Annotated in this window: 102 protein-coding genes and 4 tRNA genes (2 of these 106 cut by a window edge); 51 read left to right on the forward strand and 55 right to left on the reverse strand. The window is 62.6% G+C overall.

Going from position 1 to position 114,022, the window contains the following annotated elements:
• The 6 genes in view from miaB to AC097L_RS15610 are tightly spaced (at most 58 nt apart) and all read right to left on the reverse strand, a layout consistent with a single transcriptional unit that may run on beyond the window.
• Nucleotides 1-8: the beginning of a tRNA (N6-isopentenyl adenosine(37)-C2)-methylthiotransferase MiaB gene (gene miaB / locus AC097L_RS15585; RefSeq protein ID WP_479587452.1), read on the reverse strand. It extends 1,336 nt beyond the left edge of the window; only the first 8 of its 1,344 coding nucleotides appear in the window; its start codon is at nucleotides 6-8; its stop codon lies beyond the left edge, outside the window.
• Nucleotides 9-57: 49 nt separating this feature from the next.
• A complete protein-coding gene (locus AC097L_RS15590; RefSeq protein ID WP_479587453.1) occupies nucleotides 58-450 on the reverse strand; it encodes a hypothetical protein in 393 nt (130 codons plus the stop codon).
• Nucleotides 451-508: 58 nt separating this feature from the next.
• The gene (locus AC097L_RS15595; protein ID WP_479587454.1) at nucleotides 509-1,390 is read right to left on the reverse strand and encodes a DUF6999 family protein; all 882 of its coding nucleotides are present in this window, start codon (nucleotides 1,388-1,390) and stop codon (nucleotides 509-511) included.
• Nucleotides 1,387-3,276, reverse strand: coding sequence for an iron-containing redox enzyme family protein (locus AC097L_RS15600; protein ID WP_479587455.1), 1,890 nt, complete (start codon nucleotides 3,274-3,276; stop codon nucleotides 1,387-1,389). The genes AC097L_RS15595 and AC097L_RS15600 overlap by 4 nt, the downstream gene beginning before the upstream one ends.
• 3 nt (nucleotides 3,277-3,279) lie before the next feature.
• A complete protein-coding gene (locus tag AC097L_RS15605; protein ID WP_479587456.1) occupies nucleotides 3,280-4,149 on the reverse strand; it encodes a fatty acid desaturase in 870 nt (289 codons plus the stop codon).
• Nucleotides 4,130-4,909, reverse strand: coding sequence for a sterol desaturase family protein (locus AC097L_RS15610; protein WP_479587457.1), 780 nt, complete (start codon nucleotides 4,907-4,909; stop codon nucleotides 4,130-4,132). Before AC097L_RS15610 ends, AC097L_RS15605 begins: the two co-directional genes overlap by 20 nt.
• A gap of 430 nt (nucleotides 4,910-5,339) precedes the next feature.
• Between AC097L_RS15610 and AC097L_RS15615 the strand changes: the two genes are divergently transcribed.
• From AC097L_RS15615 to AC097L_RS15635, 5 genes are all read left to right on the forward strand, one after another.
• Entirely contained in the window at nucleotides 5,340-6,446 is a 1,107-nt protein-coding gene (locus AC097L_RS15615; protein WP_479587458.1) for an ABC transporter substrate-binding protein, read from the forward strand.
• 231 nt (nucleotides 6,447-6,677) lie between these two features.
• Nucleotides 6,678-7,565, forward strand: a complete 888-nt coding sequence (locus AC097L_RS15620; protein WP_479587459.1) for an ABC transporter permease — start codon at nucleotides 6,678-6,680, stop codon at nucleotides 7,563-7,565.
• Complete coding sequence (locus AC097L_RS15625) at nucleotides 7,562-8,371, forward strand: ABC transporter permease (protein WP_479587460.1); 810 nt, start codon at nucleotides 7,562-7,564, stop codon at nucleotides 8,369-8,371. Before AC097L_RS15620 ends, AC097L_RS15625 begins: the two co-directional genes overlap by 4 nt.
• A gap of 20 nt (nucleotides 8,372-8,391) precedes the next feature.
• The gene (locus tag AC097L_RS15630; protein WP_479587461.1) at nucleotides 8,392-9,459 is read left to right on the forward strand and encodes an ABC transporter ATP-binding protein; all 1,068 of its coding nucleotides are present in this window, start codon (nucleotides 8,392-8,394) and stop codon (nucleotides 9,457-9,459) included.
• 3 nt (nucleotides 9,460-9,462) lie between these two features.
• Nucleotides 9,463-10,641 (forward strand): haloacid dehalogenase-like hydrolase, encoded by a 1,179-nt coding sequence (locus AC097L_RS15635; protein WP_479587462.1) that lies wholly within the window; start codon nucleotides 9,463-9,465, stop codon nucleotides 10,639-10,641.
• Here the strand turns inward: AC097L_RS15635 and AC097L_RS15640 are convergent.
• The 7 genes from AC097L_RS15640 to AC097L_RS15670 all read right to left on the reverse strand — a co-directional run bounded on the left by AC097L_RS15640 (nucleotide 10,638) and on the right by AC097L_RS15670 (nucleotide 17,067).
• The gene (locus AC097L_RS15640; RefSeq protein WP_479587463.1) at nucleotides 10,638-11,834 is read right to left on the reverse strand and encodes a multidrug effflux MFS transporter; all 1,197 of its coding nucleotides are present in this window, start codon (nucleotides 11,832-11,834) and stop codon (nucleotides 10,638-10,640) included. The genes AC097L_RS15635 and AC097L_RS15640 overlap by 4 nt on opposite strands.
• A gap of 75 nt (nucleotides 11,835-11,909) precedes the next feature.
• A tRNA-Met gene (locus AC097L_RS15645) sits at nucleotides 11,910-11,986 on the reverse strand.
• A gap of 36 nt (nucleotides 11,987-12,022) precedes the next feature.
• On the reverse strand, nucleotides 12,023-12,802 hold the full coding sequence (locus AC097L_RS15650; protein WP_479587464.1) for an enoyl-CoA hydratase: 780 nt from the start codon (nucleotides 12,800-12,802) through the stop codon (nucleotides 12,023-12,025).
• 93 nt (nucleotides 12,803-12,895) lie between these two features.
• The gene (locus tag AC097L_RS15655) at nucleotides 12,896-14,722 is read right to left on the reverse strand and encodes a M61 family metallopeptidase (protein ID WP_479587465.1); all 1,827 of its coding nucleotides are present in this window, start codon (nucleotides 14,720-14,722) and stop codon (nucleotides 12,896-12,898) included.
• Between the two features lie 24 nt (nucleotides 14,723-14,746).
• Nucleotides 14,747-15,190: a DUF3429 domain-containing protein gene (locus tag AC097L_RS15660; protein ID WP_479587466.1), complete on the reverse strand. Its 444-nt coding sequence runs from the start codon at nucleotides 15,188-15,190 to the stop codon at nucleotides 14,747-14,749.
• 31 nt (nucleotides 15,191-15,221) lie between these two features.
• Nucleotides 15,222-15,938 carry a DsbC family protein gene (locus tag AC097L_RS15665; protein ID WP_479587467.1) on the reverse strand — a complete coding sequence of 239 codons (717 nt, stop codon included), beginning with the start codon at nucleotides 15,936-15,938 and terminating at the stop codon, nucleotides 15,222-15,224.
• Nucleotide 15,939: 1 nt separating this feature from the next.
• On the reverse strand, nucleotides 15,940-17,067 hold the full coding sequence (locus AC097L_RS15670; RefSeq protein ID WP_479587468.1) for an FAD-dependent monooxygenase: 1,128 nt from the start codon (nucleotides 17,065-17,067) through the stop codon (nucleotides 15,940-15,942).
• 54 nt (nucleotides 17,068-17,121) lie between these two features.
• On the opposite strand from AC097L_RS15670, the gene AC097L_RS15675 reads away from it, so the two are divergent.
• From AC097L_RS15675 to AC097L_RS15685, 3 genes are all read left to right on the forward strand, one after another.
• A complete protein-coding gene (locus AC097L_RS15675; RefSeq protein WP_479587469.1) occupies nucleotides 17,122-17,973 on the forward strand; it encodes an MOSC domain-containing protein in 852 nt (283 codons plus the stop codon).
• Between the two features lie 159 nt (nucleotides 17,974-18,132).
• Entirely contained in the window at nucleotides 18,133-19,218 is a 1,086-nt protein-coding gene (gene ychF, locus AC097L_RS15680) for a redox-regulated ATPase YchF (RefSeq protein ID WP_479587470.1), read from the forward strand.
• Nucleotides 19,219-19,315: 97 nt separating this feature from the next.
• A complete protein-coding gene (locus tag AC097L_RS15685; protein ID WP_479587471.1) occupies nucleotides 19,316-20,077 on the forward strand; it encodes an RNA pseudouridine synthase in 762 nt (253 codons plus the stop codon).
• Here AC097L_RS15685 and AC097L_RS15690 read toward each other — a convergent pair.
• Nucleotides 20,074-20,553, reverse strand: a complete 480-nt coding sequence (locus AC097L_RS15690; RefSeq protein ID WP_479587472.1) for a YqaA family protein — start codon at nucleotides 20,551-20,553, stop codon at nucleotides 20,074-20,076. The two genes, AC097L_RS15685 and AC097L_RS15690, sit on opposite strands and share 4 nt — an antisense overlap.
• Before the next feature lie 315 nt (nucleotides 20,554-20,868).
• On the opposite strand from AC097L_RS15690, the gene aceA reads away from it, so the two are divergent.
• Nucleotides 20,869-22,188, forward strand: a complete 1,320-nt coding sequence (aceA, locus tag AC097L_RS15695; protein ID WP_479587473.1) for an isocitrate lyase — start codon at nucleotides 20,869-20,871, stop codon at nucleotides 22,186-22,188.
• 62 nt (nucleotides 22,189-22,250) lie between these two features.
• Here aceA and AC097L_RS15700 read toward each other — a convergent pair whose 3' ends face one another.
• Nucleotides 22,251-22,781 carry a septal ring lytic transglycosylase RlpA family protein gene (locus tag AC097L_RS15700; protein ID WP_479587474.1) on the reverse strand — a complete coding sequence of 177 codons (531 nt, stop codon included), beginning with the start codon at nucleotides 22,779-22,781 and terminating at the stop codon, nucleotides 22,251-22,253.
• Between the two features lie 177 nt (nucleotides 22,782-22,958).
• Here AC097L_RS15700 and dusB point away from each other — a divergent pair, with 177 nt between their 5' ends.
• The 5 genes from dusB (at nucleotide 22,959) to AC097L_RS15725 (ending at nucleotide 26,555) form a co-directional block, all read left to right on the forward strand.
• Nucleotides 22,959-24,005, forward strand: a complete 1,047-nt coding sequence (gene dusB, locus AC097L_RS15705; RefSeq protein WP_479587475.1) for a tRNA dihydrouridine synthase DusB — start codon at nucleotides 22,959-22,961, stop codon at nucleotides 24,003-24,005.
• Complete coding sequence (locus AC097L_RS15710; protein ID WP_315182599.1) at nucleotides 24,002-24,238, forward strand: Fis family transcriptional regulator; 237 nt, start codon at nucleotides 24,002-24,004, stop codon at nucleotides 24,236-24,238. The genes dusB and AC097L_RS15710 overlap by 4 nt, the downstream gene beginning before the upstream one ends.
• Before the next feature lie 62 nt (nucleotides 24,239-24,300).
• Entirely contained in the window at nucleotides 24,301-25,905 is a 1,605-nt protein-coding gene (gene purH, locus AC097L_RS15715) for a bifunctional phosphoribosylaminoimidazolecarboxamide formyltransferase/IMP cyclohydrolase (protein ID WP_479587476.1), read from the forward strand.
• Between the two features lie 14 nt (nucleotides 25,906-25,919).
• Nucleotides 25,920-26,240 carry a c-type cytochrome gene (locus AC097L_RS15720; protein ID WP_479587477.1) on the forward strand — a complete coding sequence of 107 codons (321 nt, stop codon included), beginning with the start codon at nucleotides 25,920-25,922 and terminating at the stop codon, nucleotides 26,238-26,240.
• Nucleotides 26,241-26,264: 24 nt separating this feature from the next.
• Nucleotides 26,265-26,555 (forward strand): putative quinol monooxygenase, encoded by a 291-nt coding sequence (locus tag AC097L_RS15725; protein WP_479587478.1) that lies wholly within the window; start codon nucleotides 26,265-26,267, stop codon nucleotides 26,553-26,555.
• Nucleotides 26,556-26,653: 98 nt separating this feature from the next.
• Here AC097L_RS15725 and AC097L_RS15730 read toward each other — a convergent pair whose 3' ends face one another.
• The 5 genes from AC097L_RS15730 to thiD form a co-directional block, all read right to left on the reverse strand.
• Complete coding sequence (locus AC097L_RS15730) at nucleotides 26,654-27,946, reverse strand: MFS transporter (RefSeq protein WP_479587479.1); 1,293 nt, start codon at nucleotides 27,944-27,946, stop codon at nucleotides 26,654-26,656.
• A 4-nt stretch (nucleotides 27,947-27,950) separates the two neighbouring features.
• The gene (locus AC097L_RS15735) at nucleotides 27,951-28,568 is read right to left on the reverse strand and encodes a TetR/AcrR family transcriptional regulator (RefSeq protein WP_479587480.1); all 618 of its coding nucleotides are present in this window, start codon (nucleotides 28,566-28,568) and stop codon (nucleotides 27,951-27,953) included.
• A gap of 197 nt (nucleotides 28,569-28,765) precedes the next feature.
• Entirely contained in the window at nucleotides 28,766-29,419 is a 654-nt protein-coding gene (locus AC097L_RS15740) for a glycine zipper 2TM domain-containing protein (protein ID WP_479587481.1), read from the reverse strand.
• 121 nt (nucleotides 29,420-29,540) lie between these two features.
• Nucleotides 29,541-30,854, reverse strand: a complete 1,314-nt coding sequence (hemL, locus tag AC097L_RS15745) for a glutamate-1-semialdehyde 2,1-aminomutase (protein WP_479587482.1) — start codon at nucleotides 30,852-30,854, stop codon at nucleotides 29,541-29,543.
• Entirely contained in the window at nucleotides 30,838-31,827 is a 990-nt protein-coding gene (gene thiD / locus AC097L_RS15750) for a bifunctional hydroxymethylpyrimidine kinase/phosphomethylpyrimidine kinase (RefSeq protein ID WP_479587483.1), read from the reverse strand. The genes hemL and thiD overlap by 17 nt, the downstream gene beginning before the upstream one ends.
• Before the next feature lie 126 nt (nucleotides 31,828-31,953).
• Between thiD and AC097L_RS15755 the strand changes: the two genes are divergently transcribed.
• From AC097L_RS15755 to AC097L_RS15780, 6 genes are read left to right on the forward strand one after another with little or no spacing between them, the layout of a single operon-like run.
• On the forward strand, nucleotides 31,954-32,127 hold the full coding sequence (locus AC097L_RS15755; protein ID WP_315182571.1) for a rubredoxin: 174 nt from the start codon (nucleotides 31,954-31,956) through the stop codon (nucleotides 32,125-32,127).
• 49 nt (nucleotides 32,128-32,176) lie between these two features.
• Nucleotides 32,177-32,575, forward strand: a complete 399-nt coding sequence (locus AC097L_RS15760; protein ID WP_479587484.1) for a response regulator — start codon at nucleotides 32,177-32,179, stop codon at nucleotides 32,573-32,575.
• Entirely contained in the window at nucleotides 32,575-32,952 is a 378-nt protein-coding gene (locus tag AC097L_RS15765; RefSeq protein WP_479587485.1) for a response regulator, read from the forward strand. The genes AC097L_RS15760 and AC097L_RS15765 overlap by 1 nt, the downstream gene beginning before the upstream one ends.
• A gap of 13 nt (nucleotides 32,953-32,965) precedes the next feature.
• Nucleotides 32,966-33,496: a chemotaxis protein CheW gene (locus tag AC097L_RS15770; protein WP_479587486.1), complete on the forward strand. Its 531-nt coding sequence runs from the start codon at nucleotides 32,966-32,968 to the stop codon at nucleotides 33,494-33,496.
• Between the two features lie 22 nt (nucleotides 33,497-33,518).
• On the forward strand, nucleotides 33,519-35,750 hold the full coding sequence (locus AC097L_RS15775; protein ID WP_479587487.1) for a methyl-accepting chemotaxis protein: 2,232 nt from the start codon (nucleotides 33,519-33,521) through the stop codon (nucleotides 35,748-35,750).
• 42 nt (nucleotides 35,751-35,792) lie between these two features.
• Nucleotides 35,793-41,564: a hybrid sensor histidine kinase/response regulator gene (locus AC097L_RS15780; RefSeq protein WP_479587488.1), complete on the forward strand. Its 5,772-nt coding sequence runs from the start codon at nucleotides 35,793-35,795 to the stop codon at nucleotides 41,562-41,564.
• A gap of 47 nt (nucleotides 41,565-41,611) precedes the next feature.
• Here AC097L_RS15780 and AC097L_RS15785 read toward each other — a convergent pair whose 3' ends face one another.
• On the reverse strand, nucleotides 41,612-43,093 hold the full coding sequence (locus tag AC097L_RS15785) for a cryptochrome/photolyase family protein (RefSeq protein WP_479587489.1): 1,482 nt from the start codon (nucleotides 43,091-43,093) through the stop codon (nucleotides 41,612-41,614).
• Between the two features lie 87 nt (nucleotides 43,094-43,180).
• On the opposite strand from AC097L_RS15785, the gene AC097L_RS15790 reads away from it, so the two are divergent.
• Nucleotides 43,181-43,432, forward strand: coding sequence for a type II toxin-antitoxin system RelB/DinJ family antitoxin (locus tag AC097L_RS15790; RefSeq protein WP_479587490.1), 252 nt, complete (start codon nucleotides 43,181-43,183; stop codon nucleotides 43,430-43,432).
• A 785-nt stretch (nucleotides 43,433-44,217) separates the two neighbouring features.
• On the opposite strand, the gene AC097L_RS15795 is transcribed toward AC097L_RS15790, so the two are convergent.
• The 6 genes from AC097L_RS15795 to treZ form a co-directional block, all read right to left on the reverse strand.
• Complete coding sequence (locus AC097L_RS15795; protein WP_479587491.1) at nucleotides 44,218-45,609, reverse strand: L-serine ammonia-lyase; 1,392 nt, start codon at nucleotides 45,607-45,609, stop codon at nucleotides 44,218-44,220.
• 15 nt (nucleotides 45,610-45,624) lie between these two features.
• On the reverse strand, nucleotides 45,625-47,307 hold the full coding sequence (gene betA / locus AC097L_RS15800; RefSeq protein ID WP_479587492.1) for a choline dehydrogenase: 1,683 nt from the start codon (nucleotides 47,305-47,307) through the stop codon (nucleotides 45,625-45,627).
• 22 nt (nucleotides 47,308-47,329) lie between these two features.
• Nucleotides 47,330-48,790 carry a betaine-aldehyde dehydrogenase gene (gene betB, locus AC097L_RS15805; protein ID WP_479587493.1) on the reverse strand — a complete coding sequence of 487 codons (1,461 nt, stop codon included), beginning with the start codon at nucleotides 48,788-48,790 and terminating at the stop codon, nucleotides 47,330-47,332.
• 124 nt (nucleotides 48,791-48,914) lie between these two features.
• A complete protein-coding gene (gene purU / locus AC097L_RS15810; protein WP_479587494.1) occupies nucleotides 48,915-49,775 on the reverse strand; it encodes a formyltetrahydrofolate deformylase in 861 nt (286 codons plus the stop codon).
• A 78-nt stretch (nucleotides 49,776-49,853) separates the two neighbouring features.
• The gene (locus AC097L_RS15815; RefSeq protein ID WP_479587495.1) at nucleotides 49,854-50,801 is read right to left on the reverse strand and encodes a choline ABC transporter substrate-binding protein; all 948 of its coding nucleotides are present in this window, start codon (nucleotides 50,799-50,801) and stop codon (nucleotides 49,854-49,856) included.
• Between the two features lie 213 nt (nucleotides 50,802-51,014).
• A complete protein-coding gene (treZ, locus tag AC097L_RS15820; protein ID WP_479587496.1) occupies nucleotides 51,015-52,766 on the reverse strand; it encodes a malto-oligosyltrehalose trehalohydrolase in 1,752 nt (583 codons plus the stop codon).
• A gap of 118 nt (nucleotides 52,767-52,884) precedes the next feature.
• On the opposite strand from treZ, the gene AC097L_RS15825 reads away from it, so the two are divergent.
• The 4 genes from AC097L_RS15825 to AC097L_RS15840 all read left to right on the forward strand — a co-directional run bounded on the left by AC097L_RS15825 (nucleotide 52,885) and on the right by AC097L_RS15840 (nucleotide 56,792).
• On the forward strand, nucleotides 52,885-53,757 hold the full coding sequence (locus AC097L_RS15825) for a Tll0287-like domain-containing protein (RefSeq protein WP_479587497.1): 873 nt from the start codon (nucleotides 52,885-52,887) through the stop codon (nucleotides 53,755-53,757).
• A 4-nt stretch (nucleotides 53,758-53,761) separates the two neighbouring features.
• Nucleotides 53,762-55,975, forward strand: coding sequence for a protein kinase domain-containing protein (locus tag AC097L_RS15830; protein WP_479587498.1), 2,214 nt, complete (start codon nucleotides 53,762-53,764; stop codon nucleotides 55,973-55,975).
• A gap of 149 nt (nucleotides 55,976-56,124) precedes the next feature.
• Nucleotides 56,125-56,502, forward strand: coding sequence for a cysteine peptidase family C39 domain-containing protein (locus AC097L_RS15835; RefSeq protein ID WP_479587499.1), 378 nt, complete (start codon nucleotides 56,125-56,127; stop codon nucleotides 56,500-56,502).
• Nucleotides 56,475-56,792, forward strand: a complete 318-nt coding sequence (locus AC097L_RS15840) for an ABC transporter transmembrane domain-containing protein (RefSeq protein WP_479587570.1) — start codon at nucleotides 56,475-56,477, stop codon at nucleotides 56,790-56,792. The genes AC097L_RS15835 and AC097L_RS15840 overlap by 28 nt, the downstream gene beginning before the upstream one ends.
• Here AC097L_RS15840 and AC097L_RS15845 read toward each other — a convergent pair.
• From AC097L_RS15845 to AC097L_RS15865, 5 genes are all read right to left on the reverse strand, one after another.
• On the reverse strand, nucleotides 56,789-56,950 hold the full coding sequence (locus AC097L_RS15845; RefSeq protein WP_479587500.1) for a helix-turn-helix domain-containing protein: 162 nt from the start codon (nucleotides 56,948-56,950) through the stop codon (nucleotides 56,789-56,791). The genes AC097L_RS15840 and AC097L_RS15845 overlap by 4 nt on opposite strands.
• A 99-nt stretch (nucleotides 56,951-57,049) precedes the next feature.
• Nucleotides 57,050-57,778 carry a tetratricopeptide repeat protein gene (locus tag AC097L_RS15850; RefSeq protein WP_479587501.1) on the reverse strand — a complete coding sequence of 243 codons (729 nt, stop codon included), beginning with the start codon at nucleotides 57,776-57,778 and terminating at the stop codon, nucleotides 57,050-57,052.
• Between the two features lie 147 nt (nucleotides 57,779-57,925).
• Complete coding sequence (locus AC097L_RS15855) at nucleotides 57,926-60,244, reverse strand: glycoside hydrolase family 3 protein (RefSeq protein ID WP_479587502.1); 2,319 nt, start codon at nucleotides 60,242-60,244, stop codon at nucleotides 57,926-57,928.
• A gap of 128 nt (nucleotides 60,245-60,372) precedes the next feature.
• On the reverse strand, nucleotides 60,373-61,437 hold the full coding sequence (locus AC097L_RS15860; protein WP_479587571.1) for a LacI family DNA-binding transcriptional regulator: 1,065 nt from the start codon (nucleotides 61,435-61,437) through the stop codon (nucleotides 60,373-60,375).
• A gap of 112 nt (nucleotides 61,438-61,549) precedes the next feature.
• Nucleotides 61,550-62,434 carry an EF-hand domain-containing protein gene (locus AC097L_RS15865; protein ID WP_479587503.1) on the reverse strand — a complete coding sequence of 295 codons (885 nt, stop codon included), beginning with the start codon at nucleotides 62,432-62,434 and terminating at the stop codon, nucleotides 61,550-61,552.
• A gap of 245 nt (nucleotides 62,435-62,679) precedes the next feature.
• On the opposite strand from AC097L_RS15865, the gene AC097L_RS15870 reads away from it, so the two are divergent.
• Complete coding sequence (locus AC097L_RS15870) at nucleotides 62,680-63,429, forward strand: response regulator (protein WP_479587504.1); 750 nt, start codon at nucleotides 62,680-62,682, stop codon at nucleotides 63,427-63,429.
• A gap of 8 nt (nucleotides 63,430-63,437) precedes the next feature.
• Entirely contained in the window at nucleotides 63,438-64,499 is a 1,062-nt protein-coding gene (locus AC097L_RS15875) for an ATP-binding protein (protein WP_479587505.1), read from the forward strand.
• Here AC097L_RS15875 and AC097L_RS15880 read toward each other — a convergent pair.
• Nucleotides 64,471-64,728 (reverse strand): DUF1653 domain-containing protein, encoded by a 258-nt coding sequence (locus AC097L_RS15880; RefSeq protein WP_479587506.1) that lies wholly within the window; start codon nucleotides 64,726-64,728, stop codon nucleotides 64,471-64,473. The two genes, AC097L_RS15875 and AC097L_RS15880, sit on opposite strands and share 29 nt — an antisense overlap.
• Nucleotides 64,729-64,771: 43 nt before the next feature.
• Between AC097L_RS15880 and AC097L_RS15885 the strand changes: the two genes are divergently transcribed.
• On the forward strand, nucleotides 64,772-66,043 hold the full coding sequence (locus AC097L_RS15885) for an RsmB/NOP family class I SAM-dependent RNA methyltransferase (RefSeq protein WP_479587507.1): 1,272 nt from the start codon (nucleotides 64,772-64,774) through the stop codon (nucleotides 66,041-66,043).
• A gap of 144 nt (nucleotides 66,044-66,187) precedes the next feature.
• The gene (locus AC097L_RS15890) at nucleotides 66,188-67,402 is read left to right on the forward strand and encodes a DesA family fatty acid desaturase (protein ID WP_479587508.1); all 1,215 of its coding nucleotides are present in this window, start codon (nucleotides 66,188-66,190) and stop codon (nucleotides 67,400-67,402) included.
• Nucleotides 67,403-67,462: 60 nt separating this feature from the next.
• On the opposite strand, the gene AC097L_RS15895 is transcribed toward AC097L_RS15890, so the two are convergent.
• Nucleotides 67,463-68,122, reverse strand: coding sequence for a CBS domain-containing protein (locus AC097L_RS15895; RefSeq protein ID WP_479587509.1), 660 nt, complete (start codon nucleotides 68,120-68,122; stop codon nucleotides 67,463-67,465).
• 43 nt (nucleotides 68,123-68,165) lie between these two features.
• On the reverse strand, nucleotides 68,166-68,834 hold the full coding sequence (locus tag AC097L_RS15900) for a hypothetical protein (RefSeq protein WP_479587510.1): 669 nt from the start codon (nucleotides 68,832-68,834) through the stop codon (nucleotides 68,166-68,168).
• Between the two features lie 20 nt (nucleotides 68,835-68,854).
• On the opposite strand from AC097L_RS15900, the gene AC097L_RS15905 reads away from it, so the two are divergent.
• From AC097L_RS15905 to arsH, 9 genes are all read left to right on the forward strand, one after another.
• Nucleotides 68,855-71,245, forward strand: coding sequence for a UvrD-helicase domain-containing protein (locus AC097L_RS15905; protein WP_479587511.1), 2,391 nt, complete (start codon nucleotides 68,855-68,857; stop codon nucleotides 71,243-71,245).
• Between the two features lie 145 nt (nucleotides 71,246-71,390).
• Nucleotides 71,391-73,136 (forward strand): methyl-accepting chemotaxis protein, encoded by a 1,746-nt coding sequence (locus AC097L_RS15910; protein ID WP_479587512.1) that lies wholly within the window; start codon nucleotides 71,391-71,393, stop codon nucleotides 73,134-73,136.
• A gap of 62 nt (nucleotides 73,137-73,198) precedes the next feature.
• The gene (locus AC097L_RS15915; RefSeq protein WP_479587513.1) at nucleotides 73,199-73,981 is read left to right on the forward strand and encodes a transporter substrate-binding domain-containing protein; all 783 of its coding nucleotides are present in this window, start codon (nucleotides 73,199-73,201) and stop codon (nucleotides 73,979-73,981) included.
• Between the two features lie 261 nt (nucleotides 73,982-74,242).
• A complete protein-coding gene (locus AC097L_RS15920; RefSeq protein ID WP_479587514.1) occupies nucleotides 74,243-74,488 on the forward strand; it encodes a hypothetical protein in 246 nt (81 codons plus the stop codon).
• 61 nt (nucleotides 74,489-74,549) lie between these two features.
• A complete protein-coding gene (locus tag AC097L_RS15925; protein WP_479587515.1) occupies nucleotides 74,550-74,888 on the forward strand; it encodes an ArsR/SmtB family transcription factor in 339 nt (112 codons plus the stop codon).
• Between the two features lie 128 nt (nucleotides 74,889-75,016).
• Nucleotides 75,017-75,517, forward strand: a complete 501-nt coding sequence (locus AC097L_RS15930) for an arsenate reductase ArsC (protein ID WP_479587516.1) — start codon at nucleotides 75,017-75,019, stop codon at nucleotides 75,515-75,517.
• Between the two features lie 3 nt (nucleotides 75,518-75,520).
• On the forward strand, nucleotides 75,521-76,594 hold the full coding sequence (gene arsB, locus AC097L_RS15935; protein WP_479587517.1) for an ACR3 family arsenite efflux transporter: 1,074 nt from the start codon (nucleotides 75,521-75,523) through the stop codon (nucleotides 76,592-76,594).
• A gap of 18 nt (nucleotides 76,595-76,612) precedes the next feature.
• A complete protein-coding gene (gene arsC, locus AC097L_RS15940) occupies nucleotides 76,613-77,038 on the forward strand; it encodes an arsenate reductase (glutaredoxin) (protein ID WP_479587518.1) in 426 nt (141 codons plus the stop codon).
• A complete protein-coding gene (gene arsH / locus AC097L_RS15945; protein WP_479587519.1) occupies nucleotides 77,028-77,744 on the forward strand; it encodes an arsenical resistance protein ArsH in 717 nt (238 codons plus the stop codon). The genes arsC and arsH overlap by 11 nt, the downstream gene beginning before the upstream one ends.
• 40 nt (nucleotides 77,745-77,784) lie before the next feature.
• On the opposite strand, the gene AC097L_RS15950 is transcribed toward arsH, so the two are convergent.
• The 8 genes from AC097L_RS15950 to AC097L_RS15985 all read right to left on the reverse strand — a co-directional run bounded on the left by AC097L_RS15950 (nucleotide 77,785) and on the right by AC097L_RS15985 (nucleotide 87,265).
• Nucleotides 77,785-78,582 carry a BPSS1780 family membrane protein gene (locus AC097L_RS15950; protein ID WP_479587520.1) on the reverse strand — a complete coding sequence of 266 codons (798 nt, stop codon included), beginning with the start codon at nucleotides 78,580-78,582 and terminating at the stop codon, nucleotides 77,785-77,787.
• Between the two features lie 6 nt (nucleotides 78,583-78,588).
• Entirely contained in the window at nucleotides 78,589-79,563 is a 975-nt protein-coding gene (locus AC097L_RS15955; RefSeq protein ID WP_479587521.1) for a homoserine kinase, read from the reverse strand.
• 2 nt (nucleotides 79,564-79,565) lie between these two features.
• A complete protein-coding gene (locus AC097L_RS15960; protein ID WP_479587522.1) occupies nucleotides 79,566-79,823 on the reverse strand; it encodes a hypothetical protein in 258 nt (85 codons plus the stop codon).
• A 65-nt stretch (nucleotides 79,824-79,888) separates the two neighbouring features.
• Nucleotides 79,889-80,734, reverse strand: coding sequence for a sulfurtransferase (locus AC097L_RS15965; protein WP_479587523.1), 846 nt, complete (start codon nucleotides 80,732-80,734; stop codon nucleotides 79,889-79,891).
• 13 nt (nucleotides 80,735-80,747) lie between these two features.
• Entirely contained in the window at nucleotides 80,748-81,656 is a 909-nt protein-coding gene (locus tag AC097L_RS15970; protein ID WP_479587524.1) for a DMT family transporter, read from the reverse strand.
• Nucleotides 81,657-81,860: 204 nt separating this feature from the next.
• On the reverse strand, nucleotides 81,861-83,003 hold the full coding sequence (locus AC097L_RS15975; protein WP_479587525.1) for an aromatic ring-hydroxylating oxygenase subunit alpha: 1,143 nt from the start codon (nucleotides 83,001-83,003) through the stop codon (nucleotides 81,861-81,863).
• Between the two features lie 144 nt (nucleotides 83,004-83,147).
• Nucleotides 83,148-85,427: a tetratricopeptide repeat protein gene (locus AC097L_RS15980; protein ID WP_479587526.1), complete on the reverse strand. Its 2,280-nt coding sequence runs from the start codon at nucleotides 85,425-85,427 to the stop codon at nucleotides 83,148-83,150.
• Nucleotides 85,424-87,265 carry a trypsin-like peptidase domain-containing protein gene (locus AC097L_RS15985; protein ID WP_479587527.1) on the reverse strand — a complete coding sequence of 614 codons (1,842 nt, stop codon included), beginning with the start codon at nucleotides 87,263-87,265 and terminating at the stop codon, nucleotides 85,424-85,426. Before AC097L_RS15985 ends, AC097L_RS15980 begins: the two co-directional genes overlap by 4 nt.
• Before the next feature lie 184 nt (nucleotides 87,266-87,449).
• Here AC097L_RS15985 and AC097L_RS15990 point away from each other — a divergent pair, with 184 nt between their 5' ends.
• The 3 genes from AC097L_RS15990 to dxs all read left to right on the forward strand — a co-directional run bounded on the left by AC097L_RS15990 (nucleotide 87,450) and on the right by dxs (nucleotide 90,720).
• A complete protein-coding gene (locus AC097L_RS15990) occupies nucleotides 87,450-87,704 on the forward strand; it encodes an exodeoxyribonuclease VII small subunit (RefSeq protein WP_295957790.1) in 255 nt (84 codons plus the stop codon).
• Nucleotides 87,701-88,654: a polyprenyl synthetase family protein gene (locus AC097L_RS15995; RefSeq protein WP_479587528.1), complete on the forward strand. Its 954-nt coding sequence runs from the start codon at nucleotides 87,701-87,703 to the stop codon at nucleotides 88,652-88,654. Before AC097L_RS15990 ends, AC097L_RS15995 begins: the two co-directional genes overlap by 4 nt.
• Nucleotides 88,655-88,803: 149 nt before the next feature.
• On the forward strand, nucleotides 88,804-90,720 hold the full coding sequence (gene dxs / locus AC097L_RS16000; protein ID WP_479587529.1) for a 1-deoxy-D-xylulose-5-phosphate synthase: 1,917 nt from the start codon (nucleotides 88,804-88,806) through the stop codon (nucleotides 90,718-90,720).
• 45 nt (nucleotides 90,721-90,765) lie between these two features.
• Here dxs and AC097L_RS16005 read toward each other — a convergent pair whose 3' ends face one another.
• Genes AC097L_RS16005 through AC097L_RS16020 form a run of 4 tightly spaced genes read right to left on the reverse strand, consistent with a single transcriptional unit; the run spans nucleotide 90,766 to nucleotide 94,389 of the window.
• On the reverse strand, nucleotides 90,766-91,635 hold the full coding sequence (locus tag AC097L_RS16005) for an ABC transporter permease (RefSeq protein WP_479587530.1): 870 nt from the start codon (nucleotides 91,633-91,635) through the stop codon (nucleotides 90,766-90,768).
• Nucleotides 91,632-92,471: an ABC transporter ATP-binding protein gene (locus AC097L_RS16010; RefSeq protein ID WP_479587531.1), complete on the reverse strand. Its 840-nt coding sequence runs from the start codon at nucleotides 92,469-92,471 to the stop codon at nucleotides 91,632-91,634. Before AC097L_RS16010 ends, AC097L_RS16005 begins: the two co-directional genes overlap by 4 nt.
• Before the next feature lie 6 nt (nucleotides 92,472-92,477).
• Entirely contained in the window at nucleotides 92,478-93,476 is a 999-nt protein-coding gene (locus tag AC097L_RS16015) for an ABC transporter substrate-binding protein (RefSeq protein WP_479587532.1), read from the reverse strand.
• Nucleotides 93,477-93,483: 7 nt separating this feature from the next.
• The gene (locus AC097L_RS16020; RefSeq protein ID WP_479587533.1) at nucleotides 93,484-94,389 is read right to left on the reverse strand and encodes a TauD/TfdA dioxygenase family protein; all 906 of its coding nucleotides are present in this window, start codon (nucleotides 94,387-94,389) and stop codon (nucleotides 93,484-93,486) included.
• 300 nt (nucleotides 94,390-94,689) lie between these two features.
• Here AC097L_RS16020 and AC097L_RS16025 point away from each other — a divergent pair, with 300 nt between their 5' ends.
• Entirely contained in the window at nucleotides 94,690-95,772 is a 1,083-nt protein-coding gene (locus AC097L_RS16025) for a TRAP transporter substrate-binding protein (protein ID WP_479587534.1), read from the forward strand.
• A gap of 67 nt (nucleotides 95,773-95,839) precedes the next feature.
• Here AC097L_RS16025 and AC097L_RS16030 read toward each other — a convergent pair whose 3' ends face one another.
• From AC097L_RS16030 to AC097L_RS16040, 3 genes are read right to left on the reverse strand one after another with little or no spacing between them, the layout of a single operon-like run.
• Entirely contained in the window at nucleotides 95,840-96,310 is a 471-nt protein-coding gene (locus AC097L_RS16030; RefSeq protein WP_479587535.1) for a hypothetical protein, read from the reverse strand.
• Nucleotides 96,311-96,312: 2 nt separating this feature from the next.
• Nucleotides 96,313-97,824, reverse strand: coding sequence for a TRAP transporter large permease (locus AC097L_RS16035; protein ID WP_479587536.1), 1,512 nt, complete (start codon nucleotides 97,822-97,824; stop codon nucleotides 96,313-96,315).
• 41 nt (nucleotides 97,825-97,865) lie between these two features.
• Nucleotides 97,866-98,405: a TRAP transporter small permease subunit gene (locus AC097L_RS16040; RefSeq protein WP_479587537.1), complete on the reverse strand. Its 540-nt coding sequence runs from the start codon at nucleotides 98,403-98,405 to the stop codon at nucleotides 97,866-97,868.
• 359 nt (nucleotides 98,406-98,764) lie between these two features.
• On the opposite strand from AC097L_RS16040, the gene AC097L_RS16045 reads away from it, so the two are divergent.
• The 7 genes from AC097L_RS16045 to rimO all read left to right on the forward strand — a co-directional run bounded on the left by AC097L_RS16045 (nucleotide 98,765) and on the right by rimO (nucleotide 106,770).
• Nucleotides 98,765-99,913: a carboxylate-amine ligase gene (locus AC097L_RS16045; protein ID WP_479587538.1), complete on the forward strand. Its 1,149-nt coding sequence runs from the start codon at nucleotides 98,765-98,767 to the stop codon at nucleotides 99,911-99,913.
• A gap of 49 nt (nucleotides 99,914-99,962) precedes the next feature.
• Entirely contained in the window at nucleotides 99,963-101,189 is a 1,227-nt protein-coding gene (locus AC097L_RS16050; protein ID WP_479587539.1) for an SUMF1/EgtB/PvdO family nonheme iron enzyme, read from the forward strand.
• 136 nt (nucleotides 101,190-101,325) lie between these two features.
• Nucleotides 101,326-102,252: an alpha/beta fold hydrolase gene (locus AC097L_RS16055; RefSeq protein WP_479587540.1), complete on the forward strand. Its 927-nt coding sequence runs from the start codon at nucleotides 101,326-101,328 to the stop codon at nucleotides 102,250-102,252.
• A 49-nt stretch (nucleotides 102,253-102,301) separates the two neighbouring features.
• Entirely contained in the window at nucleotides 102,302-104,503 is a 2,202-nt protein-coding gene (locus AC097L_RS16060) for a RelA/SpoT family protein (RefSeq protein ID WP_479587572.1), read from the forward strand.
• A gap of 48 nt (nucleotides 104,504-104,551) precedes the next feature.
• A tRNA-Val gene (locus tag AC097L_RS16065) sits at nucleotides 104,552-104,628 on the forward strand.
• Between the two features lie 164 nt (nucleotides 104,629-104,792).
• Nucleotides 104,793-105,326, forward strand: a complete 534-nt coding sequence (gene phaR / locus AC097L_RS16070) for a polyhydroxyalkanoate synthesis repressor PhaR (RefSeq protein ID WP_479587541.1) — start codon at nucleotides 104,793-104,795, stop codon at nucleotides 105,324-105,326.
• A gap of 28 nt (nucleotides 105,327-105,354) precedes the next feature.
• Nucleotides 105,355-106,770 (forward strand): 30S ribosomal protein S12 methylthiotransferase RimO, encoded by a 1,416-nt coding sequence (gene rimO / locus AC097L_RS16075; protein ID WP_479587542.1) that lies wholly within the window; start codon nucleotides 105,355-105,357, stop codon nucleotides 106,768-106,770.
• Nucleotides 106,771-106,864: 94 nt separating this feature from the next.
• On the opposite strand, the gene AC097L_RS16080 is transcribed toward rimO, so the two are convergent.
• Nucleotides 106,865-106,949 (reverse strand) — tRNA-Leu (locus AC097L_RS16080).
• A 104-nt stretch (nucleotides 106,950-107,053) separates the two neighbouring features.
• Nucleotides 107,054-107,138: transfer RNA gene (locus tag AC097L_RS16085), tRNA-Leu, on the reverse strand.
• 129 nt (nucleotides 107,139-107,267) lie between these two features.
• Between AC097L_RS16085 and rnr the strand changes: the two genes are divergently transcribed.
• The gene (gene rnr / locus AC097L_RS16090) at nucleotides 107,268-109,583 is read left to right on the forward strand and encodes a ribonuclease R (RefSeq protein WP_479587543.1); all 2,316 of its coding nucleotides are present in this window, start codon (nucleotides 107,268-107,270) and stop codon (nucleotides 109,581-109,583) included.
• Nucleotides 109,584-109,596: 13 nt separating this feature from the next.
• A complete protein-coding gene (locus AC097L_RS16095; protein WP_479587544.1) occupies nucleotides 109,597-110,352 on the forward strand; it encodes an SDR family oxidoreductase in 756 nt (251 codons plus the stop codon).
• A gap of 7 nt (nucleotides 110,353-110,359) precedes the next feature.
• Here the strand turns inward: AC097L_RS16095 and AC097L_RS16100 are convergent, their stop codons facing one another.
• From AC097L_RS16100 to AC097L_RS16110, 3 genes are all read right to left on the reverse strand, one after another.
• A complete protein-coding gene (locus AC097L_RS16100; protein WP_479587545.1) occupies nucleotides 110,360-111,847 on the reverse strand; it encodes an NAD(P)H-hydrate dehydratase in 1,488 nt (495 codons plus the stop codon).
• Nucleotides 111,848-111,864: 17 nt separating this feature from the next.
• Nucleotides 111,865-113,118, reverse strand: a complete 1,254-nt coding sequence (locus tag AC097L_RS16105; RefSeq protein WP_479587546.1) for an FAD-dependent oxidoreductase — start codon at nucleotides 113,116-113,118, stop codon at nucleotides 111,865-111,867.
• 93 nt (nucleotides 113,119-113,211) lie between these two features.
• Nucleotides 113,212-114,022: the 3' portion of an amidase gene (locus AC097L_RS16110; protein WP_479587547.1), read on the reverse strand. The gene runs 560 nt beyond the window's last position; 811 of the gene's 1,371 nt are visible here — the last part of the coding sequence; the start codon falls outside the window, past its right edge; its stop codon occupies nucleotides 113,212-113,214.

The raw sequence follows: 114,022 nt of genomic DNA on the forward strand, positions 1-114,022 counted from the left end.
TTAGACATGGGACAAACTCTCAGTGCAGGACAGCGCAGCGGGCCAGGCCGCTGGCGCTCAATCGAAAAGGCCAAAGAAGCGCCAGGGTTTGGCAGCGGTCGGACGTTTGACTGCTGCTTCGGCCTCGGTCAGTACCCACACTTCGGACATCGCGCCGCCCATCTCTCGGGTGTAGTTCACAGCCAGCGCCGACTGGCCGACCAGGCTGCCCGACAGCAGCAGCATGTTGTTGCTGCCGTGGATGCGCGCCCCGGGCGAGAGCTGGTCGGTCTTGCCATCCAGCAGCACCTGCGGCGGCACGGTGACCTCTAAAGTGCCGCGCAGCGCCGTAGCCGGGAAGCTGCGCTCCTGGGCCTGTAAATTTAAAGAAAAAGTGGCGCTAGCGCATACTAAACATACGCTAGTAGCTATATTAAATATAGCAAATCTGGGGGTGGCAAGTGGTGGCATACAGCGGTTCGTGGTGGACATCCAGAGGCTGGGTGAGGGCGGATTTTACCGTGCAGGGCTATGCGCCCGCGGTGGCCTGCGCCGCCTTCAGTTCCATCAACAGCGCATGCAGCATTTCGGTGGACAGGCCGTGCACTACCAGGCGGTGCCCGGCGCGCAGGGTGCTCAGCGGCACCAGCGGGTGCTTGTTGTTGAGCAGGATCAGGTGTTGCGGTGCATTCAGGATGGTGGCGGTGTAGATTCCGATGGTTTCGTCCAGCTGCAGCGAATTGGCGGCGCGCCAGAAGTCGTTGTCGGTCAAAAACAGCTGGTAGATGGGCGTGAAGCACTCGATGGCGGTTTGCAGGTCCACCTTGTTCCAGCGGCCATGGGGGAACTGCTCCACGGTCAGTGGCGGCTCCTGCACCATGCTGAAGTCGGGCTTTTCGACAAACTGCAGGCGCTGCCCGGCATCGCGCAGGGTCTGGTTCAGGCGGATCACAAAGTTGAACAGGTTCAGGTCGTGCTTGAGGAAGGTCTCGTCCTTCAGGTCATCCAGCGTCAGCGGTTGCAGCGGATTGGTGGCGACGGGCGTGGGGGCGTTTTTGGCGATGAATTCCAGAATCTGCCCGCCCATGTGGAAGTGCCGCATCACCAGCCAGTTGGCTTCGGGCGAAACCAGGCGCTTCAGCCCTTCTGCCAGCAGCTGGTGCAATAGCTTGGATGCTGCCCAGCCCTTGGGCATGAAGGCTTTGACCACCTGGATCAGCACGATGCAGGTACGCGCCAGGGGCCGCACGAAAGGCAGCAAAAACTGCCGCGATGCCGAGCTCGAATCCTCTAGCCAAGCCTGTTTCACATGGTCGGGCAGGGGCGTGCTTTGGTCCAGGTACAGCGCCAGCCAGGGGCTGGGGTCTGCTGGATCGTGGTCGCGGGCTAGCAGGTCGGGCAGGCGTTTCATCGTTCAACAATGTGTTCAAACTGCATCCGGTACAGCTGGGCTGTGTGGCGGGCGGTTTGCAGGATGGCATCGGCCGCGCGCGGGTCCAGTGCCAGGGTGATTTCTACCGCCGTGAGCCAGCGGGCCAGATGGTGGGTGTCGTTTGCGCCATGGTATTCCAGGAAGCGAAACGCGCTGGGTGGCAGCTTCACCTGTTGGCGCAGCAGCGGCAACAGGGCGGGCACGATGCGCTGGCCCGTGCCCTCGATGATATAGATGGCACCCAGCAAGCCCAGCGGATTTTCCGTGGCGGCCAGGGCGTGCAGGTAGCTGTTGAGTGCCTCGCCACCGGGGTTGCGGTGCAGGTCATCCAGCGGCTGGGTGCCGCCCGCGGCCAGGTAGTCGCTGTAGAGGATGTGAAAGTCGTCTTGCTCGTCGCTGGCGTGGGTTTCTATCAGCGCGCCCAGCTCGGCAAAAGGGCCAGTGAGCGCGGCTACGGCCTTGTGCATCCACTGGCTACCCTGGCGCACCTGGGGCACCCACTGCGCCGTCCAGTTTTGGTAGTCGGCCACGCCAAACTGACCGGCCACCAGCTTGTGGATGACCGGGCTGCGCCACACCTCCGAGCGGTAGCCGTGCCAGATGCTGGCCAGGGCGGTGAGCAGCGTTTGCAGCGTGGGCGGGGCCTGCTGCGGGTCGTGCGGGGCGGCGATGGTAGGGGCCGTTTCAACCACTGGTGCCGGCGTTGAAGGGCTGACAGGCGCATCGGCCGCCTCCACCTCCAGCAGCATGTAGGCGGCGCTGATGCGGCCCGATTCGGGGATGAAGCAGAGGATCTTTTCGCCCGGCTTCAAGGTGTGGGTGTCGATGAATTCGGCCAGCATGATGAAGATCGACGCAGCGCCGGTGTTGCCACGCGTGCGCAGGTTGTTGTACCAGCGCTCGGGCGGAATCGCCAGCCCGGCCTTGGCCAGCAGGTCGGCCACGACCGGAATAAATTTTTCAGACGAGTAGTGGCACAGAAAATGGTCGATGTCGCTGGATTGCACCCAGCCCGCGTCTACCAGCTTCACGTACTCGTGGATGCACACGTCGAACAAGTGCGGCAGCAGGCGGATGTCCTGGCGCAGCGACAAGGCCCCGGCGGCCTCAGCCTCGCTGGCGCTGGTGTAGTCGAGAAAGGAGGTGCTGCGGTCTTCACTCAAGCCCAGCTGCATGCACACCGGGTAATCGCCCGCAAAGCTTTGCTGGTGCACCCAATTCAGTTTGAGGCGCACCCTGGCGCGTCCCGTGGGCGTGTGCAGGCCCAGGGTGCTGTTGCCCAATAGCAGCGCACCCGCGCCGTCCGACAGCATCCAGCGCAGAAAATGCGCATCAAAGTCGCTTTGGTAGCCACGCGGGCCAAAGCGGCTACGCTTGAACATGCGCGAGGGCATTTCCGCCGCCACGGCCAGCGCTTTCTGGTGTGCGCCCAGCTCGATGCCCTGGGCGGCGTGCAGAATGGCCGTGACCCCGGCTGCGCACACACCCTGGCTGGACAGCGTGCCCATCGGCGGCGCGCCCATCTCGCCCTGCACCATGTTGGCAAAGCCAGGCATCAGCGCGTCGCCACCCGACGAGCCCACGCTAAGTAACGACACTGCAGCGATATCTTCTCCGGCGCGACCCAGGCAGTCGCGGGCGGCGGCGGCGGCCATCTGGGCGTGGGAGATGGTGGTGCGGCCTTCGGTGTCGATGGCGTAGTAGCGCAACTGGATACCGTTCTCGGCCAGGATGCGGGATTTGATGCGGCCAGAGATGCGGTTCAGCGGGGCGATGTAGGCGTCCATCGCGTTGTTGCCAATGGGGTCGCCGGGTAAAAAGTAGCCTGCTGATTCAATGTAGACGCGGTCAAAACGGGTGGGCATGTGTCAAGAAGTCTCGGTGGGGCGCATGAGCGGCTGGCTTTGGTAGCGCGGTAGCAGCGGGCCTAGAAAAAAGGTGGTGAACATATACAGCAGCAGTCCGCCGCAATTTAAACGGGGGTGGATCTGGTGGCGGTACCGCGCGTGCAACATTGGCAGGGTAGACCAGTGCGCGCGGCCGTGGCGATGGTGGGCGGTGTGCAGGCCGATATTGAACAGCAGTGGGTTCAGCGCCCCCTCGAAGTTGCGGGCGAAATCGGTTGTGGAATGGCCGTCGGCATGCGCGTGCTGCAAATAGTTGGTGGCCAGCAGCCAGTGCAGGCCGTGCAGTTGCGGCAGCAGCACCAGCAACAGCCATTTCTGCCAGTCCAGCAGCGCCAATCCCAGCCATAGGCCAGCTACAAGCAGGTACTGCAATAGGCAGTAGCGAAACGCACCCGGCGCGCGCCGCCGCAGCCGCAGCAGCCAGCGCCCAAACAGCGGGTACAGCGTCCAGGTGGCCAGAAAAGGGTGCAGCAGGTAGCCTGCCAGGTGGTTGTGGTCGCCGCCAAACCGGTAGGTTCGCGCAGCATCTTGCGGGCCGTGGCGGTAGCGGTGGTGGTTGGCGTTGTGGGTGGCGTTGTGGGTGGCGTAAAACACAAAACCGGGATGGCCTTGCAGCAGCGTCAGAGCCATCTCGGTCGCGCGGTTAAGCCAGCGGCTGCGCCACATCTTCAGGTGGGCATGGTTGTGGTGCACCACGCCGATGCCCAGGGTCAAAAACAACTCCATCACGTACAGCGGCCACGCAAATCCGTAACGCCATTGCCAGGCCACCAGGGCAGGCAGGGCCAGCATGTACAGCAGCGACTGCCCGTCACGCGGGTGGCGCAACATGCGGTTTGGCGTAGTGGCGGGCAAAAAGGCCCTGGGCCGCATCCGGCGGCAAGGCAGTGCCGCACAGCCGGTCCATGAACGGAAACATGAAGCCAAAATTGCCCTGGTAGCAGGCGTGGTGCAGGTGGTGGCGGCGGGCTCCGTTGAGCCACCAGCGGTCGCGGTCGGCATCGGGCAAAAAGTCGAAATTGGAGTGGCCGATGTTGTTGAAAACAATGCTGAACACCGGCACCGCCAGCAGCGACCAAACGCTGAAGTCGTGCACCAGCATAGGCAACAGAATCACATTGCCCAGCATCATCGCCTCCACCGGATGGAAGCAGTAGCTGGACCAAGGCGTGACCACCACCGAACGGTGGTGCACCACGTGAAACTGGCGCAGCCAGTGCCGGTGCAGCAGCCAATGGTTGGCGTAGAAGTGCATCTCGTTCCAGACCACCAGAAGGCCAATCTCCAATGCGATCTGCCAGCCGTTGGCGCTGGTGGCCAGCCTGGCCCAGCCGAGTTGCAAAAAGCCCCAGGGCACCACACTACCGATGCCAAACAGCAGCACCGCGAGGGCCGACTGAGCCCGCTCGCGCGAGGTTTGGCCGGGGCTGGGCGGGCGCGGATCCAGCCTGCCGCCATGCCCCCATCGCGGCATAAGCTTGCGGACGATGGCCAAGTTGATGGCTGCCGTACCCACATACAGCGCGCAGAAGAAAACGCAGCCCCACAGCATGATTTGGTACCAACTAAAACCAAGTAGGGTGTCACGCATCGGGTGTCTGGGCGGTTGTTTATGAGGGTATTTGGAGAGTGGCTTGCAAAGATTTTTTAAACTTTACATGCCCGGATTTAGCGTGCCATTTTGCACTGTGGATGGTGGCACTCGGTTTTGTGTAGCGTTCCCTCTTGCGGCCATGCAGTTGTCGGAATGGCCTGCAAATTGCTTGAAGTAAGGCCTGTCACAAAATAGTCGCAAAGTAGTCATAAACCGCCACTACGATTGCGCTAGCACAAGGCTGGCAGTAGTATGCAATCGGGGGAAATAGAGCATTTTTTCTGTTCCCACACTACCAGTCCAGGCTGGGTATTTGCAAGCGATCTTGCCCGAACCAATGGCTGTTTCGCCGTGCTGGGGTAGTTTGTAGGCCCCTGATCTTTCATGTGTCAAAAGTGTCTTCATCGGATTACCAAAAGGAAGTGATATGCCTCGTCAAATGTTCAAAGTTCTTGCGGTCGTTGCAGCTGTCTCTGCCGCTTTGGGTGGCGCGCAAAGCGCTTCGGCCCAGTCGGCCCAACTGGTGGCAGCTGCCAAGGCCGAGGGCGAGCTGACCGTCATCGCCCTGGCCCGCTCATGGTGTGGCTACGGCAAATTGATTGATGCCTTCAAGGCCAAATACGGCATCAAGGTCAACGAACTGAACCCCGACGCGGGCTCCGGTGACGAGCTGGAAGCCATCAAGGCCAACAAAGACAACAAAGGCCCGCAAGCGCCCGACGTGATTGACGTGGGCCTGTCCTTCGGCCCCCAGGCCAAGGCCGCAGGTTTGCTGCAGCCCTACAAGGTGGCCAACTGGGCCACCATTCCTGATTCGACCAAGGATGCACAAGGCTACTGGTACGGCGACTATTACGGCGTACTGGCATTTGAAGTCAATACCGATCTGATCAGCAAAGTGCCTGCCGATTGGAGCGACCTGCTCAAGTCCGACTACAAGAATTCCGTGGCCCTGGCGGGTGACCCCCGCTCGGCCAACCAGGCCATCCAGGGCGTGTACGCCGCAGGTGTGGCCATGGGCGGCAAAGATGCTGCTTCTGCCAGCGCTGCCGGTTTGAAGTTCTTTGCCGACATGAACAAGGCCGGCAACTTTGTGCCCGTGACCGGCAAGGCCGCGTCTCTTGCCCAGGGCACCACGCCCATCATCATCCGCTGGGATTACAACGCTCTGGCCGACCGTGACGCACTCAAGGGCAACCCCAAGGTCGCCGTTGTCGTGCCCAAGACCGGTGTGGTTGCAGGTGTGTACGTGCAGGCTATCAGCGCCTACGCACCGCACCCGAACGCGGCCAAGCTGTGGATGGAGTTCTTGTACTCGGACGAAGGCCAGATTGGCTGGCTGGACGGCTACTGCCACCCCATCCGTTTCACCGACCTGGTCGCCAAGAACAAGCTGCCCAAAGCGATGCTCGACAAGCTGCCCCCTGCAGCCGGTTACGCCAAGGCCGTGTTCCCCACCCTGGAAGACCAAAACGCCTCCAAAGACATCATCACCAAGCAGTGGGGTGTCGTTGGTGCGGATGTAGCCAAGTAATTTGGCTCACCCCCAGGCTTGCCCACTTCGTGTGGCTAAGTCGGACGCACGCCCTCCAGAAACACCGCAGAACTGGCTTTGCCAGGCTGCTGGTGTTGCCCCCTGCAAGGGGGTTGGCGGAAAGTGCGCAGCACTGTAGCCTGGGGGTGAGCCTGTTACCTCGCTGGCATGGTTCTTACGGGCCATGCCAGTATTGTTTTCAGGACCGTTTGCACAAAGGCGTAGCACCACGTGGCACCTACTTTGAATTCCGGGGCGGGGTTGGCCCCGGTGAAATCCGCCAATTTGCACTGGCTTGGCGTGTTGCCATTTCTGCTGTTTGCTGCGATGTTTTTGATCTTGCCCACCGCATACCTGATGGTCGGGGCGTTTCAGGACGAAGCCGGGCATTTCACCTTTGTCAACATCATTGGCCTGGGGACCGACAGTGTCGTCCAGGCCTACTGGATTAGCTTTCGCATCAGTGCTGCGTCGGCTCTAGGCGGCGGCATCATTGGATTTCTTTTGGCCTGGGCGGCAGTGCAAGGCAAGCTGCCAGGGTGGATCAAGCCTACTTTGATGACGTTTTCGGGCGTGGCCTCCAACTTTGCGGGCGTACCCCTGGCTTTCGCTTTTCTGGCCACTTTAGGCCGGGTGGGTCTGGTCACGGCGCTGATGCGCAAGTACCTGGGGTTCGATCTGTACTCCACCGGCTTCAGCATCCTCAGCTTCACCGGGCTGACGCTGACCTACCTGTATTTTCAAATTCCGCTGATGGTGTTGATCGTCTCGCCCGCGCTGGAAGGCCTCAAGCGCGAATGGCGCGAAGCTTGCGACTGCCTGGGCGGCTCGGCCTACCACTACTGGCGCTACATCGCCCTGCCGGTGCTGTGGCCCAGCATCATGGGTGCGATGCTGCTGCTGTTTGCCAATGCCTTTGGGGCGGTCGCTACGGCCTACGCGTTGACCGGCAGCTCGCTCAATATCGTGCCCATCCTGCTGTATGCGCAGATCCGTGGCGACGTGCTGCACAACCCCAACCTGGGCTATGCGCTGGCCCTGGGCATGGTGGTGATTACGGGTGTTTCCAACGCAGGCTACATCTGGCTGCGCAGCAAATCAGAAAAGGGGCGCACATGAGTTCTTCTCCTCAGTCCTCTCAGTCACCGTCTAGGTTGGGTGCCTGGATTGCCATTGGCATCGGAGCCAGCTATTTTTTGATTCCTCTCATCGCCACCTTCGAGTTCAGCATGCGCATGCTGCGCGGCGAGTACAGCTTTGAGGCCTACCGGGTGGTGTTTGGCGACCCGCTGTTCCAGGCCACGTTTGGCTATTCGATCATGATGGCCGTCATCACCATCGTGGTGGGTGTGCTGCTGGTGGTGCCCACGGCCTACTGGGTGCAGTTGCGCCTGCCCAAGCTGCGGCCATTGGTGGAATTCATCACCTTGCTGCCGTTGGTGATTCCGGCCATCGTTATTGTGTTTGGTTACCTGCGCATCTTTGGTAGCAACTCGTGGATTCCGCTGACCGGCAACGAGCGTGCGACTGACTTTTTGCTGGTGTGCAGCTACGTGACCTTGTCGCTGCCCTACATGTACCGCTCCATCGACACCGGCCTGCGGACCATCGACGTGCGCACCCTGACCGAGGCTGCCGAGGTGCTGGGCGCGGGCACCTTCACCATTTTGTTCAAGGTGATCTTTCCGAACCTGCGCTCGGCCATTTTGTCGGGGGCCTTCCTGACCTTTGCGGTGGTGATTGGTGAATTCACCATGGCCAGCCTGCTGAGCCGCCCGGCGTTTGGCCCCTACCTGCAGCTGGTGGGTGCCAACAAGGCGTACGAGCCGTCCGCGCTGGCGGTGATGGCTTTCATGATCACCTGGGCTTCCATGGGCCTGATCCAGGTATTCGGGCGTAATGCCAAGAACGCCGTCAAACAATAATTTTCAGAAAAAAACTGCACATGGCTTTCCTCGAAATCTCCCATCTGAAAAAAACCTTTGGCACGCAAACGGCTGTGCACGACTTCACGATGGATATCGCCAAGGGCGAGTTCATCACCTTCCTCGGCCCTTCCGGCTGCGGCAAGACCACCATCCTGCGCATGCTGGCCGGATTTGAAGACCCGTCTGGCGGCAGCATCAAGTTCGACGGCAAGGATGTCACCCACACGCCCACCAGCCAGCGCAACATCGGCATGGTGTTTCAGTCGTACGCGCTATTCCCCAATATGACGGTGGCCGAAAACATCGGCTTTGGGCTCAAAGTCGCCAAAATGCCGCAAGAGCAAATCCACGTGCGCGTGACCGAGATGCTCAAGCTCATCGGCCTGGCTGCCCTGGGTGCGCGCTACCCTTGGCAGCTGTCGGGCGGCCAGCAGCAGCGGGTGGCTTTGGCCCGGGCGCTGGCAGGCAAGCCACAGGTGCTGCTGCTGGATGAACCGCTGTCGGCGCTGGACGCGAAAATCCGCGTCTCGCTGCGCGAAGAAATCCGCGCCGTGCAGCGCGAGTTGGGCATCACCTCGGTGTTCGTGACCCATGACCAGGAAGAGGCGCTGTCCATCTCCGACCGCATCGTGGTGCTGAGCGAAGGCCGGGTCGAGCAGATCGGCACGTCCAGCGAGGTCTATAACTTCCCGCGCACCCGCTTCGTGGCCTCGTTTGTGGGCACGCTGAACCTGCTGTCGGGTACGGTGGTAGACCCGGCCTCGGGCCAGATTTCGGTCGCTGGGCAGCCTTTGGTCACTGCCACCAAGATGCCGGGTGCCGTGGCGGGGCAAACCCGGGCGTTGGCTATCCGGCCCGAAGCCATCACCCTGGAGCCGCCTGTGCCGGGCCGCAACGCCCTGCAGGCCATGGTGGAAGACGTGAACTTTTTGGGAGCGGTGGTGCGCATCCGTGTGCGCATGGACACTTTTGTGTTGTCGCTCGACGTGTTCAACGACCCGCACCGCGCCTTGCCGCAACGCGGCGAAAACGTGACCCTGGGTTTTTCGTTCGACAACCTGTTGGTACTGGAAGAGACGGTCTGAGCCATGGCATCTGCATTGACACCGGGGTGGTCGCCCGCCAATCGCCGCGCCCTGCAATATCTGCTGGACACCCTGGGCCAGCACAGCCCCGGCTATGACCCGGCGCGCAAGCCCTATGCGGTGTTCGACTGGGACAATACCTGCATCATGAACGACACCGAAGAGGCCTTGTTGCTGTACCAGGCGGAAAACCTGCAGTTCAAGCTGACCCCGACCGAGTTTTCCGAGGTGCTGCGCCAGGGCGTGCCCGAGGGCGTGTTCCGTGCCGACTACACCAACTTGGACGGCCAACCCGTGTCCATGCACGATCTGGCCACCGACATCGACGAGGCTTACACCTGGCTGTACGCCCGTTGCGACGCATTGGGTGGTACCCAGCCGCTGGCCGAAATCCGCCAGACCGAGCCGTTCAAAAACTTCCGCGCCAAGTTCTACTTTTTGTACGGTGCGCTGTGCGACACCTACCCCATGGAAGTGGGCTACAAGTGGATCATTTATTTCTACAAAAACTTCACCCCGGCCGAGTTCCAGGCCATGGTGGCCGCCTGCGTGGCCCAGAACCTGGGCGAGGCCCTGGTGCAAGCGCCCATCCATAGCAGTGCTGAGCTGCCGGGCCGGGCGGGCCGGGTGGCCCCGGTGCACTTTTACGGCATGCGGGTGGATGCCGACATGGTGGCGTTGATGGCCGCGTTGCGCGCCCATGGCTTTGACGTGCACGTGTCTACCGCGTCCATGGACGATGTGGTGCGTGTATTTGCCAGCCACCCCGGCTACGGCTACGGCGTGCCGCCCGAGAACGTGCTGGGCCTGAAGCTGGAGATCCAGGACGGCAAATACACCAACGTGTACCGCGCAGACTGGCACTTCAATTGGGGCCCAGGCAAAACTATCGGCATTGAAAAGCACTTTTTGGCCAACAAAGGCTACGGCCCGGCCCTGGTGTGCGGCGACAGCGATGGCGATGCGTGGATGATGAAAGACTTTGCCGACACCCGGCTGGGCGTGGTCATCAACCGCCTGCACACCGGCCAGATCGGGACCAACAGCCAGCAGGCCGTGGCCACGCTAGGCCAACCGAACGCGCGCTTTTTGCTGCAGGGCCGCGATGAACACACCGGCCAATTCAATGGCCAGGAGGCGACGCTGAAATACGGCCAAGCTGAAGCCCGTTTGCTCGCCTAAACGGCGGGCACCGAGCGGGTGCCGCCCAGCGTGAAGCGCGCAAACACAAAGGCGGCAATCGCCGATCCGGCAATCCCCAGCACCATAGGGCGGGCGCTGCCGTCCACAAACAGCCCCACCACGGCCATGACCAGCGCGCCCACCACAAACTGGATGGTGCCCATCAGGGCCGAGGCGGTACCGGCGATCTCGCCGTGCTCTTCCAGCGCCAGTACGGCGGTGGTGGGTACTACCAGGCCCAAGAAGCCAAAGCCGATAAATAGCAGGCCGATCAACACGTCCAGCCGGTCCACGCCGCCCAGGTTCACCAGCAGCAGCAGCGCCATGACTGCGGCGAATCCGGCCACGGCGATGTTCACCACCTTGACCAGTCCAAAGCGCTGGCTCAGCTTGCCGGTGAACTGCGACACGCCGATGAAGGCTGCGGCGTTGACCGAAAAGGTAATGCTGTACTGGCGCGGTGTGAGCCCGTAGTGGTCGATCATGATGAAGGACGAATTGGCCAGGTAGGCAAAAAAGCTGGCCATGCCAAAGGCCCCGATCAGCACCAGCCCCAGGTAGTGCCGGTCGCGCATTAGCTTGCCGTAGCCCGCCAGGGCGCTGCCCACGCTGCTGTGGGCCCGCTCCGCTGCAGGGCGGGTTTCGGGCAGGCTGGTGGCTAGCAGGGCCAGCCCCAGGGCTGCAGCCACCGTGACGGCCCAGAACACGCTGCGCCAGCCAAACCACTCGATCAAAAAGCTGCCCGCCAGCGGTGCCAGGATGGGCGATACGCTGAACACCAGCATCAGCAGCGACATCAGCCGAGCGGCATCATGGCCGGTGTGCAGGTCGCGCACGATAGCGCGTGGAATCACCATGCCCGCGCAGGCACCCAGGCCCTGGATGAAGCGCAGCATTACCAGGGTGTGCACGTCGGGGGCCAGCGCGCAGCCTATGCTGCCCGCTGCAAACAGCAGCAGGCCAAAGTACAGCGGAGCCTTGCGGCCGAACATGTCGGATACCGGCCCGTAGATGATTTGTCCAATGCCCATGGACACAAAAAAGGCCATCAGGCTGAGCTGCACCGCCGCCATGGAGGCACCCAAAGTCTGGCCAATCGAGGGCAGGGCGGGCAGGTACATGTCGATGGCGAACGGACCAATCGCGGACAGCAAACCCAGGACCAGTGCAGTGCGAAAGAAGTGCGATTTCATGGGGTAATGAAGCGGGTTTGGCGCTAAAAAATGAAAAAACCCGCAGAACGTTGGCTCTGCGGGTTTTTGTTATTTTGGTGGTGATAGGTGGATTTGAACCACCGACATCAGCATTATGAATGCTGCGCTCTAACCAACTGAGCTATATCACCGAAGAGCAAGATTATATGCCGGATTTCGCCTTCGTTTTAACGGTGCGTGAAAACCGCCTTGCGTTTGTTTAGAAATGCATCCATGCCCTCGCGCTTGTCTGCTGTGGAGAACATGGCGTGGAACAGGCGGCGCTCGAACAGCATGCCTTCGCTGAGGCTGCTCTCGAAGGCGCGGTTGACCGATTCCTTGGTCGCCATCACGGCCAGTTGGCCGTAGTCGCAAATCATTAGGGCGGCACCCAGCACCTCGGTCATCAGCTGGTCCAGTGGCACCACGCGGCTGACCAGGCCTGAGCGCTCGGCCTCGGTGGCGTCCATCATGCGGCCGGTAAGCGCCATGTCCATGGCTTTGGACTTGCCCACGGCGCGCGGCAGGCGCTGGGTGCCGCCCGCGCCGGGAATCACGCCCAACTTGATTTCGGGTTGGCCAAACTTGGCGTTGTCGGCGGCAATGATGAAGTCGCAGGCCATGGCCAGCTCGCAGCCGCCGCCTAGCGCAAAGCCTGCCACGGCTGCAATCACCGGCTTGCGCACACTGCGCAGGGTTTCCCAGTTGCGGGTCACGAAGTCGGTCTTGAAGGTCTCGGCAAAGTCGTAGGCGGCCATGGTGGCGATGTCCGCGCCCGCCGCAAAGGCTTTCTCGCTGCCGGTGATGACCATGCAGCCAATCGCAGGGTCGGCATCAAGCGCCTTGAGCGCGTGGCCCAGTTCGTCCATCAGTTGGTCGTTCAGTGCATTGAGCTGCTTGGGGCGGTTCAGGGTGATGATGCCCACCTTGCCCGCTTCGGTCGCCACGGTAATTGCCTGGTAATCCATGTAATGTCCTTGTCCTGCTAGAAATCTATTTGCTATTAAAATAATAGCTACTTGCGCAAGTGATACCTGCGCTGGAGGCACTTTTTGTATAAATCAGGTTTTGCCGGGTTCCAGCCAGGCCATGACGGCGCGCGGGTTCTCGATAGCCAGCCGCCAGGTGGTGGTGCTGGCCACCGTGGGCAAGGTCAGCGGCAGGCGCAGCAGGCGTTTGTCGCGGGCCACCAAGGCGGTAACCTGGCGGGCTGGGCCTGCATACAACAGCACATCGTCCAGCTTGGCCATGCGCCAGCCGCCCTCGGTGGTTTCCACGCCCAGCCATTCGTCGCCTGCGGCCATGCCCGCCTGTTCGGCCGCGCCGCCGCGTAGCACGACCTTGATTTGCACGCCTTGGGCCTCACCCACGCGCAGGCCCAGGCGCTGGGCCAATTGGGCCGGGTCTTCATGCACCGCCACGCCGTGGCCTGCCAACAGGTCTTTCAGCGGCAAGTCGGCCGTGCCGTGCACCCAGGCCTGGATTTCGGCCTCGAAGCTGCGCCCGGCCAGTTCGGCCAGCACCTCGGCAAAGTCGGCCTCGCGCATCGGCCCGGCCTGGCAACGCTGCCACAGGGCGCGCATCACCTCGTCCAGCGTGGTCTGGCCCTGGCCGCGCAGCGTCAGGTCGAAGCACAGGGCCACCAGTGCGCCTTTGGTGTAGTAGCTGACCGTGGCATTGGGGGTGTTTTCGTCCTGCCGGTAGTACTTCACCCATGCGTCCATGCTGGCCTGCGCGACAGACTGCACAAAGCGCCCCGGCGTTTGCTGCACCTGGTTGATGGTTTTGTTCAGCAGCTTGAGGTAGTGGGCGTTGTCCAGCAGCCCGGCGCGGCGCAACAGCAGGTCATCGTAATAGCTGGTGAAGCCTTCAAAAAACCACAGCAGCGGTGTGTATTGCTCCGCGTCATACGCGTAGCGCGCAAACTCGGCTGGGCGCAGGCGCTTGACGTTCCAGGTATGGAAGTATTCGTGGCTGATCAGGCCCAGCAGTGTGGTGTAACCCTCGCTGCGCTTGACTGGAATAGATGGCTTTTTGGCCTCGGCATCCGGGGTGCGCGGCAGGTCGCGGCGGTTGCAGACCAGCACGGTGGAGTTGCAATGCTCCAGCCCGCCATAGCCGTCGTCCACCGCGTTGAGCATGAATACGTAATTCTTGTGCGGCGGTTTGCTAAGGCGTTTGCCGTTGCCATCGGCGCTGTGCCAGAAGCGGATCTCGGTTTCGCAAATCGCCTTGGTGTCGGCCAGCAGCCGTGCACCGTCGAACGAGGGGGGCGCGCCTGCCACCACAAAGCGGTGCGGCACACCGCAGGCCTTGAACTCGCCGCTCCAGAACGTGCCCAGCTCCACCGGACAGTCCACCAGCTCGTCGTAGCTGGCGGCCTGGTACTGGCCGAAGCCCGCCGTGTCCACCTTGGTGGCGGTCAGGCCGGTGGCGACCGACCAGTGCGCGATGGCCGGTGCGGCCACCAGCTCCAGCCCGTGTGCCGCATCTTCCTGCCCGTGCACCCGCAAAAACAGGCTGCTGCCGTTGAAGAAGCCGCGTGTAGCGTCCAGCCAGGCGGTGCGCACCGACGCGTCATTGGCGTAGATCTCGCACACCAGCACCAGCGGTTTGCCCGGCTGTGCTGCAACTTCCCAGGTGTTTTTATCCAGCTGCTGCAAGGGCAGGGCCCGCTTGCCCTGGCGGGCCTGCAGGTGCTGCAGGTTTTTGGAGAATTCGCGGACCAGGTAGCTGCCCGGAATCCACACCGGCAGCGACACCCGCTGCAAGGCGGCGGGCTGGGCGATGGTTAGCGTGACGCGGAAAAGGTGGGCGAGGAGATTGGCAACCTCCACGCGGTAATGGACGGGGCCATGGACAGAAGCGGTCTCAGTGGAATGTGGCATGGCGCCAAGAATACCCCACTGGGGTCAGGTGCCTGCGGCGCCCAGCACGCAGCACAGCACCGCCACGATGGTGATGTGCAGGCGCATCGGCAGCCAGGCCGCCAGCCCGGCGCGGGGCCATGTCTTGAAGTCCACCACACAGCAGGCCACCAGCAGCAAGCCCAGCAGCGGCAGTCCCGCGTAGGCGGGCATCACCACCGCCACCCAGGCGACCAGTGAAGGCACCACGCCCCAGACGAGGTGCCACCGCCCATGCGGTGCATTCAGCGTATCGGCGCGCAGTGCAATGCCCCAGTGGATGCCGCCCAGAAACGCGGTGATGACCCCTGCATAGCTGACCAGTGCGATGGCCACAAACGGGTGCAGGTCGTCCGCCACCATCCACACCAGTGCGGCCAACAGCACGAAAGGCACCAGACCCAGGTAAGACAGGCGGCGCACCAAGGTTTCCACAGACATGTTTTGCATAGGCGCGATTTTCACGCCATTTGCCGCCGGTTTATTTGATTTTCGCCAGTTGCGCTTCGACCTGCTCTGACGGCACGGCACCGGGGATGCGCGAACCGTCGGCAAACAGCAGCGTGGGCGTGCCGGTGATGCGGTATTTCTTGCCGAACTCAACGTTGCGTGCCAGCGCGGGGGCATCGCAGTTGGCTGCAGCCTGGGGAGGTGTCTGGCTGCGCAGCATCCAGTCGTTCCAGGCCTTGGCCTTGTCTTTGGCGCACCAGATGTTGCGGGCCTTGTCGGTGGAGTCGGCGCTCAAAATGGGGTACAGGTACAGCGACACGGTCACGTTGTCCACTTTCTGCAAATCCTTCTCGAAGCGCTTGCAGTAGCCGCAGTTGGGGTCTTCAAACACCGCAATCTTGCGTTTGCCGTTGCCGCGCACGATGGTGAAAGCGTCTTTGCTGGGCAGGCTGTCGAAGTCCACCGCGCTGAGTTTGTTGATCCGCTCTTCGGTGAGATTGCGGCGAGCCCTGGTGTCGATCAGGTTGCCCTGGATCAGGAAGTTGCCCTCGGAATCGGTGTACATGACATCGCCGCCGCCCAAGGTCAGCTCAAACAGGCCTGGCATGGCACTTTTATTGACTTCTTCGATTTTGGGCATTTGCGGAATGCGTTCGGCCAGGTTCTTCCGTAGTGAGGCTTCATCGGCCTGTGCGCCCAGGCATGCAATAGCGATGGCCGTGGCCACCGCACATTTCAAAAACGTCATGTCAATTCCCAATTGTTTCTAGTCCCATAGCCTGCCGAGCGACCCAGGTTTTGACCCAGCCGCTGCGCTCAAACCCCTGCATGCCCCAGTTGCGCAGCCCCTGCGTGGTCGCATCATTGCGCGCAAACAACTGCTGCAAACCGTCCGTCGCCCCGCCCACCGCCAGCAGCGCCGTCTTGCGCGCTCGCTCGTATTGGCGCAGCAGGCGTGCATCGCCCACGCTACGCCAGTAGTCGCGGCCTTGCAGCACCTGCGCCAGCGTGGCCGCATCGCCCAGGCCCAGGTTCAGCCCCTGGCCCGCCAGCGGGTGCACGGTATGCGCCGCATCGCCTGCCAATACCCAGGCGCGTTGGTCCTTGCGGCCGATCCAGCGGCTGGCCTGCGCCTTGTACAAAGGCCAGGCCGCCCGTGGGCCGTCCAAGGTCAGATTGCCCAACGCGCCCTGGCTTGCCTCTTGCAAGGCCAGGCAGAAATCTTCTGGCGACAAGGCCAGCAGCGCGGCAGTACGGTCCTCTTGCACAGACCACACCACGGCCACAGAGTTCCCGGTCTCACCCTGCAAGGGCAAAAAAGCCAGGATCTCGCCGTTGGCAAACCACTGCCGCGCGGTTTGGTCGTGTGGTTTTTGGCACACCAGCCGGGTGGCAACGGCTTGCTGGTGGTAGGGCATGCTGTCGAAATCCACACCTAGCTCGGCCCGGGTAGCGCTGGCCTTGCCTTCGCAGACCACGGTCAGGGCGGCGTTGACCGGGGCATCCACCACCTCGATCATCGGCTGGTAGCGCACGGCATCGCCCAGGCGGGCTTCCAGTGCGGGTACGTCCACGATCCATGCCAGCGCATGCGCACCCTGTTGGCTGGCGGTGAACGTCACCTCGCCGCCCTTGTCGCCCCACACATTCATCTGCCGCACCGCCGTGGCGTGCTGCGCATCGGGCCAGCAGCGCAATGATTCGAGCAGCGTGCGCGATGCCGTGTTGAGCGCGTAGGCGCGCACGTCGTCGGCAGGGTGGGGGTGGGCCGGGTCGGCGACCAGGGCCACGCGCAGCCGGTCGCGCGCCAGCAACAACGCCAAAGTGCGGCCGACAATGCCAGCGCCACGGATACAAATGTCAAAAGGTTGGGCCATTCCGGGATTGTAGGAGCCGGGCACAATGCGCAAATTTGCCCGAGGAATCGCCCTATGGACGTGAGCGCCACCATCACCCGTCTGTTCGTCTACCCCGTCAAATCCTGCGCCGGGGTGGCTCTGGACCACGCGACGTTGACCGAGACAGGTCTGGAGTTCGACCGCGCCTGGATGGTGGTGGACGCGCAGGGCCAGTTCGTCACCCAGCGCGAGCTGCCGCACATGGCTCTCATCCAGCCCCAGTTGAAAACCTTTGAGATGGTTTTGCGGGCTCCAGGCATGCTGGACCTGCACGTGCAGCTAGATAAAGTAGAGCACGCCGTGCAGGCTACCGTGTGGAGGGACACCGTGCCCGCCTTTGACATGGGCGACTTGGCTGCGCAGTGGTTCAGCGACTTCCTGGGCCGCCCGCTGCGCCTGGTGCGCTTCAACCCCGACCACCGCCGCTTGTCCAGCGCGCAGTGGACGGGCGATGACCAGGGTTTGAACCAGTTCTCGGACGGTTTTGCGGTGCTGGTCATCAGCGAAGCCTCGCTGATGGGTCTGAACCAACGTCTGGCAGCCGCCGGGGAAGCCCCGGTCGCCATGGAGCGCTTTCGTCCCAACATCGTGCTGGCAGGTATCGAAGCCCACGACGAAGACCTCCTGGACGAGTTGCTGGTTACCACCGCCCAAGGCGAAGCCCGCTTGGCGCTGGTCAAACCCTGCCCGCGCTGCCCGATTCCCAACATCGACCCTCTCACCGCCCTCAGCACGCCCACCGTAGGCGACATGCTGCAAACCTACCGCCAGACTGCCGTGGTGGGTGGCGCCGTGGCCTTTGGCATGAACGCCATCGTGCTGGGTGGGGTGGACAGTGAACTGCGCGTGGGGCAAAGCGCCAGTGCTGACTACAAATTTGAGTGATGGCTAGCGCGGCATGGTCAAGGGCTGCGGGGGCGGTCATTACAATGGCGGGCTTCATACAGCCCCCTGCCACCGCGCAGCGGGCCTGTTCTCCCTCTTATCTTCTCTGCGCCGTGGTGTTTTTACCGGCGCAAAGATTCGGCTCCTGAAGGATTCCCCATGAAATGTGGCATTGTGGGCTTGCCCAATGTCGGTAAGTCGACCCTGTTTAACGCCTTGACCAAGGCCGGTATCGCTGCGGAAAACTACCCCTTTTGTACCATCGAGCCCAATGTCGGCATCGTTGAGGTGCCCGATGCGCGCATGGCGCAGCTGGCGGATATCGTCAAACCCGAGCGCATGGTGCCCGCAGTGGTCGAGTTTGTGGACATCGCCGGCCTGGTGGCCGGGGCCAGCACGGGCGAAGGCCTGGGCAACAAGTTTTTGGCGCACATCCGCGAAACCGATGCCACCATCAATGTGGTGCGCTGCTTTGAAGACGACAACGTGATCCACGTGGCGGGCAAGGTCGATCCGATCTCCGACATCGAAGTGATCCAGACCGAGCTCTGTCTGGCCGACCTGTCGGCCGTGGAAAAAGCCCTGCACCGCGTGACCAAGCTGGCCCGCTCGGGCGATAAGGAATCCATCAAGCTGGTGGCGATTCTGGAGAAGTGCCAGTCGGCCTTGAACGAAGCCAAGCCGGTGCGCACGCTGGACTTCAGCAAGGACGAGCTGCCGCTGCTGAAGCAATTCTTCCTGATCACTGCCAAGCCCGCCATGTTTGTGGCCAACGTGGCCGAAGATGGGTTTGAGAACAACCCCATGCTGGACCGCCTGAAGGCCTACGCCGCCGCGCAGAACGCACCCGTGGTGGCCATCAGCGCCAAGATGGAAGCCGAAATGGCCGAGATGGAAGACGAGGACCGCGCCATGTTCCTGGAGGAGCTGGGCCAGACCGAGCCCGGCCTAAACCGTTTGATTCGCGCCGCCTACACTTTGCTGGGCCTGCAAACCTACTTCACCGCTGGTGTGAAGGAAGTGCGCGCCTGGACCATCCACGTCGGCGACACCGGCCCGCAAGCAGCCGGCGTGATCCACACCGACTTTGAGAAGGGCTACATCCGCGCCCAGACCATCGCGTTCGACGACTTCATCGCCTTCAAGGGCGAGCAGGGCGCGAAAGACGCAGGCAAGATGCGCGCGGAAGGTAAGGAATATGTCGTTAAAGATGGCGACGTGATGAACTTCCTTTTCTCATCCTAACGCTTTTCAAGCTTTTTAGGCCACTAGCGCATATCCCAACTGCGCTATATGCTATGAAAAATGTAGCATTTTATTTTCTCCACTGTATTGCCCCCCCATGACCGAACCGGTTCGCCTTGCCAAACGTCTCGCTGAACAGCTGGCCTGCTCCCGTAGCGAGGCGGAGAAGTACATCGAAGGCGGCTGGGTGCGGGTGGACGGGCAGGTGGTGGACGAGCCGATGTTCCGCGTCGGCGCGCAAAAGATCACCGTAGACTCCGATGCCAGCCTGCTGGTGTCTCCCACCGTCACGCTGGTGCTGCACAAGCCGGTGGGCTTTACGGCTGGGTTGGACGCAGGTCCTGGTCCTAAACGTAATACGGCGCAAGCCGCGCTGACCTTGCTGACCCGTGAGAACCACACGCCGGACGACCGCTCCGGCATCCGCACCCTCAAGAAACACTTTGCCCAGTTGCGCCTGGCCACGCCCATGGACAGCCGTGCCACGGGCCTGGTGGTCTACACCCAGGATGGCCGTGTGGTGCGCAAGCTGGAAGAAGATGCGGACCTGATCGAGCACGAAGTGATGGTCGAGGTGGCGGGTGATGTCACTCCCGGCATGCTGCGCAAGCTGGCCGATCCGGTCCAGTACCACGAGAAGATTTTGACCGCTGCCAAGGTCAGCATCAGCAGCAATACCGACACCGAGACCCGCCTGCGCTTTGCCCTCAAAGGCGAGCGCCCCGGCCAGATCGACTATCTGTGTGAAAGCGCGGGCTTGCAGATCCGCAGCGTCAAGCGCATCCGCGTGGGCCGTGTCGCCATGACGGCCTTAGCGCCCGGCCAGTGGCGCTATCTGGCAGAGCACGAGCGCTTCTAAAACCAGTGGGCTGGGAACGCCCACACCAGCGATCCGGTCAGCACCACATAGCGCAGAAACTTGCCTATCGCCATATAGCCCAAGCAGGGCCAGAACGGCAGTCTGAGCCAGCCCGCCACCGCGCACAACGGGTCGCCCACCAGAGGCAGCCAGGCCAGCAGACAGGCCTTAGGCCCCAGCTTTTCCAACCAACCCAGCACGCGGGTGTGGTGGGATGAGTGCTGGTATTTATCCGCCACCTTGTGTGCTCCGAAACCCATCCACCAGTCCACCGCACCGCCCAGTGTGTTGCCCACGGTGGCGACCAGGATGGCGGGCCAGAACAGTTCGGGGTTGAGCTTGACCAGCCCAAACACCACCGGCTCCGAGCCTAACGGCAGTAGCGTGGCGGAGATGAACGAGACGATAAATACGGTGCTCAGGCCGAATTGCGGCAGGGCCAGCAGGGTCAGCAAATGTTCGATCCAGGATTCCATCTGGGAAGTATAGGAGGGCGCTGACAGCGGTTTACCGCCAGTACCGTCTAATTCCCACCATGTGAAATCATGAAGCCGCACTGCGAAACTCGCCATTGCTGCACTGCAATAATTTTTACCAAACTACAAAAACTATTTTCGCATCATAAAAAGTTAGTTGTAAGCTGTTGATTTTGTTAATTTATATTTAAAATCTTATATAAGACATAAGAGTATGAAAAGTCTTATAGAAGACTTAGAATTTGTCCATCGGCACCGCACACCAGCGCAGTGCAGAACCCCTTCCTTTGCTTTTCAATCCACCTTGGAGTTTTTATGCCGCAATCCATCACCGAACAACTCAGCCGTGACCAACAAGCCGCTGCTCTGCAAAAAGACTGGGACACCAACCCCCGTTGGAAGGGCATCAAGCGTGGTTACACCGCCGCCGAGGTCGTGCGGCTGCGCGGCTCTTTCCCCATCGAGCACACCCTGGCCCGCCGCGGTGCAGAAAAGCTCTGGGATCTGTTGCACACCGAGGCGTACGTTAACTGCCTGGGCGCATTGACCGGTGGCCAGGCTATGCAGCAAGTCAAGGCCGGTGTGAAGGCGATTTACCTGTCGGGCTGGCAAGTGGCGGCCGACAACAACGGCTATGCCGCCATGTACCCCGACCAGTCGCTGTACCCCGTGGATTCGGTGCCCAAAGTGGTGGAGCGCATCAACAACACCTTCCGCCGTGCCGATGAAATCCAGCATTCCAAGGGCATCGACGCAGGCGACGCAGGCTATATCGACAATTTCGCGCCCATCGTGGCCGATGCCGAAGCCGGTTTTGGCGGCGTGCTGAACGCTTTCGAACTGATGAAGGCCATGATCAACTCCGGCGCGGCTGGCGTGCACTGGGAAGACCAATTGGCTTCGGTCAAAAAATGCGGCCACATGGGCGGCAAGGTGCTGGTGCCTACGGTGGAAGCCTGCCAGAAACTCATCGCCGCCCGCATGGCTGCCGATGTGTGCGGCGTGCCTACTTTGGTGATTGCCCGCACCGATGCCGAAGCCGCCGACCTGCTGACCAGCGACTATGACGAAAACGACAAGCCTTTCATCACCGGTGAGCGCACCTCCGAAGGTTTCTACAAGACCAACAAGGGCATCGACCAGGCCATCAGCCGCGCCATCGCCTACGCCCACTACGCCGACCTGGTGTGGTGCGAAACCGGCACGCCCGATCTGGCTTTCGCCAAGAAGTTTGCCGATGCCGTGCACAAAGTGCACCCCGGCAAGATGCTGGCCTACAACTGCTCGCCGTCCTTCAACTGGAAGAAGAACCTGGACGACGCGACCATCGCCAAGTTCCAGCGCGAACTGGGTGCCATGGGTTACAAATACCAGTTCATCACCTTGGCTGGCATCCATTCCATGTGGTTCAACATGTTCGACCTGGCGCAAGACTACGTGGCACGCGGCATGTCGGCCTATGTCGAGAAGGTGCAAGAGCCCGAGTTCGCTGCCCGTGACCGGGGCTACACCTTCGTGTCGCACCAGCAGGAGGTGGGTACCGGTTACTTCGACGAAGTGACCACGGTGATTCAGGGCGGCAAGTCCAGCGTCACCGCATTGACCGGTTCCACCGAAGAAGAACAGTTCCACTGATCTAAGGCCTTTGGGTCTATCCGCAAAAAGCCCGTCTGTGTACGGGCTTTCTGCATTGTTAGCTATCGATTCCAGAGCGGCGGTAAGCGCAGCGGGGGCGGCGACGGCGGGTCGTCGTAGCTGCGGGCCACCACGCGCTCCACCAGCACGTCGCCCGTGCCGCGGTCCAGCAAGCCGAGTTCGGCGGCTGCGGCCTGGCTCAGGTCAATGATGCGGTGGGTCAGGATGTGGGGCCCCCGGTCGTTGATGCGCACGATGACGCTTTTGCCGGTGCTCAACAAGGTGACCTTGGCGTAGCTCAGCAAGGGCAGGGTGCGGTGCGCGGCGGTCAGGGCGGACATTTGGAAGGTTTCGCCGGATGCTGTACGCCTGCCGTGGAAGCGTTTGCCGTACCAACTGGCCTTGCCGCGCTGGGCTGTACCGGTGCCCAGGTCGGTGGCCCAGAAGTCGGTCGCCGAGGCGCTGGGCGGCGGTAGTTCGGGGGGTTCGGCGCTGCTGTCGGCGGGAGCGGATGTTTGGGCCTGCACCCCGGTCAAACCTCCCCACAGGACGGCCACCACCAGCGCAAACACAACGGAAGACTTTTCAAACATGGCGGCATGTTAGTGCCTCTATGCAAACCGCCATCGGCGGGTGAATGCGCGGGTGCACGCAAAAGTGAGATTTCAATTGCTGAAATTTTGGGCAGTTAGAATGCCTCTCCTCCCCCGTTTTCACCATTTCTCCCACCGTATTTCCTTGGCGCCCCACCGGCGCTGACGCCTATTCCTATGCACATTGGTCCGTACGCTTTAGCGAACCGCCTGTTTGTTGCGCCCATGGCCGGCGTGACGGACCGGCCGTTTCGGCGCTTGTGCAAATCCCTGGGTGCGGGCTATGCGGTCAGTGAAATGGTCACCTCGCGGCGCGACCTGTGGGCCACGCTGAAAACTTCGCGCCGTGCCAACCACGACGGCGAAGCCGCCCCCATCGCCGTACAAATCGCCGGAACCGATGCCGAGATGATGGCCGAGGCTGCGGCCTACAACATCGCCAATGGCGCGCAAATCATCGACATCAACATGGGTTGCCCGGCCAAGAAGGTCTGTAACAAATGGGCCGGTTCGGCGCTGATGCAAGACGAACCGCTGGCCCTGGCCATCGTTGAAGCCGTGGTCGCGGCCTGCGCCCCGCACAACGTGCCTGTCACCCTGAAGATGCGCACCGGCTGGAGCCAGGCGAACAAAAATGCCGTGTCGCTGGCGCGCCAGTTTGAGCAGGCCGGTATCCAGATGCTGACCGTGCATGGTCGCACCCGCGAGCAGGGCTACACCGGCCACGCAGAATACGACACCATCGCCGCCGTGAAAGCCGCCGTGCGTGTGCCGGTGGTGGCCAATGGCGACATGACCACCCCCGAAAAAGTGCGTGACGTGCTGGCCGCTACCGGGGCCGACGCGGTGATGATTGGCCGCGCCGCCCAGGGCCGTCCGTGGATCTTCCGCGAAGTGGCGCACTTTTTGGACACCGGCACCCACCTGGCCCCGCCCCTGGTGGCCGAGGTGCAGCGCCTGCTGCTCGACCACCTGCAAGACCATTACAGCCTGTACGGCGAGTACAGCGGCGTGCGCACCGCCCGCAAGCATATTGGCTGGTATGTCAAAACCCTGCCTGGTGGCGAGGCCTTCCGTGCCCGCATGAACCTGCTGGAAGACCCGCAGCAGCAATGGGCGGCGGTAGACGCATTTTTTGCCGAACTGGCCAGCCGCATGGACCGCATGCCCGCCGCCGAGTTAAACCCCGAACAACAACATTTGCATCTGGAGAGCGCCGCGTGAGCCAAAAAAGTATCGACGAGTGCGTGCGCGCCAGTCTGGAAAGCTATTTCAAGGACCTGGACGGCATCGATCCCGCAGGCATGTACGACATGATGGTGCGGGTGGTGGAAAAGCCCCTGCTCGAAGTGGTCATGGCGCAGGCCGACCACAACCAGTCGCGCGCCGCCGCCTGGCTGGGCCTGAACCGCAACACCCTGCGCAAAAAACTGCTGGAACACCATTTGATGGAATAAGCCGCCACGGCTTGCTCATAACGATTTTTAACCTCCCCTCGACTTCTCCTCGATCGCCCCCGATGCCCATGAACGCACTTCTCTCCGTCTCCGACAAAACCGGTGTTTTGGAACTGGCCCAGTCCCTGCACGCCCTGGGCTTTGGCCTGCTGTCTACCGGCGGCACCGCCAAGCTGCTGGCCGATAACGGCCTGCCGGTCACCGAAGTGGCCGACCACACCGGTTTCCCCGAGATGCTGGATGGCCGGGTCAAAACCCTGCACCCCAAGGTGCACGGCGGCCTGCTGGCGCGCCGCGACTTCCCCGAGCACATGGCCGCGTTGAAGACCCACGACATCGCCACCATCGACCTGCTGGTGGTCAACCTCTACCCATTTGAAGCAACTGTGGCCAAGCCCGGCTGCACGCTGGAAGACGCGATTGAGAACATCGACATCGGCGGCCCCGCCATGGTGCGCAGCGCCGCCAAGAACTGGAAAGACGTGGCCGTGTTAACCGATGCCAGCCAGTACGCCACCGTGTTGGCCGAACTGCAAGCCAGTGGCAGCGTCAGCCAAAAAACCAAATTCACCCTGTCCGTGGCCGCGTTCAACCGCATCAGCCAGTACGACGGCGCGATCAGCGACTACCTGTCCAGCATTGCCGAAGACGGCAGCCACGCCCAGTTCCCCGCGCAAACCAATGGCCGCTTCGTCAAGCTGCAAGACCTGCGCTACGGCGAAAACCCGCACCAGCAGGCCGCCTTCTACCGCGACCTGTATCCCGCCCCTGGCTCGCTGGTCACGGCCCGGCAGTTGCAAGGCAAGGAACTTAGCTACAACAACATCGCCGATGCCGACGCGGCCTGGGAATGCGTAAAGAGTTTCAGCGAGCCTGCCTGCGTCATCGTCAAGCACGCCAACCCCTGCGGCGTGGCCGTGGGTGCGAATGGCCTGGAGGCCTACAGCAAGGCCTTCCAGACCGACCCCACCTCCGCTTTTGGCGGCATTATTGCCCTCAACCGCACATTGGATAAGGACGCTGCGCTACAGATTTCGAAGCAGTTCGTTGAGGTGCTGATGGCCCCTGGCTACACCGCCGAAGCGCTGGAAGTATTCAAGACCAAGGTGAATGTCCGCATCCTGGAAATCGTTTTGCCGAATTCCTATGGCAACGCTGATGCGTCGCTTGGCGGCACGACCGCCTGGGACAAGGGCCAGAACGTCATGGATATCAAGCGCATCGGATCGGGCTTGCTGATGCAGACCGCCGACAACCACGAGCTGGTGCTGGCCGATCTCAAGGTCGTCACCACCCTGCAACCCACGCCGCAGCAGCTCGAAGACCTGCTGTTCGCCTGGAAAGTCGCCAAGTTCGTGAAGAGCAACGCCATCGTCTTCTGTAAAGGCGGCATGACCATGGGGGTGGGGGCAGGCCAGATGAGCCGCCTGGACTCCGCCCGCATCGCTAGCATCAAGGCCGGCCACGCCGGTCTGGCCCTGGCAGGCACGGCGGTTGCCAGCGATGCCTTTTTCCCGTTCCGCGACGGCCTGGACGTGGTGGTGGATGCGGGAGCAACCTGCGTCATCCAGCCCGGCGGCTCGATGCGCGACGACGAAGTAATCGCTGCTGCCAACGAGCGTGGCGTGGCCATGGTGTTGACGGGCGTGCGGCACTTTCGCCACTAATCACCATTAAAAGTATGTTGCGGGTCACGCTGAATCTGGCCTGGCTACTGGGCAGTGGGTGGGCTGCCGCCCAGTCGCTTCCGCCCCAGGAGTTGGCCCAGAAATCCGACTGTATGTCCTGCCACGGCATGGTCCACCAGCAGGTCGGCCCTGGCTTTGCACAAATAGCGGCGCGTTACCGGGGTGATGCAGATGCCCCGGCGCGGCTGGCGGGCAAGATACGCAATGGCAGCGTAGGGGCGTGGGGCCGTGTCATCATGCCCCGGCATCCGCAACTGACCGATGCCGAAACTCTGGCACTCGCCCGCTGGGTCTTATCCCAGCCGCCACCCTAAGCCATTCATAACAGGAGACTTCCCATGTCCGATCTCATCATCATCGCCCGCGCCCAGGCCAAACCCGGTTTTGAAGCGGTGCTGGTCGCTGCCCAAACCGCCCTGGTGGAGCTGTCGCGCCAGCAGCCCGGCTGCATTGCCTACGAACTGCACGAAGACCTGGAGCAGCCCGGCAAGGTGCTGTTCTACGAACGCTGGGCCGACCGCAACGCCTGGGAAAACCACATCGCCGGTGCCCACAGCGTCGCCTTCCGCGCCCAGGCGGGCGACTGGGTGGGTGAATCTGAGCTGCTGCAAATGCGCCAGGTGGCTTAGGGCATTCCTGGCCTGTACCTGAGAGTTGCATTTTTGGGAGAAATAGGCCGCTAACGCATATTTTATATACGCTAGTAGCTATATTTTAAATAGCATTCTCATGCGGATGCGGGTTGGCTACGGGGTTTGGCTGCCGACTTGACCAGCAAGATCGCCGTGGCCGTCACCAGGCAGGCCGCACCGGCTGCGTACAAAGCCGGGGTGTACGAGAACATCACTGTGCGTGTCAGCCCGGCCCCGTAGGCCGCCACCGCGCCGCCGAGTTGGTGACCGGCAAACACCCAACCAAAAATCATGCCTGCGCGCTCCCTGCCGAAATGCGCGCTGACCAGCTTCACCGTGGGCGGCACGGTAGCCACCCAGTCCAGCCCGTAGAACATGGCAAACAGCGACAAACCGTACAGCGTGAAGTCCGAATGCGGCAGCCAAAACAGCGACAGCCCGCGCAGGCCGTAATACCAAAACAGCAGTTTGCGGTTGTCAAAGCGGTCGGAAAGCCAACCCGACAGGATGGTGCCGACAAAGTCGAAGCCGCCAATCATCGCCAGCACCGAGGCCGCAGGCAGGGCCGCCAGCCCGTAGTCGCCACAGAGCGAAATAAAGTGCGTCTGGATCAGCCCGCTGGTGCTCAGCCCGCAGACGAAGAAGGTCCCAAACAGCACCCAGAAGGTCGAACTTTTAGACACGCTGCCCAGCACGTTTAGCGGCTCCATGAAGCCCAGGCGCTTGCTGGGCAGCGGTGCGTCGGGCACATCGGGATTCGCCCCAAAGGCGCGCAGCCCCAGGTCTTGCGGGCGGTTGCGGATGAAGCAAAAGGCCAGCAGTGCCACCAGCAGGCAGGTGATGAACACCGGCGTGATGGCCACGCGCCAGCCGTAGCGCTCGATCAGCCAGGCCGCCAGCGGCAAAAAAACCAGTTGCCCGGTGGCCGAGCTGGCCGTCAGCATGCCCAGCACCAGGCCGCGGCGCTGGTCAAACCAGCGGGTGGCGACCACCGCACCCAGCACCAGGGCTGTCATGCCCGAACCCACGCCCAGCACAACGCCCCACAGCAGCACCAACTGCCACAGCGCCGTCATTTGCGTCGCCAGCAGCAGGCCGCTGGCCACCAGGACCAGCGCGGTGCAAATGATGGTGCGCAGGCCGTAGCGTTCCATCAGGATGGCAGCAAATGGCCCCATCAGCCCGAACAGCATGAAGCGCAAGGCCATGGCCGAGGAGATCTGGTCGGTGCTCCAGCCGAACTCTTTGCTCAGGGGCTGCAGGAACGCACCGGGCAGGCCCAGCGCGGCCGACGAGCTCAGCATGGTCAGAAACACGATGGCCAGGATGGCCCACGAGAAGTGGATGCCCCGGCGTTGCAGCCAGAGGGAAACGGGTTGGGCGAACATGGTTTTAGGCGTGTGGGGCGGTGATGGAGGGTGTGGAAATGGTGGCCAGCAGGTGTTCGCGCGCGGCCACCAGCAGTTCATCCGATAGTGCGTTGCCCTGCGTGGCCCGGGCCAGCACCAGCGCGCCGACCAGGGTGGAGAGCTGCGCCAGCGACTGGCTGCGGTCGGTGGCGGCGTCGCCGGTGTTTTGTAGCGGCAGCAGCACCGACAGCAGGCTGGTTATGCCCGCCAGGTAGGCGGCGTGGATGGGCTTGTCGGCGGCTTCCCGGGCCACATCCCCGGCCAGCGAGGGCAGCGGGCAGCCGGTGCCCACATCGTCGCGGCTTTGGGGTGTGAGGTAGGCCTGGACGATAGCGCCCAAGGCGGCAGCAGGAGTCGGCTGGGCGGCGGCACGCTGGGTCCAGCGGGCGGTGGATTGCTCGAAAGCCTGTGTGCAGGCCACGGCGGCCAGCGCGTCTTTGGAGGCGAAGTGGCCGTAGAAGCCGCCGTGCGTCAGCCCCACCTCGGCCATCAGATCGGCCAGGCTCAGGCCCTGGATACCCCGGGTGCGGAACAGGCGCGAGGCGGCTGCTTCGATGGCGAGGCGGTTGCTGTCGGTCTGGGCGCGTGAAACTCGGGGCATGGACGGTCCTGCGGATATTTAATAGATTGTAGGCATCATGAATAATAGATGTCAATAACAATCTATTGAAGAGAAAATTTATAAGAAACCGGCCTCTAGCGCAGGTTTTGTCTGCACTGATCGCTATGTTTACGATAGTAAGCAGGCGAAAAAAAAGACCGCGCAGGGCGGTCTTTTCAGGGGCGAAGCAGCGCGGTTTAGCGCCAGTAGCGGCCACCGCGCTGGTAGCCGAAGTTCAGCTCTACGCCAATCGGCACGGCCGGGCGGTAATAGGGCACGGCCTGCACAACCACCGGGGCGGCCACGGTGTAAGCGGGTTCGGGCTGGTAGTAGTCGCCCGAAATCACTTGTTGCTGTACCGGTGCACGCACAGGCGGCATATTGTTGCCGCCCATAGGGCTGACTTGCAACGCGATGGTCGGGCCGGGGTCGTTCGCCAGGGTGGTGGTGTACTGCCTGCCCGCGTACTCATAGACCACGTTGTAACCTGCGTTGCGGTTCTCAAAGAAGGTTTGGGTGCTGCAGTTTTGCACGGTTTGCAGCTGGGTCTGGCCGGGCGCTTCGATGCTGTTGCCCAAAATGGCCCCACCCACAATGCCCAGCATGGTGGCCGCCGCACGGCCCCCGCCACCGCCGATGGCATTGCCCATGGCACCACCGGCAATGCCGCCCATCAGTGCGCCCGCGCCGGAGCGCGGAGTCTCCACCGCCACCTGCTGGTTGCTGCACACCTGGCGCGGCACGGCAATCTGCTGGTTGATGGGGGTGCTGGAGATCACCCGCCCGGTTTCCTGGGCGGCCGCGAAGCCTGTGACCAGGGTCAAGGCGCTAAGGAGGAGAATCTTTTTCATGGTGATGATTAAACGCCTCAAACCCCCATTAGGTTCCAGGCTTTACCCAGGCGTTTCAATTTTCCCGCAGAGAAATCTATAGAAAAAATGCCTCTAGCGCAGGTACTGCTTGCGCTAGTAGCTATATTTTTGATAGTTCTTTGAAAACCGCGTGCGCTGCTGCTACGGTGGCCGCGATATCGTCTGGCGTGTGGGCTGCGCTGACAAAACCGGCCTCGTACAGTGCCGGGGCAACATACACGCCGCGGTCCAGCAGGCCGTGGAACAGGTGGTTGAAGCGCGGGCTGCTGGTCTTCATGACCTGCGGGTAGTTGGTCGGCAGGGTGTCGAGCAGAAAAAAGCCAAACATGCCGCCCTCGCTGTCGCTGCTGAAGGCCAACCCTTCAGCATCGGCAGCGGTCTGCAAGCCGCTGACCAGCGACCGGGCGGTGGCCGACAAGGCTTCAAAAAAGCCGGGCTTGCGGATTTCGCGCAGCGTGGCCAGCCCGCAGGCGGTGGCCACCGGGTTGCCCGACAGCGTGCCCGCCTGGTAGACCGTGCCTAGCGGGGCCAGGTGTTCCATCACCGCGCGCGAGCCGCCAAAGGCTGCCAGCGGCATGCCGCCACCAATCACCTTGCCCAGCACCGTCATGTCCGGAGCAAAGCCGGGGATGGATTTGGCGTAGACGCTTTGGGCGCTGCCCAAGGCGACGCGAAAGCCGGTCATCACTTCGTCGAACACCAGCAGCGCACCAAACTCGGTGCACAGTTCGCGGCAGCGCTGCATAAAGGGCACGGAGGCGCGCACAAAGTTCATGTTGCCCGCGATGGGCTCGATCATCAGGCAGGCGATGTCCTTACCGTGCAGGGCAAAGGCTTCTTCCAGCTGGGCAATGTGGTTGTATTCCAGCACCAGGGTGTGCTGCACCACTTCGGGCGGCACACCAGCGCTGGTGGCGCTGCCAAAGGTGGCCAGGCCGGACCCGGCCTTGACCAGCAGCGCGTCGGCATGGCCGTGGTAGCAGCCTTCGAACTTGATGATCTTGTTGCGGCCGGTGGCACCGCGCGCCAGGCGGATGGTGCTCATGGCGGCTTCGGTGCCGGAGCTGACCAGGCGCAGCATTTCCATGGACGGCACCAGCGACAAAATTTCTTCGGCCAGCTCGACTTCGCGCTCGGTGGGTGCGCCGAACGAGAAGCCTTCGAGCAGGGCTTTTTGTACCGCCTCGACCACAGCAGGGTGGCCGTGGCCCAGGATCATCGGGCCCCAGGAGCCGATGTAGTCGGTGTAACGCCGGCCGTTGGCATCCCAGAAGTAGGCACCCTGGGCGCGCTGCACAAAGCGCGGCGTGCCGCCCACGGCCTTGAAGGCGCGCACAGGTGAGTTCACACCGCCGGGGATAACTTTGACGGCGCGGTCAAACAGGGCTTGGTTCAGATCAGTGTCGGGTTTCATTCGGGGCCTCAAGTGCGGCAATGGCGCGCAGGGTTTCTTCGTCCAGGGGAGCATCGGGGTCGGAGCCGTCGTCGGGGGCATCGTCATCTTCCGGCTGGGCCCAGAACATGCGGTCGGGCAGGATGTGGCCCATGCCGGGGCGGAAGCCGCCGTCCAGGCAGCGGTCCAGGTAGCTCATGGCCTCATTGGTGGCTTCGGCCAGGTCGCTGCCGCTGGCCAATAGTGCAGCCAGCGCCGCCGACAGGGTTTCGCCCGCGCCGGTAAACACGGCTTCGAACAGCTCGAACTTTTCGCTGACCAGCACGGCCTGCGGGCTGGTGAGGACGTTCTCCACATGCTGGTCGGGCAGGGGGATGCCGGTGACCAGGGTGTAGGGCACGCCCATGGCCGAGGCGGCCTTGGCGATGTCGCGCGGCGTGGGATTGCGCTCACCGCTCCAGTCGGGCAGCAGCCAACGGCGCAGCGTGCTGTGGTTGCCCACCAGCACGGTGGTTTGCGGCAACATCAGCTCGCGGAAGGCATCCAGGTAGTCTTCGATCTTGTCTTCGTCCCACCAGGACAGGTTGGGCATGTAGGCCACCACCGGCACGTCGGCGTAATCGGAGGTGATCTCGGCAATTGCGCTGACGTTTTCCGGGCTGCCCACAAAGCCCACCTTGAAGACCTGCACGGCAATGTCTTCCAGCACCGCGCGGGCTTGTTCGGTGACAGCTTCTTCGTCGAAACAGAAGTGTTCAAAAATCTCTCCGGTGTCGCGGGCGTAAGCCCCGGTGACCACCGGCAACGCATGGCCGCCAACCGAAGCGATGGCGGTGGTGTCGGCCGCCAGGCCGCCTGCACCGCTGGGGTCGCTGGCGTTGAAGACCATGACGCAGGCTGGGCCTTCGAGGTCTTCTTCGGCCTCTTCAGGCTCATGGGCGGCATCGACCAGATCGTCGGCAAGAGGTTTTTTTGGGGGGGGTGGAGCGTTCATGGGCCTAATTTGGCAGGGAAATCGACGCAGAAACGACGCAGAATAGGGACTGGTGAAGCAAACTGGTCAGGCAGTCAAACTGCGTCTATACAATCCGTTGCATTCTATTCGAAGGCCCTTTAAGCTGTGACTGACTCTAAAACTTGGATGTGTTTGATCTGTGGTTGGATTTATGACGAGGCCACGGGTGACCCTGCTACCGGCATTGCCGCCGGAACCGCCTGGGCGCTGGTGCCGATGAACTGGACCTGCCCCGAATGCGGTGCCCGCAAAGAAGATTTCGAGATGGTCCAACTTTGATGCGCGGCGACCGTCCGCGCTGTGCAATTTCTTCCAGAAGAGGTGCCACGTGAGTACGCTTGCCACGACTTTCAAAGTCCTTGTGGTGGACGACAGCAACACGATCCGTCGCAGCGCTGAGATCTTCCTGAAGCAAGGCGGGCACGAGGTGCTGTTGGCCGAGGACGGCTTTGATGCCCTGTCCAAAATCAACGACCACCAGCCGCAGCTGATTTTTTGCGACATCCTGATGCCCAAGCTGGACGGCTACCAAACCTGCGCCATCATCAAGCGCAACCCCAAATTTGCGGCCATCCCGGTGGTCATGCTGTCGTCCAAAGACGGCGTGTTCGACAAAGCCCGTGGCCGCATGGTGGGCTCGCAAGACTATTTGACCAAACCTTTTACCAAAGACCAGTTGCTCCAGGCGGTGCAGCAGTTCGGTGCCGCCTTGCAAGGAGCCATTTGATGCCTATCCACAACGTGCTGATCGTGGACGATTCCAAGACCGAGCTGATGTACCTGACCGACTTGCTGGAAAAGAACGGCATGTCGGTACGCACCGCGGAAAATGCCGACGAGGCGTTTCGTCGCCTGGCGGAACACAAACCCGACCTGATCTTGATGGACGTGGTGATGCCGGGCCAAAACGGCTTCCAGCTGACCCGCACCATCAGCCGCAACCCTGAGTTTGCCGACGTGCCCATCATCATGTGCACCAGCAAGAACCAGGAAACCGACCGCGTCTGGGGCATGCGCCAAGGGGCCCGCGACTACATCACCAAACCGGTGAACGCTGCCGAGCTGAAGGCCAAGATCAGCGCCTTGAACAGTACTTCGAAGTAGGGTAGCGGCAGCCATGGCGAACCGCGAAGCGCTCCGAGAACTACAAACCCGATTGGCCTCTCGGCTGCAAGCTGCCCGCAGCGAAGGGCTGTCGGTGCGTTGGCTGGCGGCCCATGTAGGCGGTGCCCGCTACCTGTTTCCGCTGGCCCAGTGCGGCGAGATTTTCCCGTGGACCTCTGTGCAGCCCGCGGCCTACACCCAGGCCTGGTTCCTGGGCGTGGCGAATCTACGCGGCGGACTGTGCGGCGTGGTCGATCTGCTTCGCTTCATGGCCCCCGACACGCTGGCGCTTCGCAGCGATGCGGCCTTGTCCGAGTGCAGCCTGCTGTCGTTCAATGCGGGCATGGAGCTCAATTGCGCGCTGCTGGTAGACCAGCTCAGCGGCCTGCGTGGCCTGGACTCATTTACCGCATCGGCACCTGCTGCCGAGGGTGCCCCTCCTTATTTTGGCCCCATCCATACCGATGCGGCCGGTTTGCCGTGGCAGGAAATCAACCTGCTGGGCCTGTCCCAACTTCCTTCTTTTCTGAGCATCAGTGCTTAGGGCCCCTCCAGAAAGCTGCACCATGCCTGCTGTTGACGACAAGACCTTTTCCCACGCGACGCTGGAGGACTCTGCGGATACCGACACCGTGGCCGAGTATCCCGAGGAAGAGGTATCCAGGCCTTCGGCGCGGTCAACCCCGGACTTCAGCGAAAGCCGCTTTGTCAGCGCACACGTGCCTGACGCGGCCGACGAATGGGTGACGCTGCCCTTACTGGGTAACCGGCGCATCACGGCCCACCAGCGCATTTTGGCGGTGGTGATGGCTGCGGCCTTATTGGTGTTGGCGGTGGGGGCCGCTTGGGCTTTGCGCCGCGCCGACACTGTGGCGCAGCAACTGGCTGCCACCGGCCAGGCCCTGATGCAGTCGCAACGTCTGGCCAAATCGGTATCGCAAGCCTTGGTGGGCAGCGCTGCTGCTTTTCCCGACGTGGCCGAAAGCGCCAACGTGCTGGCCAAGAATGTGCGCGGCCTGCAAGCTGGTGACCAGCGTTTGGCTGCGGTGAACGCCGATGCCCAGACCGATATCGCCAAAATTACCCCCCTGATGGAACGCGCCGAAAAAAATGCCGCCACCGTCATGGGCCAGCAAAAAATTCTGACGCAGGTGGGTGCAGCGCTGCACACCATCAACCGCCAATCGTCCGATTTGCTGGAGATCGCCGAAACCATCGCCTCGTTCAAATTGCAGCAGGCTGCCAGTCCCACCGAGATTTCTGCAGCGGGCCAGTTGGTGATGTTGACCCAGCGCATTGGCAAGTCGGCGAATGAATTCCAGACCATGGACGGCGTCAGCCCCGAGGCGGTGTTCCTGCTGGGTAAAGACTTGAACTCGTTCAAGGAAATTACCCTGGGCCTGCTGGACGGTAGTCCGGAACTGCGTTTGGGTGCAGCCAAAGATGCGGCCACCCGCGAGCAGCTCAACGCCTTGCTCAAGCTGTACGACGAAACCCGCACCCAGGCCGGTGCCATTCTGGGCAATCTGCAAGGCCTGGTGTCGGCCCGTGAGGCGCAAACCGCCGTAGTGGCCGACAGCGAGCCGCTGCGCCGCCAGCTGGAAGAACTGCAAGACAAACTATCGTCGCAAACCGGCTTGGGCTTGGTGGCCATCGTGGTGCTGTTGCTGTCGGCGCTGCTGGCGCTGGCCTGCGCGGCCGGTTTGGCCGCTGTGCAACTACGCGGTAGCCGCAAACGCCAGGCCACGGCCGAAATGCAACGTCTGGATGCCGAGTCGTCGCAGCAAGGTACCAAGCGCGTCAACGATGCCAACCAGGCGGCGATTTTGCGGCTAATGAACGAACTGCAGGCGGTGGCCGAGGGCGATTTGACCCAGCAAGCCACGGTGACCGAAGACATCACCGGTGCGATTGCCGATTCGGTGAATTACACCGTGGAAGAACTCCGCGCCCTGGTGGGCAGTGTGCAAAACACCGTGACCCAGGTGGCGCAAACCACGGCGCAGGTAGACAGCACCTCGACCGAACTGCTGGCTGCATCGACCGAGCAACTGCGCGAAATCCGCGAAACCGGCCGCTCGGTGCTGGACATGGCTTCGCGCATCAACGAGGTGTCTACCCAGGCGCAAGAGTCGGCCACGGTGGCGCGGCAGTCGCTGCAAGCCGCCGACTCGGGCCTGCAGGCGGTGCAAAACGCCATCGGGGGCATGAACTCCATCCGCGACCAGATCCAGGAGACCTCCAAACGCATCAAGCGCCTGGGCGAATCTTCGCAAGAGATTGGCGAAATCACCGAGCTGATCTCCGACATTACCGAGCAAACCAATGTGCTGGCGTTGAACGCCGCCATCCAGGCTGCGTCGGCGGGCGAGGCCGGACGTGGCTTCTCGGTGGTGGCCGAGGAAGTGCAGCGGCTGGCCGAGCGTTCGGCCGATGCGACGCGCCAGATTGCGGCGTTGGTGAAGGCCATCCAGACCGACACCCAGGATGCCGTGGCCGCCATGGAACGTTCAACCCAGGGGGTGGTGGCCGGTGCGGCCCTGTCCGACAGCGCCGGTACGGCCCTGACCGAGATTGACCATGTGTCGCGCCGCCTGGCCGAGCTGATCGAGCAAATTTCACAAGCCACCTCCCGCGAGGCCGAAAAAGCCAACGTGGTAGCGGACAACATCCAGCACATTTTTGCGGTGACCGAGCAGACCGGCGAAGGCACGCGGACCACAGCGGCCCAGGTACGGGAGCTGTCCCAGATGGCCGAAGAATTGCGCTTGTCGGTGGCGCGGTTCAAAATCAAGTAAGCCGCCATGCTGTTGTCGCCCCCTGCCGCTACAGACGCCTCTATGTCCATTTCCGCATCCCTCGCCGAAGATGCGCGCGAACACGACCTGGGCCCGCTGGCCTGGGTGCTCGACGAGCTGCGCAAAACCCTGGACGTTGCCGTCAAATCCCTCAAGCGCTATGTGCGCGAGGCTGATGCATCCCAGGCGGCCGGTTTTGCTGTGCCCGATACCAGCCACCTGGGTGCCGCACTCCAGCAATTGCACCTGACCGTGGGCGCACTGGAGATGGTGGGCATGATGCCGCCGTCGCTGCTGCTGCGTGCCATGGAAGCTGCCGTTGCCAAATGCCTGGACAACCCCAGTCTGTGCACCCCGGAGGCGGTGGACAAGATTGAACGGGCCAGTTTTGCCGTGGTGGACTACCTGGAGGCTGTGTTAGCCAGCAAGCCGGTATCGTCGGTGGGTTTGTTCCCGCAGTACCGCGAGGTGCAGGCATTGGCGGGTGTAGCCCAGGTGCATCCGGCCGATCTGTGGCCGATGGAGCCGCACTGGCGGGATATTTCGGTGGTCGAACCGGTACCGCCCTTGGCCTATGCACCTGTGCTGCGGGCGCGGCTCGACCAATGTGTGCTGAAGGTAGTAAAAACCGGCGACCCGGTGGCGGCACAGGAACTGGTCGGCATCTGCCTGGGTTTTGCCCAGCACCAGCAGCGCCAGCCCGAGCAGGTGTTTTGGAACATCGCCGCTGCGTATTTTGAAGCGCTGTCGCTGGGGCTTTTTGCGCCGGATGTGTATTCCAAACGGATTGCTTCGCGGGTCTTGACCCAGTACGCCGCGCTGGCCAAGGGCGATGCCACCGTCAACCCGCGTCTGGTGCAGGACATGCTGTTTTTCTGCGCCCAGGCTGTGCCGGTGCAGGCGGCAGATGCGCCCACACTGGCCGCCGTGCGCCAGGCTTACAGCTTGCAGCGGCATGCGCCGATCGACTACGAAATGCGGCCCTTTGGCCGGTTTGACCCGGCTTTGCTGGCCCAGGCACGCAAGCGGCTGGCGGCAGCGGCGGAAACCTGGTCGGCTCTGGCCGGGGGCGATACACACCGCTTCAAGCCTGCCCTCGACCAGTTCGCCATGGTGGGCGAGTCGCTGACCAAGTTGCATCCCGGCAGCGCAGTGTTGGCCCAGGCCTTGACCCAGGCGGTTGAGTCCACGGTGCGCTCCAAAGCCCCGCCAACGGCGGCACTGGGCATGGAAGTCGCCACCTCGGTGCTGTACCTGGAGGCTGCGTTTGAAGAGCTGGACCAGGCCGATGCCGAACTGGCCGAACGCGCCACCTTGTTGGCCGACCGTTTGACCGTGGTAGGTCAGGGCGGCAGCCCCGAGCCCCTGGCCCCATGGATGGAAGAGCTGTACCACCGCGTCAGCGACCGGCAAACCATGGGCAGTGTGGTGGATGAGTTGCGCCACACCCTGGCCGAGGTCGAGCAGGCGCTGGACCAGTTTTTCCGTACCCCGCGCGAGAAAGTACCGCTGGCCAAGGTGGCCCACCAACTGACGCAAATGCGCGGTGTGCTGTCGGTGCTGGGCTTGGACCAGGCCTCGCACGCCGTGATGCGCATGCGCGAAACGGTCGATGGCTACATGGCCGATGACCTGGGTGATCCTGCGGCCCAAGCTGTCAGTTTTGACAAGCTGGGCAACAGCCTGGGGGCGCTGGGCTTTTTGATCGACATGCTGGGCTACCAGCGGGCCTTGGCCAAAAAATTGTTTGCCTACGACGAAGAGGCGGGCGAATTCAAACTGGCCATGGGCCGCAGCACGGTCTCGGCCGCAGATTCTGTACAAGCGCCGTACCAGGATGAACTGGAAGAGCGCGCCCATGTGGCAGAGCTGGCGGCCGAGTCGGCCCCGCAGGCGGAAGTACCTCTGCCGTTGCTGGATGCCGAGCCGTGGGCTATTTCCGAACTGCCCGACTTGCTGGACCTGGATCTGGCAACCGGAGCCGCGCCACTGGAGCCGTCTGCCGTGCCCGCAGAGGACTTGGAGCCGGTATCGGTACAACTTCTGCCCGCGTTGGAGCCCGAGTTCACCTTGACCGCTGCCACGCCCGAACAAGGGCGTGTGACCGAAGTCACCCCGGCCTCCGAGCCAGCCGCACCTGCCGTAGCCGTGGACGTTCCGGAAGAAGATGCCGAGCTGCTGGGCATCTTTTTGGACGAGGCCCGCGAGGTGGTGCAAACCGGCCTGGGTGCTGTGGCTGCGCTGCATGCCGCACCCAGTGGTGTGGGGCCGCAAAGTACGCTGCGCCGCGCTTTCCACACACTCAAGGGCAGTGCCCGGATGGTGGGGCTGTCTGAATTTGGCGAAGCCAGTTGGGCCATGGAGCAAATGGTCAACGGCTGGCTAGCCGAGCAAAGCCCCGCCCACCCCGACTTGCTGCAGGTCGCCAGCGATGCTCTGAACGCCTTTGGCCTGTGGGTCGAAGACATTGCGGTCGGCGCGGCAGGCCATTGGCGTGCCCAGCCGTTCCGCGCCTCTGCCGATGCCCGACGGCTGGAGCTGCGCTATCTGCCACTGGCCGTGCCCCAAGCCTTGGCCGACGTGATTGCGCCAGAACCGGTGCTGGAAGAGCGGCCTCTAGTGCCTGAAACCGTGTCTGAGCCGATGGCCGAACCGGTAGCAGAACCGGTGCCAGAGGCGGTGGTTGAAGAGGCCGTAGAACCTGTTGCCGAAGAATTTGCGGCCAAGACGCTGCCTGCACCGATTCCAGAGCCCGTACCCGAAGCGGTACTCGAGCTTGTACCCGAAGTGGTACTTGAGCTTTTACCCGAAGCGGTACCCGAGCTTGTTCCCGAAGAAGCCGTTGCCGATGCCGCTGCGCTGGACACCCCCGAGCTCGACGACGCCACCAAGGTTATCGGCCCGCTGCGCATCGGCATCCCGCTGTACAACGTCTACTTGAATGAAGCCGATGAATGGTCACGCCGCTTGCTGACCGAACTCAGTGAATGGTCGCTAGAGCTGCACCAGCCGCTGCCGGATTCAACCGTCTCGTTGGCGCATTCGCTGGCGGGTAGTTCTGCTACGGTGGGCTTCCAGGCGCTGTCGCAAATGGCCCGGGCGCTCGAGTCGGCGCTGGAACACGTGCAGCTACTAAACCAAGGCACACCCCAGCAGGCACAGATATTCACCGACGCGGCCGAAGACATCCGCCGCCTGCTGCACCAGTTTGCCGCCGGTTTTCTCAAAGAGCCCAACCCCAGCGTGCTACAGGCACTGCGCGATTTGCTGGAAGACGCCTCTGCGCCTGTGCCCCTGGCAGCGTTGGGCTTGCCCGAGCCGCAGGAGCATGCCGATGCGGCGGACATTGCCGATTTGGCCTTGCTGGATGCTGCCCTGGAACCTATTGCGAACGTGGACGAGGTGGCAGAAGTGGAGGCGGAGGCTGTGGATGGGCCGAAAGAGCCTGCGCCAGTGGCGCCCGCCGAAGAACCACCGAATTTTGCTCCGGCCATGGTGTCGGAGTTTGAGGACGAAATTGACCTGGCGGATGTGATCGACGCCGATCTGTTCCCCATCTTTGAAGAAGAAGCCGCCGAACTGCTGCCGCAACTGGGCGGAGCCCTGCGGCAGTGGTGGGCCCGGCCCGAAAACGGCGGTGCCCGCAACGAGGTGCTGCGTACCCTGCATACGCTCAAAGGCAGTGCGCGTTTGGCCGGGGCCTTGCGCCTGGGCGAATTGGCCCACCGGCTGGAAACCGAGATCGAGCACCTGGGCTCCGAGCCCTTGCAATCGGCGCAGATCGAGCCCCTGCTGTCGCACTGTGATGCCTTGCAAGCGAATATGGACAGCCTGCGCCAGGTCCATCTGCGCGCGCCCAGCGAGGCGGCGGCCACCGCGCTTCCACCAGAGGCGAAACCCGAAACCTCGGCCATCATTACCCTGCTTACGCCCGCGCTGCCCACCCCGGTATTGCCGGTTGCGCCACGGCTGATGGCGCACCAGTCGGTACGCGTGCGATCGCAGTTGCTGGACCGGCTGGTCAACCAGGCGGGCGAGGTCATCATCACCCGCACCCGGCTGGAGGCGCGTTTGTCCCAGTTGCGCGGTGCGCTGGTCGATCTGACTGGCAACCTGGACCGCATGCGGGGCCATTTGCGCGACATCGAAGTGCAGGCCGAATCGCAAATGCAGTCGCGTCTGGCCCTGGCCAAAGACACGGCGCAAGGTTTTGACCCGTTGGAATTCGACCGCTTCACCCGGGTGCAAGAACTGACCCGCATGATGGCCGAGTCGGTCAACGATGTGGGCACGGTGCAGCGCAACCTGCAGCGCACCATCGAGGGCACCGAGGACGACCTGGTGACCCAGGCCCGGCAGGCCCGCGAGCTGCAGCGCGATCTGCTGCGCACCCGCATGGTGGAGTTTGAAGGCATTGCCGAGCGCCTGTATGCCGTGGTGCGCCAGGCGTCCAAAGACACCGGCAAGCTGATCAAGCTGGACATCACCGGCGGCTCCATCGAAATGGACCGCGGCGTGCTGGACCGCATGGCCCCGGCCTTCGAACACCTGCTGCGCAACGCCGTTGCCCACGGCATCGAGCTACCCGAGGTGCGTTTGGTAGCGGGCAAAACCGCCATCGGCAACATCCTGGTCGAGCTGCACCACGAGGGCAACGACATCTCGGTACGCTTTGCCGACGATGGTGCCGGGCTGGACATGGCCCGCATCCGCCAAAAAGCCGTGGCCCAAGGCCTGGTGCAGGCCGATGCGGAGCTGGACCCGGCCGTGGTGGCTGACATGATTTTTCTGCCCGGCTTTTCTACCGCGGCGCAGATCACCGAGCTGGCCGGACGTGGCATCGGCATGGACGTGGTGCGCGCCGAAGTGCTGGCCCTGGGCGGGCGTATTGAAACCAAGACCGCTGCGGGGCAAGGCACGCAGTTCAAGTTGGTATTGCCCCTGACCACCGCCGTGACGCAGGTGGTGATGCTGCGCATGGGCACGTTGTCTATCGGCGTACCGGCAAACGTGATTGAAGTCGTGCGCCGCATGCCGCAGGCCGAACTGGCCCAGGCCTACGCAAGCCATGTGGTGGATGTGGCGGGTGAGGCCGTGCCGTTCTTTTGGGCCGGTGCGCTGCTGCAGACATCAAAGCACAGCACCGAACCGGCGGGCAAAAACAGCGCGGTGGTGATCTTCCGCAGTGCGGCGCAGCGTCTGGCGCTGCACGTGGACGAGGTGCTGGGCAACCAGGAGGTGGTGGTCAAAAACCTCGGCCCCCAGTTGTCGCGCCTGCCCGGTTTGTCGGGCATGTCGGTGCTGGCATCCGGTGCGGTGGTGCTGATCTACAACCCGGTGGCGCTGTCGTCCGTCTACGGCGTACAAGCCCGCCAGTGGCAGGATGGCACTAGCGATACGGCCACCGTGGTGGCTCCAGTGCAGCACACACCGCTGGTGTTGGTGGTTGACGATTCCATCACCGTGCGCCGCGTCACCCAGCGCCTGCTGCAGCGCGAAGGCTACCGCGTGGCGTTGGCCAATGACGGCTTGCAGGCACTGGAGCGGCTGCGCGACGAGGCCCCTGCGCTGGTGCTGTCCGACATCGAAATGCCGCGCATGGACGGCTTTGACCTGGCCCGCAACATCCGCAGCGATGCCACGTTGAAAGATTTACCCATCATCATGATCACGTCGCGCATGGCCGAAAAGCACCGCGAACATGCCCGTGCGCTGGGGGTCAACCACTATCTGGGCAAGCCCTACCCGGAAGAAGAGCTGCTCAGCCTGGTGCGGCGCTACACCACCAAAAATGAGGATGTTTTAGGCCTCTAGCGTAATACTTGCCTGCATCATTAGCTATTTATTTTATAGCGTTTGCATCAAGGTAAGGCATGGGGCTTTTTGACCACCGCGTAGCGCAACAGCGTGCGGGCGCGGGCCTCGTCGTGGGCCACGATGGGCAGCGGGTAGGTCTTGCCCAGCACCACCTCCGCCACCTGCAACTCCATCGGTTTAGCCAGCCACGGTGCGTGGAGGGCGGCGTTGGGCAGCTTGGCCAGTTGCGGCAGGTAGCGGCGGATAAACTTGCCCTCGGGGTCGAACTTTTCGCTCTGGCTAGTGGGGTTGAAGATGCGAAAGTACGGCTGGGCATCGCAGCCGCTGGAGCTGGCCCACTGCCAGCCGCCGTTGTTGGCCGATAGGTCGAAATCGTTCAGGTGGGTGGCAAAGTAGGCCTCGCCCCAGCGCCAGTCCAGCCCCAGGTCCTTCATCAAAAAGCTCGCCACCACCATGCGCAGGCGGTTGTGCATGTAGCCGGTCTGGTTGATCTGCGCCATGGCGGCATCTACCAGCGGGTAGCCGGTGCGGCCCTCGCACCAGGCGGTAAACAGGGCCTTCGCAGCCTTGCCGTGCTCCCAGGCGATACCGTCGTATTCGGGCTTGAAAGCGCCTTTCTCCACATGCGGGAAGTTGCTGAGAATCTGCGCATAAAAATCCCGCCACACCAGTTCGCTAAGCCACACGCTGGCCCCTGGGTTGCCTTGCAGATGCAGCGGATACGCGGCCGCCGCCATCTGCCTAATCGACACCGTGCCAAAGCGCAGATGCACGCCCAGGTAGCTGGGGCCCTTGACGCTGGGGAAGTCGCGGGTGGCGTGGTACTGGTCCATGCGCTCGAAGAATTCTTCAAACAGCTGCTGCCCGCCGCTTTGCCCGGTGGGCAGCTTCAGCTGGGCCAGGTTGGTGGGTTCAAACCCCAGCGCCTGCAAACTCGGCACGGGCTGGGGATTCTTGCGTGGTGCCAGCCGCACGGCGTACTTCTCCACCGGGTAAGACTTCAGATAAAAGTCGTCTACCTTCTTGAGCCAGGCGTTCTTGTACGGCGTAAACACGCCGTAGGGGCGGCCCTGCTGGGTCAGCAGCTCTTTGCGCTCAAAGATGACGTGGTCTTTGTAGGTGTGCAGCGCAATGCCCAGGTGGGCCAGTGCACCCAACACCATGGCATCGCGGGCCAGGGCCTGCGGCTCGTCGTCGTGGTTGGCAAACACGGCCTGGGCGTGTAGCTCTTTCGCCAGCGCTGGAATCGCTTCACGTGACGCCGCGTGCAAAGTGATCAGGCCGCTGCTGGGCTGCAGGGCACGCAGGGCGGTGTCCAGCTCGGAGACGGAGGCCTGGATGAACTCCACCCGCCGGTCTGCGCGCGGCAGGCTGTCCAGAATCTCGGTGTCGAACACAAACACGCAGTGCACCTGCTGGCAGGACTTGAGCGCGTGGTACAGGGCCGCATGGTCAAAGCTGCGCAGGTCGCGGCGGAACCAGACGAGGCCGGTGGCGAAGGTGTCGGATCGGGGGTGGGATTGCATTCCGAGATGTTAACGGCCAGCCCTGCGCAGACGTACAGACGGGGGTAAAGGAGCGGGGGATTTTGAATATTCAAGAAGGATGCCTGGATGGCTACTACCACGATGGTCCACATCCGGCTGGACGAAAATGTCAAAGTTCAGGCGACGGAAGCGCTGGCAGCCATGGGCTTGTTGGTGCCTGACGCTGTGCGGGTGTTCCTGACGCGCATCGTCGCGGAGCAACAACTGCCGTTTGCGCTCAAAGTCCCCAACGCCGAGACCCGCGCTGCGATGGCGGAAGCGGACGAGATGGTGCACACGCGGCGTGACCGCTTTGCGGCTGCCGCAAGAACGCATTGATAGAGGCTGCAACTAGTTTGGTACAGGGGTAATGCAACCGGTTACTGGGCAGGCTGACGGACTAGACCAGTAGATAGCATTCCACGTAAACGGATTCAACGGGCGGTCACGATTGAGGAAGAGGGTTGCTCCGTCTGGAAGCCTCCACCCGTGTAGACGCACTCCATCGTGGGGTAAAACCTGCGAAGCAACCGGCTGACCTAGCATGGCAACGAGGCTGCTGTATGCCGCTCGGTGAGACCACCACGGTATGTTGACCACAGCTTGATTGAGGTGTCCGGCAGAAAGGAAAAACGAGACAAACAGCGTCGGCACACCGTTATGAGAGGCTACATCCACGCCACATGCTCGCTGAACCGGAAGAGGCCCTTGGTAGAGCGTGCATGTAATCGGAAAGCCGGAGAACTTCTCCTGGATGGTTTTCTCCGTCCAATTTTCCGACAACTCTGTGAAGCTGAAGGTAGCTGGCTTACGATCCTGAGTGAAGTACAAGCGGTACTCCTCTATGTTTCTCTTCTGTGAGAATAGGAAAGCGGCTACTAAAAGACCTACGATCACGGCCAGCGCTATGCGACTAAAGCTGATCGACTGGTTTCTGGACCGCTCGCCTGGTGATAGCTTCATTGAAGAGTGTTAACTTGGAGTTTTCTGGTGGGTAGCGCACGTTTAAGAACTATTGCAACTCCCAAAAAGCTGCAAAAAAGCCTTATTAAATTACGACAATTTTAGGTCTCTAGCGCAGGTAGCGCCTGCGCTAATAGCTATTCATTTAGTAGTAATCCGCTTCAGCACTCCACAATATTCACCGCCAGCCCACCCCGCGCGGTTTCCTTGTACTTGGTCATCATGTCGGCACCGGTTTCGCGCATGGTCTTGATTACCTTGTCCAGGCTCACGAAGTGGCTGCCGTCCCCGTGCAAGGCCATGCGGGCGGCGTTGATGGCTTTGACGGACGCGATGGCGTTGCGCTCGATGCAGGGGATTTGGACCAGGCCGCCTACCGGGTCGCAGGTCAGACCCAGGTGGTGTTCCATGCCGATTTCGGCGGCGTTTTCCACCTGCTCGGGGGTGCCGCCCATCACCGCACACAGGGCGGCAGCAGCCATGGAGCAGGCCACACCCACCTCGCCCTGGCAGCCGACTTCGGCCCCAGAGATGGAGGCATTTTCTTTGTACAGCATGCCGATGGCGGCGGAGGTCAGCAGGAAGTCGATAACCCCGCTGGGCGTGGACGTGGCCACAAAGCGCACGTAGTAGTGCAGCACGGCGGGCACGATGCCAGCGGCCCCGTTGGTGGGCGCGGTGACCACGCGGCCCCCGGCGGCGTTTTCTTCATTCACGGCCAGAGCGTACAGATTCACCCAGTCCAGCACCTGCAGCGGGTCGCGCAGGGCGAGTTCGGGGTTCGCGCAGAGCTTGGTGAACAGGTCGGCGGCGCGGCGCTTGACCTTGAAGCCGCCGGGCAGCACGCCTTGGGTGCGGCAGCCGCGCACCACGCAGGCCTGCATCACGGTCCAGATTTTTTGCAGGCCCGCGTCGATGTCGGCATCGCTGCGCCAGTGCTGTTCGTTGCGGCGCATCAGCTCGGCAATCGAGATGCCCGCGCCTTTGCACCGGGCCAGCAGCTCGTCGCCGCTGTGGAAGGGGAAGGGCAGCACGGTGGTGTCGGGGGCCAGCACCTTTTGTTTGTTGCCGTCGGCCGCCACTTCGTCGCTGACGATAAAGCCGCCGCCCACCGAGTAGTAGCAGCGGTTCAGCAACTCGACCCCGTCTGCGTCATAGGCTATGCAGCGCATGCCGTTAGGGTGAAAGGGCAGGGTTTCGCGGCGGTAGAAGGCCAGGTGGTCTTTTTCTTTGAACGCCACCGGGTGCACACCGCCCACGCGCAGCAGGCCGGTGCTGCGGATGGCCTCCAGCAGGGCGGGAATAGCTTCCACGTCCACGCTTTCCGGGTCATGGCCCTCCAGGCCGAGTAAGACCGCTTTGTCAGTGCCGTGGCCTTTGCCGGTGGAGCCCAGCGAGCCGTAGAGCTTGACTTCGACCTTGGCGCACGCGCCCAGCAGACCCTGGTGGGCCAGCCGTTCGGTGAACATGCGGGCGGCGCGCATGGGGCCGACGGTGTGCGAGCTGCTAGGGCCGATACCGATTTTAAAGATGTCGAAAACACTGACGGCCATGGGGGAGTTCTCTTGTTAGCGCTGTGCGGTTTGGTAATCGGGGTGGACAAAATACGGCGCGTCCGAACGCGGCAGGGCGGCTTTGCCCCGGATCGCGTCCGCCATCTTCTCGGCCAGCATGATGGTGGGCGCGTTCAGGTTGCCGCTGACCACGTCGGGCATGATGGACGCGTCCACCACCCGCAGGTTGCTGATGCCGTGCACGCGGCCTGCGCCGTCGGTGACGGCCATGTCGTCGCTCCCCATGCGGCAGGTGCAGGACGGGTGCAAGGCGCTTTCGCCGTGCTCGCGGATGTGGGCATCGATCTGGGCATCGGTCTGCACGTCATCCTTGGGCGATACGGCAGCGCCACGGTATTTGTCGAACGCGGGCTGGCTGAAGATTTCGCGCGTCAGGCGGATACCGGCGCGCATTTCCTTGCGGTCCTGCTCGGTGGCCATGTAGTTGAACAGGATGCGCGGCGCGTCCTTGGGGCTGGCGGTCTTGAGCGTGACCGCGCCCCGGCTGGTTGGCCGCATCGGCCCCACATGCGCCTGGAAGCCGTGGAAGCTGGCGGGCGCGCTGCCGTCGTACTGGATGGCCATGGGCAGAAAGTGGTACTGCAGGTCTGGGTGCTTCACGCCCGCTTCGCTGCGTATGAAGCCGCCGGATTCGAAGTGGTTGGTGGCCCCCAGGCCGGTGCCCTTGAGCATCCATTCCGCGCCAATCTTCACCTTGGCCACCGGGTTCATGGCGCTGTACAGGGTGATGGGTTCCTTGCACATGTACTGCACATAGGTTTCCAGATGGTCTTGCAGGTTGGCCCCCACGCCGCGCAGCGCGGCAACAATGGGGATGCCCAGCTTGCGCAGGTCGTCCGGGTTGCCCACGCCGGAAAGCATCAGCAGCTGCGGCGAGTTGATGGCACCGCCGCACAAAATCACTTCGCGGGTCGCCAGGAGGAGGTCGGTGCGATGGCCGTGGATCACCTCTACGCCTATGGCGCGCGGCGGGCTGGTGTCAGGGGAGGTTTGGGGAGCAAAGGCCACCTTGGCGACCAGCGCCCGGGTGCGCACCTGCAGGTTGGGGCGTTTCATGGCCGGGCGCAGGTAGGCCATGGCGGTGCTCCAGCGGCGGCCCTTGTGCACCGTCATATCCATGGGGCCAATGCCCTCCTGGCGGTAGCCATTCATGTCTTCGGTGCGGGCGTAGCCAGCTTGTTGTGCAGCTTCGATAAACGCGTTGTAGAGCGGGTTGACGCAGGCACCCGTAGACACGTTCAGCGGCCCGCTGTCGCCCCGGTAGGCATCGCCACCCTTGCCACGGGTCTCAGACTTGCGGAAGTAGGGCAGGCAGTCGGCATACGACCAGTTTTCTAGCCCTTTGTAGGATGCCCAGCCGTCATAGTCGAGTGCATGGCCGCGAATGTAGACCATGCCGTTGATGCTGGACGAGCCGCCCAGCACCCGGCCGCGCGGGCAGTACATGGGGCGGTTGTCCATGAAGGGCTCGGGTTCGGAGTGGTAGAACCAGTTGAACTTGTCGTTGGCCAGCGGGTAGGCAAAGGCCGACGGCATGTGGATGAAGATGCTGCGGTCGCCCGGCCCGGCTTCGAGCAGCAGCACTTTCACGTCCGGGTCTTCGGTCAGTCGGTTGGCCAGCACGCAGCCTGCAGAGCCTGCGCCGACGATGATGTAGTCGAAATTTTCAGTGGTCATTTAGCGCAATCTCAACGTAATCTCAGCGGTATCCACAGGCGACTTCGCCCAGTTCGACGTACACGGTTTTGAGCTGGGTGTAGTGCTCCAGCGCAACCATGCTGTTTTCATGGCCAATGCCGGACTCGCCCGCGCCGCCGAAAGGGATTTCGATGGGCGTGATGTTGTAGTTGTTGATCCAGCAAATGCCCGCCTTTAAACGCGCCGCCACACGGTGGCCACGGGCGCCATCGCGGGTGAACACGCCTGCGGCCAGGCCAAAGCGGGTGGCGTTGGCGCGCTGGACCACTTCGGCCTCGTCGTCAAACACCAGCAAGGCCATCACCGGGCCGAAGATTTCTTCTTGCACGATGGCCATGCTGTCCGTGCAGTCGGCAAAGATGGTGGGGGCGACGAAGTTGCCGTTTTCACAGCCTGCCACCTTGACCGCCGTGCCGCCACAGACCAGGGTGGCTCCGCCCGCCACGCCCTGGGCCACGTAGCCCAGTACCTTGTCGCGGTGGGCGGCGGAGATGAGTGCGCCGACTTCCGTGTCCGGGTCGGTCGGGTCGCCCACGCGCAGCAGCAAGGTGCGTTCTTTCAGGCGGGCCAGAAACTTGTCGGCAATGCCGCGCTGCACAAACACGCGGGTACCGTTGGTGCAGATTTCGCCCTGGGTGTAGAAGTTGGCCATCATCGCGGCGGTTACGGCCTGCTCGAAGTCGGCATCGTCAAACACGATCAGCGGCGACTTGCCGCCCAGCTCCATGGTCACCCGTTTCAGGGTGGCGGCAGCGCTGGCCATGACGCGCTTGCCGGTGGGAATGGAGCCGGTCACCGACACCTTGGCCACGCCCGGGTGGGCGGCCAACAGCGCGCCGGTGGTGCCCCGGCCTTGCAGCACGTTGAACACGCCGGGGGGCACACCCGCTTCGAGGTAAATCTCGGCCAGCTTCACGGCGGTCATGGGCGTGAGCTCGGACGGCTTGAAGATCATGGCGTTGCCTGCAGCCAGCGCGGGCGCAGACTTCCAGCAGGCTATCTGGATCGGGTAGTTCCACGCGCCAATGCCCACGCACACGCCCAGGGGCTCGCGGCGGGTGTAGGCGAAGGCGTTCTTCAGCGGGTACTGGGCACCGGCCAGGGTGGCTGCCGCACCCGCAAAGTACTCGATGCAGTCGGCCCCGCTGGCCACATCGACCACGCAGGCTTCCTGCCAGGGTTTGCCGGTGTCTTGCACCTCGATGGCGGCCAGGGTGTCATTGCGCTCGCGTAGCAGTTGGGCGGCGCGGTGCAGGATGCGGCCCCGCTCGGTGCCGGTCATGGCCGACCAGATTTGAAAGCCTGCCTCGGCAGCGGCCACGGCGGCGTTGACATCGGCCTCATCGCTGTCGTGCACCCCTGCAATGACGGCTCCAGTGGCGGGGTTGAGGGTGTCAAAGCGCTCGCCGCTGCCGTGCACAGGCAAGCCATTGACGAAGCTAGGGATCAGGGTTTTTGTCATAGAAATACCGTTCATTGAGGTCAGTGTCTGGTCGAGAACGTCGCAGAACCGGCTCTGCCGGGCTGCCAGCGTTGCCCACTGCAAGGGGGGTGGTGGAGACACGCAGTGCGTAGCCTGGGGGTGTTCATCGAAGTACGACGGTTTTCATGCCGTTGATGAACACCCGGCGCTCTAAAACAAATCGCAGCGCGCGCGACAGCACCAGGCTTTCGACCAGGCGACCGGCTTGCGACAAATGCTGGGGGGTGTCGGCGTGGTCTACGCGCTCCACCGACTGCTCGATGATGGGGCCTTCGTCCAGGTCGGTGGTAGCAAAGTGGGCCGTGGCCCCGATGAGCTTCACGCCACGGTCAAAGGCCTGCTGGTAGGGCTTGCCGCCCTTGAAGCCGGGCAGGAAGGAGTGGTGGATGTTGATGACGCGCCCGTGTAGCTCGTGGCACAGGGCTTCGCTCAGAACCTGCATGTAGCGGGCCAGCACCACGTATTCGGCATCGGTGTCCAGAATCAATTGCTTGAGCTTGGCTTCTTGCGCGGGCTTGGTGTCGGCGGTGATGGGCAGGTGGTGGAAAGGGATGCCTTCGGCGGCGGCCAGCGGTGCCAGGTCGGCATGGTTGGAGACGATGGCCACGATGTCCATCTTGAGTTCGCCGCGCCGCCACTGGGCGATGAGCTCGCGCAGGCAGTGGTCGAACTTGGACACCATGATGAGTACGCGGGTGGGCGCGGCCAGGTCGTGCACCTGCCACTGCGCCTGCGGAAAGCCCACCGCCAACTCGGAAAACGCGCTGTGCAAGGCCTGTACCGAGCTGGTCAGGCTGAACACGCTGCGCACGTAAAAGCGCTCGGTGCTGTGGTCGTCAAACACCGAAAACTGTTCGATGTAGGCTCCGTGTTGGTCCAGTAATTTCGATACGGCGGCCACCTGGCCCTGGGCGCTGCCACAGGCGAGGTTCAGGCAGTAATGGGTGGAGGCGGCAGGGTGCATAGCGGAACTCGGAAATGGGGCGGTTGCCCGGTGTTGCCCCCTCTCCCGCTGGAGGGAGAGGGTTGGGGTGAGGGAGGCTTACTTCAGCGATGCGGTGACGGCAGCCAAACCATCTTTGCCGTCAAAGGTGGTCACGCCCTTGAGCCAGCCGGCCAGCACGCCGGGGTTTTTCTTCAGGTAGGCACGGGCGGCATCGTTGGGCTTGGCTTTGTTGATGATGTCCACCATCACCACGTTTTCGATGGCGGTGGTGAACTGCAGGTTTTTCAGCAGCGTGGCCACGTTGGGGCAGCGGGCCTCGTAGCTGGGGGGCACGGCGGTGAAGACCTTGGATTCGCCGTAGTTGGGGCCGAACCCGCTGGCGTCGCCGCCTTCGAGGTACTTCATCTTCATCTGCACATTCATGGGGTGAGGCTCCCAGCCCAGGAAGACGATGGCCTTGCTGGCGCGGCCTGCGCGCTGCACTTCGGCCAGCATGCCGGCTTCACTGGACTCCACCATCTTGAAGCCTTTGAGGCCGAATTCGTTTTTGTCCAGCATGCCCTGGATGATCAGGTTGCCGTCGTTGCCGGGTTCAATGCCGTAGATCTTGCCGTCCAGCTCGGTTTTGAACTTGGCGATGTCGGCAAAGCTCTTCAGGCCTTTGTCGTACAGGTAGGCGGGCACGGCCAGGGTGTACTTGGCACCCACCAGGTTGGGCTGCTCCAGCACTTTGATCTGGCCGGCCTTGATGAAGGGCTCAATGATGGGGGTCATGGTGGGGTTCCAGTAGCCCAGGAAGGCATCGATCTGCTTGGACTTAATGCCCGCAAACGTGATTGGCACCGACGCAATCGTCACCGTGGGCTTGTAGCCCAGGCCGTCCAGCACCACCGAAGCCATGCCGGTGGTGGCGGCGATGTCGCTCCAGCCCACATCGGCGAAGTGAACGGCTTTGCAGCTCGCGGGTTCGGCGGCAAAGGTCAGCTGCGCGCACAGGGAGGCTGCGGCAACGACGGCGAGGTTGACAGCAAGTTTCAATTTCATGACCAGTTCCTTCAAAAGAGGGGTTACACCAAGCGACGACACCCCCGGACTTTCACAGGTTGACACGCCGGAACTTGGCTAAGAACGACGCGGAGTTGTTCCAGGGCGGCAGTGCTTGCAAACAGACAAAAACTTAAGCATTAAATGGGCCTATAGCGTATATTTCGCATACGTTTATAGCTATAGTTTATGTAGCTAACAATGCCGTGGATGCTAGAGGCTGCTTTGACCGCGCTGCAGCACCCAGGCGGCAAACGGGCCCAGCAGGCCGTCGGCGCGGGCCTCCACCGTGGCCAGCAGGGGCTGCCAACCGGCGGGCGGCGTGTATTTTTGGGGGCTACCTGAAAAGTTGAGCACGGTCAGCGTGTGCGTCGTGGTGAGGGTGATCACCTCGGTGGCCGGGTCGGCAGCTACCTGCACCTGGTCCCGCTGGCGGGGGCCGAGCTGGCCGCTGCGTTTGAGGGCGATGAGCTGGCGGTACAGGGCCAGGATGGCCTGGTTGTCCGGCGCGTCCAGCAAATGCCATTGCAGCTTGGAGGCCTCGAAGCTGCTGCGTGCATGCGGGTCGGGTGGCTCCACGCCATCCGCGCTGTCAAAGGCAAAGTCCGCTTTGCGGCCCGCGCGCACGCCGTCTATCAGCGGCTGGTCGCTGAAGTCTTCAAAGAACAAAAACGGGGCCGTTTCACCGTATTCCTCGCCCATGAACAGCATAGGCACAAACGGGCTGGCCAGCACTGCGGTAATGCCCAGTAGCGCCTTGGCCCGGCCATGGGTGGCCAGCATGCGGTCGCCCAGCAGGCGGTTGCCTACCTGGTCGTGGTCCTGGATGTGCACCACGTGCTCACAGCCCTGGGTGCTGGCCGCGTCGGTGCCCAGAAAGTACTTGTAGATCTGGTCAAAGCGCGTGCCGTCCAGCACAAAGCCGTCGCGCAGGGCTTTCTCCACGTCGGCAAACGCGCCGAAGTTGGCGTAGTGGCGGGTGGTCTCGCCGGTCAGCTTGGCATACACGGCGTGGTTTAGGTCGTCGTTCCACTGGGCGTGGTAGCCAAAGCCCTGCTCCGAGGTCACAAACCGGTTGTTGCGCAGGTGCTCGGCAATCATCAGAACCTCGCGGCCCTGGGCCTGGCCGATGCGGCGGGCCAGATCGGTGCATTCGCGCAGGATGTGCACCGGCATCACGTCAAAAATCAGCGACACCGCGTCCATGCGGAAGCCGTCAAAGCCGATGTCTTCCAGCCAGTAGCGGGTGTTTTCCAGAAAGAACTCGCGCACGCCGTGGTTGTATTCGCCGTCGAAATTGATGGCCGCACCCCAGGGCGTGGCTGCGCTCTTGGTGTAGGGCGCAAAGGCTCCGGTGTAGTTGCCCTCGGGGCCGAAATGGTTGTAGACGACGTCCAGGATGACGGCCATGCCATGCCGGTGGGCAGCTTCGATAAATGCCTTCAAATCCACATAGCTGCCATACGCGGCGTGCAGCGCAAACAGACACACGCCGTCGTAACCCCAGTTGCGCTCGCCCGCAAAGGCCGCCAGCGGCAGCAGTTCGATGGCGGTGATGCCCAGGTCGTGCAGGTAAGGCAGCTTGTGCTGGCCGGCGGCTAGCGTGCCTTCGGGCGTGAAGGTGCCCAGGTGCAGCTCGTACAGGATGGCATCTTCCATTTTCATGCCCGCCCAGTCAGGGTTGTGGGCGGGCGTGGTATCCACCACCATGGATGGGCCGTGCACGCCTTGCGGCTGGTAGTGCGATGCCGGGTCGGGGAAGCGCTGGCCGTCCACCTCCAGCCAGTACAGCGTGCCGTGCGGCAGCCGATCGGTGCTGCCATGCCAGTAGCCCAGCGCGTCGGCGCTCAGGGGGATGCGGCTGGGCGGCTCGACCAGCAGCACGCTGAGGCGGGTTTTTTGTGGTGCAAAGACGCGAAATGCCGAGCGGCCATCGACTGCGATGAAGTGACCCACAGATGCCATTTTTTTGCGTCTCCAAATTGTAAAAACTATGGTAGCACCGGGTTTTGACAGCGCGTGAAGGGGGATGGCCGCAGGTGCCATGCCGATAGAATGACCTGCAAACAAAAAGATACACACAATGGGTCTGCGACTTAAATTCAATCTGGTGTTGGTGCTGGTTTTTCTGGCGGGGTTTTTGGCCGCCGGTGCAGTCTCGCGCCAGCTTTTGCAAGACAACGCCCGCGACGAAGTGGTGCGCAATGCCCGCCTGATGATGGAAACTGCGGGGGCGGTGCGCAACTACACCATCACCCAGGTGCAGCCGCATCTGCTCAAGCAGCTTGAAGAGGTGTTTTTGCCGCAAACCGTGCCTGCCTATGCGGCCACCGAAACCCTGAACCAGCTGCAAAAAAACTACCCCGATTACAGCTACAAAGAGGCGGTGCTCAACCCCACCAACCCGCGCGACCGCACGGCCGACTGGGAGGCCGATGTGGTGAACCAGTTCCGCCAGCACGAAGGGGTGCGGGAAATTGTGGGCGAGCGCCCGTCGCTCACCGGGCGCAGCCTGTATATCGCCAAACCGATCCAGATTACCAACGCGGCCTGTCTGCAGTGCCACAGTGTGGCCGCTGCGGCGCCGCCCACCATGTTGAAGATCTACGGTGCGGCCAATGGTTTTGGCTGGAAGCACAATGAAATCGTCGGGGCCCAGGTGGTGTCGGTACCGATGGAGGTGCCGCTGGCCCATGCCGAGCGGGCTTTTACGGCCTTCATGGCCTCGCTGGCCGGGGTGTTTCTGGTGGTGTTCATTGTGCTCAATATCATGCTCAGCTGGCTCATCGTGCGGCCCATCCGGCGCATGTCGCTGGCGGCCGACGGCATTTCCACCGGGGACTTCAACCAGCCTGAATTCAGCGAAAAAGGCGGTGACGAAGTTGCCGTGCTTGGCAGCTCTTTCAACCGCATGCGCCGCAGTCTGGAAAAGGCCCTGCAGATGATTGACGAGTAGGCCCATGGCAGAGCCCGGCGCAGCGCCCCAGCACACCACGCCCGATGCGGCCAGCCTGCCGGTGGGCTACCGCATGCTCGAATACCAGATCCAGAGCGTGCTGGGCAGCGGTGGCTTTGGTATCACTTATCTGGCCCGGGACGACAATCTGAACCTGACGGTGGCGATCAAGGAGTATTTCCCCAGTGGCATTGTGGCCCGGGGCGACCAGCATGCTGTGGCGGTGCGCGATGGACAGCAGGGCGCGCAGGCGAAATACGACTGGGGTTTGCAGCGTTTTCTGGACGAAGCCCGGGCCTTGGCCTCGTTTCGGCACCCCAACATCGTGCGGGTACTGCGCTATTTTCGGCAGAACGACAGCGCCTACATCGTCATGGAATACGAGGTGGGCCAGCGTCTGAAGCGCTGGGTGCCGAACCATGCGCCCATGACCAGGGATGCGCTTTTGTCCATCATTTATCCGCTACTCGATGGACTGGATGCGGTGCACAAAACCGGTTTTCTGCACCGCGATATCAAGCCCGACAACATCTATGTGCGTGCCGACGGTACCCCGGTGTTGCTGGACTTTGGCGCGGCCCGGCGCGTCAGCAGCGACAGTGCCATGACCAACATCATCAGCCCGGGTTTCGCGCCGTTCGAGCAGTACCACTCCCAGGGCCACCAAGGGGCGTGGACCGATATCTATGCACTGGGCGCGGTGATGTACTGGATGACTACCGGTGAGAAACCCACCGAATCGGCCGCCCGCGTCACGCAAGACACTATGCTGCCCGCTTCCAGCATTGGGGATGCCGGGGTGTTTGGGGTCCGGTTGCTGCAAGCCATCGACTGGGCCATGGTGCCCGACGAAAGCCGCCGCCCGCAAACGGTGGCCTTGTTCCGGGCGGCGATCGTCGATGCGGCAAAGCCCGAAACTTCGGACATGCTGGACTTCAATCTGGCCCCGGAAAGCCGTTTCACCAACCGCACGGCCGCAGCCCGTATCCCTGCAGACCAGCGGCGCAATCTGCTGTGCACCATCCTGTTTCTGGACTTGGTGGGCTATTCAGTGCGCTCGGTCGATGGCCAGGTGGCGTTGAAGAAGGTGTTTAACGAACTGATCGTCAAGGCCTTGAATGGGGTGGCAGAAGAAACCCGTATCGCCATCGACACCGGTGACGGCGCGGCGATCTGCTTTCTGGGTGACCCCGAAGAAGCCTTGCAATCTGCCATGCTGCTGCGCGACCTGCTGGGGCAGCGCTATGGCAGCCATGTGGCGGTGCGGATGGGCTTGCACATGGGGCCGGTGCGCATCATCTCGGACATCAATGGGCGGGTGAATGTGGTGGGCGATGGCATCAACGTAGCCAAGCGCGTGATGGACTTTGCCCAGGCCAACCAGTTGTTGGTGTCACGTTCGTACTTTGATGTGATTTCGCGCATTACCGACAGCACCGCCGAGCTGTTTCGTTACCAGGGCCAGCACGAAGACAAGCATGGCCGCTTGCACGAGGTGTATGCGGTGGAAGGCCATGCGCCGGGTGCAGAAACCACCCTGAAAGTCGGTGCGCCGGGCAGCACGGGCTACACCACCACGGTGCGCATGCAGACCGCTACCCTGCTAGCACCCGAGAAAGTGCTGGAGATTGAAACCGAACTATCGCGCCACATCGGTCCCCTGGCGCGGGTGCTGGTGCGCAAAGTGCTGCCGCTGGCGCAGGACATTGCCCATCTGCGGGAAACCCTGGCCCCGGCAATCCAGGAGTCGCGCACGCGGGCCTCTTTCCTGGCGGGTACACCTGCCGTGGGCCAGACCCAGCTCGGCAGCAAGACGGCACCCAGTGGTTTCCATGCCAGCACGGATGCCGGGAGCCTATCCTCGGATGGCCTGGGTTCGCGGCCCATGCCCCTCAGCCAATCTCCTAGCCAGGCGGCGAGCCAGCCTGTGCTGAGCCGACCGAACAGCCTGGGCGGGCCGGGTGCCAGCCAGTCGGCTTCACAACTGCAGTCGGTAACGCACCCCTTCGCCATCAGTTCAGACGAGCTGGCGACTATCGAGTTGGCTCTGAGCAAGTTCATCGGCCCGATCGCCAAAGTGCTGATCCGCAAAAAAGCGGGCCACTGCACCACTTTCAAAGATTTCATCGCCACCATCGCCCAAACTGTCGACCGGCCAGACCAGCGCGAGCTGTTTATCCAGTCGCTCAAGCGCGCACTGCCAAAGCGGACGTATTAGCAGCTTCGTATAGCAGGCATTTTTCGCAGCCAGATGAGAATGATTTTTATCCACAAAATTGTGGATAAGTGACGTGGATTGTCCATATGTGTAAAGATTTGTATCATATGATGTCCTATATTGGCTACACGAGCCGCCAAGGACCAGCATTGACAACACAGCAAAACAGTGGATCGGCCATGGGCAGCATGGCCCTTGCCAGCCCCGCGCCAGAGCCTTCTTCCCCATCCCCCGCCCAAGTCTCCGCATCCACCCTGGCCGCACTCTGTGCCGTAGCCCGCTTCCACCAGATCGCCGCCGACCCAGCCACCTTGGCCCACCAACTGGGCTGGACTCAAGGCCAACAGGTATCTACCACCGACCTGCTCCATGCCGCCCAACAGTTAGGGCTAAGTGCCAAGCTGACCCGCAGCAGCCCCGACCGTTTGGCCCTCACCCCGCTGCTCGCGCTGGCCCTCAGCTCGCCACCTATGTCTCCGCTTCTTTCAAAACCCAAAACCTGGCCAGCGCAGCCCACGAAGGCGTGAACCTCATCGGCAAACTGGTCAACGCCGCCACGCTTTGGTACGGCGCCCACCTGGTGATGGACAACCAACTCACGGTAGGCCAGTTCGTCGCCTTCAACATGTTTGCAGGCCGCGTGTCCCAGCCCATCATGCGCATGGCCCAGTTGTGGACCGACTTTCAACAAACCGGCATCTCGGTGGCCCGCCTGGGTGACATCCTCAACACCCGCACCGAAATCCCGCACACCAGCACGGCCCAGTTGCCCCCGGTCAAGGGCCGCATCACCCTGGACCAGGTCACCTTCCGCTAGGCGTTGGCACCGCCATTGCGCTGGCATTCACAGCTAATGGTGGATGGGCTGCGGCCCAAGGCCCGCGAGATGGCCCACAGACTCATTCCTTCTTGCAGGGCTAGCGCTATCGCGCAGCGCTCTTGTTCGCTCAGTTGGCTGTAGTTGTTCGTGCTCATGGGACCTCAATTCTCTGTGTGTTGCACTTCTGAATTGAGGCCGCCATGCGCTAGAGCCTAATTCTTTATAAATTTTGTGTTGGAGCAATGTGCCGTGTATCAAGCACGCGCGGTGACGTGGACAAAGCGGGTCCCAGGCTTCCACTTACGAGCCAATACCTTGCCCGCCTGGAGTTCCTTGGCGGACATGCCCGTCGCCAGGGCTTTTTGCTCGGCGGCTGCGGTTGAGTCGCCCTTCTCAGCGGACGCAGCAAACAGCGCGTAGGCGAAAACCGGGTTCTTTGGGGTCCCATCCCTGCCTTTGGCATAGAAGGCAGCAAGGGCGTTCAATGCTTCGATGTGGCGCTGGTCGGCCGCCTTGCGCAGCCATTGCAGCGATTCGGCCGGATTTTTCTGGATGCCGAAGGATTCGCCGTACATCACGCTCAGGTTGAACTGCGCGGTGGTGTCTCCCTGCTGGGCAGCCTTGCGCGTCCACTCCAGTGCCAGATCGCTGTTTTGGGACACACCTTCGCCCACCAGGCACAGGTAGCCCAAAGCGCCCTGTGCCTCGGCCAATCCTTGTTGCGCGGCCAGGTGGAACCATTTGGCGGACTCTTTTTTGTCGGGCGGCACGCCTTGGCCCAGGTTGAAAATTTTCCCCAGCCGGTACTGGGCCTGGGCGTTGCCTTTTTCTGCCAGCGGAGCCAGCTCCTTCAGGGCCGTGGTGTATTCGGACTTGTCGTAGGCTGCCAGGCCTGCATTCAGTCCCGCTTGCGCGGTGAAAGGTAGGGCAATCAGCGCCGCCAGCAGCATTACGGTGGTCCAACGGGTTGCGGAGTGGGTCATATTGGTGGAAGTCAGTGTTTGCATCGTCGTGCGAGCCTTTGGAATGCAAGGCGGTAAAGCCCTGCGTTGGGATAGCGGGTTACCAAGAGGAGCCGCCTTGCGAACGGCTCTTCTGGCAAGCACACCGGGGTGCGCCGCGCGGGCGGCTTAGTAGGTCAGGCCGTAGCCGAACTTGTAGAGCGCGCCGTCGGTGGTCTCGTCGAAACCGGGCAGGTCAGACTTCTGCTCCTGCACCGCTTTCAGGGTCTTGGGCAGCGCGAATGGCAGCTTGCCTTGCGGCTTGAATTTGCCGGACAGCACATCCAGCATGGCCAGGTCGGTCACGCCAAAGGTCGCGGCAATGGCGCCCGCACTCTTCAGGCCACTGGCATCGTCCATTACATACGGTGCGCGGAAGTAGACGCTCAGGACGACCTTCTTCGGATCGCCGATTTCCGCCATGATGGCTTTGATATCCGCCAGTGTCGGGTACATCGTGCGTGACTTGGCGGCCGCCATGCCGGTGAAGCTGATGTCGCCGATTTCCCACGGCAGAGCGCCGCCAAAGCCCAGGCCGGTGTCCGAGCAGGTCGCGTTCACAGCCGGGAACATGCGGCAGGGGTCCTCGGCACCCCAGGTCTTGCCGGTCAGCGGATTCAGGAACAGTGGGTTGTCGCCGGTGGCCAGATCCTTGCTCTGGTAGGCCGAACTGGCATCCTTGACCAGCACGCGGATGACCGCGACATCGGTGCCCGTAGGCACGGGCGGACGGGTCTGGCTCTTGCTTGCATCGTAGTTGCCGTCCGTGACGGTGTAGCCGTAACTTTCGACATTGGCCTTGCTGAAACCGATGGTGTAGACCTTGGCACCGGCTTTCAACGGCAAGGCTTTGCTGCCATTGGCCAGGGTGCCGTTCTGGAGCAGGACAACCGACTTCCTCTGGATGTCAAGACCCTTGGCGCGGCTGGCGTCCGTGCCTACGGTGGCGTTGGCGGTGCCCACGTCCACGTAGGGGTTTTCGAACAGGCCGAGCTGGAATTGCTCCTTGAGCAGGCGCTTGGCCGCCTCGTTGACACGGTCCTTGGTGATCAGCCCCTGGTCGAGCAGGTCTTTGATCGTCTTGTTGGTTGCAAAACCCGAGAGGGTGTCGGTGCCACCGTTGATCGCCGCCGCCACCCGCTCCGCAACCGATTTGTCTTCCAGGCCCCAGGCGCGGTCGTTGATGATGCCGGTGTCGGAGTTGACATAACCCTTGAAGCCGAGCTTGCCGCGCAGCAGGTCGGTCACGATGGACTTCGAGAATGCAAAGCCGGTGAGCGGATAGGTGACGCCATCGGCGGTCAGCGGAATCGGGTTCTTGTTCGCGTCGCGCCCGCTCATCGGCACGCCGTAGTACGGCATGATTGCCGAGACGCCCGCATTGATCCCGGCGATAAACGGCTTCATGTGGTAGGCGAAGTTGTCGCTGTACTGCTGGTACTTGCCGAACGAGTAGTGGGGGTCCATGCCCAGCTCTTGCGGCCCGCCGCCCGGGAAATGCTTCATGGTCAGGGCGACCTTGGTGGTGGCACTGACCGAGGTGCCGTCTTTGACCGTGGTGCCCTGCAGGCCCTCGACCAGCGACTTCATGATGTTGGCGTTGAGGTCGGCATCCTCGGTGAACACCTCGTGCGCACGGTACCAGCGCGGCTCGGTCAGCAGGTCGGCCATGTAGCCGTACATGGCGCGCAGACCGACGGCGTTGTACTCCGACCCCATGACCTCGGTAAAGGTCTTGACCACGGACATATCACCGGTAGTCGCCTTGCCTTCCTTTAGAAACTGCTCGCCCAGCGCGGCAGCGGCCAAGCCGGCTTCCTTCGGGAACTGGGTGAAGGCACCGGCACCCGCACCAATGCCCTGGCGCGGATCGGTTTCGACATGGTTGCGGGCGTTGTCCTTGAAGACCAGCGGGATACCGAGGCGCGTGCTCTCGGCGACTTCTTGCACCGCGTTGGTATAGGCGGCCAGCTGCTGGGGGGTGACGGTATATCCGCCGCGGCCCGGTATGACGCTGCCGTCGCAGGGATCGGCTGCGCCCGCGGCGGTCGAGCGCAGGATAAAGCGGGTCATCTTCTGGGTATTGATGTAGTCAATCGCCGTGGGCGTGACCGCACCGCCGCAGCCCGCGTTGTTGTCGTTGATCATCATCATGCCGACTTTTTCCGTGTCGCTCATTTGGGCGATCAGATCGTTGATGCGGTCGTCAACCGGCAGGCGCCAATCCTCGTAGGGGTCGAGTTTGCCGTTGCCGTTCAGGTCCTTGAACTGCTTGGCGTCCACGGTCAGGATGGCCTTGGCGCGGGCGTTCAGTGTTGGTTGCTTGACGGGCAGGGTGCCGTCACCGTCGCTGCCGCCGCAGGCGGCCACAAGAATGGCAGTTGCCAGCAAACCGGAGCCGAGTGCGACCGGTTTGAGCGTAAAGCGCTGGGGCGGGCGAGAGGTCATGGTCGTTTCCTTAGGTGGGTTGTAACCGGGTGGATTTGAATTTGTTATCGTTAACATTTTATATTGTTAACGTTACCAAATTGGATGTCAATCCAATACCTATCGGTGAAATCCCTAGGAAAGCGGCGTTAAACGCTGGCGCGTTCGATGATGCGAAAGCCGATGTCCACCATGCGCTCGGGCACGGGGCGGCCTTCGACGCGGTCGACGATGCAGCGGGCGGCTTCGGTGCCGATGCGCGTGCCGTCGATGCGCACAGTGGTCAGGGCGGGGTGCAGGTCTTGCGCAAAGGCCAGGTCGCCAAAGCCCACCACCGCCAGGCGACCAGGGACGGCCAGGCCCAGGGCCTGGGCTTCGGTCAGTACGCCCAGTGCCAGCAGGTCGGAGCTGCAAAACACCGCGTCAAAGTCGGTGCCGCGGGCCAGTAAGGCCTGCAGGCCGGCGCGCCCGCTGCCCAGGGTGGTGGGCGCGGGGACGGTGTGCACCAGCGGCTCGGGCAGCCCCAGGCTGCGGGCGGTGGCCACAAAAGCCTGGGTGCGGCGCTGGGCGCGCTCGTCGTCGCCGCCCATGACGGCCATACGCTGGCGGCCCCGGCCGTGCAGGTAGCGGCACACCGCATCGGCCACCGCGCTGTGCGAAAAGCCGACCAGCATGTCGATGGGGTCGGGTGTCAGGTCCCAGGTTTCCACCACCGGAATACCCGAGGCCTGCAACCGGCGGCGCGCGTTGGCCGAATGCACCACGCCGGTCAGCACGATGCCGTCAGGTCGGCGGCCAATGATGGCCCCCAGCAACTCATCTTCCAGCGGGTCGGCATAGCCGGTTTGCCCCAGCATCAGCTGGTAGCCCTGCAGCCGCAGAGCCGCGGTGAGGGCTTGCACGGTTTCGTTGAAAACCGGGCTGACCAGGGTGGGTACCAGGGCGGCCACCAGGCGGCTTTTGTTGGACCGCAGGCCGCCCGCCAGAAGGTTGGGCACGTAGCCGGTGCTGGCAATGGCGGCACGCACTTTGGCCAGGGTGGCGGGCGGCAGCCGTTCGGGCGTGTTGATGGCGCGCGACACCGTCATGGCCGACAGGCCGGCCAGGCGCGCCACATCGTTCACGGTGATGCTGGCGGCGCGGCGCTTGCGTTCGGGCGTGGACGGTGGAGCGGGTGGCGGGATGGACGGTGGGGGGGGAGGCAGCGCGGTCATGGCGATGGATGGTAGCTGCAAGCGCTCGCCCTAGGCCTACCGATACACGATTCTGATTTGCTATTAAAAGTATAGCTAAATGTGCGGTTGGAATATGCGCTAGAGGCCTATTTTATGCAGAAACGCTGACGGTGGAGCCGGTGGTTTGGCTGCTCTGCCCGGCGGCGATGTCGGCGTATTGCTTGAGCACCTGCTGGGCCAGTTGGTTGATATCTATACGGTCGGTGCCGTTGGCGTTAGTAGCAGACGATTTTTGTAGCGTCTCTACGGCGGTGCTGACCTGCTTGGCAAAGGCATCGGCTTCGGTATTGCTGAGCGTGCCGTCCTTGTCGGTGTCGATGGCTTTGAGCAGAGACTGCAAAGTGTCGGTGGTGCTGGTTGTGCCGGTGGCGGCACCGGCAGCCGCTTCGGCGGCCGAGACGATGCCGTCCTTGTTAGTGTCCAGCGGGTCGTAGACGGTGCTGTCGCTGCTGTTGGCGGCACCCGTGGGTGGTGGGCCAGCGGGTGGCGGGCCGCCTGCGCCGTGTGGTTTTCCGGCATCGAATTCGGCTTTGCTGAGTTGGCGGTTGCCATCGGTGTCCAGGCTGGCGAAGGCATCGTTGTCACCGTCGCTGTCGCCACTGACGGTGGTGGTCACCGTGGTGGTAATGGTGATGCCGTTGTGGGTGTCAGCACTGCCGGTGCCCCCCGTGCTGCGTGCCTGGGCAAAGTCCATGGTGCTGGGCAGGGGAACAATGCTGGGGATGCCTTTTTGCAGCTCCGTGGCATCCAGCGTGCCGTCGCCATTGCTGTCCAGTTTGGACATCAGGTCAGCAGCAGTGCTGGGGTTGGTGACGCCAGTGCGTTCGGACACCTTGTCCATCAGGGTTTGCAGCTCGGTACTGTTCACGCCGCCACTGCCGTCGGTGTCGGTCTTGGCAAACAGCTTGGCTTTGCGCTCGGCGGCCATGGTGGCCCAGGCGTTGCTGTTGTTGCTGAGGCTGCTGATGGAGGCCATGGGATTCCTTTAACGTGAAATAACTTGCATGGCTTGGGGTGCTCTGCCCCCAAGTCTGTGCAAGCCAGGGCTACGAAAAACTGCTATCTGATTCTTGTGTCGCCCGGTAAAGCTGGCTTGTCCGGTTTGTATCTGCGCTGGTACAAAAGCCGGTTTGAGCGCTGGAAAAGATAGGTAAAGAGCTGCCAGTTCTGGTCTTTAAAGACCCCTTGCTTGCCTACACTTTTCGGCGAAATGAGCAACTTATGAACCCCTGTCGGCAAATTTTGGTCGTAGACGACGACGAAGGCATCACCACGCTGCTACGCGACTACCTGTCGGGCTTCGCGTTTTGCGCCCACACCGCATGTGACGGCCCCAGCATGCGCCAGCAGTTGGCCAACCTGCCCATTGACCTGGTGGTGATGGACGTGATGCTGCCCGGCATGGACGGGCTCAGCCTGGCACGCGAGCTGCGCCAGCGCTCGGGCATCCCCATCATCATGCTGACTGCCCGCACCAACCACTTTGACCGAGTGCTGGGTCTGGAGATGGGGGCCGACGACTACATGGGCAAGCCCTTTGAGCCGCGCGAACTGGTGGCCCGTATCCACAGCGTGCTGCGCCGTGCGGCATCGGTGCACGACCGGATCTTGCAGGAGGTGGGCAGCGATGTGGTGTATTTCGACGGCTGGGCCCTGCACCGCCACGAGCGGCGGCTGACCGCGCCGTCGGGCCTGGTGGTGCCGCTGTCGAACGCCGAATTTCGGCTGCTGTCGAGCTTTCTGGCCGCGCCGCGCCGCTTGCTGAGCCGCGACCAATTGATGGAGCAGGCCCGAGGCCGTTCCATGGACGCGTTCGACCGCAGTATCGACCTGTTGGTGTCGCGGCTGCGGCAAAAGCTGAGCGACACCACGCAGCCATTCGACAAGCCGTCGATGATCAAGACCGTGCGCGGTTCGGGCTATATGTTCACCGCACAGTCCGTGCAGGGCCAGCCCGCGTGGCCACACTGAGGCGGCTCTTGGCCACCACTCGCAGGCTGTTGGAGCGCTTACTGCCTGCCACCCTGTTTGGCCGTTTGGCTTTGCTGCTGTGCCTGGCGGTATTGGCCAGCCACGTGCTTGCGCTGACCATGATGTTGGAACTGGACCCTCCGATGAACGTGGGTGGCCGCATGGAGCCGGGCCGTCGCCCGCATCCGCCTGGCATGTCGATCTGGGCAATGCCGGGCTTGTGGCTGGACATCGGCGTGCGCCTGTGTGCCCTGGTGTTAGCGGCCTGGATTGGGGCGCGCTGGTTGTCTGAACCCATCCGCCGCCTGGCCCGCGCCACCAAAGCCCTGGGCCAGGACATCGACCACCCGCCGCTGACCGAAGACGGCCCGCTGGAGTGCCGCGAGGCCAGCCGCGTGTTCAACCAGATGCAGGCGCAAATTCGCCAGCAACTGCGCGAGCGCGACCGTTTTGTGGCCGCGGTGTCGCATGATTTGCGCACCCCCTTGACCAGGCTGCGGTTGCGCACCGAGGGTCTGGCCGATCCAGCGCACCGCAAGGCCTTTCAAAACGATGTGGTCGAGATGGACGCGATGATCACCGCCACGCTGGATTACTTGCGCGGTGCGGCCCTTGAGGAGGCTTTTGTGCAGCTGGACCTGCAGTCGCTGGTGCAAAGCATGGCCGACGACCAGCTGGCTTGCGGGCACATGGTGCGCATCACCGGCACCGCCGTTCCAGTACGGGCCCAGGCCTCGGCCTTGCGGCGCTGCATTGGCAATCTGGTGGAGAACGCCATCCGCTACGGCGGCGCGGCGCACATCCAGCTCAAGGATGCGGCGGACGGTGTGTGTATCGAGATCCATGACCCCGGCCCCGGTTTGCCGGAGTGTGAGCTGGAGCAGGTGCTGGCTCCGTTTTACCGCGTCGAAGCCTCGCGTAACCGCCACCACGGCGGGGTCGGCCTGGGCCTGTCCATCAGCCATGACATCGCCCGAAAGCACCAGGGCAGTTTGCAACTGCGCAACGTCAACCGCAACGGCAACAGCGCCGGTCTGGTGGCTACGTTGCGTTTGCCGCGTCACCCGTGATGCGGCTAAAGCGCGGCTGGCGCACGCCGTCTACCACCACTTCTTCTTCAAACATGGCCGCCGGGCGCACCCACATCCCATGCTCACCGTAGAGGGCGCGGTACAGGGTCATGGGCTCCAGGGTTTCGCTGTGCCGCACCGTGTCGACCACGTCGTACAGCATGCCTTTGTAATGGCGGTAACGGCCCGGTGGGGTGGTGATGAGCGGGGGCAGGGTGGGGTCAGACATGGAAATGTGGGAGGTAAAAAAGCGGCGTGGGACAATCGGGGCTATGCATCCTAAAGATTTCCTCGACGAGTGTTCTGAACTCGTACGCCAAGCCCTCCAATTTGAACACCCTGCCGACTCGGTGGTTTCGCGGTTTTTCCGCGACAACCGGTCACTGGGCCCACGCGAGCGCGCCACCCTGGCCGAAACCGTTTACACGGTTTTGCGAAAAAAACTGCTGTTTGACCACCTGGCCCCTTCGGGCAGCGGCTCTAAGCAGCGCCGCCTGGCGATTCTGGGCTTCCACGGCCCGCGCGACTTTCTGTACGGCGCACTGACCGACCAGGAGAAAACCTGGCTCGAAAACTGCGACAAGGTCAAAACCGAAGACCTGCTGGACCGCCATCGCCACAACCTGCCCGAGTGGCTGGTACAGCCGCTGAAAGAGCAGCTCAAAGACGAATTCTGGCCGCTGGTGGAAAGCCTGGTCCACGGTGCAGGCCTGGATTTGCGTGTCAACGCCCTGAACGCCAAGCGCGACGACGTGCAAAAAGAGCTGGCCAAGGTCGGTATCAAATCGGTAGCCACCCCGTACTCGCCCTATGGTCTGCGTCTGACCGACAAGCCCGCGCTGACCAAGCTTGATGCCTTCACCCGTGGTGCCATCGAGGTCCAAGACGAAGGCTCGCAGCTGCTAGCCCTGCTGCTGGATGCCAAGCGTGGCGAAATGGTGGTGGACTTCTGCGCCGGTGCCGGTGGCAAAACGCTGGCCATCGGAGCGGGCATGCGCAGTACCGGACGGCTCTACGCGTTTGACACCTCGGGCCACCGACTGGACGCGCTCAAGCCCCGGCTGGCACGCAGTGGCTTGTCCAACGTACACCCCGCCGCCATCGCCCACGAGCGTGACGACCGCATCAAGCGCCTGACCGGCAAGATCGACCGCGTGCTGGTCGATGCCCCGTGCTCCGGCCTGGGTACCCTGCGCCGCAACCCCGACATGAAGTGGCGGCAAACCCCCAAGGCGGTGGAAGAGCTGGTGGTTAAGCAAACCGCGATTTTGCAAAGCGCTGCCCGTCTGCTGAAACCCGGCGGCCGCCTGGTGTACGCCACCTGCAGCGTGCTGCCGGCGGAAAACGAAGAGATCGCCCTGGCCTTTTCGGCGGCGAATCCCGACTTCACTCCTCTTGAAACGGCAGACATACTGACCCATCTGAAGGTGGAGAACGCGGCCAGCCTGTGCAGCGGTCCGGTCAGCGGTGGCGAGTTTTTGCGCCTGTGGCCGCACCGGCATGGTACGGACGGCTTCTTTGCGGCGGTTTGGCAGAAAAAATAGCGCTTAAATAGCGTTTATTCCCATGCCAGGCGTGTGTACGTAGAGACGGAGCCCTAGGTAATTTAAGGGGTCTTATTTACAATAGCAGGTTGGCTGGTACCATTTCAACCGCCCGCCTATTCTAAAAACCGAGGCTTTTACCTTATGTTGTTACCCGATTGGGCTGTGTTGAACGCAGCCGTTGACTGGCTTGCGAACGGTCTGTGGAATCTGTCCTGGTGGCAGATCGTGTTGTACACGCTGGTTACCACCCACATTACCATTGCCAGTGTCACCATCTACCTGCACCGCCACCAGGCGCACCGGGCGATGGACTTGCACGCCATTCCGGCCCACTTTTTCCGGTTCTGGCTCTGGCTGGGCACCGGACAGGTCACCAAAGAATGGGTGTCCATCCACCGCAAGCACCACGCCAAGTGCGAAACCAAAGACGACCCGCACAGCCCCCACGCCCACGGCATCAAAACCGTGTTCTGGACCGGTGCCGAGCTGTACCGCAAAGAATCCAAGAACCTGGAAACCATCGCCAAGTTTAGCCATGGTTGTCCTAATGACTGGATCGAACGCAACCTGTACACCCGTTTCAGCTGGCAAGGCGTGGGCCTGATGCTGATTTTGAATCTGGCCATGTTCGGCGTGGCCGGCCTGTCGGTCTGGGCCGTGCAAATGGTTTGGATTCCTGTGACTGCCGCTGGCATCATCAACGGTATCGGCCACTACTGGGGCTACCGCAACTTTGAAGCACCTGACGCCAGCACCAATATCTCGCCCTGGGGCATCTTGATCGGTGGCGAAGAGTTGCACAACAACCACCACACTTACCCCACGTCGGCCAAGTTCTCGGTCAAGCCTTACGAATTCGACATGGGCTGGGTTTACATCCGCGCTCTGGAAAAAGTGGGACTAGCCAAGGTCAAAAAGACTCCGCCCAAGCTGCAACTGGGTGCCATCAAGCCTGTAGCCGACGAAAAGACGCTGGAAGCGCTGATCACCAACCGCTACGAAGTCATGGCCGGTTTTGCCCGCGAAATGCGCCAGGCCTGCAAGGCCGAACTGGAAGCCCTCAAGGCCCGCCAGGGCGACCTGTCGGCCCTGCAAGCCGCCAAGCGCTGGATACACCGCGATGCCGAAAAAGTGCCTGCTGCCGCCCAGCCGCACCTGGACCAGGCCCGTGCCGCCCACCCCGTGCTCGACAAGATGGTGGTGATGCGCGAAGAACTGCGCCAGATGTGGCTCAACACCTCGCAGTCGCGTGAACAGCTCACGGCGGATCTGCAGGCCTGGTGCCACCGCGCTGAAAGCAGCGGTATCAAAGCCCTGCAAGATTTCTCCATGAAACTCCGCGCAGCACACGCCTGATTGCGCTCAGTGCACCCAGACAACAAAAAGCCCGCTGCTGCGGGCTTTTTGTTGTCTGGGTCAGCCCCACACGTCCAAGGGCGGATCGTTGGCCACGGCACGCAGAATGTCGGTACGCGAGACAAAACCCGTCAGCTTTCCGTTGTCGTCCACTACTGGCAGGCCGGGCAAGTGTGTGTCCAGCAGCACCTGGGCGACGCGGCGGATGTCGGTGTCGGGCGTGACGCTGGCTACAGGGGTCCACATCACGCTGGCCACAGGCAGGGCCATGCGGTCGGCCCAGTCGGTGGCGCTGGGGCTTTCCAGCGTGGGGTAAATGTCGGCCCGCAGCAGCAATCCGACCAATTGGCCTTGTGCGTCCAGTACCGGCATCTGGCCGACACGGTGGCGGGCCAGCAGGGCGGCGGCGATGGCCAGCGGCACATCGGTGCGCACCGTGACTGCGGGTTGCGTCATCAGCAAGCCCACTTTGTCCAGCGGTTGGCGCGGGGTGTCGGGTTGGCTGACCTGGGTGTAGGCGGCGACAGCCGTGGCGGGCAGCAGCGCTTTGGGATGGTGTGTTTCGTTCTCATACGTGGGTATGGAGAATTCGGGTTCTAGTGCCAGATCGTTCGCCTCGATGGGGTGTAACCGTGCGGCGGCATTCACCTTGTCGATATGGCGCAGTTGCTCTACCGTGCCGGTGAACACCCGCCCTGTAATTCCATAAACCGAAAACATGGATCAAGCCCTCCTGTGCTGGTGCAAAGTACCACATTGCGGATTATTCGTCTGCGGTTGGGCACACCGACTGAGCTACCGCCACCACCCGCGCACGGGCATCCTCCACCCAGCCGATCACCCGCAGGCGGGTGGATTGGGCGCCTGCGGGAACGCTCAAGGGGCGGATTTCTGCGTGTTCACCCGCTGCGCTCCAGTCCAGTACCAAGGTATTGCGCACCAGATTGCGTTCGATCGCCGTGCCGTCGGCTCCGGCCGGAATGGTTTCCACCAGCACCAGCCAGGCGGTGAGCGGGCCGTAAGCTGCATCTGTGGCGGCTTGCAAGGCGATGGAGGTGCCGATGTAGCCGCCCAGTGCCGGACCACGGGCCACGCGCAAAGGCAGAGACAACGGCAAAGGCGGTGGGTTGTTGTTGGTCACCGCCCTCCCGAGTGCCTGCTGGCGGTCCAGGCCGTCTTGGAGGGCTGCTGCCGACAAAGGCGCGTCGTCGCCCTGCGCACCCGGCAAGATCCAGTCCAGGGCCACCGCGCCGGGGTGTGGCAGTGCGGCGTGCGCGTCAGCCCAGCAGGCCTCGCAATCGGCACTGATAAAGCGCTCCAGCAACGCTGTGGGTGCCTGTTGGCCTTCGCTGGAGCAGGATGCCTGGGCCAGGGCTGCCTGGTGGAGCGCCAGTAGCAGTGCGGTGGCTGCAAGGGCGAGGGGTCGTTTCATGGGGTTCCTACAATCGGCCTATGTTTTCCGCAAATACTAACTTGGTCGCACAGGATGCACCGCTCCTCCACAACCTTAACCCCGAGCAGTTGGCGGCTGTTACCCTGCCCACCGGCCACGCGCTGATTCTGGCCGGGGCCGGTTCCGGCAAGACCCGGGTGCTCACCACCCGCATCGCCTGGCTGCTGCAAACCGGGCGCGTCACCCCCGGCGGCATCCTGGCAGTCACCTTCACCAACAAGGCCGCCAAAGAGATGGTGCTGCGCCTGGGCACCATGCTGCCCCTCAACGTGCGCGGCATGTGGATCGGCACCTTCCACGGCCTGTGTAATCGCCTGCTGCGCGCGCACTACAAGCTGGCGAACCTGCCGCAGAGCTTCCAAATACTAGACACCCAGGACCAACTCAGCGCCATCAAACGCTTGATGAAGCAATTCAATATAGACGACCAACAGTACCCTGCCAAGCAAACCCAATGGTTTATTGGCAACTGCAAGGAAGAAGGCCTGCGCCCCGATGCGGTGGAGTCGCACGACCCGCAAACCCGCAAAAAAATCGAAATCTACGCCCTGTACGAAGAGCAGTGCCAGCGCGAAGGCGTGGTCGATTTTGGCGAGCTGATGCTGCGCAGCTATGAACTGCTGCGCGACAACGACCCGATCCGCGAGCACTACCAGCGCCGTTTTCGCCACATCCTGATCGACGAGTTCCAGGACACCAACAAGCTCCAGTACGCCTGGATCAAGATGCTCAGCGGCCACGGCCCCAAGGACCTGGCCGCAGGCATGGCCATGCCTGGCGGCAGCGTGTTGGCGGTGGGCGACGACGACCAGAGCATCTACGCCTTCCGCGGCGCGCGGGTGGGCAACATGGCCGACTTTGTACGTGAATTTGGCGTGACCCAGCAGATCAAGCTCGAGCAAAACTACCGCAGCTTCAGCAACATCCTGGACTCGGCCAACCAGCTCATCAGCCACAACAGCAACCGCCTGGGCAAAGACCTGCGTACCACCCAAGGCCCCGGCGAGCCGGTGCGGGTGGTGGAGAACCCGCGCGATCTGGACGAAGCCCAGTGGATCGTGGACGAGGTCAAGCAGCTGGTGCGCGACGGCATGCCGCGCCAGGAAATCGCCGTGCTGTACCGCAGCAACGCCCAAAGCCGGGTGATCGAAACCGCACTGTTCAACGCCGCCATCCCTTACCGCGTGTTCGGTGGCCTGCGCTTCTTCGAACGGGCCGAAATCAAGCATGCGCTGGCCTATCTGCGCTTGCTGGAAAACGCCAACGACGACACCAGCTTTCTGCGCGTGGTCAACTTCCCGCCACGCGGCATCGGCGCGCGCAGCCTTGAGATTTTGCAAGATGCCGCTCGCAGCAGCGGCTGCTCGCTGCACGACGCGGTCAGCATCATCCCCGGCAAAGCCGGGGCCAACTTCGGTGCCTTTGTCGCCAAGCTGGACGTGCTGCGTGAGCAGACCGAAGGCCGCACTCTGCGCGAGATCATCGACCTGGTGCTGGCCCACAGCGGTCTGCTGGCCCACTTCAAGGCCGACCGCGAGGGTGAAGACCGGGTGGAGAATTTGGAGGAGTTGGTCAACGCCGCAGAAAGCTTCGTCTCCCAGCAAGGCTTTGGCCGCGATGCCGTGGCCCTGCCGCTGGACGAGCTGAGCCAATCCCCCGCCAGCCAAGGCCTGGATGCCAGCTTGCCTGCCGCCGACGGCTTTATCGACCAGGACAGCGGCGAGACCCTGTCCCCCCTGGCCGCCTTTTTAACCCATGCTGCCCTGGAAGCGGGCGACAACCAGGCCAAGGCCGGGCAGGACGCGGTGCAGCTGATGACGGTGCACTCTGCCAAGGGCCTGGAGTTCGATGCCGTCTTTGTCGGTGGCATGGAAGAAGGCCTGTTCCCGCACGAAAACTCGCTCAGCGACCGCCAAGGCCTGGAGGAAGAGCGCCGCCTGATGTACGTGGCCATCACCCGAGCCCGCCAGCGCCTGTACCTCAGTTTTTCGCAAAGCCGTTTGCTGCACGGCCAGACCCGCTATAACCCGCGCAGCCGTTTCTTCGACGAGTTGCCCGAGTCGGCCTTGAAATGGATCACCTCCAAGCCCTCGGCATATGGATCTGGCTATGCTTCTAAATCTATAGCGAATAGCGCAGGTGGGTACAGCGCAGGAGGCCGATTTAATAAAGAAGATGCCCCCTTCGCCAGCCCCCCTGTGCCACCGCAAAAAGCCGCCCCGAGCCATGGCCTACGGGTTGGTATGCAGGTGTTCCACACCAAGTTCGGCGAGGGGAAAGTTAATCTGCTGGAAGGCAGCGGCGACGATGCCCGCGCCCAGATCAACTTCCCGCGCCACGGCGTGAAATGGCTGGCGCTGAGCGTGGCGAAATTAACACCGGTGGAGTGACACGGCGCAGGCCGTGTGGTGGCGCATCTGGGTTGATTGTTGCGAAATGTAAGTAAATAATGGGCTTTGATATGTATTAAAACTGGCACTTGTGTTTGAATAGTGAAACACGAATTTGGGATAAAAATTGAAAACTTTTAATCGCATGAAACTGTCCACGCGACTGCTTTCGGGTTTTTTGCTGATGATCCTGATTTCTGTGTTGCTGGCGGCGGTGGCCATCGTCCAGCTCCGCAATGTCAATCTCAGCATCCAAGAGTTGGTGTCAGACCGGATGGTGACGGTAGACAAATTCAACCAACTCAAGGACAGCTTGCAGTCCGAAGGGCGTTTTGCACGCAACGCGGCGCTCACCAAAGACGAGTCGATTGCCAATGCGGAACTCGCCAAAATGAAAGCACCGCGAGACAAAGCAAACGCACTGGTGGCCGAATTGGGCAAGATTGTCAGCGATCCCAAGAGTCTTCAGCTTCTCAAAACCATCAACGACACGATACCGCCCTACGATGCCGGGTTGGACAAAATCAACGTGTTGGCCCGGCAGTTCCTGGAGGACGATGCCACCAAGCTTTTGTTGGGGCCGGTGCAAGACCTTCAAACGGCGTTGTTCAATGCAGTTGACGCTGCGATTGCTTTGGAACAGCGCAATGCCAATGAGTCTGCACTCACCACCGGGCATGCCGTGAGCACCACCACCACACAGGTTGCGATCATCGTTGTCGTTGCGGTGATTGTGGGGCTGCTGGTGGCCACTGCGGTGACCCGGGGTGTTTGGGTCCAACTCGGCGCAGAGCCTGAACAAGTGGCGACTGCAGTAGCTTTGGTAGCCGACGGCGACCTCACGCAGCAAATTGTTTTGCGCGCTGGCGATACCTCCAGTGTGATGGCTGCCGTGCGGCGAATGCAAGAAAAATTGGTGCAAACGGTGGCCACCATTCGCTCAGGTGCCGCCAACGTCAGCATCTCCAGCAGCCAGATTGCCCAGGGCAACCACGACCTTTCCGCCCGCACCGAAAACCAAGCAGCCAACCTCGAGCAGACGGCCGCGTCCATGGAGGAGATGAACGCCACGGTGGCCAGCAGTGCCGATGCTGCAATGCAGGCCAATAAACTGTCTGCCTCCGCATCGGATGTGGCGGCCAGGGGAGGCCAACTGGTCAGCCAGGTGGTGACTACGATGGGCGGAATCCAAACTTCCAGCAAAAGGATCTCCGACATCATTGGGGTCATCGATGGCATCGCTTTTCAGACCAATATCCTGGCACTGAACGCGGCGGTGGAAGCCGCCCGGGCGGGAGAGCAAGGACGCGGCTTTGCGGTGGTGGCCAGTGAGGTTCGCACGCTGGCACAGCGCAGTGCCGAGGCTGCAAAACAAATCAAGGGTTTGATCCAGGCATCTGTGGAAACGGTCGAAAAGGGCGCGCGTCTGGTCGATGAAGCGGGCGCGACCATGCAAGATATCGTTTCCCAGGTGCAGCGGGTCACGACGTTGATCGGTTCGATCGATAGCGCCTCGTCAGAGCAAAGCTCTGGCATTAGCCAAGTGAGCCAGGCCATCACCAATCTGGACCAGATGACCCAACAAAACGCGGCCTTGGTCGAAGAGTCTGCGGCGGCGGCAGATACCTTGAAGCACGAGGCATCGAATTTGACGCAGGCTATCGGTTTCTTCCGGCTGGCCCAAAGCGACGATCTAGCGCCACCCATGTCCTCGACAATGTCGCGTCCCGCGGCTGCGCGCGTCCTATCGAATACCGGCGCAGCGAAGCGTCCCATTTCGAAAATAACGCCATCCAAGATGCCTGCGGTTAAGCATCTACCCGCAAAGGTGAAATCCGGTACATCCATCGCTGTGACCCAAGCCAAAAGTGATGACTGGGAAAGTTTTTAAGCCTTGTGCCTTGCGGCAGACCTTGGCGAAATAGCCACCTTTTTATTCAACCGGAGATATCTATGCGCAATACACCCTTTTTTCGCCCTTTGTTTCTGGTAGGAGCTATGGCGCTGTTGGCCGCGAGCCAGGCTGGTGCCGTTACCAGTGATGAGCTCATCAAACGGGGCTCGGTCAAGATCGGTGTTTTGTCGGGCGTGCCGCCTTACGGATCCACCAATGACAAGGGTGAGCTGGTCGGATACGACATTGACGTGGCCCGCCTGGTGGGCACCTACATGGGTGTCAAGGTCGAGCTGGTCTCTCTGCCTCCACCGGCGCGCATTTCTGCTTTGCAGGGCGGCAAGGTAGACTTTCTTGTTGCCACGCTGGGGGTCACACCGGAGCGGGAAAAACAGGTCCTTTTCACCCAGGCGTACAGCGGATTCCGGTTGGTTGTGGTGGCTAACAAAAGCACTGCTTTTGCAAAAATTGAAGATCTGGCAGGTAAAAAAGTTGGCGTGAACCGCGGTGGCAGCCAGGATGCCTTCCTGACCAAGGCCAATGTGGCGGGGCTTCAGGTGGGGCGCTTTCAGGACGATGCCACGGTTTTAGAGGCCACTGCGACCAGCCAGGTCGATGCAGGCGTGGTGCCGGAAGCCACGGCAAAAGAAGCAATTCAAAAGAAGCCCGAAGCTAATATGGCCATCAAGTTCACACTCTTTAGCCAGGGCAATTCCATGGCGGTCAAATTGGAGGAAACAGAAATGCGCGACTGGTTGAACAAGGCCATCGAAAAGATGAAAGCCTCCGGTGAGCTCGACAAAATTTCTGTCAAATGGACGGGAAGTGCCGTACCCAAGTAATTCGTGATGCCCGCGCGAAATCAATTTTCCGCGCTATGGCATGGAGCGGCCGGTGCTGAGTGTAGTCAAACCCACTCCCACTCCCATGTCCTGAAGTACCGGCCCTCCCCCTGCCAACCCCTGTAAGGGCGGGAGTAAGCCAGGGTTGCGCATTACTCCCGCTCCTTTCGAAGAGGCGAGGGCGTGTAAGGTTTCAGCACTGTCTTCATCCCGTCACACAAGGCGTGCAGCATGGTGGCACTAATCCCTTAGGAGCCGGCCATGACAGACCTGAAAGAATTCCACGTAGGCGACTGTGTCGTCTCGCTGTTTGCCAAGCCAATGATCGACGGCACCTGGCTGGCCCGCGTCGGCATTGCGCAGCACTACGGCATGCCCATCCCCAGCCAGCGCACCTTCAGCTTTGACAACCCGTTTGTGTCGGAAGACAACGCCCTGGCCCATGCCCGCGAGCAAGGCCTGCGCATTGCGCGCGACCCGGTGGCGTTTTTGCAGATGGGTATGTGAAACCGTACAGAGGCCGAAGGAGGTGCTTTTTTTACCTTAATATTTCAACTATCATTGAAATATGAAAACAATTCCTTTGGAAGAAACTGCCGCCGTCCGTTCCCTGCTGGCTCTGGCCCAGGTGCAGCGCCTGCGTGCGTTTCGGGCGCTGGTGGTGGCCGGAGCCGAGGGCCTGACACCGGGCGCGATGGCCGAGCGACTAGGCGTGGCCCCCAGCGCGCTGTCGTTCCACCTCAAGGAGCTGGCCCACGCCGGCATGGTCAGCAGCGAGCCACGCGGCCGCAACCTGATCTACCGCGCCAACTTCGACCAGATGAATGCGCTGTTGGGCTACCTGACCGAGCACTGTTGCCAGGGCGAAGCCTGCGCGGTCACGGATGGGGGCTGTGTGGACTGTTAACCATCGGCCCTGAACACGGCCGAGCTTGCATTCCAAAATTTATAAGAAATAGGCCGATAGCGTATGTTTTATATACGCTTTTAGCTATTTATTTAATAGCAACTAATCTTTAACTACTGGAGCGTCCTATGGAAACCCAACCCATCAACGTCTTATTTCTCTGCACCCACAACTCGGCCCGCAGTATCCTGGCCGAAGCGGTGTTGAACCACATTGCGCGCGGCCGTTTCAAGGCCTATTCCGCAGGCAGTAGCCCGCGAGAGAACCAGCAGCCCAATCCTTTGGCTTTGCAGGTGTTGCAAAACGCAGGAGTCAGCATTGAAGGTCTGCACAGCAAAAATTGGGACGAATTTGGTGGCTTGAACGCGCCACACATGGACCTGGTGATCACCGTGTGCGACAACGCTGCGGGGGAAGCCTGCCCTTATTGGCCCGGCCAGCCCGCCACCGCGCACTGGGGCTACCCTGATCCGTCGGAGGCAGAGGGCACCGAGGAGCAGCGTCTGGCTGCGTTTCGCCAGACCCTGCATGCCATCCGCCGCCGCCTGGACTTGCTGGTCAACCTGCCCGCCGCCAGTGTGGACAAGTTGATGCTGCAGACCGCCGTGCGCTCTCTGTCCAAGGCCTGAACCATGTCCGCACAGTGTGAAGCTACCGGTCGGCGCGCCGCCGGGGCACCCTTGGGGTTTTTTGAACGTTTTCTGACGGCCTGGGTCGCTATTTGCATCGTCGTGGGGGTCGGTCTGGGCCAGGGCTTTCCGAGCGTGTTCCAGGCCATTGGAGCGATGGAAGTCACCAAGGTCAATCTCCCCGTGGGCCTGCTCATTTGGGTGATGATCATCCCCATGCTGCTGAAAGTGGACTTTGGCGCGCTGCACCAGGTGCGCGGGCAACTCAAGGGCATTGGCGTCACGCTGTTCATTAATTGGATGGTCAAGCCGTTTTCCATGGCTTTTTTGGCCTGGTTGTTCATTCGCTTGCTGTTTGCCCGCTGGCTGCCTGCCGAACAGCTCGACAGCTATGTGGCTGGGCTGATTCTGCTGGCCGCCGCGCCTTGCACGGCCATGGTTTTTGTGTGGAGCCGCCTGACCGGTGGCGACCCGTATTTCACCCTGTCCCAGGTGGCGCTGAACGACCTGATCATGGTGTTTGCCTTTGCGCCGCTGGTCGCGCTGTTGCTGGGCGTATCCAGCATCACCGTGCCTTGGGACACCTTGTTGACCTCGGTGGGTCTGTACATCGTGGTGCCGGTGCTGATCGCCCAGGCACTGCGCAAATGGCTGCTGGCGCGCGGGCAGGCCCGTTTTGATGCGGCAATGGAGAAGATCCAGCCCTGGTCCATCTCTGCGCTGCTGCTCATGCTGGTGCTGCTGTTTGCCTTCCAGGGGGATGCCATCATCCGGCAGCCGCTGGTGATTGCGCTGCTGGCGGTGCCGATTTTGATTCAGGTATTTTTCAACTCCGGTTTGGCCTACTGGCTAAACCGCCAAGTGGGCGAAAAGCACGCCATTGCCTGTCCGTCGGCGCTGATCGGTGCATCCAACTTCTTCGAGTTGGCGGTGGCTGCGGCCATCAGTTTGTTTGGTTTTGAATCGGGTGCGGCTCTGGCGACGGTAGTGGGTGTGCTGATCGAGGTTCCCGCCATGCTGCTGGTGGTACGCATCGTCAACGCCACCCAGCCCTGGTACGAGCGGCGCAGCGCTTAATTTTTTTGAGAGATTGCCATGAACACCACCATCTTTCACAACCCCGCCTGCGGCACATCGCGCAATGTGCTGGCGCTAATTCGCAATGCGGGCATTGAACCCACCGTGGTCGAGTACCTGAAAACCCCGCCCAGCCGCGCCCAACTGCTGGCCTTGGTTGCCCAACTGGGCGTGCCGGTGCGCGCCGTGCTGCGCAAGAAGGGCACGCCGTACGAGGAACTGGGCCTGGACAACCCGGCGCTGACCGACGACGCGTTGCTCGATGCCATCGTGGCTCACCCCATCCTGCTGGAGCGGCCCATTGTCATCACGGCGCTGGGGGCCAAGTTGTGCCGCCCGTCCGAGGTGGTGCTGGACATCCTGCCGCAGCCGCAATCGGGCGCGTTTGCCAAGGAAGACGGCGAAAAAGTCGTCAACGCCCACGGGGAACGCCTTGTCCCCTGACGTACTCCTTAATATCGACCCGGCCTTGTTCCATGTGCCGACCCAGGCCGCCCTGCACAGCGGCCCGCCCAGTACGCACCCGCCGCGCATCTTGCTGCTGTACGGCTCGCTGCGCGAGCGTTCGTTCAGCCGTCTGTTGAGCGAGGAGGCAGCCCGCCTGCTGACCGCGATGGGGGCGGAAACCCGCACTTTCGACCCGCACGGCCTGCCGTTGGCCGATGACGCGCCCGAATCGCATCCCAAGGTGCAGGAACTGCGCGACCTAGCACTGTGGGCCGAGGGCATGGTCTGGACATCGCCCGAGCGGCACGGCGCAATGACGGGAACCATGAAGACCCAGATCGACTGGATTCCGCTCACCCAGGGCGCAGTGCGGCCCACCCAGGGCAAGACGCTGGCGGTGATGCAGGTCAGCGGCGGCTCGCAGTCGTTCAACGCCGTGAACCAGTTGCGCGTGCTGGGCCGCTGGATGCGCATGGTAACCATCCCCAACCAGTCGTCGGTGGCCAAGGCGTTTCTGGAGTTTGACGAGGCGGGGCGGATGAAACCGTCGGCGTACTTTGACCGAGTGGTGGACGTGATGGAAGAACTGCTCAAGTTCACCCTGTTGACCCGGGATGCGTCGGCCTACCTGGTGGACCGCTACAGCGAACGCAAAGAGAGCGCGGAAGCCCTGTCCCGGCGGGTGAATCAAAAAAGTATTTAAATCACCTGCTAGCCCATATTTCGTATGCGCTAGTAGCTATTTATTCAATAGCGTCGGGGGCTTTTTCTTCTACCGCGTCTTCAGCAAAGCTGTCGCGGAAGCTGAAGTAGATGGAAGTCAGGAACATGCAGGTGGTCAGCAGCGTGATGACGAATGCGCCCACGCCCAGAAAAGCGGGCTGGTCCAGCAGTACAGCCAACAACTGCACCACCATGCCCACGGCTAGCAGCACGCCGAACCAGGTCAGGCCAAACACCACGTACGCTCCCTTGTTGCGCCAGCAGGCCACCAAGCTGAAAAAGAGGCTTTTGCCCGGGCTGATACCGTGCCAGTGCACCAGCGCGGGCGCATGCCAGAAGGCCAGCGACAGCGGCAGGTGCAAGACCATGAAGGCCAGCATGCCTGCCTGCAGCCGCAGTGGTTCGTCGCTGGCTTCTTCGGCCACGTGGCTGCCCAAAAAGACGCGGGCGAATTCGCCACCATCCACCACGGCCGAAATGCCCAGCACCACCATGAAACCCACGGCGTACAGGGCACCCAGCACCAGCATCGGGCGCAGGCCTTTTTGTCCTGCACGCAGGGCGCTGAGCACGATGCTGGGGGTGGGGAACTTGCCTTTGGTGGCCTCCTGGGTGGCGGCCATCAGGGATAGCGCCATGGTGGGCAAAAACACCATGGCAACGATGCTGCCCAGAATCGGCACCAGGCTGATGATGCTGAGTGCGGCCATGCACATGAAGAACAGCCCGGCCAGCGCCAGCGGTTGTTTGAAGAAGGTCTGGATGCCCAGCCGCACCCACAGGGTGCCTGTGCGCGCGGGGACGATTTGGAGTTTCATGGGGAGCTAAAGAGTAACGGGGTGGTGCACACGTTGGCGCAGCACGCGTTCAAAGTGGGAGGGGTCGTGGGCCTGCAGCAGCGCGGCTTCGCGCGGCAAATGGAAGTCCCACAGGCGCGAGATCCAGAAGCGCAAGGCCCCGGCGCGCAGCAGGGCGGGCAGCAACTGGCGCTCAGCGGCGGCCAGAGGCCGAACGGCTTGGTAGGCGGCCAGGAAGGCATCGCAGCGGGCTGCGTCGTGGGCACCGGTGGCCAGGTCCACGCACCAGTCGTTCAGACACACGGCGATGTCGAACAGCCAGGCGTCAAGGCCCGCAAAGTAAAAGTCGAAAAAGCCGCTGAGCTGGGGCACACCGTCTACCGTGTCGAACATCACGTTGTCGCGAAACAGGTCGGCGTGGATGGCCCCTTGCGGCAGGGCGGCGTAGGCGCTGGAGGCGGCAATGTGGTTTTGGTAGGCCAACTCGCTCTGCAGCAACTGGGCCTGGGCGGGTTCCAGGTGCGGCATGACCACCGGAGAGGTTTCGTTCCACCAGGCCAGGCCGCGCAGATTGGGCTGGTCCATGGCGAAGTCACGCCCGGCCAGGTGCATGCGCGCCAGCATGTCGCCCACGGCGGCGCAGTGCAGCACGCCAGGGGCCAGCTCGCTTTTGCCGCGCAGCTTGGTGACCACCGAGGCGGGCTTCTTTTTCACCGTGTGCAGGATCTGGCCCGCCTTGTTGCCGTCCTTGATGGCGATGGGGTTGGGCACCGGAATGCCACGCCGGGCCAGGTGCTGCATCAAATGCAGGTAGTAGGGCAGCTGCTCAAAGCCCAGGCGCTCGAACAGGGTAAGCACGAACTCGCCGCTGTCGGTGGTGGCAAAGTAGTTGGTGTTCTCGATACCGCCCTGGATGCCGCGCAGTGCGTGGATCTCGCCCAAATCCAGCTGGCGCACCAGCGCTTTGGCCTCTTTTAAAGAGACTTTCGTGTAGACCGCCATGCTTAGAAGTTGAATAGTTTCCAGACCCGCGAGCCCACGCTGCCCTGGCCGCCGTCGCGTCCGTCAATAGTGCGGTTGCGCGCGCCGTTGGCAGGAACCACCTCGTAGGCCGGTAGGCCGTTGGTGGGTTTGACGGTAATGGTTTGCGTCTCGCCGCCCATGCGCAGCTCGTTGATGCGCACATCCGCGTCCTGCACTTCGATGTGCTGGATGCGCTGGTCGATCGGTACCGCAGGGGTGGCGGCCCATGTAAGGGACACAGGGGATAGACCGAACAGGAAAAGAGGGAGGATGTGGTATGCGCGCATGGGTAGATTGTAGATGTCTAGCCTAGGGCGAAGGGGCGTGTGGGGTCGCTGCACCAGTCGCTCCAGCTCCCGGCGTACAGGCCGGTGCGGCCCAGCCCCGCGATTTCCATGGCAATCAGGTTGGGGTTGGCGCTGACACCGCTGCCGCAGTGGTGCACCACGCTGGCCGGGTCGCGGCTGCCCAGCAGGGCGGTGAACTCGGCGCGCAGCTGCGCGGCGGGCTTGAATTTTCCGTCTGGCCCCAGGTTGTGGCTGAACGGGCGGTTGAGTGCACCGGGGATGTGGCCCGCCACCGGGTCCAGCGGCTCCACCTCGCCCTTGAACCGCGGCGTGGCCCGGGCATCCAGGATAGTCAGGCCGGCGCGGCCCAGCTGATTCACTACAGTTTCTGTAGCTACCAGTGTAGACAGCGCCTGCGCTGGAACGAAGTTTGTTGTAAATTTTGAGAGCTCTTCGCCGCTGTGGACTGCGCCGCCTGCGGCCTGCCAGGCCTGCAGGCCACCGTCCAGCACCGCCACGGCTTCATGGCCCACCCACTTCAGCATCCACCACAGGCGGCCCGCGTAGTTCACTCCGTTGCGGTCGTACACCACGGCCTGCATACCGTTGGCAAAGCCGACGCTGCCCAGCCAGGCGGCAAAGGCTGCTTGCGTGGGCAGCGGGTGGCGGCCACCGGATAGGGCCGGGCCGGTTTTGGCACTTAGCGCCGTGTCCAGGTGGGCGTACACCGCGCCGGGGATGTGGGCCGCACGGTAGGCCTGCTCGCCCGCGTCGGGCTGGGTGAGGTCAAAGCTGCAATCAAACACCATGTGGGGCTGCTGCAGGTTCTGGAGTTGTTCAACGGAGAGGATGGTCGTGTACATGGAGGAATCTCTTTCAATGTTCTTCGGCCGGGGCGTTCGGCGCGGCGCGGGCGCGCAGTACGGTGGCGGCAATGCCGCTGGCCATGATCAGTGCCATGCCGAACCAGCCCATGGGGGTGATGCGGTCGCCAAACAGCACCAGGCTGTAAATGGCCGCAAACACAATGCCCGAATACTGCAGGCTGGCCACGGTGAGCATGGCGCCTTGGGTTTTGGCACCGGAATAGGCCCGCGTCATGAACAACTGGCCCAAAGCGGCCAGCATGCCAATCGGCAGCAACCAGGCGGCATGGTCCCATTGCCACGTGGACGCACCCACCAGCAGCGTGGCCACACCGCCCACCACGGCCGAGCCCAGCGCAAAATAAAACACCGTGCGGGCTTCGGGCTCGCCAATGCGGCCCAGCGCCATCACCTGCATGTAGGCAAAGGCCGAGCCCAGCCCCGACAGCAGGCCAATCAGGCCACCAAACATCTCGTTCGGGTCCAGGCTGGGGCGCAGCACCATCACCACGCCGACAAAACCGGCCATCACCGTCAGCACCAGCGGACCTTGCTGCAAGGGGCCTGCGCCGCTGCCGGGCCGCCAGGCGATCAGCGCGCCGCCGACCAGAAAGGCCGCAATCCAAATGCTGCTCATGTAGTTCAGCGTCATGGCCGTGGCCAGCGGCAGATGGGCAATGGCGTAGAACCAGCCACCCATGGAGGCCACGCCGATGGTGCTGCGCCAGGCGTGCATCCCGGGGTAAGCGGTTCTCAGGCCCACGCCCTGGGCGCGTGCCAGCGTGGCCAGAAACGCCATGCCGATCAGGCCCCGGTAAAACACCAGTTCGGCCGAATTGAAATAGGCCGAGGCAATTTTCACGCAGACCCCCATGGTGGCAAATACAAAGGCCGCCAACACCATCCATAAAGCCTGCATGATTTTTTGTACACCCCCAGGCTGCAGCGCTGCGCGTCTTGCGCCAACCCCCTTGCAGGGGGCGATACCAGTGGCCCGGCAAAGCCGGTTCCACGGTATCCCTGGCGCTGACCGTTCTGGCGTTAGGCTGGGGTTATGTGTGAGTTAAATTTATGAAAAATAGACTGCTAGCGTAGGTAGCGCCTGCGCTAGTAGCTATTAAAATTATAGCGTGGTGCTGCCTATGGCGTGGCGGTACCACTCGTGGAAGTGCTGCATGCCGTCTTCCATGGGGCTCTGGTAGGGGCCGACCTCGTTGTCGCCGCGCTGCAGCAGGGCTTTGCGGCCCGCGTCCATGCGCAGGGCGATTTCGTCGTCTTCCACGCAGGTTTCCATGTAGGCGGCCTGTTGGGCCTCCACAAAGTCGCGCTCAAAGCAGGCGATTTCTTCGGGGTAGTAGAACTCCACCATGTTCAGCGTCTTGTTCGGGCCGATCGGGTGCAGCGTGGACACGGTGAGCACGTGCGGATACCACTCCACCATCACGTTGGGGTAGTAGGTGAGCCAGATTGCGCCGTGCTTGGGGGCCGCGCCCTGGTTGTAGGCTTTGAGCGCATCCTGCCAGCGCTGGTAGGCTGGGCTGCCCGCTGCGCCCAGGCGTTGGGCCAGACCCACGGTTTGCACCGAATACTGTTCCTTGAACTCCCACTGCAGGTCGTCGCAGGTCACAAAACCGCCCAGGCCGGGGTGGAAGGGGCCGACGTGGTAGTCTTCCAGATAGACCTCGATGAAGGTTTTCCAGTTGTAGTCGCAGACGTGCATTTCCACGTGGTCCAGCACGTGGCCGCTGAAGTCCAGGTCGGCCAGCGGGCCCATGTTGGCCAAGTCGGCTTGGACATCCCTGGTGCCTTCAAACAGCAGGCCGTTCCACTCTTGCAGCGGGTACTGGTTCAGGTTCAGGCACGGGTCCTGGGCAAAATGCGGCGCGCCTAGTAGCGTGCCGGTGGGCGTATGGGCACCACCGCTGTAGGTCCAACGGTGCAAAGGGCAAACGATATTCCCCCCTGCGCTGCCTTGCTGCGTGGTGTTGAGCGAACCCCGGCCCTTGAGCATCACCGCCTGGCGGTGGCGGCAGACGTTGGACACCAGCTCCACGCCGCGCGGCGTGCGCGTCAGCACCCGGCCCTCGCCCTCTTGCGGCAGGGCGTAGTAGTCGCCCACCTCGGGCACGGCCAGTGTGTGGCCGACATAGCGTGGCCCCCGCTGGAAAAGTGTGGCGACTTCGCGCTGGAACAGCGCGTCATCAAAGTAGCTTGAAACTGGTAGTTGGCTTGCGGCCTGCTGCAGTTGAAGACTTAAATCAGACATGGGTTGTCCTGACAAGACTCCCCCTATGAAGGGGCAGGGTAGGCGCGAGAAACTCGCGCGGGAAAAGGCTCCGGCAGGGTTGGAAGGGCTTCCAGCCGTTGGCGAAAAGAGGGGCGATTGTACCCGGCGGGGTGCTTTGCGCAGCTACTCTGGCAAACCGATGGCGGCGACCAGCCCGCCTGCCATCGCCTGCTCGCGCAGTTGGCGCGCCACGGCGGGTGCTAGCGTTTTGAGCTGCAAATACGGCTTGGTGGCTGCGCTGACGTTGCCTTCCATCAGGTACGACATGGTCAACAGCCCTAGCCCGGGGGGGAAGTTGGCGCTGGCTGCCAGCAACTTCTCCGTCTGCTCCCGCGATTTGGCGGGCAGGCGGGCACCGAGGTAGCTTTGCGCCAGGTACATGCGTGCATCCATTGCCGCCGGGGCCAGTATCACGGCTTTCTCCAGCGCCTGGCTGGCCCGGGCCAGGTTGTTGTTGCGCATCTGCGCCTCGCCCAGGTTGATCCAGGAGTTGACCAGCGCGGGGTCCAAGCGCACGGCGGTTTCCAGCGCTTCGGCGGCTTCGGGCGGCCTGCCGAGTTTGAGCAGGGCGTAGCCTTTGCCGCTCCAGGCAACGGGATCGGAGGAGTTGGTGGCTAGTGCGCGGTTGAGGTGGATAAGCGCACCAGGCATATCACCGTTGTTGCCCAAGAGCTTGGCTGTGACCAAATGCATGTTGGTGAGATCGGGGTCCAGGGCCTCGGCTTTTTGCAGGTTGGCACGGGCCGCTGCTACATCGCCCATGCCTAGCTGGCTTTCACCCCAGAGAGTCAAATCGACTGCATTCAGCGGAGCGAAGGTGGCCAATTTTTCAAAGGCTGTGCTGGACTCGCGGTAGTTTTTCAGGGTGAGCTGGATGCGGCCATAGACAGACCATGCGTCGCCATGCTGGGGGGCGATCTCGATGGCACGCTGCGCATCCACACGGGCAAGTTCGTTCTGATGGAGGTTGAGGCGAACGCCTGCACGGTTGCTCAAAACCCCCGCATCGTTGGGCTCCAACGTGAGAGATTGGGTGAAGGCGTCGTCGGCTTGGGTGATGCGCTGGGTTTTTGCCAATACCGCGCCTAACCCGTTCCAAGCTGCAGACGATGAGGGTGCCAGGGCGATGGCCTTACGCATGGCATCTTCTGCGGGACCGTAGTGGGTTTGTTTGAATTCGTCCCAACCAATGGCCAACAGTACCTCGCTGGGCTGGCTGCTGGGGGCCTCTTTTGCGCCCTCGACCCGCAGGGCGGTGGCCAGGGCGCGGCTGGCGGCGGGGCCATGTCCCAAGCTGCTCTCGATTTTGCCCATCAACGTCCAGGTAAAACTACGGGACGGGTCCAGCCGCAGCGACTCTTTGATCTGCACCAGCGCTTCGGCATTTTTGCCTTGCTGGTGCAGCCATTCCGCACGTTTGCGGCTGGGTTCGTGGTAGGTGGGGCTTTTTCGCTGTGCTTGCTGTAGCGCTTGCTCGGCTTGTTCAGGCTGCTGGCGGCTCAACAGTACGTCGGCCAGATTGACCCAGGCAAACGGCAGGTTGTCGTCCAGTGCCAAGGCTTGGCGCAGCGTGGCCTCGGCTTGCGGGTCGCGCTTGAGCAAATGCTGGGCCATTCCCAGGTAAACCAGTGGCAGGGCTGCGTTGGGTTGGGCTTGGCGCCACGCCCGGCTGTGTGTTTCCAAGCCCGCAAAGTCGCCAGATGCTTGCAGGCTGTCGGCCAGAGCGTTCCAGCGCTTTTCTGGCGCGGGCACTGTGCTGGATGCGGGGCGGGGGCTGCCTTGGGATAGCAACGCGGCTGCTGCATCGGCGGACAGCACCAGGTTCAGGTTTTGCCCCGTGCCCAGCACGGCGGCGGTGATGCCCAGCAACTGGCCTTGGCCGTCAAACAGGCCACCACCGCTGGAGCCGTGGGATACAGAAGGTGTGGCGACCACCATCGGGTAGGGGGTTTGCGCTTTCACCACGGCCACCAGGCCGGCACTTACGGCTAGGCCAAAGCCCAGCGGGTTACCGATGGCAAACACGCGCTCACCCACGGCCAGTGTGCTGCTGAGGCGCAGCCTGACAGGGTTAGCAGTCAAGGCGGCCACCGCCAGCAGGCACAGGTCTTGGTCGGCTAGCTGGCGCGTCCATACGGCGGGCAGTTCGCCTTGGGCCGACTGCACGCGGATGCTGGTGGCCTCTCGTACCACATGGCAGTTGGTGGCGACAAGCCCCTGGCCAATCACCACGCCACTGCCTTGCATCTCGGGTTGGCCCTTGTCGTCGAGGGTCTGGATGGTGACCATGGAGGGTACCACCTGGGCGAATACGCGCTGCGTGGCATCCGGGGCATCGGCAGCCGCGCTGGTGGTGGCGAGCAAGCACAGGGTACTGGCGAAGCACAGGGTGTGGCGGTTCATGGCGTTTCGCCCTCAAACGGAAGGATTTGGCCGCGGTACAGGGTTTCGGCCGCTGCAGCGTTGAGGGCGCGCAGCTTTTGGTAGGCCTCGCGGGCTTGCGGGCGGCGGCCCAGCATTTGGTTGGCGTGTACCAATGCCTCCCATTGCGAGGCCTGCTGGGGGGCGAGTTGCAAGGAGCGTTCGATGGCGGGAATGGCCTCTGACGGGCGGTCTAATGCGGCCAGGACGCGCCCGCGCAGCCGCCAGAACCAGGCGGATTCCGGGTTCTTTTCGGTCAATGCCATGGCGATGGGCAGGGCTTCGGCCGCACGGCCACCGTCCTTGAGGTACACGCCGAGTTGGTAGCGCCAGGTGTCGTTGTCGGGGCCGGCTTGGCGGGCCGACTCCATGGCGCGGATGGCCTCAGGGTAGCGCTTCATGTCTGCCATGGCCTCGCCAATGCCGGCCCAGGCCCAGTCGGTGCTGCTGAATTGGCGATCCAGGCTGTTGCGGTAGGCCTGCACCGCCGCTTCGGGGCAGTCCAGCCGCATCAATGCCACCCCGCGCCAGTACCATGCGGTGGCGGTGTCGCGGGTGGCATCGGGCAGTTTGTCGAGCACGGAATAGGCTTTGGCTATCTGGTTGGCCGCCAGATAGGCCCGCACCAGCTGGATGCGGGGGCTTGCGGCATCGGGGTACAGGCCGGACAGGCGGGTCCAGATGCCGATGGCCGTGGCGGTGTCACCCCGGGCCTGGGATAAATCGGCCAGTCCTTCGTACGCGCCGGTCAACCAGGGGTTCAGCGCCAGCGCCCGCCGGTACGAGGCCTCGGCCTCTTCGCTGGCCCCGTTCACCTGCTGCGCTCGTGCCAGCAAGCCATATACCTGGGCCGATTCCTGGTGCTGTGCCCGCAGTTGCTGGGCATGGGCCAAAGCCTCTTTGTTGAGGTTACGGGCCAGCAGCACGCCACCCAAGCCGATACCGGTGTCCAGTTGCGCCGGGCTGATGCGGTAGCGCTGCCGCCAGGCATCCAGCTCGGCAGCGGAGTTTTTCAGCCCAGCCGCTGCCGCCGAGGCAAACCGCCAAGCATCGGCGTTGTCGGGCTGTTGTTGCCGCCAAGTGCGCGACAAAGCCTCCAGCTCGGTCCATTTCGCTTCCCGCAGCAAAGCGTTGGCGGCATCAAAGCGTTGCAATTGCTCGGCCTGCGCCAAAGCGCGGGTGGCGATCTCCTGGGTCCAGGCCGCAAAAGACGCAAAGTTGACGTTTTGCCCGTCGCGCTGGCGGTAATCAATGATGCCTAGCAACTGCCCCTGCGCATCTACCAGCGCCCCGCCTTCGGAGCCGGGCGAGATCGAGGCGGTGAACTGGATGTAGTCGCCGCCAGGAAAATGGCGCAGCCCGGACACCACCCCTTCTGAAATGCCCACCCCCAGCCCCAGTGCGTTGGAGATGGCAAACACCTTGCTACCGACTACGGGGGGCTGGTTTTGCAGGGTCAGGGGCGTTGCCCCATGCGCATCCACCTCCAGCAGGCACAGATTGCGATCCCGGTCACGCGCGGTGATGCGAGCCGGGGTGGATGGCGCAGTGAGTTGCACCGTGTGTGCCTGCTCCAGGACATCGCACACCGTCACCCACTGCTGCTCACTGATCCGGGTGGCACTGTAGACCCCCAGAGGGTGGCCCGTGTCGTCGCGTACCTCCAGCGCCGCCACGGCCGGAGACGTCAGCGCAAACACCTCTTGTGGCGGGAGCGCCCACGTCGCCAGCGGTGGGAGCAGCACCAGCAAGGCGGTACCGGTGGCGGGGAACCAGCGGGGCACGGGTCGACCGGAGCGACGGTAGTGGATGAAAAGCATGCAGAGAGCTTTCTGGAGGAGGGGCGAGGGAGATCCTGCGAAATTATGTTCGGTGCTAAGCCTTATTTTTTGTGACGTGTAACCCAAACGGAGCCCCATTCCCCGAAAAGCGTGCGTCTGCCCCTGGCCCCCGCGCAACCCGTAAAATCGGCCTCCTTCACCACTCGAACCTCCTGCCTCCTCCATGCCCAAGGCCGCTGCCAAACCCGATAAAAACGCCTCTCCCGAAGCTTTGCCCGCCAGCTACGAGGCTGCCCAGGTGGAACTGGAGCAATTGGTCGGCCAGCTCGAGTCGGGCCAGATGCCGCTGGAGCAACTGCTGGGCGGCTACCAGCGCGGTGCCCAACTGCTGCAGTTTTGCCGCGACAAGCTCGATGCGGTGGAGCAGCAGATCAAGGTGCTGGACCAGGGTGTACTCAAACCCTGGGCGCAAGAATGAGCACCGCCACCTTTGATTTGCAGGCTTGGAGCACCCAGGCCCTGGCCGTGGTGGAGAAAGCGCTGAGCGACTGGGTGGCCGCCGGTGGCGTGGTCGATGCCGACCATCCCGCCCCCGCCGCCTTGCGTGAAGGCATGCGCTACGCCGTGCTGGACGGCGGCAAACGTCTGCGTCCCTTGCTGGTGCTGGCCGCGCGCGAAGCCGTGGCCAGCGGTGAAGCTGCTAGCGTGACCGCCGGGCTGGACGATGCCGCCCTGCGCGCCGCCTGCGCCGCCGAGCTGATCCACGCTTATTCCCTGGTGCACGACGACATGCCGTGCATGGACAACGACATCCTGCGCCGCGGCAAACCCACGGTGCACGTGCAGTTTGGCGAAGCCCAGGCCCTGCTGGCGGGCGATGCCCTGCAGGCCCTGGCATTTGAAATACTCACCCCCGAAGCTGCCGCAGCCCCCGCCAGCGTGCAAGCCACGCTGTGCCGTCTGCTGGCCCAGGCTGCGGGCTACCAGGGCATGGCGGGCGGGCAGGCAATCGACCTGGCCAGCATCGGCATGGCCTTGACGGAAGAAGAACTGCGCTGCATGCACCGCCTGAAAACCGGTGCCCTGCTGCAAGGCAGCGTGATGATGGGCGCGGCCTGTGCTGCTCGCCCATTGCCTCTGGCCACCCGCAACGCCTTGCACACCTATGGTGCGGCCCTGGGTTTGGCGTTCCAGGTGGTGGACGATATTCTGGACGTGACCGCCGACTCGGCCACGCTGGGCAAAACCGCAGGCAAAGATGCCGCCCAGGACAAACCCACTTACGTCTCCCTGCTGGGGCTGGACCGTTCTTTGGCTTACGCCCAGGAACTGCTGGCCCAGGCCCTGACCGCGCTGGATGCCAGCGACTTGCCTAACACCCAGGCCCTGCGTGCGCTTGCCGACATGGTGGTCAACCGGTCTAGCTGATATGGCACACCCCCAGTCTTCGCGCACTATGTGTAGCTACGCCAACCCCCTTGCAGGGGGCAACACCGCCAGCCCGGCAAAGCCGGTTCTGGGGTGTTCTGGTGGACCTGCATGGCTTGTATGGCGCGCGTTTTCACCATAAAAAATCTATGACTATTGCGAACCCTGCGTCTTACCCACTGCTGGAAACCATCAACGACCCGGCCGACCTGCGCCGTTTGCCGCGTGCCGAGCTCAAACCGCTGGCCGACGAGCTGCGCGCTTTCGTGATCGACAGCGTGTCCAAAACCGGCGGCCACCTCAGCTCCAACCTGGGCACGGTGGAACTGACCGTGGCCTTGCACTACGTGTTCAACACCCCCGAAGACCGGCTGGTGTGGGACGTGGGCCACCAGACCTATCCGCACAAAATTTTGACCGGGCGGCGTGACCGCATGGCCAGCCTGCGCCAGTTGGGGGGCTTGTCGGGCTTTCCGACGCGGTCCGAGAGTAAATTTGACGCGTTCGGCACGGCGCATTCCAGCACCTCGATTTCTGCTGCCCTGGGCATGGCCATGGCGGCCAAGCAAAAAGGCGAGCATCGGCACAGCGTGGCCATCATCGGCGACGGCGCCATGAGCGCGGGCATGGCTTTTGAGGCACTGAACAATGCAGGCGTGTGCGACTGCAAGCTGCTGGTCATCCTGAACGACAACGACATGAGCATCAGCCCGCCGGTGGGCGCGCTGAACCGCTACCTGGCGCAGCTGATGAGCGGCCAGTTCTACGCCGCCGCCAAGAATGTGGGCAAGCAGGTGCTGAAAGGCGCGCCGCCGCTGTTTGAGCTGGCCAAACGCCTGAAGCAGCACGCCAAGGGCATGGTGGTACCCGCCACACTGTTTGAGCAGTTTGGCTTCAACTACATCGGTCCCATCGACGGCCACGACCTCGAATCGCTGATCCCCACGCTGGAAAACATCAAGCACTTGACCGGCCCGCAGTTTTTGCATGTGGTCACCAAAAAAGGCCAGGGCTACAAGCTGGCCGAGGCCGACCCCGTGGCCTACCACGGCCCGGGCAAGTTCGACCCTGCCGTGGGCCTGCAAAAAGCCGCTGCACCAGGAAAATCCACCTTCACCCAGGTGTTTGGCACCTGGCTGTGCGACATGGCCGCGCAAGACAGCCGCTTGGTTGGCATCACCCCCGCCATGCGCGAGGGCTCGGGCCTGGTGGAGTTTGAAAAGCGCTATCCCCAGCGTTATTACGACGTTGGCATTGCCGAGCAGCACGCGGTGACCTTTGCTGCGGGCATGGCCTGCGAAGGCCTGAAGCCGGTGGTGGCGATTTACTCCACCTTCTTGCAGCGCGCCTACGACCAGTTGATCCACGACGTGGCTTTGCAAAACCTGCCCGTCGTTTTTGCCCTGGACCGCGCCGGATTGGTGGGGGCCGACGGCGCCACCCACGCCGGGGCCTATGACATCCCCTTCCTGCGCTGCATCCCCAACATGGGCGTGGCCTGCCCGGCGGATGAGAACGAGTGCCGCAGCCTGCTCAGCAGCGCCTTTGTGCAAGACAACCCGGTGGCTGTGCGCTATCCGCGCGGTGCCGGGGCCGGTGCCGCCATGGAGCCAGGTTTACAGCCGCTGCCGTATGGCAAGGGCGAAATCCGCCGCAGCTCTACCCAGGCCTCGGGTATTGCGATTCTGGCTTTCGGCACCCTGCTGTACCCCGCGCTGGCCGTGGCCGACAAGCTGGATGCCACGGTGGCCAATATGCGCTGGGCCAAGCCGCTGGATGTGGAACTGCTGCTAAGTATTGCCGCCACCCATTCCGCGCTGGTCACGGTAGAAGACGGCGCCGCCATGGGCGGTGCAGGCAGCGCGGTGCAAGAGGCCTTGCAGGCTGCAGGTATTACCGTGCCGGTGCTGACGCTGGGCTTGTCCGATACCTTTATCGAACACGGCGACCCGGCGGTGCTGATGGCCCTGCAGGGGCTGGATGCGGCGGGTATCGAGAAATCTATAGAAAAACGTTTTCCAGCGCTTGTGTTATCTGCGAAGTCTGCTCTTAAATTAGTAGCTTAGTGCTGCAATGGCCGCTGCGGCGTACCCGCAGCGTACTGGTGGCTTTCAGCGCTGCATGCCCCAGCGGCGCACCGTGAGGCGCTCCAGCGTTTGGAACACCAGGCTTTCGACCAGCAGGCCGATCAGGATGACCATCACCAGGCCCGCAAACACGCGGTCGGTGAACAGTTCGTTGCGGTTCTGGAAGATGAACCAGCCCAGACCGCCCTTGCCGGAAGACGCGCCGAACACCAGCTCGGCCGCAATCAGCGTGCGCCAGGCAAAGGCCCAGCTGATTTTCAGGCCCGCAAGAATCGACGGCAGGGCGGCAGGTACCAGAATTTGCAACACATAGCGCAGGCCCTTCAGGCCGTAGTTGCGCCCGGCCATGCGCAGTGTCTCGGGCACGGCCTGGAAGCCCGCGTAGGTATTCAACGCCAGCGGCCACAGCACCGAATGGATCAGCACGAACACCAGGCTGCCCTGGCCCAGGCCAAACCACAACAGGGCCAGCGGCAGCAGCGCGATGGCGGGTAGTGGGTTCAGCATGGCAGTCAGCGTGGCCAGCAGGTCGCGGCCCAGTTGGGTGGACACGGCCAGCGTGGTCAGCACAAAGGCGGCGATGACACCACCGATATAGCCCTGCAGCAGCAGGCTCAGCGAGATGCGGGTCTTGGTGATGAGTTCGCCGCTGGCCAGGCCATCGACCAGCGCCTGCGCCGTCTGCAGCGCGGTTGGCAGCAGCAGGTCGTTGTTTTGCACGCGGGCCACGATCTCCCACAGCATGACCAGTGCCACCAGGATCAGGCCGCGGCGCAGCCAGGCCTGTTCCCAGACGCGGGCCGTCCAGGGTAGCAGGCGATCCACATGGGTGGGGGGCAGGGCATCGAGCACCCGTTCGTATTCGGCCCGGATGGGCGGGTTCAAAGCGCTCATGCGGTCTTTCGGGGCTGTGCGTGGGCAGGCGTGGGGCTGCCGTCGGCCTCTTCGTTGAAAAGCAGGCGGTGGATGCGCTGCGCGGCGGCCTGGAACTCGGCCCCGCCCTGGCTGTGCATGCCGAAGTCGTGGCTGTTGATCTCGGCGCGCACCCGGCCCGGATGCGGCGACAGCAGGCCGATGCGGTTGCCCACCACCAGCGCTTCCTCGATCGAATGGGTCACGAAGACCAGGGTGAAGCGCACCTCGTCCCACAGCGCCAGCAGCTCTTCCTGCATCTTGCGGCGCGTCAGCGCGTCCAGCGCGGCGAACGGCTCGTCCATCAGCAAGACCTTGGGCTGCATGGCCAGCGCGCGGGCAATCGCCACCCGCTGCTTCATGTCGCCCGACAAGGTGTTGGGATAGGCCTTGGCGAAGGCCGACAGGCCCACCTTGTCCAGGTAGTGCAGCGCCCGTTCATGGGCCTCCTGCTTGCCCAGAGTGCGCGATGCCAGCAGCGGAAACGCCACGTTGTCGAGCACGGTTTTCCAGGGCGGCAACTGGTCAAATTCCTGGAACACCACGATGCGGTCGGGTCCGGGCTGGGTCACCTTTTTGCCGCCGATGCGGATTTCACCCTCCACCGGCGCGATGAAACCCGCCATGGCTTTCAGCAGGGTGGACTTGCCGCAGCCAGACGCGCCCAGCAGCACGAAGCGGTCCGCCTCATACACGTTCAGGCTGACCTGGTGGGTGGCGCGCACCACGCGCGCGGGCGTGCGGTATTCCAGGCTTACGCCGTCCACTTCCAGCAGCGGGGTGTCCGGAGAGGGTTTCAAAGGGGTGACGGTGGCCATGGGGGCTTAGCTGCCAGGGTTGGCGTAGGCTTCTTCGAAGAAATAGTCTTTCCACGAAGCGGCACGGTTCTTCAGCACGCCGAGCTTGTTGAGTTCGTCGGCGTAGACGTAGGTGCGAAACGGCGAGATGGTGAAGTCGTTCTCGGGGTCTTCCACGATCTTGCGCACAAATTCCAGCGGCAGCTTGGACTTCTGCACGCGGATGAAGGTCTCGGCCGCCTTGGGCTTGTTGGCCTTGATCCACTGCGAGGCTTCGACCAAGGCGGCGTAAAAGGCCTTGTAGGTTTTTGGATTCTCGTCGTGGAATTTCTGCGTGGTGTACAGCACGTTGAAGGTGGCCGGGCCGCCCAGGATGTCGTAGGAGCTGATGACCTTGTGCACGGCCTTGTTCTCCAGCGCCAGGTAGTAGAACGGCGCGCTGGAGAAGTGGGTGTTGATCTCTGTACCGCCTGCGATCAGCGCGGCGGTGGCGTCGGGGTGCGCCAGGCTCACCGAGATATTGTCAAAGCGCTTGAAGTCGTCTTTGCCGTAGAGTTTGGCGGTTTCGATCTGCAGCGTGCGCGACTGGAAGCCGGTGCCAGCGGCGGGTACGGCAATGCGGTCTTTGTCGCTCAGGTCCTTCAGCGTCTTCACTTTCGGGTTGTTGCTGATCAGGTAGTTGGGCAGCGAGCCCAGCGCGGCCACGGCCTTGACGTTTTGCCGGCCCTTGGTGCGGTCCCACAGCGTCAGCATCGGCGGCACGCCGGCGGACACCACGTCCAGCGCGTTCGCCAGCAGCGCCTCGTTCATCGCGGTGGCACCGGAGATCTGGCTCCAGTCCACATCGATGTCCAAGCCCTGGGCCTTGCCGTGTTTTTCGATCAGCTTCTGGTCTTGCACCACATCGAGCACTAGGTAGCCAATGCCGAACTGCTGGGCGATGCTGATGCGGCCTTCGGCCTGGGCGAGCAGGGTGGCGCTGGCCAAGGCCAGGCCCACTACGAGGCGGGTGAGAGTGAATGGCATGGTGCTCTTAAAAAGGCTCATTGCCTTCGATGGTGGTGCGGAATAGCTTGCGGCGCAGGTGGTCCGGCGTGCCGGCGGCCAGGTGGGTGACGGAGCGGTTGTCCCAGAACACCATGTCGTGCGGCTGCCAGGCGTGGCGGTAGACCAGTTCGGCACGCGAGGTGTGGGCGAACAGTTCGTCCAGCAGGGCGCGGCTTTCGTCTTCGGGAATACCGACGATGCGGGTGGTGAAATGTTCGCTGACGAACAGCGCCTTGCGGCCGTTCTCGGGATGGGTGCGCACGACGGGATGCACGGCAGGCAATACTTCATCCAGCTGGGCCTGCGTCAGCTTAGGCCGCCAGGGGTTGCGGGCGCGCAGCTCTTCGTACTTGGCCAGGTAGGAATGTTCGGCGCGCAGGTCGGCCACGGCGGTTTGCAGGGCCGCGGGCAGCGTGTCCCAGGCGGTGTGCTGGTTGGCAAACAAGGTGTCGCCGCCTTCACTGGGCAGCTCCTGCGCGTGCAACATTGAGCCCAGGCTGGGCTTTTCCTTGTACGACAGGTCGGAATGCCAGTAGGCACCGGCATCGCCCAAGCCAATGGGTTCGCCGTTTTCCTTGATGTTGGAAACGATCAACACCTCGGGGTGGTGCTGCAGCTGGAAGCTTTTCAGCACATGGATCTGTAGCGGGCCGAAGCGGGCGCTAAAGTCCACCTGCTGCTGGGGCGTGATGCTCTGGTCGCGGAACACCAGCACGTGGTGTTCTAGGTGGGCGCGGTGGATGCGCGCAAAGTCGTCGGCGGCCAGCGGTTGTGACAAGTCCAGGCCCAGCACTTCGGCACCCAGCGGGGCATCGAAGGGGCGAATTTCCAGCGTTTGCGCGGTTGTGGCTGTTGTGGCAACTGCGGGTTCTATATCCAATAACGTCGTCATCTGGGTACCTTGTGTGGGCAGAAGCGGTGTCTGTCGCTTTGCAAAACCGCGAATATAGGCGGGTGGTCGCGCCAAGGGAACGATTCTTTTGCTGTTTGCTAACTACGAATAGATATGAGGCTCCAGCGTATGTGCAGTGTGCGCAAGAAGCTATGTATTTGATAGCTATTTGTAAAAGCAGGCGCAGGGGAAAACCCGTGTCGAACCGCCTCTGGCGGCTCCCTACAATCTGCGCTCACTGTCACCATCCGCGGCTCGCGCAGCGCGGCGAACTTCAATTCAAATTTGGGAGATATTTCAATGGACCGTCGTTCCCTCATCAAACACACCGGCATCGCAGGCGTACTGGCTGCGGGCATAGCGCCTGCCGTGCATGCCCAGGCGGCGGTGCGCTGGCGTCTGGCGTCCAGCTTTCCCAAGCCGCTGGACACGATTTACGGCGGTGCCGAAGTGTTTGCCAACGCGGTCAAGGCCATGTCGGGCGGCAAGTTCGACATCTCGGTACATGCGGGTGGTGAATTGATGCCCCCGTTTGGCGTAGTGGATGGTGTACAGCAGGGTTCGGTGGAGATGTGCCATACCGTGCCGTACTACTACTATGGCAAGAACCCCGCTTTCGCCATCGGTGCGGCCATTCCCTTTGGCATGAATGCCCGCCAGATGAACGCCTGGATGATGCACGGCAATGGCCGCAAGCTGATGAACGAGTTCTATGCCAACTACAACATCCTGAGCTTTGCCGGTGGCAACACCGGCACACAAATGGGTGGCTGGTTCCGCAAGGAAGTCAAAACCGTCGCCGACCTGAAGGGCCTGAAGATGCGCCTGGGCGGTGGTTTGGTGGGTGAAGTGATGGCCAAGATGGGCGTGGTGCCGCAAAGCCTGCCCGGCGGCGAAATCTACCAGGCATTGGAAAAAGGCACCATCGACGCGGCCGAATGGGTGGGCCCCTACGACGACCAGAAGCTGGGTTTTGCCAAGGTGGCCCCCAACTACTACTACCCCGGCTGGTGGGAAGGTGGCCCCGAGGTGGACTTTTTCATCAACCGCAAAGCCTTTGACGCCTTGTCGCCCGAAAACAAAGCCATTGTCGAAGCCGCCACGGCCCTGGCCTCGGTAGACATGCTGGCCAAGTACGACGCTCTCAACCCCGAGGCGTTGAAGCAATTGCTGGGCTCCAAAATCAAGTTGCTGCCGTTCTCCAAAGAAATTCTGGACGCGTCTTTCAAGGCCTCACAAGAGGTCTACGCCGAGAACGATGCCAAGAGCCCGGAGTGGAAGAAGATTTTTGCCGACTTCCGCGCCTTCCAGCGCAACCAGGTGGCCTGGTTCCGCGTGGCCGAAGGCCGCTTTGACAGTTACATGCAAAGCATCAAGCTGTAGGAACACCCCCAGGCTGCGCTACGCTTCGCCTGGAATTAAAAAACCGCGCTGTCGCGCGGTTTTTTGCTTACAGACTCCGAAAGGCCTTGAGTTCTTTAACTATCTGTTCGAACTCCGCCACCAGCGCGGGCGATGCACCGTAGAACACCATGAACTTGCCCATCAGCGTGCGCACGTACAGGCGCGGCGCAATCAGCCAGTCCAGCCCGCGCACGCGGATAAGTTTGCCGTAGGCCAGGTCGTCGAAGGGCATGTGTTTGTCCCAGATCCAGCCTTGGTGCAGGCCCTCGGCGCTGATGCGGGTGCGGCTGCGCAGGATGTGCCACCAGGTCCAGCCCATCATGGCCAGCCCGGCCACGAACCAGACCACGCCGGTGGTGCGCGGGGTGGCCAGTGCGCCGCTGCTCAACAGCCGGGCCAGCCAGAAAGCACAGCCGCCGACGATGGCGCTGGCCAGCAGCTTGAACAGCGGCGAGAACGCCGCGTCTTCTACCGAACCGCCGGTGCGGGGCTGGAAGCGAAAAGGAGCGGGGCCCAAGGCTACGGCTTCGCGGCTTCGGGTTCGGATGCCGGGGCTGCAGGCGCATCGCTGAACGGGTTCTCGCCCGCGCTGTCGCTGGGCGTGGCCTGCAGGTCGCTGACCGGCACGTCGATCTGGATCTTCTCGGTGTCGATTTTTTCCTCGGTGGGCAAAAACACCGTGACGGTCTGCGGCACAAAAATGACGATCGCGACCAGGATCAATTGCATCAGCACCCAGGGAATGGCCCCCAGGTAGATGTCGCTGGATTTGACGGGTTTTTCAATCCGCTTGTCTTTGTACAAAGAGTCCGCAATGCCGCGCAGATAAAACAGCGCAAAGCCAAACGGCGGGTGCATGAAGCTGGTTTGCATGTTCACGCACAGCAACACGCCAAACCACACCAAGTCAATGCCCAGCTTGGCGGCCACCGGGCCCAGCATCGGCAAGATGATGAAGGCGATCTCGAAGAAGTCCAGGAAGAACGCCAGGAAGAAAATGAACACATTCACCACGATCAAGAAGCCGATCTGCCCACCGGGTAGGCCGGTCAGCAGATGCTCGACCCACTTGGCACCGTCCACGCCTTGGAACACCATGGAGAACACCCGTGCGCCGATCAATATGAACACCACCATGGCGGTCAGCCGCATGGTGCCCACCATGGCTTCCCAGATGAGGGCCAGCGTCAGCCGCCGGTGGATGGCTGCCAAGACCAGCGCCCCGACCACGCCCATGGCACCGGCTTCGGTGGGCGTGGCGATGGCGGTGTCGATGCCCGGCAGGCCGCCCATCGAGCCCAGCACGGCAAAAATCAAAATCGCCGACGGGATGATGCCGCGCAGGCACTTTGCCCACAGCTTGGCACCGCTGAGCGTGCGTGCCGTTTTGGGGATGCCGGGAATGTGGTCCGGCTTGAAGATACCCAGCATGAAGGTGTAGCCGGCAAATATCAGCACCTGCAGGATCGAGGGGCCCCAGGCACCGCGGTACATGTCGCCCACCGAACGGCCCAACTGGTCGGCCATCACAATCAGCACCAGCGAGGGCGGCACCAGCTGGGTGATGGTGCCCGAGGCGGCCAGCACGCCAGTGGCGTAGCGCATGTTGTAGCCGTAGCGGATCATCACCGGCAGCGAGATCATCGCCATGGCGATCACCTGGCCGGCCACCGTGCCGGTGATGGCACCCAGGATGAAGCCGACGATGATCACCGAATACCCCAGGCCGCCCTTGACCGTGCCAAACAACTGGCCCATCGAATCCAGCATATCTTCGGCCAGGCCGCATTTCTCCAGGATGGCACCCATGAAGGTGAAGAACGGAATCGCCAGCAACAGGTCGTTGGACAAAATGCCAAAGACGTTGATCGGCAGGTTCTCCATGAACACCGCTGGAAACCAGCCCATCTGGATGGCGAACAAGCCCGACGCCATGCCCAGCGCCGACAGCGAAAAGGCCACCGGAAAGCCGATCAACATGATCAGCACCAGCCCGCCGAACATCACCGGCGCGAAATTTTCCATCTGCATGTTGTGTCCCGAAAAGCGTTAAATCGTGGGGGCGGGCAGGTTCACTGCACCGGCTTTTCGTAGTGCATATCCATCTGGAATTTGCCTTGCAAATAGGCGATGCGCTTGATGACTTCAGACAGCCCTTGCAGAAACATCAGCGCAAAGCCCAGCGGCAGCAGCAGCATGGCGGGCCAGCGGATCAGTCCACCGGCGTTGTTGGACATTTCGCCCGAGCGGAACATGCCGATGAACAGCGGCCAGCTCAGCCAGGCAATCGCAGCCATCACCGGCAACAAAAAGACCACCAGGCCGAACAAATCCACATAGACCGGGCCGTTGCCCTTGAGCTTGCCGTAGAAGATGTCAACCCGCACATGCTCATTGAGCTTGAGCACAATGGGTGCGCCCAGCATCACCGTGGTGGCAAACAGGTACCACTGGATCTCGAGCCAGCCGTTGGAGCTGATGTCCAGCCCATAGCGCACAAAGGCATTGCCCGCCGATATCAGGGCTGCGGCCAAAACCGCCCAGGTAGCGAGTCGGCCCATTTGCGCGCTGATCCAATCCATGCCAAGCGCGAATTTGAGAAGTGCTGACACGGGTGTCTCCGGTAGTTTTATGGTTGGACGGCGCATTATCAGGATGGCGGCAAGCCTCCTATTCGGACGCTGCGGGGGCGTTCGATGCGCCCTGTGACCGCCGTTTTAGAGCCCATGATGATACCTTTGCAAGGCCCCCGATAGCGCAGGGACTTTGGAACTATTCTTGGTGAATAGGCACTTTTAGGATACGGTGATACCCCCATCGGCAACCCCATTGCCGCTATCTGGCAAACCAAAACCGATTGCCAACAAGGCCCACGACCCCTGCACCGCGCTGTGTACTAGGTGGCCCATCTCTGCTCTTCCACCCTGTTGGAGAGACCCATTAACCCCATCGCACCATAAGGAGCCAAGGCATGGATTTCAAAAAATCAAAAGCACTCACATTCGGCATGGAGCTGGAACTGCAACTCGTGGACGAAGCCACCGGGCAGCTCTCGCCCTGCAGCGCCGAGCTCTGGACCGAGCTGGAAGTGCTGCCCGAGCACGAGCGGTTTTCGCTGGAAGCCACGCTCTCCACCATGGAGGTCACCAGCTCAATCCACGAGGATGCCGATGCCCTGGAGGCGGAAACGCGTGAAAACGTGCTGACCCTGAAGAAAATCGCCCGCCGCCAAGGTGCCGATCTGCGCGGCGGCGGCACCCATATCCTGCAGTTCTGGAACGAGCGCGAATTCACCGAAACCGAGCGCGCCGCCGAACTGCAAGCCAAATACGGTTTTTTGCCCAAACGCTTTTCCACCTACGGCATGCACGTCCACATCGGCGTGCCCGGCAAGGAAGAAGCCATCCAGCTGGCGAATGTGCTGCAAAGCCTGTGCCCTCTATTTATCGCCCTGGCGGCCGCGTCGCCGTTCCAGCAAGGGGTGGACACCGGTTTTTGCGCCGCCCGGCCCCTGGAGCCCTTGGTCTACCCCTACGGTGGCCCGATGCCGCGGGTCACCAGTTGGGCCGAGTTCCAGACCATCGCCCAAGAGATATTTGATGCTGGCCTGGCCAAATCGCTCAAGGACATCTACTGGGACGTGCGCCCCAAGCCCGAGTTCGGCACCGTCGAAGTGCGGGTGTTTGACACGCCCTTGAGCGTGCGCAAGGCGGTTGCGCTGGCTGCCTTCACCCGGGCGTGCGCGGCCCTGGCTCTGCATGGGCAACTGGGTTATGCCCCGATCGCCATCCCCTACAACACCGAGCGCGTCAGCCGCTTCATGGCCTGCCGCGACGGCATGGACGCCCGGCTGTTCAACCCGGCGGTGTGCGAATGGATGCCCGCCCGGCAATGGCTGGCGATGCTGGTCGAGCGCATCGAAGCGCACCCCCCGTGCGATGCCGACATGCGCAAAATCCGCAGCCTGCACCAGCAGGCCGCAAACGCGCAAGACTGCGACACCATGCGCGAGACCTGGGACAACATCCTCAACGCCTCTCCCGGCATGGCGAACTGGCAGCCCGGCCCGCTGGAATACGCGGTGAATTCGCGCGAACACTGCGCGCGTCTGCTGGCATAGGCGTGTGGGGTGGAGGTTGGATTTCCCGCATCCCAGGCAATAATGGCATATGTCTATCCGCACACCGCATGTGCTGCCCCAGCACCTGGATTCGCCCACCATGCGCCGGGCGGGTCGCGACCTGCTGTCTCTAGCGCTGATGGATGCGCGCAACCATACCCTGCACCTGCTCGACCAGTTTGAGTCGGCCCCCACCTTGACCGCAGACGGTTTGCAGCCGCGCTGGCTGGCAGGCCATATCGGCTGGATGGCCGAGGCCTGGTTGGGCCGCAACACCCAGCGTGGGCGCGGCGCGGCTTGCCCGTTCCAGCCCACCCGCCTGGCGTCCATCGAGCCTGAGGCCGACCGATGGTGGAACCCCGAGCACCGAGACCGCAGCGCCCCCTCGGCCATGCCCGACTTGGCCACCACCAAAAACTTCCTGCTGCACACCCTGGAAAGCACGCTGGAGCTGCTGGAGAAAACCGCCGAAAACGACGACGCGCTGTATTTCTACCGCCTGGCCCTGTTCCACGAAGACCTGCGCAGCGAGCAGCTCATCACCCTGGCCCAGGTGCACGGCGTGCCCTTGCAACTGCCTTCGCCGGGAAGCCCGCAGCCGCGCGACCCGCTAGCCTTGCCTGCCTGCGAATGGCAGCTAGGCTCGCCACCCGGTGGCTTTGTGTTTGACAACGAAAAATGGGCCCACCCGGTGGCCGTACCCGCCTTTGAGATCGACGCGCAACCCGTTACCTGGGCCCAGTTTGTCGAGTTTGTGGATGACGGTGGCTACGACAACGCAGCCTGGTGGCTGCCTGAGGGCTGGACCTGGCTGCAAGCCCTGGCCGAAGGGGAGGGGCGGCGCGGCCCGCGCTATGTGGACCAGATCGGCGTGGCCAGCGGCGCGGTGCTGCAAACCCGCTTTGGCCAGCGCCTGCGTGTGCCCGGCACCCAGCCCGCCATGCATGTGAGCTGGTGGGAAGCCGATGCCTGGTGCCGCTGGGCCGGGCGGCGGCTGCCCAGCGAGGTGGAATGGGAGCGCGCTGCTATCGGTGCCGCAGGCCAAGGCTTTCGCTGGGGCGATGTGCACGAATGGACGGCCAACACCTTCCGCCCCTGGCCGGGCTTCAGCGCCGACCCGTGGATGGCCTATTCCGTTCCCTGGTTCGGCCAGGCCAAAGTGCTGCGCGGCGCGGCGTTTGCCACCCGTGCCCGCATGAAGCACCCCAAGTTCCGTGGCTTTGCCTTGCCCGGTGACGACGTACGCTTTGTGGGCTTTCGCTCATGTGCGATGTAATTGCTATATAAAAATAGCTGTTAGCGTAGATGGAACATGCGCTAGAAGCACTTTTTTTATAAATTTACTGCTTGCTGGCTGCTGCTGCCAGTTGGATTAGGATGGCTTCACCTTCATGCCCGCAACGCCCTTCACCATGACCGAACCCCGCCTGTGCTACGTCCCCTGCCCCGGTGCCGCCGCCAAAACCCATACCAACATTCCCGACCCCACCGGCCACCGCATGGCCTACTGGCAGTGGGGCGATCCGGCCAACCCCCACGTGGTGGTCTGCGTGCACGGCCTGACCCGCCAGGGCCGCGACTTCGACGTACTGGCCCGGTCACTCAGCCGCTTTGCCCGAGTGATCTGCCCCGACGTGGTGGGCCGCGGCCAGAGCGACTGGCTGCAAGATCCCCAGGCCTACCAGCTCCCCACCTACGCGGGCGACATGCTGGCGCTGCTGACCCAGGTGCACGGTGAAGCGCCTATTTCCACGCTGGACTGGCTGGGCACCAGCATGGGCGGGCTGATCGGCATGGCGCTGCTGGGCACGCCCGGCTTGCCGCTGCCCGTACCGGTGCGCCGCCTGGTGTTGAACGACATCGGCCCCACGCTGGACGTGGCCGCCTTGCAGCGCATCGGCAGCTACCTGGGCAAAACCGGGCGCTTTGACACCCTGCAGCAGGCCGCCGACGCGATGTGGGCGATCTCCAGCAGCTTCGGCCCGCACACGCCCGCCCAGTGGCTGGCTTTGTCGCAGCACATGGTGCGGCCCCTGGTGGCGGGTGAACCGGCGCTGACCCTGCACTACGACCCGGCACTGGCCGCCGCGTTTGGTAGCTTCACTGCCGAATCCGCTGCCGCAGGCGAGGCTGCGTTGTGGGCGCTGTACGACCAGATCACGGCGCACACGCTGCTGCTGCGCGGGGCTGAGTCGGATTTGCTGTCGGCGGCCACTGCGCAGGCCATGGCCCAGCGCGGCCCGAAAGCCCGGCTGGTGGAATTTGCAGGCGTAGGCCATGCGCCCACTTTTGTGGCGGACGACCAGGTCGCTGCGGTCGTCGATTTTTTACAGCCTTGAGAAAGTCCGCTGGATGAAAAGTTTGCAGACCGCGCAACCTGCCATGGCCATGCTGGAGGAGGGGCTACCCGGCGTGGTGGCGGTCACCGCCCAGACCCTGCCCGAGCAAGCCAACGCCCTGGCCCGTGCGCGTAATTTTGCCGAGCCGTTGATCGCCGACGAAGTGCTGGACACTGGCGAAAACACCCTGGCCCATGCCGATGCCGTGGCTGCCATCCTGCGCCTGGTGGGCGGCTCCGAGGCGATGCAGGCCGCCAGCTACCTGGTCCACGCCTGCGTGCACCTGAACAAGCCGCAAGAAGTCATTGCCAAGGCCTTCGGGGCCAACTTCGCTGCGCTCGCGGTAGAGACCACGCAATTGATGCGCGTGCAGCGCCTGTCGCGCGGGGCCGAAACCTCGGCCCACCTAGTAGACGACCCCTTGGTGCAGACCGAAAACGTACGCAAGATGCTGCTGGCCTTCTCGCGCGACCTGCGGGTGGTGATGCTGCGCCTGGCCTCGCGCCTGCAAACCCTGCGCTATTGCGCCGCCAGCAAAACCCCGGTGTCACCTGGCCTGGCGCGCGAGTCGCTGCAGGTTTTTGCGCCGCTGGCCAACCGCCTGGGCATTTGGCAGATCAAGTGGGAGATGGAAGACCTGTCTTTCCGCTTCACCGAGCCCGACACCTACAAACAGGTGGCCCGCCTGCTGGACGAGAAGCGGGTCGAGCGCGAAGCCAACATGGAGCATTTGCGCGCCAGCCTGGAGGCCGAGCTGACCAGCCAGGGCATCAAGGCGGTCGTGCAAGGGCGGCCCAAGCACATCTACAGCATCGTCAAAAAGATGCGTGGCAAGTCGCTGGGCTTTGACCAGTTGTTCGACATCCGCGCCCTGCGCGTAATCGTGCCCAGTGTGCCCGACTGCTATGCCGCCTTGGGCTGGGTGCATGCCCGGTTCGTACCCATGGCCGAAGAATTTGACGACTACATCGCCAAGCCCAAAGGCAACGGCTACCAGTCGCTGCACACCGTGGTGCAGCAAATGGTGGACGGCGTGGCCTGCCTGCCGATCGAGATCCAGATACGCACCCAGGCCATGCACGACCATGCCGAACACGGGGTGGCTGCCCATTGGGCTTACAAGGAGGCCGGTACCAAGGGCTACGCCGGAGTGTCGGCCAGTGGCGAGTACGACGCCAAGATCGCTGTGCTGCGCCAGTTGCTGGCCTGGGAGCGCGACCTGTCCGGTGCTGCGCCGCAAAGCGCTGACGTGCTGAGCGACCGCATCTACGTGCTGACCCCCGATGCCGCGGTGGTCGAGCTGCCTGCGGGCTCCACCGCCGTGGACTTTGCCTACAGCGTGCACACCAGCCTGGGCCACCGTTGCCGCGGTGCCAAGGTGGACGGCGTGCAGGTGCCGCTGAACACTCCTCTGCAAAACGGCCAGACAGTGGAAATTACCGCCGCCAAAGAGGGCGGGCCGTCGCGCGACTGGCTCAACACCGAGCTGGGCTACCTGGTCAGCCACCGCGCTCGGGCCAAAGCCCGCGCCTGGTTCAACGCCGCCGCCATGCACACCACGGTGGCGCGTGGCCGCGAGGCGGTGGAAAAGCTGTTGCAGCGCGAAGGCAAAACCGCCATCAAACTCGACGACTTGGCCGGCCGGCTAGGCTTTAAGTCGGCCGACGATCTGTTTGAGGTGGTGGGCAAGGACGAGTTCTCGCTGCGTACTATCGAAATTTTGCTGCGCCCGCCCGAGCCGGTGCTGGCGCCAGACGACTACCTGCTGCTCAAGAAAGCCCGTACGCCCGAGACTTCGCCCAAGGGCGGTGTGCTGGTGGTGGGCGTGGAGTCGCTCATGACGCAGCTGGCCAAGTGCTGCAAGCCCGCACCGCCAGATGCGATTGTGGGCTTCATCACCCGCGGCAAGGGTGTCAGCATCCACCGTGCCGATTGCAGTAATTTTCGTGAAATGTCGGTGCGCAATGGCGAGCGCGTGATCGAGGTGGAGTGGGGCAGCGGTAAAAAAGAAGGGGCATCTGTCTACCCGGTGGATGTGTCGGTGCAGGCCGCCGACCGCCAGGGCCTGCTGCGCGACATCTCCGAAGTCTTCACCAAAGAGAAGATGAACGTCATTGGTGTGCAAACCCAGTCGGTTAAAGGCACGGCCTGGATGACCTTCACCGTGGAAGTAGCCGATGCCGCCCGCCTGACCAAGGTGCTGGGCGTGGTGTCGGGCGTGGCCGGTGTGCGTTCGGCACGCAGGCGGTGATTGCGCTCAAAACCCATGCTATACTAGTGGTCTGCATTTAGCAGCTTTAGGCGCGTAGCTCAGCTGGTTAGAGCACCACCTTGACATGGTGGGGGTCGATGGTTCGAGTCCATTCGCGCCTACCAAATTCAAGCCCTGTACATCGGTGATGTACAGGGCTTTTGGTTTTGTGGCCGCTGTTTTTAGGGTAATCCTTGAAGCATTCTGCGCGGTGGTTTTTTAAAATATGCTGCAGTGCAGTAAAGTGCCTCCCACGCCGCCAGCAACGCCAACACCCTGAAAGACAGCAGTGCCCAGCCATTCTCCGAACAGCGCGCCGACCGCCCACCGCGTCATCAAGAAGTATCCCAACCGTCGCCTCTACGACACGGATACGTCGACCTACATCACCCTGGCCGAGGTCAAAAAGCTGGTGATAGAGCGCGAGCCTGTGCAGGTGATTGATGCCAAGACTGGCGACGACCTGACCCGTGCCATCCTGCTGCAAATCATTCTGGAAGAAGAGGCCGGTGGCGCTCCCATGTTTACCGAACAGGCACTGGCCAACATGATCCGCTTCTACGGTAACACCATGCAAAGTTTTCTGGGGCCGTACCTGGAAAAAAACGTGCAAACCTTTGTCGATCTGCAGTCCACCATGGGCGAGCGGGCCAAGGGCATGACACCCGAGGCCTGGGCGCAAATGCTGAAACTACAGTCGCCTGCTATGCAGGGCATGATGGGCACTTACGTCGAGCAGTCCAGAAACGTCTTTGTGCAAATGCAGGAGCAAATGCAAAAACAGACCGCCCAAATGCTGGGCAGCTTTGGCCTGAAACCCTGAAATAGGCGAGGGCGGCGACAATACAGGGATGATTGAAGCAATTTCCCCCTTAATTTCTCCCCTATTAGCCCCCAACAAAATACCCAAAGTCGGGTTCGTCAGCCTGGGCTGCCCAAAGGCTTTGACCGATTCCGAACTCATCCTTACCCAGCTCAGCGCCGAAGGCTACCAAACCTCCAAAACCTTTGAGGGTGCAGACCTGGTGATCGTCAACACCTGCGGTTTCATTGACGATGCCGTTAAGGAAAGCCTGGACACTATTGGCGAAGCGTTGGCCACCAATGGCCGCGTCATCGTCACCGGTTGCCTGGGTGCCAAAGCGGGCGACTCCGGTGGTAACTTGGTGCGGCAAATGCATCCCAGCGTGCTAGCTGTTACCGGTCCGCATGCCACCCAAGAGGTGATGGATGCCGTGCATGCCAACCTGCCCAAGCCGCATGACCCCTTTTTGGACCTGGTGCCCAACGCTTTTGGTACGGCGGGTATCAAGCTAACGCCCCGGCATTACGCTTACTTGAAGATCAGCGAAGGCTGTAACCACCGCTGCACCTTCTGCATCATCCCGTCGATGCGGGGCGATCTGGTGTCGCGCAATATTGGCGATGTGCTCAGCGATGCCAAGGCCTTGTTTGAAGGCGGCGTGAAAGAACTGCTGGTGATCAGCCAAGACACGTCTGCCTACGGCGTGGACGTGAAATACCGCACCGGTTTCTGGGACGGCAAACCTGTCAAGACCCGCATGCTGGAGCTGGTGCAAACCCTGGCCGATATCGCCGAGCCCTATGGTGCCTGGGTGCGTCTGCACTACGTCTATCCGTACCCAAGTGTGGATGAAATTATTCCTCTCATGGCTACGGGCCGCGTGCTGCCGTATCTGGATGTGCCCTTGCAGCACAGCCACCCCGACGTGCTCAAGCGCATGAAGCGCCCGGCCAGTGGCGAAAAAAACCTGGAACGCATCCAGCGCTGGCGCGAAGCCTGTCCGTCACTGGTCATCCGCAGCACCTTCATCGCTGGTTTTCCGGGCGAAACCGAAGAAGAATTTGCGCACCTGCTGGATTTCATGCGCGAAGCCCAGATTGACCGCGCGGGCTGCTTTGCCTACAGCCCGGTAGACGGGGCGGCCGCCAACGACATTCCCGGCATGTTGCCCTTCGAGGTGCGTGAAGAGCGCCGCGCCCGCTTCATGGCCGTGGCCGAAGAAGTGTCTGCCGCCAAGCTGCTCAAGCGCGTGGGTGCCACCATGCAGGTCTTGGTGGATTCCGCGCCCGGCATGGGTAAAAAGGGCGGTATTGGCCGCAGTTACGCCGACGCGCCCGAGATCGACGGCATCGTGCGCCTACTGCCACCCGAGAAAATCAGCAAAACCTTGAAGGTCGGTGAGTTCACCAAGGCCCGCATTGTCGGTACGCAAGGCCACGACCTGGTGGCGCTGCCGATCTAGACAAAGCCTGGCCTGCCCGATGCAAATTGGACGGGCCAAAAAATGGGCAAAAAAAAACCGCTAAGTTCTTAGCGGCTTTTTCTCGAGTGGATTGTGGTGCCCAGAACTGGACTCGAACCAGCACGCCTTGCAGCGCTGCGACCTGAACACAGTGCGTCTACCAATTTCGCCATCTGGGCCCACGAAACTCTAAAAACTCTTACGGTCTGCAATAGGTATTTTACAGATTTTTAACCAGAAAAAAACCGCTAATTGCCTAGCGGTTTTTATTCAAGATAAGGTGTGGTGCCCAGAACTGGACTCGAACCAGCACGCCTTGCAGCGCTGCGACCTGAACACAGTGCGTCTACCAATTTCGCCATCTGGGCCCACGAGTTAAAGTATAACATGGGCAAAACGGCGATTTTGAATGCTAAGCCGAAGGCTTGTGAAATCAACTGCTTTTTCTGAGCTACGCTACAGCTCTGCTACCCTTTGGGCACATTAGTAAAGAGAGAATGCTTATCAAAACGACCAGCCACACCAGCGGCCTGCTGGACGAGATCGAAGGCACCATCCAGGGTCACCGCGATGGACACGGGTTTGTACTGCGCGACGACGGCGAGTCTGACATCTATCTGCCTTCCAACGAAATGCGTGCTGTGCTGCACAAGGACCGGGTCAAGGTGAACATTGTGCGCAGCGACCGCAAAGGTCGCCCCGAAGGCCGGGTAGTGGAAATTGTTGAGCGCCCCCCGCAGCCCATCATCGGCCGCCTGCTGCAAGAAAGTGGTATCTGGCTGGTCGCCCCCGAAGACAAGCGCTACGGCCAGGACGTGCTGATTCCCAAAGCTGGCATCGGCAGCGCCAAAGCCGGGCAGGTGGTAGTGGTTGAGCTGACCGAGCCGCCCGCGCTGTTTGGCCAACCCGTGGGCCGCGTCAAGGAAGTGCTGGGCGAGGTGGACGACCCCGGTATGGAAATCGAAATTGCGGTGCGCAAATACGATGTGCCGCATATATTTTCCGATGCCTGCATCGCCCTGGCCCGCACCTTGCCTGACAAAGTGCGTCCCCAGGACAAAAAGAACCGCGTCGATCTGACCGACGTGCCCCTGGTCACCATCGACGGCGAAGATGCCCGCGACTTTGACGATGCCGTCTACTGCGAACCCGCCAAGGTCGGCCGTGGCAAGGGCTGGCGCCTGCTGGTGGCGATTGCCGACGTTAGCAACTATGTGGAAACCGGCTCGGCCATCGACGTGGATGCCTACGACCGGGCCACCAGCGTGTACTTTCCGCGCCGCGTGATTCCCATGCTGCCCGAGAAGCTGTCTAACGGTCTGTGCTCGCTGAATCCTGATGTGGAACGCCTGTGCATGGTCTGCGACATGCTGGTTACCGCCAAGGGCGATGTGCATGCCTACCAGTTTTACCCGGCGGTGATGTTCAGCCACGCACGCTTTACCTACACAGAAGTGGCGGCGATTCTGGGCAACACCCGCGGCCCGGAGGCCACGCGCCGCAAGGACCGCGTCACCGACCTGCTGAACTTGCAAGACGTCTACCACGCCCTGCTGGTGGCCCGTAAGGTGCGCGGTGCGGTGGATTTTGAAACTGTGGAGACGCAAATCGTCTGCGACGAAGGCGGCCGGATCGAAAAGATCGTGCCCCGCACCCGCAACGAGGCCCACAAGCTCATCGAAGAGGCCATGCTGGCCGCCAACGTGTGCAGCGCCGACTTCATCGCCCAGGGCAAGCACCCCGGTCTGTTCCGCGTGCACGAAGGCCCCACGCCCGAGAAGATCGAAATGCTGCGCAACTACCTGAAGGCCACCGGCGTGGGCATGTCGATCAGCGACGACCCGAAAACCGCCGAGTTCCAGGCCATTGCCAACGCCACCAAAGACCGGCCCGACGCGCAGCAAATCCACTCCATGCTGCTGCGCTCCATGCAGCAGGCGATCTACACGCCGATGAACGGCGGGCATTTCGGGCTGGCGTTTGATGCCTACACCCACTTCACCAGCCCGATCCGGCGCTACCCCGATCTGCTGGTGCACCGCGTCATCAAGGCCATCTTGGCGCACCGCAAGTACCAACTGCCCACCTTGCCGACCCCCGGCGAAGCGCATGCCAAGCTGGCCAAGCGCCTGAGCAAGGGCGCGGCCTCCAAGCTGCAAGGGAAGGTCGGCGAGCCCGACATGAAGATCAAGAAGGTCAGTCCCGAAACGCTGGCCTGGCAAGCTGCGGGTCTGCACTGCAGCGCCAACGAGCGCCGTGCCGACGAGGCCAGCCGCGACGTGGAAGCCTGGCTGAAGTGCAAGTACATGCGCGAGCACCTGGGCGAGGAGTTTGGTGGCACGGTCACTGCCGCGACTGGCTTCGGCATCTTCGTCACCTTGGACGCGATGTACGTCGAAGGCCTGGTGCACATCACCGAGCTGGGCGGCGAGTACTTCAAGTTCGACGAAGCCCGGCAAGAGCTGCGCGGCGAGCGCACGGGTATCCGCTACGCCATCGGCACCCGCGTGCAGGTCCAGGTCAGCCGCGTGGACCTGGATGGCCGCAAGATCGACTTCCGCCTGATCCGCGAAGGCGAAGAGCTGGTCAACCGCGCCATGAAAGACAAGGGCGTGCAGCGCGAAGGCGGTAACCGCTCTGGCGGTGATGCTCCTGTGCCCAAGCGCTCGGGCCGCAAAGCCGGAGTCGGTGCGCCCCGCGACCGCGACCACGCCGAGCGCGGCCCCATCCAGGCCAGCGCCGCCGCCAAAGCCCCGGGCAAGGCCCCTGCCAAGGGTGGTGCGGCCAAGAAGAAAACCCGCACCCGCCGCTAGAGGACACCAGGCCATGCAGAACCACCCCAAAGTCGCCATCGTCACCGGCGCAGGCAGCGGCATCGGTCGCGCGGTCGCCCTGGCGCTGTTGGCCGATGGCTACCGGGTCGCGCTGGCGGGCCGCCGGGCGGATCCTTTGCAAGCGGTGGTGCTGGAATCCGGGGCCGCAGAGCGTGCGCTGGCGGTGCCCACTGACGTGACCGATCCCGCTGCCGTACAGGCCTTGTTCGATGCGGCGGTGGCCGAGTTTGGCAGGGTCGATTTGCTGTTCAATAACGCGGGCACCGGCACGCCCGCTGTGCTGCTGGAGGACCTGGCTTTGGCCCAGTGGCAGAGCGTGGTGAACGTCAATTTCACTGGCATGTTTTTGTGCATCCAGCAGGCGTTTCGGGTGATGAAGGCGCAAAGCCCGCAGGGTGGCCGCATCATCAACAACGGTTCCATCTCCAGCAGCACACCGCGCCCCAACTCGATTGCCTACACGGCGACCAAGCATGGCGTGCGTGGCATGACCAAGGCCGCTGCACTCGATGGCCGCAAGTACAACATCGCGGTAGGCCAGATCGACATCGGCAACGCTGCCACTGACATGACCAAACGCATGACCACCGGCGTTTTGCAGCCCCATGGCGAGATGGTGGTCGAGCCGGTAATGGACGTGGCCATCGTCGGCAAGTCGGTGCTCTACATGGACAGCCTGCCGCTGGAGGCCAACGTGCTGTTCCACACGGTGATGGCCACCAAGATGCCCTTTGTAGGACGCGGCTAGGTCACGGTCAAAGCCGCGCCAGCGCGCTGGCTGTCAGCGGCTGGCCTGCTGGCCACTGGTCTGCCGCCAGCCCGTGCGCAAACACCGCGTCGCAGGCGGCCACCACCGCGTACTGGCCCATGGCCAGCCGGGCACCCACCATGCCGGCCAGCACATCCCCCGTTCCTGCTGTCGCCAGCCTTCCATTGCCCGTCGGGTTGATGCACGGCACCTGGCTGGGCGCGGCGATCACCGTGCCCGAACCCTTGAGCACCGCCACGCAGGCGAAACGGTCGGCCAGTTGCTGGGCAGCGCTGAGCCGGTTGGCCTGGATCTGGGCGGTGCTGCAGCCCAGCAGGCGCGCGGCTTCCAGCGGATGCGGGGTGAGTACCGTGGGCAGGCCCTGGGCGGCACGGGCGCGCAGCTGGGCCTGCAGGGCGGTGTCGGTGGCGATGGCGTTCAACGCGTCGGCATCCAGCACCAGCCGGGCCGCCTCGGCCAGCACCCGGGGCAGCAGGGCGCGCACCGCTTCGCCACCGCCACAGCCACACACGACCGCCAGCGCATGCAAGGCCAGGGCGCTGGGCGCGCGGAACATCAGCTCGGGCTGCTGCGGGTGTACACCCAGGCTGCCACCGTCCAGCAGGCCCACAAAGACCCGCCCGGCTCCGGTGTGCAGCGCGGCGCTGGCAGCCAGCAGAGCGGCACCGGCCATGCCCGGCGCGCCGCCGAGGATGGCCACGTCGCCGTAGCTGCCTTTGTGGCTAGCATGGGTACGGGAGGCGGGCACGGGCGTGCCTACCAATTGGGCCGTGGCGGCGGTGGACACGTTGCCCGCACTGATGCCCAAATCGTCCAGCCAGACCTGGCCTGCGTTGTCTCGGCCGTGGCCGGTGAACAGGCCGGGCTTGAGGCTGAGCAGGCATAGCGTAGTTTTGGCATAAATTATGCTGCTACCGCTTATTTCATCTGCACTGCTAGCTATGGATTGAATAGCAAAACTACCGGTGTCGGCCTGCAGCCCGGTGGGCAGGTCAATGGCCAGCGTGGGTGCGGGGCTGGCGTTCATGGCGGTGATCCACGCGGCCATGGTGCCTGCCGGGGCACGGCTGCTGCCGATGCCCAGGAGTGCGTCGATGCACAGGTCCTGGGCAGCCAGGCCGGTGGGTGGCACATCGGCAAAAGGCACGCCTGCGGCACGGGCGCGGGCCAGGGCGGCCAGGCTGTCGGCAGGCGCGCTGGCCTCCGTGCCCAGCCAGGTCACCACCACAGATTTACCGCGCAGATGCAGCTGGGTTGCGGCCTCCAGCCCGTCGCCGCCGTTGTTGCCGGGGCCGCAGGCGATCCAGATCGTGCGTGCATGCGGGGCCAGCGCCAGGGCCAGCCGGGCCACCGCCAGCCCGGCGCGCTGCATCAGGGTGTGGGGCGGCAGCGGGGCCATGGCGGCCTGCTCGATGCGGCGCGTGGCGGCGCTGTCGAACAGGGGGCGGGCGCGGTCAGGCGTGATGCGTTGCATGTCCTGATTGTCGGTGTTCAGTGCCGCAGGCGCTCCAGCCCCAGGCCTTCCATGTCTACTTCGGGCGCGCGGCAGGCCACCAGGTCGGCGGTGGCGCGGGCGCTGCCGCTGGCCAGGGCCCAGCCGTAGGCACCGTGGCCCAGGTTCAGCCACACGCCGGGCAGGCCGCTGGGGCCGACCAGCGGTGGTCCGTCGGGCAGCATGGGGCGGGCACCTTTCCAGATTTGCACATTGCTGGCCAGTTGGGCCGCGCCGGGGAACCAGTCGTACAGCACTTTGTAGAGGCGGGCGATGGCGGCCGGGTTTTTGGCATCGCCGCGGCTGCCGATCTCCATGCCGCCCGCCACGCGCACGCGTTGGCCCATGCGGGCGATGGAGATCTGGTACTGCTCATCCAGCACCGCGCTGACCGGTGCGTTCAAAGGTTCACGGATGTGGGCCGAGAGCGAATAGCCGACCACCGCCGCCAGTGGAATCTGCACGCCCAGCGGCTTGAGCAGGGCGGCCGAGGCCAGCCCGGCGCACACCACCACCGCGTCAAAGCGGCAAGGCGCGGTTTCATTTGCTATTGAAACCGTAGCTGCTGGTGCAGATTCTATATGCGTTACCGTGCGATTGAACTCAAATTGCACGCCCAACTGCTGGGCTGCCGCCTTGAGCTGCATGGTGAACTGGCGGCAGTTGCCCACGGCATCGCCAGGCAGGTGGATGGCGGCGGCCAGTGGGGTGTCGGTGTGCAGCGCCGGTTCGCGACGCCGGGCGGCGGGTGCGTCGATCTGCTGCCAGGCCACGCCCGCGTCGCGCAGCAGCTGCAGGCCGGGCTGCGCCTGGGCCAGCGCGCTGTCGGTGCGCAGCAGCAGCAGGCTGCCTTCGCTGCGGTCGTAGTCCAGGTGCAGGTGGTGGGTCAGGGATTGCAGGCGCTCTGTGCTGTAGGCGGCCAGGCGCTGCAACCGGGTGTGCTGGGCCAGGTAGGCGGCGGGCTGGCTGGCGCGCCGCCATTTCCACAGCCAGGCGAGTTCGCTGCCGGTCAGGCCCCAGCCCAACTGGAGCGAGGCGTTGCGGCTGAACAGGCCTCTGGCTATGGCGCCCAGCAGGCTGGGGGCCATCCAGGGGGTGATGGTTCCGGGAGCGAGCAGGCCCGCATTGGCAAAGCTGGCTTCTTCGGCGGCGGCGCTGCGGCGTTCAAAAACGGTCACTTGGTGGCCGTCGGCGGCCAGTTCATACGCGGTGCTGGTACCCACCACACCTGCGCCAATCACGGCGACTTTCATGCGGCACACGCTCGCATCTTCTCAAACAACATGGGAAACCTAAATTTATATAAAAAGTGCCGTTAGCGCATATAAAACCTGCGCTGTTAGCTATTAAAACTGTAGTGTAGCCTCGGCCTGTAAAGCCAGGTTCAAAATAGTGTCGTCGTGCAGGGCGGCGTGCCACAGCATCAGGCCCACGGGCAGCTCGTCTGCCACGTGGCAAGGCAGGGAGATGGCGCAGCCGTCCAGCATGTTCACCACGCCAGGGTTGCGCAGCAGCAGGCCGTTGGTGTGGAAGAAGGCATCGTCGCGCTCCACGCCGGGTGCCATGTGGGCGATGGGCGGGGCGACGATGGGCACGGTGGGCGACAGCACCGCATCGAAACCCTGCAGCACGGCTTGCATTTTGGCGATCCAGGCACTGCGCGAGGCAACCAGCTCGGCGTATTCAAAGGCGCGCATTTGCGCACCCCGCTCAATGCGGGCCAGCACGCGCGGGTCGTAGGCGGCGCGGACATGGCCGCCGCGTGCCAGCAGCGGACGGTGCCAGATGTAGGCCTCTACCGCCGCAAAGCCGCCGGTGGCCTGGATGGCGTTGAGCTCGCGCACCTCGTCCAACGGAATCTCCACCAGCGTGGCCCCGGCATCGCGCAGGCGCTGCAGGGCGCGCTCGAACGCATGGGCCACCGTGTGGTCCAGGTTGTCCAAAAAGACGCTGCGTGCCACGGCCAGCCGGTAGCTGGACAGCGGGGCCGCGCTAAGCACCACTTTGCGCTGGGCCAGGATTTCGTGTGCCAGCACCGCGTCACGCACCGTGCGGGTCAGGGCGCAGACCGTGTCCAGCGTGCTGGACAGCGGCACCGCACCGGCGGTGGGCACCAGGCGGGCGGTGTTTTTGAAGCCGACGATGCCGTTCAGTGCG

It is taken from the genome of Rhodoferax sp. RT5P35, assembly GCF_056521385.1.

Coding starts and splice junctions, on each gene's coding strand:
- AC097L_RS15895 (WP_479587509.1), bottom strand. CDS start 68,122: ATGTTTTCGGTTTATGGAATTACAGGGCGGGTGTTCACCGGCACGGTA.
- AC097L_RS16060 (WP_479587572.1), top strand. CDS start 102,302: ATGCTGGAGGAGGGGCTACCCGGCGTGGTGGCGGTCACCGCCCAGACC.
- AC097L_RS16010 (WP_479587531.1), bottom strand. CDS start 92,471: ATGGCCACCGTCACCCCTTTGAAACCCTCTCCGGACACCCCGCTGCTG.
- AC097L_RS15860 (WP_479587571.1), bottom strand. CDS start 61,437: ATGACCGCGCTGCCTCCCCCCCCACCGTCCATCCCGCCACCCGCTCCA.
- AC097L_RS15650 (WP_479587464.1), bottom strand. CDS start 12,802: ATGGATTACCAGGCAATTACCGTGGCGACCGAAGCGGGCAAGGTGGGC.
- AC097L_RS15955 (WP_479587521.1), bottom strand. CDS start 79,563: ATGGCGGTCTACACGAAAGTCTCTTTAAAAGAGGCCAAAGCGCTGGTG.
- AC097L_RS15855 (WP_479587502.1), bottom strand. CDS start 60,244: ATGACCTCTCGCCCGCCCCAGCGCTTTACGCTCAAACCGGTCGCACTC.
- AC097L_RS15780 (WP_479587488.1), top strand. CDS start 35,793: ATGTCCATTTCCGCATCCCTCGCCGAAGATGCGCGCGAACACGACCTG.
- AC097L_RS15770 (WP_479587486.1), top strand. CDS start 32,966: ATGGCGAACCGCGAAGCGCTCCGAGAACTACAAACCCGATTGGCCTCT.
- AC097L_RS15685 (WP_479587471.1), top strand. CDS start 19,316: ATGACCGAACCGGTTCGCCTTGCCAAACGTCTCGCTGAACAGCTGGCC.
- AC097L_RS15735 (WP_479587480.1), bottom strand. CDS start 28,568: ATGCCCCGAGTTTCACGCGCCCAGACCGACAGCAACCGCCTCGCCATC.
- AC097L_RS15790 (WP_479587490.1), top strand. CDS start 43,181: ATGGCTACTACCACGATGGTCCACATCCGGCTGGACGAAAATGTCAAA.
- AC097L_RS15975 (WP_479587525.1), bottom strand. CDS start 83,003: ATGTCTGATTTAAGTCTTCAACTGCAGCAGGCCGCAAGCCAACTACCA.
- aceA (WP_479587473.1), top strand. CDS start 20,869: ATGCCGCAATCCATCACCGAACAACTCAGCCGTGACCAACAAGCCGCT.
- AC097L_RS16050 (WP_479587539.1), top strand. CDS start 99,963: ATGTCTATCCGCACACCGCATGTGCTGCCCCAGCACCTGGATTCGCCC.
- AC097L_RS16095 (WP_479587544.1), top strand. CDS start 109,597: ATGCAGAACCACCCCAAAGTCGCCATCGTCACCGGCGCAGGCAGCGGC.
- AC097L_RS15675 (WP_479587469.1), top strand. CDS start 17,122: ATGGACGTGAGCGCCACCATCACCCGTCTGTTCGTCTACCCCGTCAAA.
- AC097L_RS15595 (WP_479587454.1), bottom strand. CDS start 1,390: ATGAAACGCCTGCCCGACCTGCTAGCCCGCGACCACGATCCAGCAGAC.
- AC097L_RS15910 (WP_479587512.1), top strand. CDS start 71,391: ATGAAACTGTCCACGCGACTGCTTTCGGGTTTTTTGCTGATGATCCTG.
- AC097L_RS15845 (WP_479587500.1), bottom strand. CDS start 56,950: ATGAGCACGAACAACTACAGCCAACTGAGCGAACAAGAGCGCTGCGCG.
- AC097L_RS15990 (WP_295957790.1), top strand. CDS start 87,450: ATGCCCAAGGCCGCTGCCAAACCCGATAAAAACGCCTCTCCCGAAGCT.
- thiD (WP_479587483.1), bottom strand. CDS start 31,827: ATGAACGCTCCACCCCCCCCAAAAAAACCTCTTGCCGACGATCTGGTC.
- AC097L_RS15670 (WP_479587468.1), bottom strand. CDS start 17,067: ATGGCCCAACCTTTTGACATTTGTATCCGTGGCGCTGGCATTGTCGGC.
- AC097L_RS15625 (WP_479587460.1), top strand. CDS start 7,562: ATGAGTTCTTCTCCTCAGTCCTCTCAGTCACCGTCTAGGTTGGGTGCC.
- AC097L_RS16105 (WP_479587546.1), bottom strand. CDS start 113,118: ATGAAAGTCGCCGTGATTGGCGCAGGTGTGGTGGGTACCAGCACCGCG.
- AC097L_RS15970 (WP_479587524.1), bottom strand. CDS start 81,656: ATGCAGGCTTTATGGATGGTGTTGGCGGCCTTTGTATTTGCCACCATG.
- AC097L_RS15915 (WP_479587513.1), top strand. CDS start 73,199: ATGCGCAATACACCCTTTTTTCGCCCTTTGTTTCTGGTAGGAGCTATG.
- AC097L_RS15590 (WP_479587453.1), bottom strand. CDS start 450: ATGCCACCACTTGCCACCCCCAGATTTGCTATATTTAATATAGCTACT.
- AC097L_RS16055 (WP_479587540.1), top strand. CDS start 101,326: ATGACCGAACCCCGCCTGTGCTACGTCCCCTGCCCCGGTGCCGCCGCC.
- AC097L_RS15630 (WP_479587461.1), top strand. CDS start 8,392: ATGGCTTTCCTCGAAATCTCCCATCTGAAAAAAACCTTTGGCACGCAA.
- AC097L_RS15985 (WP_479587527.1), bottom strand. CDS start 87,265: ATGCTTTTCATCCACTACCGTCGCTCCGGTCGACCCGTGCCCCGCTGG.
- rnr (WP_479587543.1), top strand. CDS start 107,268: ATGCTTATCAAAACGACCAGCCACACCAGCGGCCTGCTGGACGAGATC.
- dxs (WP_479587529.1), top strand. CDS start 88,804: ATGACTATTGCGAACCCTGCGTCTTACCCACTGCTGGAAACCATCAAC.
- AC097L_RS15600 (WP_479587455.1), bottom strand. CDS start 3,276: ATGCCCACCCGTTTTGACCGCGTCTACATTGAATCAGCAGGCTACTTT.
- AC097L_RS15920 (WP_479587514.1), top strand. CDS start 74,243: ATGACAGACCTGAAAGAATTCCACGTAGGCGACTGTGTCGTCTCGCTG.
- ychF (WP_479587470.1), top strand. CDS start 18,133: ATGAAATGTGGCATTGTGGGCTTGCCCAATGTCGGTAAGTCGACCCTG.
- purH (WP_479587476.1), top strand. CDS start 24,301: ATGCCCATGAACGCACTTCTCTCCGTCTCCGACAAAACCGGTGTTTTG.
- AC097L_RS15610 (WP_479587457.1), bottom strand. CDS start 4,909: ATGCGTGACACCCTACTTGGTTTTAGTTGGTACCAAATCATGCTGTGG.
- AC097L_RS15865 (WP_479587503.1), bottom strand. CDS start 62,434: ATGGCCTCCATCAGCAGCCTCAGCAACAACAGCAACGCCTGGGCCACC.
- AC097L_RS16100 (WP_479587545.1), bottom strand. CDS start 111,847: ATGCAACGCATCACGCCTGACCGCGCCCGCCCCCTGTTCGACAGCGCC.
- AC097L_RS15830 (WP_479587498.1), top strand. CDS start 53,762: ATGGCAGAGCCCGGCGCAGCGCCCCAGCACACCACGCCCGATGCGGCC.
- AC097L_RS15605 (WP_479587456.1), bottom strand. CDS start 4,149: ATGTTGCGCCACCCGCGTGACGGGCAGTCGCTGCTGTACATGCTGGCC.
- AC097L_RS15690 (WP_479587472.1), bottom strand. CDS start 20,553: ATGGAATCCTGGATCGAACATTTGCTGACCCTGCTGGCCCTGCCGCAA.
- AC097L_RS15765 (WP_479587485.1), top strand. CDS start 32,575: ATGCCTATCCACAACGTGCTGATCGTGGACGATTCCAAGACCGAGCTG.
- AC097L_RS15900 (WP_479587510.1), bottom strand. CDS start 68,834: ATGAAACGACCCCTCGCCCTTGCAGCCACCGCACTGCTACTGGCGCTC.
- arsB (WP_479587517.1), top strand. CDS start 75,521: ATGTCCGCACAGTGTGAAGCTACCGGTCGGCGCGCCGCCGGGGCACCC.
- treZ (WP_479587496.1), bottom strand. CDS start 52,766: ATGGCATCTGTGGGTCACTTCATCGCAGTCGATGGCCGCTCGGCATTT.
- arsC (WP_479587518.1), top strand. CDS start 76,613: ATGAACACCACCATCTTTCACAACCCCGCCTGCGGCACATCGCGCAAT.
- AC097L_RS15660 (WP_479587466.1), bottom strand. CDS start 15,190: ATGCAAAACATGTCTGTGGAAACCTTGGTGCGCCGCCTGTCTTACCTG.
- AC097L_RS15930 (WP_479587516.1), top strand. CDS start 75,017: ATGGAAACCCAACCCATCAACGTCTTATTTCTCTGCACCCACAACTCG.
- AC097L_RS15640 (WP_479587463.1), bottom strand. CDS start 11,834: ATGAAATCGCACTTCTTTCGCACTGCACTGGTCCTGGGTTTGCTGTCC.
- AC097L_RS15635 (WP_479587462.1), top strand. CDS start 9,463: ATGGCATCTGCATTGACACCGGGGTGGTCGCCCGCCAATCGCCGCGCC.
- AC097L_RS15815 (WP_479587495.1), bottom strand. CDS start 50,801: ATGAAATTGAAACTTGCTGTCAACCTCGCCGTCGTTGCCGCAGCCTCC.
- AC097L_RS15615 (WP_479587458.1), top strand. CDS start 5,340: ATGCCTCGTCAAATGTTCAAAGTTCTTGCGGTCGTTGCAGCTGTCTCT.
- AC097L_RS15905 (WP_479587511.1), top strand. CDS start 68,855: ATGTTTTCCGCAAATACTAACTTGGTCGCACAGGATGCACCGCTCCTC.
- AC097L_RS15725 (WP_479587478.1), top strand. CDS start 26,265: ATGTCCGATCTCATCATCATCGCCCGCGCCCAGGCCAAACCCGGTTTT.
- AC097L_RS15885 (WP_479587507.1), top strand. CDS start 64,772: ATGCATCCTAAAGATTTCCTCGACGAGTGTTCTGAACTCGTACGCCAA.
- rimO (WP_479587542.1), top strand. CDS start 105,355: ATGATTGAAGCAATTTCCCCCTTAATTTCTCCCCTATTAGCCCCCAAC.
- AC097L_RS15870 (WP_479587504.1), top strand. CDS start 62,680: ATGAACCCCTGTCGGCAAATTTTGGTCGTAGACGACGACGAAGGCATC.
- AC097L_RS15785 (WP_479587489.1), bottom strand. CDS start 43,093: ATGCAATCCCACCCCCGATCCGACACCTTCGCCACCGGCCTCGTCTGG.
- AC097L_RS15950 (WP_479587520.1), bottom strand. CDS start 78,582: ATGAAACTCCAAATCGTCCCCGCGCGCACAGGCACCCTGTGGGTGCGG.
- AC097L_RS16005 (WP_479587530.1), bottom strand. CDS start 91,635: ATGAGCGCTTTGAACCCGCCCATCCGGGCCGAATACGAACGGGTGCTC.
- AC097L_RS15775 (WP_479587487.1), top strand. CDS start 33,519: ATGCCTGCTGTTGACGACAAGACCTTTTCCCACGCGACGCTGGAGGAC.
- AC097L_RS15880 (WP_479587506.1), bottom strand. CDS start 64,728: ATGTCTGACCCCACCCTGCCCCCGCTCATCACCACCCCACCGGGCCGT.
- AC097L_RS16035 (WP_479587536.1), bottom strand. CDS start 97,824: ATGCAGATGGAAAATTTCGCGCCGGTGATGTTCGGCGGGCTGGTGCTG.
- AC097L_RS15850 (WP_479587501.1), bottom strand. CDS start 57,778: ATGACCCACTCCGCAACCCGTTGGACCACCGTAATGCTGCTGGCGGCG.
- AC097L_RS15740 (WP_479587481.1), bottom strand. CDS start 29,419: ATGAAAAAGATTCTCCTCCTTAGCGCCTTGACCCTGGTCACAGGCTTC.
- AC097L_RS16025 (WP_479587534.1), top strand. CDS start 94,690: ATGGACCGTCGTTCCCTCATCAAACACACCGGCATCGCAGGCGTACTG.
- AC097L_RS16015 (WP_479587532.1), bottom strand. CDS start 93,476: ATGCCATTCACTCTCACCCGCCTCGTAGTGGGCCTGGCCTTGGCCAGC.
- AC097L_RS16045 (WP_479587538.1), top strand. CDS start 98,765: ATGGATTTCAAAAAATCAAAAGCACTCACATTCGGCATGGAGCTGGAA.
- AC097L_RS15795 (WP_479587491.1), bottom strand. CDS start 45,609: ATGGCCGTCAGTGTTTTCGACATCTTTAAAATCGGTATCGGCCCTAGC.
- AC097L_RS15995 (WP_479587528.1), top strand. CDS start 87,701: ATGAGCACCGCCACCTTTGATTTGCAGGCTTGGAGCACCCAGGCCCTG.
- dusB (WP_479587475.1), top strand. CDS start 22,959: ATGCACATTGGTCCGTACGCTTTAGCGAACCGCCTGTTTGTTGCGCCC.
- AC097L_RS15825 (WP_479587497.1), top strand. CDS start 52,885: ATGGGTCTGCGACTTAAATTCAATCTGGTGTTGGTGCTGGTTTTTCTG.
- AC097L_RS15890 (WP_479587508.1), top strand. CDS start 66,188: ATGTTGTTACCCGATTGGGCTGTGTTGAACGCAGCCGTTGACTGGCTT.
- AC097L_RS15965 (WP_479587523.1), bottom strand. CDS start 80,734: ATGTACACGACCATCCTCTCCGTTGAACAACTCCAGAACCTGCAGCAG.
- AC097L_RS16020 (WP_479587533.1), bottom strand. CDS start 94,389: ATGACGACGTTATTGGATATAGAACCCGCAGTTGCCACAACAGCCACA.
- hemL (WP_479587482.1), bottom strand. CDS start 30,854: ATGAAACCCGACACTGATCTGAACCAAGCCCTGTTTGACCGCGCCGTC.
- betA (WP_479587492.1), bottom strand. CDS start 47,307: ATGACCACTGAAAATTTCGACTACATCATCGTCGGCGCAGGCTCTGCA.
- AC097L_RS15720 (WP_479587477.1), top strand. CDS start 25,920: ATGTTGCGGGTCACGCTGAATCTGGCCTGGCTACTGGGCAGTGGGTGG.
- AC097L_RS15980 (WP_479587526.1), bottom strand. CDS start 85,427: ATGAACCGCCACACCCTGTGCTTCGCCAGTACCCTGTGCTTGCTCGCC.
- AC097L_RS15665 (WP_479587467.1), bottom strand. CDS start 15,938: ATGACGTTTTTGAAATGTGCGGTGGCCACGGCCATCGCTATTGCATGC.
- AC097L_RS15925 (WP_479587515.1), top strand. CDS start 74,550: ATGAAAACAATTCCTTTGGAAGAAACTGCCGCCGTCCGTTCCCTGCTG.
- AC097L_RS15655 (WP_479587465.1), bottom strand. CDS start 14,722: ATGCCACATTCCACTGAGACCGCTTCTGTCCATGGCCCCGTCCATTAC.
- purU (WP_479587494.1), bottom strand. CDS start 49,775: ATGCACCCTGCCGCCTCCACCCATTACTGCCTGAACCTCGCCTGTGGC.
- AC097L_RS15700 (WP_479587474.1), bottom strand. CDS start 22,781: ATGTTTGAAAAGTCTTCCGTTGTGTTTGCGCTGGTGGTGGCCGTCCTG.
- AC097L_RS15730 (WP_479587479.1), bottom strand. CDS start 27,946: ATGTTCGCCCAACCCGTTTCCCTCTGGCTGCAACGCCGGGGCATCCAC.
- betB (WP_479587493.1), bottom strand. CDS start 48,790: ATGACAAAAACCCTGATCCCTAGCTTCGTCAATGGCTTGCCTGTGCAC.